This window comes from Amycolatopsis methanolica 239 (assembly GCF_000739085.1).
Taxonomy (GTDB): Bacteria; Actinomycetota; Actinomycetes; order Mycobacteriales; family Pseudonocardiaceae; genus Amycolatopsis_E; species Amycolatopsis_E methanolica.
The window spans coordinates 7,006,993-7,116,117 of sequence record NZ_CP009110.1 but is presented as its reverse complement, the minus strand read 5'-3'; the positions used below and the strand labels follow the sequence as shown (position 1 = coordinate 7,116,117).

Here is a 109,125-nt window from a genome sequence, read left to right as displayed (position 1 = left end):
TGCCGACGAGGCCTTCTTCGAGGACCCCGATGAGGCCGGTGTAGAGCCGGTTGAACGCGCGGACCTGGGTGATGCGGTCGAGCAGTGGCAGGCTGTTCATTGACCACCTCAAGAAACTCGTTGACTGAGTCAAACAGTACTCGGGTGGAGGTGGGCCGCAAGTGGTTTATCGAGGTGGGAACCCGGGAATTGGAAACCCCGTGATGCTGCCAGGTCGGGGGTCCGCCAGCATCACGGGGTCATCTGGGGTATCGCCACTTCCCCTGGTGGCGTTACAACCTGATCTATTTGTGGCCTAGCTCACGCTTCAGCGCAAGTTGGACTGACGCGCCTGGGCGATGGCGATCAGCTCCTGGCGGACCGTCACGGAGCCGGCGGTGTCGATCGCGCGGCTCAGCGCCCGGCGGGTGCGCGCCTCGGCGCGACGAGCTCGGAGCTTGGCGGCGATGTTGCTCATCGGTGTTCGCATCCCTCATGCATCTCGGTGGCTGTGCTTCCAGTATGCACCTTTTTTCACAAGGTCGCCAACGATTATCCGGTGAGCTAGCGCACTAGCCTACGAATCATCGGAAACGGTGCGATCTTGCGGAAGATCGCTAAATCTAGCTTGATCACTAGAAAGCGGTAGAGACTGCCAGATGCGGTTGCCCACCCGAGCGGCGAAAAAGATCGGCTTCAGTCGACGGCGCGGCTGAGCAGGTAGTGCCCGAAGTGTGGCACGGTGAAGGCAATGTGCCCGCGTTCGGCGGAGTACACCAGCCCCTTCTTCATCAGCGAGTCCCGCGCCGGGGACAGTGACGAGGGCTTGCGGCCCAGGTAGACGGCCACGTCGGAGGTGCCGGCGCTCTCGTCCCGGCCCTGGGTCAGCTCCGCCATCGCCCGCAGGTACTCGCGCTCCGCCGGCGTCGCGCGTTCGTAGCGGGAGCCGAAGAAGCCGACCGCCAGTTCCTGCTCGGCCTCCGGTGCGGCGACCTGGACGTCCTGCACGGTGATCGGGTCGTCCGGCGCCGCGTCCCAGGCCGCTTTCGCGTAGGCCTGGATGAAGTACGGGTAGCCGCCGGAGGCGTCGAACAACGCGTCGAGCGCCTCGGGCTCGATGCCGGCGTCCTCCCGCTCGATCGGCGCCAGCACGGCCCGGTCGGCCTCTTCCCGGTTCAGCCGGTCGATGCGCACGTACCGGAACAGCCGCTCCGAGTAGGACTTCGACGCCGACAAGACCGCGGGCACGTGCGGCAGCCCCGCCCCGACCACCACCAGCGGCGCGCCCGACTGGGACAGCTCGTGGCAGGCCGCGCACAGCGCCGACACGTCGTCCGCCTGCAGGTCCTGGATCTCGTCGATCAGCAGCGCCACGCCGGTGCCGACGTCGGCGGCCAGCTCGGCCACGTCGGTGAACAGCTCGACCAGGTCGATCTCGATGTCCCCGGAATCGGCACGGCCCTGCGCGGCCGGCACGTCGATGCCAGGCTGCCACCGGTCCCGCGGCTTCGCGTCCGCCTTGCTCGACCGCAGCGCGAACGCCTTCAGCACGCCGAGGACCTCTTCGACCCGGTCCGGCGCCCGGTGCCGCACCGCCAGGTCGCGGATCGCTCGGTGCAGCGCCGCCGACAGCGGCCGCCGCAGCTCCGCGTCCGGACGCGCCTCGATCTTGCCCGCGCCCCACTTGTGCTTCACGGCCATCGACCGCAGCTCGCCGAGCAGCACGGTCTTGCCGACGCCCCGCAGCCCGGTGAGCACGAGACTGCGTTCCGGGCGGCCACGGGCGACCCGCTGCAGCACCACCTCGAACGCGGTCAGCTCGCGTTCACGGCCCGCCAGCTCCGGCGGCCGCTGTCCCGCGCCTGGCGCGAACGGGTTGCGGATCGGGTCCACTCTGCCAACGTATCGGCGCGTCTAGCGCGATCCCGATATTTGGGGAGATTCCGCTACCGGCGTGTCGCTACCCGGTTATAGGGCTATCTAGCTGGCGAACTAGAAAACGTTAGGGATGAACAGACGCGGGAATGGGTAGATCCTCGACGTGACATGTCGCATCCGAGGAAGGCGAGGATCGTGATCTTGCGTCGACTGGCCCGCCCCATGCTGGCGAGCATCTTCATCTACGGCGGCATCAACGCCCTGAGGCAGGCCGAGGGGCACGCCGAGGCGGCCAAGCCCGTGCTCGACAAGGTCGGCGAGCAGCAGGACAAGCTGCCCGACGCGCTCCCGACCGACCCGGTGAGCCTGGTCAAGATCGACGCGGGGGTGAAGATCGCGGCCGGCACCCTGTTCGCGTTCGGCAAGTTCCCGCGGCTGTCCGCGCTGGCGCTGGTCGGCAGCCTGGTGCCGACGACCGTCGCCGGTCACCCGTTCTGGGAGGCCAAGGACCCGCAGCAGAAGCAGGAACAGCTGATCCACCTGCTCAAGAACGCCGGCCTGGCCGGTGGCCTGCTGATCGCGGCCGCCGACACCGAGGGCAAGCCGTCGCTGGGCTGGCGCGCCCGCCGCGCCGCCGAAAAGGCGAGCAAGCAGGCCCAAAAGGCGACCGAGAAGGCGAGCAAGCAGGCGCACAAGGCGTCGAAGCAGATCCAGTCGACCGCCGCGTCCGCCCGCGACGTCCTGCCGGTGTGACGACGAAGGGCCACCCACGCCGTGGGTGGCCCTTCGCGGTCACTTCTCCAGGATCGCCGTGATGCCCTGGCCGCCCGCGGCGCAGATCGAGATCAGGCCCCGCCCGGAGCCCTTCTCGTGCAGCAGCTTCGCCAGCGTCGCCACGATGCGGCCGCCCGTGGCCGCGAAGGGGTGGCCCGCCGCCAGCGACGAGCCGTTCACGTTCAGCTTCGACCGGTCGATCGGCCCGAGCGGCGCGTCCAGCCCGAGCTTCTCCTTGGCGAACGCCGGGCTCTCCCACGCCTTCAACGTCGCGAGCACCTGGGAGGCGAACGCCTCGTGGATCTCGTAGAAGTCGAAGTCCTGCAGCGTCAGGCCGGCCTTCGCCAGCATCCGCGGCACCGCGTACGCCGGGGCCATCAGCAGGCCCTCGCCGCCGTGCACGTAGTCCACCGCCGCGGTTTCCGAGAACGTCAGGTACGCCAGGACCGGCAGCTTCCGCGCGGCGGCCCACTCCTCGGTGGCCAGCAGGACGGTCGACGCGCCGTCGGTCAGTGGGGTCGAGTTGCCCGCGGTCATCGTCCCGTCGGGGCCGCCGAACACCGGCTTGAGCTTGGCCAGCTTCTCCGCGGTCGAGTCCGGCCGCAGGTTCTGGTCGCGGGACAGCCCGAGGTAGGGCGTCACCAGGTCGTCGAAGAACCCGCGCTCGTAGGCCGCGGCGAGGCGCTGGTGGCTGGTCGCGGCGAGGACGTCCTGCTCCTCGCGCGAGATCTCCCACTCCTTGGCCGTCAGCGACGCGTGCTCGCCCATCGACAGCCCGGTACGCGGCTCGGCGTTGCGCGGGATCTCCGGCACGATCTGGCCGGGCCGCAGCTTGGTCAGCAGCCTGAGCCGCTGGCCCACCGTCTTCGCGGAGTTGAGCTGCACCAGGATGCGGCGCAGGTCGTCGTTCACCGCGAGCGGGGCGTCCGAGGTGGTGTCCACGCCGCCGGCGATCGCCGAGTCGATCTGGCCGAGCGCGATCTTGTTCGCGACGTTGACGATCGCCTGCAGCCCGGTGCCGCACGCCATCTGGACGTCCGCGGCCGGGGTCTCCGGCGAGAGCTTGCTGCCCAGCACGCTCTCCCGGGCCAGGTTGAAGTCACGCGCGTGCTTGAGCACGGCGCCCGCGGCGACCTCACCGATGCGCTCGCCCTGCAGCGCGAAGCGGCTCACCAGGCCGTCCAGTGCGGCGGTGAGCATGTCCTGGTTGGACGCGTTGGCGTAGCGGCCGTTCGACCGCGCGAACGGGATGCGGTTGCCGCCGACGATGGCGACGCGACGAACGTCCATCAATTCCTCCCACTGCGGTGGTGAGCCTCGAATGACAGTGTAACCTACTCACGAGTAGGTAAGCTCGGTAAGGAGGCACGTCATGGCCGACCGGTATCAGCAGTTCACCAAGACGCCGATCGGGAAGTTCCTGGTGCCCAAGCTCGGGCTGCCCAACCCGCCGGTGCTGCGCCGCTACCGCCCCGGCCAGCCCGCCCTCGATGGCCCCGCACTTTTCGGCGCCGCGCCCGGTGGACGGCTCGAAAAGCCCGTGCAGAACCAGCTCGCGGCGGCCGGCATCACGGTGCTGACCGAGCCCGCGGGCGGTGACCAGCGCTACGGCGGCCTGGTGTTCGACGCCACCGGCATCACCGACCCGGCGCAGCTGCGTGAGGTGTACCTGTTCTTCCACCCGGTGATCCGCAAGATCGGCTACTGCGGCCGGGTCGTCGTGCTCGGTACCCCGCCCGAGCTGGCCGACGGCCGGGAGCGGATCGCCCAGCGCGCGCTCGAAGGGTTCGTCCGCTCGGTCGGCAAGGAGCTCAAGCGCGGCGCGACCGCCCAGCTCGTCTACGTCGCGCCCGGCGCCGAGGAGGCCGCCGAGTCGACCCTGCGGTTCGTGTTGTCGGCCAAGTCAGCGTTCGTGGACGCCCAGGTGATCCGCGTCGGCGCCACCGGCACGCCGTCGGTGCCCGCGATCGAGAACTGGGAGAAGCCGCTCGACGGCAAGGTCGCCCTGGTCACCGGCGCGTCCCGGGGCATCGGCGCGGCGATCGCCGAGGTGCTCGCCCGCGACGGCGCGCACGTGGTCGGCCTGGACATCCCGGCGCAGGGCGGCGAGCTGTCCGAGGTCGCCAACAAGGTCGGCGGTTCCGCACTGCAGATGGACATCACCGCCGCGGACGCGCCGGACAAGCTGGCCGCCTACCTGAAGGAGCGGCACGGCGGGGTCGACATCGTCGTGCACAACGCGGGCATCACGCGCGACAAGACGCTCGGCAACCTCACCGAGGGGGCCTGGGACGCGGTGATCACCGTGAACCTGGCCGCGCAGCTGGCGGTCAACGACAAGCTGCTGAGCGAGAAGGTGCTCCGCGAGAACGGCCGCATCATCGGCGTTTCGTCGATCGCGGGCATCGCGGGCAACGTGGGCCAGACCAACTACGGCACCAGCAAGGCCGGCGTGATCGGCATGGTGCAGGACGGCGCGCCGAAGCTCGCCGAGTTCGGCGCCACGATCAACGCCGTCGCGCCCGGGTTCATCGAGACGAAGATGACCGCGGCGGTCCCGCTGTTCATCCGCGAGGCCGGGCGGCGGCTGTCCAGCCTCGGCCAGGGCGGGCTGCCGGTCGACGTCGCCGAGACGATCGCCTGGTACGCCAACCCGGCGTCGGCCGCGGTGAACGGCAACGTGGTCCGCGTGTGCGGCCAGGCTCTGCTGGGGGCGTGATGACGGTCAAGGAACTCCGCGAGGCGCCGAAGCTGGCGCCGTTGTACGCCAAGGCGTTGCTGCCGCACAGCGGTGGCGGCGGCCTGCCGGACACCGAGTACGTGCGCACGGGCGTCGAGTTCGACCCGGCGCACGTAGCGGCCTACAACCAGGTCTGCGGGTTCCGGTTGAGCGACGAGCTGCCGGTGACCTACCCGCACATGCTCGCGTTCCCGCTGCAGATGGCGCTGATGACCCAGCCGGACTTCCCGTTCCCGCTGCTGGGCATGGTGCACGTCGCCAACCGCATCACGCAGCGCCGCCCGGTGCGGCTGACCGACACCGGCACGGTGCGGGTGCGCGCGGAGAACCTGCGGCCGCACGAAAAGGGCCGCCAGTTCGACGTGATCAGCGAGTACACCACCGCCGACGGTCCGATTTGGACAGAGGTGAGCACGTACCTGCGGCGCGGCGGCGGCGAGGGCGGCGGGAAGCGCGAGCAGCTCGCGCCGCCCGCGCCAAAAGCCATCTGGCGCGTGCCCGCCGACATCGGGCGCCGCTACGCGCAGGTCTCCGGTGACCGCAACCCGATCCACCTGCACCCGCTGACCGCGAAGCTGTTCGGGTTCCCGTCGGCGATCGCGCACGGCATGTGGACGAAGGCGCGTGTCCTCGCCGCGTTCGAGGGCAGGCTGCCGGACGCCTACACGGTCGACGTGAGGTTCAAGCTGCCCGTGCTGCTGCCGGCGAAAGTCGCGTTCACGTCGTGGCAGACGGGCGACGGGTGTTACAGCGGCACGAAGCGCCTCGATGAGGGGCGGAGGTCGGGTGGCGGGTGGGCATTCGAGCTGTGGGCGGCGAAGAAGCCGAAGCCGCACCTGGAGGGGACGATCACTCCTCCGGACGCCACACCGAACCCTCGATGAGGTCGTTGAAACCCAGCCACACCAGGTTCATCAGCCACGACGCGAGCACGCCGTCCGACACCTCGGAGTGATCGAGCCACCAGTCGGCCAGCGATTCGGCGGCTCCGACGAGCGCCACGGCGAGGGCCGGGCCGGAGAACTCGGCCCGGTCCCCCAGGCCCTTCTTCATGCCCGCGGTGACCACGAGCGCGGTGACCACCTCGATGGCGCGCGAGCGCAGCATGGTGATCTCGTCGGCGAACCGGCCGCCGACGGTCAGCGCCTGGCGGTGCAGCACCGTCCAGGAGTCCCGGTACTCGGCGACGAAGCGGTAGAACGACCGCAGCCCGTGCCACAGCTGCATGTCCGGCGGCAGTTCCGAGCGCAGTCCGTCGCGGACCGCCTCCAGCAGGCGGCCTGCCTCCCGGCGGATGCACTTGGCGAACAGGTCCTCCTTGGCGCCCAGGTAGGAGTAGATCATCGGCTTGGAGACGCCGGCGACCTCGGAGATCTCGTCCATCGACGCGGAGTGGTAGCCGTGCCGGGAGAACACCTCCACGGCGGCGTCCAGGATCTGCCGTTCTCGCACGGCTCTGGGCAACCGCCGCGAGCGCGGGGTCTTCACGTCTTCCGTCACGCCGACCTCCTTCACGCCGAAACGCTACCTCCTCACCCCTTCGCCGGTAGAATCTCCGCCTGTGTCCGGCACAGTGGTCGACGCGTTCGCCCGCCAGATCGATCTGAGCAGGCTGTCCGCGGAGCAGTTCATCCAGCTGCTCGAAACTCTGCACATGCTGGGGTCGGCCGGGACCGGCGTGCACCTGAGCGGGCTGTCCACGGAAACGCTCGCCGACGTCGTGCGGCGCGCGTCGAAGGAGCAGCTACGGGCGATCAGCGAGCACCCCGAGCTGCGGATGGTGTTCCTGGAGGAGATCTTCCGCCGGATGTCGGACCACTTCCTGGCGGAGAAGGCGCGGTATTCGAGCGTCGTGGTGTGCTGGCGGTTCCCGGGCGGTTCGGGGATCGGCGGGTACGACCGGTTCCAGACGGTCATCGAGGACGGCCGGTGCCACTCGGGGAAGGACCTGGGTCGCGAGCCGGACACGACGATCACGATCGCGCCGGACGACTTCTTCCGCGTGGCGACGGGCAACGCCGCGGTGGCGGCGATGTTCGTGACCGGGAAGGTCAAGGTGAAAGGCGAGTACGCGCCAGCGGTGCGGCTGTCGGGCTACTTCGACATTCCCCGAGTCGGGTAGAGCGGCGCGAAGCGCCTCCGTTGAGGGTCGTGGTGGGCCGGCGGGCGGGCCTGATCAACCCTCGATGATCGGGCGGTTGGTGGTCTCCTTGTCGACCACCTCGCTGTCGACGACTATGAGCCGGTTCGGCATGCGGCGTTCGGCGCGCTTGAGCCAGGCCCGGCGGACGATGCCGCGGGTGGGCGGCAGCAGCAGTGCCAGCCCGGCGAGGTCGGAGAGGAAGCCCGGGATCATGATGAGCAACCCGCCGAACGCGACGAGCATGCCGTCGGTGATCTCCGCGTGCGGCGAGCGGCCGGCACGAGCGGTGGCCAGGAACGCCTGAGCGGCGCGCGCCCCTTCCCGCCGGGCGAGCCAGGAGCCGAGGAACGCCCCGACGACGAGCAGCCCGAGCGTGCCGAGGAAGCCGATGAGCGAGCTCACCGCCCAAACGGCAGCCACCTCGGCGACGATGTAAAGCAGCAACACGACAGCCATACCCGTCCAACGCGCGGCGCGGACGGATTTCTCCCGGGCCAGGCCAGGGAGGAACCGTCCGGCTGCGGAGTGCGGGTTCAGCGAGGCCTTCCGGGCAGCGCTCGGCCCTCTAGCCGACCTGTCGCAGCACGGCCGCCAGTTCCGCCGGCCGCGTAAGGAACGGGTGGTGGCCGCACGCCATCTCGACCACCGTGCCCGCCCGTTTCGCCTGCTCGCGCCGCACGTCCGGCCGCGTCGCCGGGTCGTCGGCGCACACCACGTACGTCGAGGGCAGCGAGCGCCACGCGGCGGCCCGCGCCGGCTGGGTGAACGCCGCCGCGGTCTGCGGGACCAGTCGCGTCGTGGCGCCGGCCGCAAGCTCCGGGGCGCAGTCGTGCACGTAGCGCGGCGCGAGCGAGGGGCGCAGCGACACCAGTCCCTTCCCCGGCGGGCTCCACGGGCGCCACGCCGCCGGTCACGTCGGCCAGGGACTCGCCCACGTCGGGCAGGTACGAGCCGACGTAGACCAGGTGCCGCGCCGCCCGGTGATCCGCCGCGGCCTCGGTCATCACCACTCCGCCGTAGGAGTGCCCGCACAGCACCGCGGGGCCGTCGTCCAGCGCCGCCCGCACCGCCGCGACGTCCGCGTACAGGTCACCCCCGCCACCGCGGCTGGGCAGCTCCACCGCCACGCTCTCCGGCAGCAGCGGCGTCATCCGGCTCCACCACCACGCGGCGTCACCGACCAGGGCCCCGTGCACGAACACCACCCGCATGCCCCAACCTGGCACCGCCCGACGGCCGCCGGAAGCGTGTTCGCTCAGGGCTTGCGGGCCACGCCGCCGAGGACGCGCGACTCCGAGAGTGCGTTCCTGAACAGGGTGGCCGGGTCCGGGCGCCACGCCGGCGCGTACACCAGCCCCGGCTCGAGCAGCTCCCAGTCGCCGAAGAAGCGGGCGAACTCGGCGCTCGTGCGCAGCTGCCCGGGGTTCGTGGTGCCCTCGTAGTACTGCACCAGGTCGGCCAGCGCCTGTCGTTCCTCGTCGCTGCGCGGGTTCTCGTTCGTCATCTGCGACAGGACCAGCAGCGAGCCCGGCGCGAGCCGGTTCCGGAAGTAGGCGACGCGGCTGTCCGGGTCGTCGGCGTCCTTGATGAAGTGCAGCACCGCGTTGATCACGAGCGCGACCGGCTGCCGCGCGTCGACCATGCCGGTGTCCAGCACGCGTTCCCACAGGTCCTCGGCGTGCATGAAATCGGCGGCGATCGCCACGTGCCGCGCCGGGTCCGCGGTGTCGGCCAGCAGCAGCTGCGAGTGCGCGAGCGCGACCGGCTCGTTGTCCGCGTACACCACCCGGGTGTCCCGCTGGGGCCGTGCATCGTCGGCGACGTCGTGCACGTTGCCCGCCGTCGGCAGCCCCGACCCGATGTCCACGAACTGCCGCACCCCCAGCCGCGCGCACTCGCGCACCGCGCGGCCGAGGAACTGCCTGCTGGTCTTCATGTACTCGCCGATCAACGGCAGCCTGCGCCGGATCTTCTGCGCGAACTCCCGGTCGATCGCGTAGTTCGTCGTGCCGCCGATGAAGTAGTCGTAGACCCGCGCCGCGGACGGGCGGTCCAGACTGTTCTCCACAGCGCGCAACGCCTCGTCCATGCGCCCCATGGTAGTGATCAACGAAGTCCGGATGTGCTCCGAAATGAATTGTCCGATTGGAGATGCGATGGGCGAATTCGGCCTGGTGCACAGCCCGCTCGTGGGTCCGCAGACCTGGCAGCGGGTCGCCGCCGAACTCCGTTCGCGCGGCCACCGCGTGGCCACCCCGTCCCTGGTCGCCGCGCTCGACGGGCCGGGCCCCTACTACCCGCGGCTCTTCGACGCGGTCACCGAACCCGGCACCCTCGTGGTGCACAGCGGCGCCGGCGCGCTCGTCGCCGGGATCGCCGCCCGCACCGGCGCAGCGCGGGCCGTTTTCGTCGACGCCCTCCTGCCGCACCCGGGCCGGAGCTGGTTCGACACCGCGCCGCCCGAGCTGGCCCAGCGCCTGCGCGACCTGGCCACCGACGGCAGGCTCCCGCCGTGGCACGAGTGGTTCCCGCCCGGCACGGTCGAGGACCTGCTGCCCGGCCAGCGGATCCGCGACGAGTTCCTGGCCGGGCTGCCCCGCGTCCCGCTCGCCTACTTCAGCGAATCCGCGCCCGCGGAAGCCGAACCGCCCAGCGCATACCTCCAGCTCAGCGCCGCCTACGACGAGGAGGCCCGCGAAGCCGCCGCGCGCGGCTGGCCCATGCAGCGCCTGGACACCCACCACCTCGCGCCGCTCACCGACCCCGCCACCATCGCGGCCACGCTGGAGCTGCTGTGAGATTCCACATCGTGAGCTGCGGGAACAAGCGGATTCCCGCGTCTCGTTGAACCGTTCCGTGGCATCAGAGCAACGCCAGGCGCGCGTGCGCGCGCCCGAACTCGCCGGCGACGTGTGGCTGAACACCGGCGGCGAGACCGTCACGCTGGCCCAGCTGCGCGGCAAGATCGTGCTGCTCGACTTCTGGACCTCGGGCTGCATCAACTGCCTGCACGTCCTCGACGAGCTGCGCCCGCTGGAGGAGGAGTTCGCCGACGTGCTCGTCACGATCGGCGTGCACTCGCCGAAGTTCCTGCACGAGGGCGAGGCGGCGGCCATCGAGGCGGCCGTGCGCCGCTACGAGGTGCACCACCCCGTCCTCAACGACCCGGACATGACGACCTGGTCGCAGTACGCCGTGAAGGCCTGGCCGACCCTGGTGGTCGTCGACCCGCAGGGCTACGTCGTGCACACCGCCGCCGGCGAGGGACACGCCGAGGCGTTGCGCCGGGTCATCGCGGAGCTCGTCGAGACCCACGACGCGAAGGGCACGCTGCGTCGCGGCGGCAATCCGTACGTGCCGGTCGAGGAGCAGCCCGCCGACCTGCGCTTCCCGAGCAAGGCCGTGGTCACCGCCGAGGGCCGCATCCTGGTCGCCGACACCGGCAACCACTCGATCGCCGAGTTCGCCTCCGACGGCGAGACCCTGATCCGCCGCTTCGGTAGCGGCGCCCGCGGCCGCGCCGACGGCGCCTTCGACGTCGCGAGCTTCGCCGAGCCGTCCGGTCTCACGCTGCTGCCCGCCGAGGTCGCCGACCAGGCCGGGTACCACCTGCTCGTCGCGGACACGGCCAACCACCTGTTGCGTGGCGTCGACCTGGTCACCGGCGAGGTCACCACGGTCGCCGGCACCGGCAGCCAGTGGCGTGACGGCGACACCGACGGCGACGCGCGGTCGATCGACCTCACCAGCCCGTGGGACGTGATCTGGTGGGAGCCCGCGGGTGGCGCGGTCGTCGCGATGGCGGGCAACCACACGCTGGGCCTGTTCGACCCGCGCACCGGACGGATCTCCCGGTTCGCCGGCACGACCGTCGAGGGCCTGCGCGACGGCGCGGCCGCCGAGGCGTTCTTCGCGCAGACCTCCGGCCTCGCCGTCCAGGGCGACCGGTTGTGGCTCGCCGACGCGGAGACCTCCGCGCTGCGCTACCTGGAGGACGGCGCCGTGCACACCGCGATCGGCACCGACCTGTTCTCCTTCGGCCACCGGGACGGCGACGCCGCCGACGCGCTGCTGCAGCACCCGCTGGGCGTCGCGGTGCTGGCCGACGGCACGATCGCGATCGCGGACACCTATAACGGCGCCGTCCGCCACTACGAGCCGGCGAGCGGCACGGTCTCCACGCTCGCCACGGACCTCGCCGAGCCGTCCGGCCTGCTGGTCACCGGGGACGCGCTGCTGGTCGTCGAGTCGGCCGCGCACCGCCTCACCGCGCTGCCGCTGACCGCGGACGGGCAGCAGGTCGCCGGGGACGCGCTCGCCGTGCGCCGTCCGCCGACCGAGCTGGCGGCCGGCACGGTCGAGTTCTCCGTCGTCTTCACCCCGCCGCCGGGCGAGAAGCTCGACGACCGGTTCGGCCCGTCGACCCGCCTGCAGGTGACGGCCGCACCGCCGGAGCTGCTGGCCGAGGGCGAGGGCACCGGCACCGAGCTGACCCGGACGCTCAAGATCGCCGAGGGGCACTCCGAGGGCGTGCTGCAGGTCGTGGCGCAGGCCGCGAGCTGCGACTCCGACGCCGAGCACCCGGTCTGCCGGGTCACCCGCCAGGACTGGGGCGTGCCGATCCGGATCACGCCGGACGGGCCGGACCGCCTCCAGCTGATCCTCGCGGGGGCGTGAAGGCGCTCTCCAGCACGTCCATGGCCTGGTGGAACAACGTGACCAGGTCCGGATCCGAACCGGGCTGCCAGCGTCCGATGGCGGCCCGGTTCGCGCCGATCGCGGCCGCGGCCGTGGTCCGCACGTAGAGGTCGTCCGCCGGCAGCCCGGTGCGCGCGGCCAGGGCTCCGGCCACCGCCTCTTCTAGCGCGCGGTTGGCCTGCGCCACCCGCGGCATCAGCTCCGGGTGCGCGCGCAGCAGCAGCGTCCGCTCGGTCCACACGTCGGTGGCGGCCAGTTCGGCGAAGCGCCCGGCGAACACCGCCCGCAACGCCGTCAGCGGCGGCTCGTCCGCGGGTCGGTCCGCGATGCGCTGCCCGAGCGTGGCGGCCGCGATGTCCAGCGACAACACGGCCTCGTCCTTGGTCGCGAAGTAGTTGAAGAACGTCCGCGGCGACACCCCGGCGGCCGCGCAGATGTCCTCGACGGTCACTGCGTCCGGCCCGTGCCGCCGGTACAGCGTGACGGCCGCGTGGCGCAGGGCTTCGCGGGTGGCTTCCTTCTTGCGCTCGCGCAGACCGGTGGGCGGGCTCACGATTCTTACAGTACTGCATTTTTGCAGCGCGTGCAAAAAGTGATAACCTGACAGCATGGCGGACCATGTCGAAACCCAGGAACAAGAACCCGGAAAGCTCCGCACCCTCGCCGAAAGCCTGTGGTTCCCGGTCTTCTTCGCCCTTGGCTTCGTCTTCTGCTACCTGCTCGCGTTCCACGCGCCGTCGCCGCACCACATCGAGGTCGCGGTCGCCGACGAGACCGCGGCAGCGCGCATCGAGGCGGCCCTGGGCCAGGCCAGCCCGGGCGCGTTCGACGTCCAGCCGGTCGCCACCGCCGACCAGGCCCGCCAGGCGGTGCTCGACCGCGACGCCACCGCCGCCTACTCCGCCGATCCGGCGCACCCGACGCTGTTCGTCGCCAAGGCCGACGGCTACCTGCTCGAATCGGTCCTCAACCAGGCCTTCGCCCCGGTCGCCGCCCAGACCGGGCACGCGCTCACCGTCGTCGACCTCGCGCCCACCGAACCCGGCGACGCGATGGGCACCGGCCTGTTCTACCTGGTGCTGATCTGGAACATCCCCAGCTACATCGTCGTGATGATGTTGCTGCGGGCGGTCACGCTCAGCCGCCGCGCCAAGGTCGCCACGCTGGTCGGCTTCGGCGCCCTGCTCACCCTCATCGGCTACGCGGGCGGCGTCGCGATGGACGTCATCCCGAACGACCCGGTCGCGATCCCCGTCGCGTTCCTGCTCACGCAGGCGGTCTCGCTCACCTCGTTCGGCCTGGTGCCGCTGGTCAAGCAGTGGTTCCCGGGGGTGGCGATGGGCCTGTTCGTGCTGCTGTCGATGCCCTCCAGCGGGGGCGCGGTGCCGGTCCAGATGGTGCCCGGGTTCTTCCGCGCGCTGCACCCGGTCTTCCCGATGGGCAACCTGATCGAGGCCTTGCGCGGCATCTTCTACTTCGACGGGCGGGGCGTGCTGCGGCCGGTGCTGGTGCTGTGCGGATGGGTCCTGCTCGGCGTCGTGCTGATCGCCGGTCACGCACTCGTCCAGCGCCGCACGGCGGGCGCCGTCGACGAGCCGCCGGTCGAGGACCCGGTCTTCGAGATGCCGCAGCCGACCGCGGTCCCGGCGCACCACCGCCACTTCGGCGCGCCGGTGCCGACGCTGACCGGCGCGATCCACGCGGCCGACGGCTCGCCGGTGCCAGGCGCCGCGGTGACGGTGATGGACGGCCGCGGGCACCAGCTCGTCCGCACGACGGCCGACGACGAGGGCCGCTACGCGATCGCCGGGCTGCCGGAGCAGTTCGTCGACCTGGTCGTCTCCGCGCCCGGGTTCGAGGCGACCGCGAGCCGCGCGCTCGTGCGCGAGGGCGGGACCACGCACCGGGACTTCACCTTGCGCGGACGGCAACCGCTGGTCTCCGCGGCACGCTGAGGCCACGTAGCATTACCGGCGTGTCGGAAGCCAAGAACCTGCCGGACGCCGCGGCGAAGCTGGAAATCCAGATGCTGCACGACCGCGTCCTCGTCCGGGTCTCCGCGGAGGAGGGAGAGCGCCGCAGCAGCGGCGGCATCGTGATTCCGGCGACCGCTCAGGTGGCGCGCCGTCTCGCGTGGGGCGACGTACTGGGGGTAGGCAGTAATGTACGCAACGTGAAGGTCGGCGACCGCGTGCTGTTCAACCCCGAGGACCAGCTCGAGGTCGAGGTCCAGGGCGAGGCGTACCTGGTGATGCGGGAGCGCGACATCCACGCGGTGGCCACCGAGCGCACGGAGCACGGGACGGGCCTGTACTTGTAACGCGTCCGGGAGGAAGCGTGGGGCGGGACGACCAGTACTGGCCGGAGCGGGACCTCGATTCCCTCCGGGACGCCGAGACCGCGGTCGGACCGCGTCCGCCCGCCGAGTTCCTGCTGGACGACCCGCTCGACGCGACCGAGGACGCACTGGCCGGGGAACTCCTCGAGGTCGGCGACGCGCCCGCGGCGCCACCGTCCCCCACCAAGCGCTTCCTGGCCCGCGCGCTCATGGTCGCCGGCGGCCTGCTGGGCGTCGGGGTCATCCTCTACGGCGCGGACCTGATCGTCAGCGCCGGTGACGTGCCGCGCGGGGTCACCGTCGCCGGTGTCGAGGTCGGCGGGCTCAGCCGGGACGATGCCGAGGCGAAGCTGCGCCGCGAACTGGGCCCGCGCCTCAACGCGCCGGTCCCGATCGAGGCCGGCGACGTGCGCACCACGCTCGACCCCGCGCAGTCGGGCCTGTCCGTCGACTGGTCGTCGACCGTCGCGCAGGCCGGGCGCCAGCCGCTCGACCCGCTCGACCGGATCGCGTCGTTCTTCCGCACCCGCGAGGTCGGGGTAGTCACATCGACCGACCCGGACGCGCTGCACCAGTCGATCGCGCGGCTGGCCGCCGAGCGCATCAACCACCCGCCGACCGAGGGCAGCATCGGGTTCGTGACGGTGCCGGGCACCGACGGCGGGGTGAACCCGTACCCGATCGAGCCGCGCGACGGGCAGGACCTGGTCGACGTCAAGGGCGCCGGGGACATCCTGCGCGCGACCTGGCTGGACAAGAGCGGTGTGCGGCTGCCGGTCGTGCTGACGCCGGTCAAGGTCACCTCGGCCGGGGTGCACTCGGCGCTGGAGCGGCTGGTCGCGCCCGCAGTCGCCAAGCCGGTCACGCTGCACGGCGACGGCGCCGACGCGGTGCTCAAGCCCAGCGCGATCGCCGCCGCCCTGAAGTTCAGCCCTGCCGACGGCGGCGCGCTGCGGGTCGAGGCCGATCCGGTGAAGCTGCAGCAGGCGGTGCGGGACCCGCTGGCGTCCACGGAGAAGCGCGGCAAGGACGCGCAGATCGTGTTCGCCGGCGGCGCGCCCGCCGTCCAGCCGTCCGAGGACGCGCGCAAGATCGACTGGAACCGGACGTTCCAGCCGCTGATGGACGTCCTCACCAAGCCGGACGGCCGCGACCTGGCGGTGCGCTACCAGACGACGCGCCCCGAGACCACCACCGAGGACGCGAACGCTCTGGGCATCAAGGAGGTCGTCGGCGAGTTCACCACCAGCGGGCTGTCCGGCCCTGCCGCGACGAACGCCCGGGTCATGGCGGACAAGGTGAACGGCACGATCCTGCGGCCGGGCGAGACGTTCAGCCTCAACGCGCGGGTGGGCGCCCGCAGCCAGTCGCAGGGGTACGTCCCGGCGCCGGTCAACGAGGACGGGTTCGGCCCGGAGGTCATCGGCGGCGGCTCGTCGCAGCTGGCGACAACCCTCTACAACGCGGCGTACTTCGCGGGCCTGACCGACGCGGGGCACACCGAGCACAGCTACCACCTGGACCGCTACCCGGCGGGCCGGGACGCGGTCGCGATCACCGCCGACGGGGCGGCGGCGGACCTGAAGTTCAACGACAGTCTCAAGAGCGGGGTGGCGATCCAGGCGTCGGTGTCCGGCGGCAGCGTCACCGTGAAGATCTGGGGCACCAAGCAGTACCGCGTGGAGTCCTCAACCGGTTCGTTCTCGGACTTCCGGCCGCCACCCCTGCAGCCCGGCGGCCCCGGCCCGGACTGCCGCCCGTCCGGCGGCCGCCCCGGCTTCACCACGACCGACACCCGGGTGCTCTACGACGTGACCACGGGAGCCGAGGTCCGCCGCGACACCAGGACGGTCACGTACGGCCCGAAGCCGGCAGTGCTGTGTGGTTTCGGGGTGAGCTCGGAGCCGGGCCACGGCTCGGAAACCCGGTAGCGGGGCCGCCGGGGCCGCTGTGAACATCCGGTGGTGGAGATCTTCGGAACGGTGCTGGACGTGCGGTCGCTGTTCGGCCAGGAGCGTCGCGAACTGCTGCAGTTGCTGGACTCGCTGAGCGCGGCGGAGTGGTCGGCGCCGACGGTGTTCCCGGGCTGGACGGTGCATGACCTCGCCGGGCACATCCTGAGCGACTACATGCGACGGTTGTCGAGGGCCGGGACGGCTTGGCCGGGGCGAAGTTCGCCACGACGAGACCCTGCCCGCCTACCTGGCCCGGGTCAACGACGAGTTCGTCCGTGCGATGCGGCAGGTCAGCCCCGAGCTGATCGTCCAGTTGCTCACCGTCCTCGGCCCCGAGCTCGACCGGCTGCGGGAGTCCTTCGATCTGACCGCGCCGGCGATGCTGGACGTGTCGTGGGCCGGTCCCGGCACCAGCCCGGCGTGGTTGGACATCGCGCGCGAGTGCACCGAGTTCTGGGTGCACCAGCAACAGATCCGGGACGCGGTGGGGCGGCCCGGCGCGGACGAGCCCGAGCGGGTGCGCCCGGCGCTCGACGCGTTCATGCGCGCGCTACCCCACACGCTGCGAGACGTGGTTCGCCCGGAGGGCACCGTGGTGCGGGCCGTCCTCCACGATGGCGGGACGTGGCACGCCCGGTCGGACGGGCAGCGCTGGCGGATGGCCACCGGGGGCGAACCCGCCGCCACCGTGACCATGCGGCCCGCCGACTTCTGGCGCCTGGCCACGCGGGGCATCTCGGTCGACGAGGCCCGCCGTCGCGCGGACCTCCACGGCGACCGCGAACTCGCCGAGGCGGTGACCACGCTGCTGGCCGTGGTCGCCTGATCTCAGCGCAGCACGAGGCGGTCGTCGAGCCACGGCGGGGTCTCCAGCCACCGGTTCCAGCGCAGGTCGAGCTTCACCAGCGGCAACGCGGCGAGCCCGTCCGGCAGGGTGCGCAGCTCGTTCTCCCGCGGGTCGCGCAGCTTGCCGATGGACATGGGCAGCTCGGCGAGGTGGTTGCCATGCAGGTGCAGCTCCCGCAGTTTGCTCAGCTCGCCGATGCTGTCCGGCAGCTCGTGCAGGTCGTTGCGGTACAGGCGCAGTTCGCGCAGCTCACGCAGGCCCGACAGGTCCGAGGGCAGCGACTTCAGCCCGTTGTCGGTCGCGCTCAGGTACCGCAGCCTGCCGAGCCGGTTCAGCGAGTCCGGCAGCGTCGTCAGGCGCGGTTGTCCGAGAGGTACAGGTACTCGGTCAGGTTCGGCAGGTCGCCCAGCTCGGCGGGCAGGTTCAGCACGGCCAGCCGGTCGAGGCCCCACAGCTCGTCCGGCAGCTCGGTCAGCTCGTTGTCGTAGGCGCTCAGGTACTCCAGACCGGCGGGCAGCTCGGGCAGCCGGGTGAGGCCCTGGTGGTCGACGTCCATCGGGGGAACATACCGGCGCGATCACTCCGCGCACGTTCCGATACCCTGCGTAACCGTTCTCGAGAGAGGGAGGATACCTGTGAAGAAGTCCCTGGCCATGCTGGCGGCGGCCGCGGCGGTGGTGGTGCTGCCCGGGACGGCCACGGCCGCGGAGGGCGAGCCGGCCCTGGTGCACGCCTCGCCGCAGAACGGCTGCAAGCTGAACATCCGGGCGGCCGCGGACGTCGGTTCTGCGCTGCTGCACACGCTGACCTGCGCGAACTACACGACCTGCGCGCACGCGCCGGAGCGGGACCTGCCGTGCGGGCAGGTCGTCACGGGCGGGCAGTACACCTGCGTCGGAGCCGATGGCAAGCAGCTGACCGACAACCGGTGGGCCGAGGTGCTGTGGCGCTCGCCCCAGCAGTCGTTCGTGGCCGTCGGCTGCGCCGCGTTCCGGTCCTGAAGGCGAACGTGCCCGGGAAGGCGAACCTTCCCGGGCACCACATCCGAATGCGTTACCTGGTCAGTTTCCGACGGCCGTACAGGCCGCTGACCAGCGAGACCCCGATCGCCGCGATGACCACCTGCGTGATCAGCTCCAGCCAGTCGAAGCCCTCGGTGTCCGCATAGCCGATGCCCCGCGCGATCGCGGTGCCGATGAACGCCGCGACGATACCGACAATGATCGTGAGCCAGATCGGAATCCCCTGCTTGCCGGGTGCGACCAGCCGACCGAGCGCGCCGATGATCAGACCAACAACGATCGCGCTGATGATTCCACCGATTGTCATCGCAACTCCTTCAGCTTCGGTGTGCTTCTGGAGTACCTTCTCGCGCCGCTTTCAAACCCGCACTTTTGCTCGCGCTTATATACGCCTTGTGTGATACTTCCCGGGTGGACGTCTTCGAAGCGGTGGCCGAGCCCAGCCGGCGTACCCTGCTGGACCTTCTGGCCCAGGGCGAGCTCCCCGCGGGCGATCTGGTCGCGGCGCTGCCCGGCCTCACCCAACCGGCCGTGTCCCGCCACCTGCGGATCCTGCGGGAGGTCGGGCTGGTCGAAGTTCGCCCGGACGGGCAACGCCGGATCTACGCGTTGCGCCCGGACGGCCTGGCCGAGATCGACAAGTGGCTCGGCCGGTACCGCCGCTGCTGGGCGCGCCACCTCGATTCCCTCGAGCGCCACCTGGCGCGCAACCAGGAAGGACCCCAGACGTGAGCTCCGAGAACGGCACAATAGAAACCGATGGTGAGGCGGCGGTCATCCGCTTCGAGCGCCACCTGCCCTTCCCGATCGAGACGGTGTGGGCCGCGATCACCGAGCCCGCGCAGCGGCGGGCGTGGTTCGGCGAAACGGTCCTGGACACCGAGGCGGGCATCATCGAGATGTTGCCCGGGGACCCGCCCGCGCCCGACGACGCCAAGCGAATGACCGGGCGCATCCTGGTGTGGCAGCCGCCGCGCGTGTTCGAGCACGAGTGGCGCCAGCGCATTGTCGAGGACGGTGTGGTCCGCTACGAGCTGAGCGAGACGCCCGACGGCACCCTGCTGAAGTTCACCCACCGGGGCCTGTCGGTGCGCAACGCCCAGGGCTTCATCCCGGGCACGCATGCCTTCTTCGACCGGCTGGCCGCCCACCTGGCCGGCGCAGAGCTGCCGGCCTGGGGGCAACGCTACGCCGCCGTCGCCCCGGCCTACCCGTCCTGGTCCTGACGCCCGTCAGCGATCATTCGTGGCAGTGGGCCACGTCGGGCGGCTCGGCGAGGAAGGGGCGCAGCTCGAGCCATTCGTGGATCGGCTTGCCGCCCGCCCCGGGTGCGGCCGACAGTTCGCCGGCCAGCTCCAACGCACGCTCGTGGCTGTCCACGTCGATCACCATCCAGCCCGCGATCAGGTCCTTGGTCTCCGGGAACGGGCCGTCGGTCACCGGCGGACGACCCTCCCCGTCGTAGCGCACCCACGTCCCCTCCGGAGCCAGCGCCTGACCGTCGACGAACTCACCGGTCTCCTCCAACCTGGCCGCGAAAACCCGCATGTACTGCACGTGCGCGGTGACCTCCTCCGGCGTCCACTGATCCATCGGCACGTCGTTGACCGCCGCCGGAGCGCCGCGGTAGTGCTTGAGCAGCAGGTACTTGGCCATGATCTTCTCCTCGGTGTGGTACGGCCCATTGTGGCCGCGTACCAACCGGGGACGGAGCCGTTTCCGGCATCTCGACACCGACGCCGATTTTTTCGGCGAACACGCGGAAGGCCCCCTCGCGCTGGGCGAGAGGGGGCCTTCCGTGGGAGATCTACGGGGAGATCAGAACGCCGACTCCGGGACCTCCATGAGGTCGTTGTCGGCGGCCTCGACGACCGCGCGGCGCGCGGTCAGCTCGGGCAGCACCTGCTTGGCGAAGAACGATGCCACCGCGATCTTGCCCTGGTAGAACGCCTGGTCCTTGGCCGAGGCGCCGTCCAGCTTGGTCAGCGCGATCTCGGCCTGGCGCAGCAGCTGCCAGCCCACCAGCAGGTCGCCTGCCGACATCAGGAACCGGACGGTGTGCTGGCCGACCTTGTACAGGTTCTTGACGTCCTCCTGCGACGAGGTCAGGTAGCCGATCATCGCGCCGAGCATGCCCTGCACGTCCTCCAGGGCGCGCTTGAGCAGCTCACGCTCGTTCTTCAGCCGGCCGTTGCCCGCCTCGGACTCGATGAACTTGGTGATCTCGTTGGCGATGTAGCCCAGCGCCTGCCCCTTGTCGCGGACGATCTTCCGGAAGAAGAAGTCCTGCGACTGGATGGCCGTGGTGCCCTCGTACAGCGAGTCGATCTTCGCGTCGCGGATGTACTGCTCGATCGGGTAGTCCTGCAGGAAGCCGGAGCCGCCCAGGGTCTGCAGCGACTGCACGAGCTGCTCGGTGGCGCGCTCGGAGCCGACGCCCTTGACGATCGGCAGCAGCAGGTCGTTGACCCGCTCGGCCAGCTTCAGCGACTCGGAATCGACACCGCCGGCCTCGCCAACCCATACCTGGTCCTGGAAGGACGCGGTGTAGAGGTACACGGCGCGCAGACCCTCGGCGTAGGCCTTCTGCAGCATCAGCGACCGGCGCACGTCCGGGTGGTGCGTGATGGTGACCCGCGGCGCGGTCTTGTCGGTCATCTGGGTCAGGTCGGCGCCCTGCACGCGCTCCTTGGCGTACTCCAGCGCGTTCAGGTAACCGGTGGACAGCGTGGCGATGGCCTTGGTGCCGACCATCATCCGGGCGTACTCGATGACCTGGAACATCTGCGCGATGCCGTCGTGCACCTCGCCGAGCAGCCAGCCCTTGGCCGGGATGCCGTGCTGGCCGAAGGTCAGCTCGCAGGTGGTCGAGACCTTCAGGCCCATCTTGTGCTCGACGTTGGTGACGAACGCGCCGTTCCGCTCGCCCAGCTCACCGGTGTTGGTGTCGAAGTGGAACTTCGGCACGAGGAACAGCGACAGGCCCTTGGTGCCCGGCTTGGCCTCGATGCCCGGGCCCTCGGGACGGGCCAGCACCAGGTGCATGATGTTCTCGGTCATGTCCTGGTCAGCGGAGGTGATGAACCGCTTCACGCCGTCCAGGTGCCAGCTGCCGTCCTCCTGCAGCACAGCCTTGGTGCGGCCGGCGCCGACGTCCGAGCCCGCGTCCGGCTCGGTGAGGACCATCGTGGCGCCCCACGCGCGGTCGATCATGATCCGCGCCCAGCGCTTCTGCTCCTCGGTGCCGTTGCGGTCGAGGATCATCGCGAAGTTCGGGCCCGCCATGTACATGAACAGGGCCGGGTTGGCGCCGAGGATCAGCTCGGCCGCCGCCCACTGCACGGTGGGGGGCAGGCCGAGGCCGCCGAGGTCGTTGGTGAGGCCCAGCCGCCACCACTCGCCGTCCCAGAGCTGCTGGTAGCTCTTCTTGAACGACTCGGGCAGGGTGGCCGAGAACGTCTTCGGGTCGTACACCGGCGGGTTGCGGTCGGCGTCGGCGAAGGACTCGGCCAGCGGGCCTACCGCGAGGTTGTTGAGCTCCTGCAGCGCGCCGCGCGCGGTCTCCTCGTCGGAGTCCGCGAGGACTCCCTTGCCGAGGCGCTCCTGGACGTTCAGGACCTCGAACAGGTTGAACTCGAGGTCTCGTACGTTGGACTTGTAGTGGCCCATGTCGTCGCTCCGTTGTCGATCGGGTTTCCGGCTGGGCGCATGCTGGTACCCCTACTGGCCGGTAACATCAGAATATTACCTGTGGGTAACCGCGGCAAGCGAAACCAGCCTGTTGTGACGCACGGATCGGCTAGCGGGAGCGGTATTCGACCACCCCGGGAGCCGTCGAACCGGGCGAAATCCGCTGTTCCGGGCCGTCGTCGGGCTGGGCCACCAGGATCCCGGCGCGGAAGGCGATCGTCACGGCGTGCGTGCGGTCACGGGCCGAGAGCTTGCGCAGGATGCTCTTCACGTGCGTGCGCACGGTCTCCACGGACAGGTAGAGGACCTTCGCGATGCCCGCGTTCTCCAGTCCCTCCGCGACGAGCTGCAGCACCTGGTACTCGCGGCGGGACAACGGCATCTGGGCACGGCGCACCGCGGCGGCGCTGGCGGACTGGCGCGCCGCGGACACGAGGGTGGCCAGGGACGGGTCGACGTAGCGGCGGTCGAGGTAGGCGCGGCGGATCCCCTCGACCAGCCGGCGCGACTCGGCCGAGCGAGGGATGGCGGCGTGCACGCCGGCCGCGATGGCGTCGTGCAGGAACGCCGGGGTGCGGTTGGCCTCCCGGACCAGCGCGACCACGATGAGCGCCGGGTCACCGGCGATCAACAGCTTGCTGAGGTGCCCGTGGGGGTCGAGGCCGGAGTCCACGAGGATGACGTCGGGATGGATCTGCTCGGCGAGCTGCAGTGCGCCGTGCGGGTTGATGGCCTGGCCCGCCCAGTGCATCCCCTGCGTGCGCTGCACGAGCCCGGACAGGCCCTCGCGGTAGATGGGCACCGGATCCACGGCGGCGACACCCACGCTGCGGCCAGCCGGCGGCCCCTGCGGCACCCTGCCGGGGTCGTTACTGCGCGTCATCACGAAAAGAACCTCGTCTCGGCAAGGCCGGCCGTGGGAGCAGCACCGCCCGGACGGCCCGCCCCCTCGACGTCCGCCCGGGCTTCCGCGGCGCCTTGACCCGATCCTCCCTGCTGGAACCGGCCACGACCGACACCCGTCAATTGTCTGACCCGTCAGGGCCGTCCACGTGACGCGGGTTCACCCGCTTGTGTCGCGCACTACTCTGAGTAAACCGAGTTCCGCAGGTCGGCGAATGCTTCCGCAAGTGTTGTCGGGGTCCAGTGTGCGTTGAGCCCGCTCGGATTGGGCAGTACCCACACGCGTGTTTCACCAAGCGGATCCGGCTGGCGCCCCACGGTCGCCTTCGGACGGTCGAACGCCGTCCGGAACGCGGTGATGCCGACGACCGCCAGCCAGCGCGGCCGGTACTCCGCGACTTTCGCGGCCAGCCGGACGCCGCCGGCGCGCAGTTCGTCGTCGGTCAGCTCGTCGGCGCGGGCGGTGGCGCGGTTGACGACGTTGGTGATGCCGAGGCCGAGGTCGAGCAGTTCGTCCTGCTCACTGGGGTCGAACCGGCGCGGGGTGAAGCCGGACGCGTGCAGCGCGGGCCAGAAGCGGTTACCGGGGCGGGCGAAGTGGTAACCGGTGGCGCCGGAGTAGAGGCCGGGATTGATCCCGCAGAACAGCACGTCCAGGCCGGGCCGGAGGACGTCCGGGATGGTCGTCCCCGCCGCTGCGGCGAGCTGTTCTCGGGTGGGTCGGGAGAAAGCCATGCGAAGCCGGATACTAGCCGTCGCTGTCGACTGCCACGACGCCGAAGCGCTCGCGCGGTTCTGGTCGCGCGCGCTCGGCTACCAGGAGGTCCGGCGCTGGCGGGACGACAAGGGCGTCGAGTACGTCGACATCGGCTCGGACGACCAGGAGATGGTGGTGTTCCAGCCGGTCGGCGAGGACAAGGTCGTCAAGAACCGCCTGCACCTGGACCTGGTGCCGGAGGGAGGCAGCCAGGCCGACGAGGTCGCACGGCTGGTCGAACTGGGTGCGCGGGTGCTGTCGGACGACGACGACCTGCCGTGGGTGGTGCTGGCAGACCCGGAGGGCAACGAATTCTGCGTGCTCCCGCCGCGCCAGGCGGGCTAGGCTGTCCGGGTGTTCTGCGTGTGCGTGGCCTTGGACTGGTGGGCGCCGTCCGTGTGACGGCCGTTGTGACACCCACTTCGAGCCGTCTTCGGACGGCCGTGCCCCCGAAGGCGGCTCCCTGCCCTGGAGCCTTCCGTGGAACCCCCGATCGCAGTCGGCGCTGACCTGCGCCCTGAAGTAGCCGTCCGGCTGGCGTCGCAAGGCGTCCGCCTGCTGTGGCGGGACGATTTCCCGGCCGCCCGCCGCCTGCTCGCCGCGATGGGCAAGCGCTTGCCCACGCGCTCGGCGGATTTCTATCGCTACCGCCAGTCCAGGCGGAACCGGGCCCGGGTGCTCGGCATGCTGGTGGTCGAGGTCGGCCCCGACCTGCGGATCGACCTGCCGCGCGCGCCGGACGTGCGCGACGCGGTCCGGGCGGCCGGTGGCGCGCCGGGACTGGTGCCGCTGACCGAGCTGCTGGGCATGCTGAGCGCGCACGAGTGGCGGGTGAAGGGCGTGCCCGTGGCGGCGCTGGGTGCGCGGATCCACCCGCACTTCGGCGTGTTCTCGCCGACCCGGCAGGACTACGTCTCGCTGGTTGCCCACGCGCCGCTGCCGGTGGTCCGGACCGCGTTCGACATCGGCACGGGCACCGGGGTGCTGGCGGCGGTCCTGGCGCGCCGCGGGGTGCCGGAGGTGGTGGCGACCGACATCTCCCCGGCGGCCGTGGCGTGCGCCAGGGAGAACGTCCGGCGGCTCGGCCTGGCCCAGGTGCGCGTGGTGGAGGCGGACCTGTTCCCGGCGGGCCGCGCGGACCTCGTGGTGTGCAACCCGCCCTGGCTGCCCGGCGCCGCGCACTCACCGCTGGACGCCGCCGTGTTCGACCCCGGATCGCGGATGCTGACAGGTTTCCTGCGCGGCGCGGCTGCCCACTTGGCCCCCGGTGGCGAGGCGTGGCTGGTCCTGTCCGACCTGGCGGAGCTGGTCCGGCCTGCGCACCCGCGCGGAGCTGCTCAGCGGGTTCGCCGCCGCGGGCCTCACGGTGGTGAACCGGCTGGACGCCCCGCGCCGGCGGTTCCCCGGCCGGGACCCGCTCGCGGAGGCCCGGTCGCGGGAGGTGGTGTCCCTCTGGCGCCTGCGGCCCTGACCAGCTGACACTGGCCGCATGGACCCGGCCCGCCCTGGGTCGTCCCCGAGGGGCCGCTGCTCAGTGCGACCGTCCGCATCCAGGGACGCGGTCCGGCCTTGGGAGCAGTCATTCACCACCCACCGGCGGAGCGAGTTCGATCCGCTGGTTCGTCGCGAAACGGACGGAGGTGGCGGATTCACCACGACGCGAGTACGGTATGTGATCTGCCGCACAAGCACGACGCCAAAGGAGGCGGCGTGGAATTCGCGATCGTCCTCGGGCTCGTAGTCCTGGTCTTCCTGGCGGCCGGCCTGGTCGTCACCTGGGAGGACCGGCGCGCGGCCAGGCGCAAGGCCCACCAGCGGGCCGCGGCCCTAGCGCGCCTCGGTGAGGTGGACCCGCTCGCGCCGCGCAGGCTCGCGGACCGGCTGGACCGCTGACCGCAGCACCAGGAACAGCGTGGCGGCGATCCAGCCGAGCGCGGCGCCCGTGGTGTTGGTGATCAGGTCGTCGACGTCGAAGATCCGGTACTGGAACGGCGCGGTCCCGAAGTTCGCGGTCAGCTGCGTGATCTCCACGGCCAGCGAGATCGCGAAGCCGAGTAGCACGCTCCCGGTGAACCCCCGCTTCCACAGCAGCCGCGCGAACAACCCCAGCGGCACGAACAGCAGCACGTTCAGGGTCATCTGCTCGAAGGCCGTCGTGGACAGCGCGTTGATCCCGTCCTCCACGGCCTCGCGCCGCGCGTCCGCGATCCACTGGAACGGCACCAGCTGGATGGTCTGGGCCAGCCGCCGCCCGCCTGCGGTCGGCAGCGGCAGGAACGTGACGGCGAGCGCGAACGACGCGTAGGCGATCAGCGTGGCGGTCGTCACGACGCGCCCCGGCACGACCCGCCCGAACCGGACGTGCTGCAGCACCAGCTGCGGGACCAGCACGGTCCCCCAGATGGCGAGGAACCCGATCAGTCCGAAGTGGAGTGCGTTGACCTGCGCTGTCGTCATGCCTCGACGTTATGGCGACCACGGGGCCCGCCGGATCGGCCGAGAAGCCCGGCGACGATCACCGGCATCGGCCGAATGGCCGACATTTAACCGGCCTTCCACCTTTCGGATCTGGTGATCGTTGCGCAGCGGAGGTTAGATCGCGCCGGTATGCCCCTGACCGGAGGAAAGATGTCCCCTTCACCTCGCGTGCTGCGACGTTGCGTAGCGGTCACCGCCGCGACGCTGGCCGCCGTCACGGTTTCGGCCGCGCCCGCCTCCGCGGCCCAGCCGGCCGGCACCACCGACGTCCGGCTGATCACCTTCAACGACTTCCACGGCAACCTCGAGCCGCCGTCCGGCTCCTCGGGTCGCGTCACCCTCCCCGACGGCTCGACGGTCAACGCGGGCGGCGCGGCCTACCTGGCCACACACGTCAAGCAGCTGGAGAGCGAGGTCAAGAACTCGATCCTGCTGTCCGCGGGCGACAACGTCGGCGCCTCGCCGGTGGCCTCCGCGCTTTTCCACGACGAGCCGACCATCGAGTTCCTCAACGAGATGGGCGTGCAGGCCTCCGTCGTCGGCAACCACGAGTTCGACGAGGGCTACCAGGAGCTGCAGCGCATGCAGTTCGGCGGCTGCCACCCGACCGACGGCTGCCAGTTCCGCGACACCTACCGCGGCGCGGACTTCCCGTTCCTCGGCTCCAACGTGTACTTCGACAACGGCGCGCCCGCGCTGCTGCCGTTCACCGTCGAGTTCTCCGGGGGCCAGCCGATCGGCGTCATCGGCGCCACGCTGAAGGACCTGCCGACGGTCGTTTCGGCCGAGGCGATCAAGGGCCTGGAGTTCGGCGACGAGGTCGAGGCGATCAACCGGACCTCCGGCTGGCTCGACCGGCTCGGCATCAAGGCCCAGGTCGTGCTGCTGCACCAGGGCGACAACACGCAGGGCGGTGGCCCGGACTCCTGCACCGTGAGCCCCGGCCCGGCCAGCCAGATCGCGAAGGGCGTCTCGGCGAGCGTCGACGCGATCTTCACCGGCCACAGCCACCAGCAGTACAACTGCTCGATCGCGGACCCGGCGGGCAACCCGCGCCCGGTGATCCAGGGCCTGTCGTTCGGCCGCCTGCTGTCGGTCGTCGATCTCAAGATCGACAAGCGGACCCGGGACGTGGTGCGCGGCGCGACCGTGGCGCACAACGAGATCGTCACCCGCGACGTCGAGCCTGACCCGGCCGTGGGCAAGCTGGTCGACGAGGCCCTGACCAAGGCGGCGCCGATCGCCAACGAGCAGATCGGCACTATCACCGGCGACCTGAAGGCGGCCGGCGCCGCCTCCGGCGAGTCGGCCCTCGGTGACGTGATCGCCGACGCGCAGCTCGCGGCCACCACGGCCAACGGCGCGCAGATCGCCATCACCAACCCGGGCGGCATCCGCGCCGACCTCAACTACGCGTCCTCGCCCGCAGGCGAGGGCGACGGCGTGGTGACCTACGGCGAGGCGTTCACCGTGCAGCCGTTCGGGAACATCATGCAGACCATCACGCTGACCGGCGCGAACCTGAAGAACGTGCTCGAGCAGCAGTGGACCGCCACCACCACGCGGATCCTGCAGGTCTCGTCGTCACTGCACTACACCTACTCGGCGTCCGCGCCGGTCGGGTCGAAGGTGCGGGACATCACGGTGAACGGCACGCCGGTCGACCCGGCGGCGACCTACCGGGTGTCGGTGAACAACTTTCTCGCCGGCGGTGGGGACGGCTTCACCGAGTTCACCAAGGGCAGCGACCTCGCCGGCGGCCCGGTGGACCTGGACGCGCTGATCGCGTACTTCGGTGCGCACTCGCCGGTCGCGCCGCCCCCGGCCGACCGGATCACCGTCGTCGCGTAGTCCCGTGCCCGGTGTGCGGCCCGGCTTGACCGGGCCGCACACCGGTTTTCGCCCGGTCGACGTCCGGGCTGCGGTACAGGACCTCCGGGATCTGGGCCAGTTCCGAGCGGCGCAGTTTGCCGCCCAGCCCGTAGAACTCCTGGAAGCTCATGATCAGCGGCCGCCGCCGTCCGCCGCGACCGGGTGGATCGCCTCCACGACAGTCTCCATGGCCACCGGGCACTCCGCGACGCGCGGCGGCGCCACCGTCGACGACGGCACCGCGGTCAGCCCGGCCACCCCGAACTTGTCCGCCTCGTAGCGGTATCCCCGGCGCAGCTTGGATTCCGGGACCGCGGCGGTGCCAGTGGTGCGGGCGAGCCGGTCGACAGCGTCGACCTCGCGGACGGACGGAAGGTTCAGCACGCATTCCCTGGTACGCCGCAGGTTCCGCGCTGTCTGCGAGCGGGCGCCGATGCCGATGATCGCGCGCCAGCCCAGCCAGAACGCCGACGAGATCGGGGCGAGATCGCGGGTGTCGCCGATCGTGCTGACGAGCACCACCGGCGTGCCGAAGTACAGGATGTTCGGCTCGATCTCCACGTGTGCCACGGTTTCAGCTTCACGATCCGCCGATGGCGCCGCTGGCGGGAAACGGACGCGTCGTTCGGGCCGCGGCCGCCACGGAGAGCGATCCCCGGTCGTCCCATTGAGCGATATTCGTGTTGGCCCGTATCGATTGCTCAAGACGCGCGTCTAACCAGACGACATGACTTGAATGACGGAGGTGGAAACGGTGACCTCGGAGCGGGCGCGGCCGGACGAGACCGACCTGCTGAGCCTGCACGAGGCTATCGCGGAACTGCACGCCTCACAGGGCGACTTCCGCACGGCCTACGAGCACCTGAGGACCGCGCTGGGCATCGCGCGCACCGCCCGTCCGCAGATCCCGGAGCAGTTGCGCCGCGAGTTCGACCGCCTCCGCCGCGAGCGCGCCCAGGCCCGTGAGGAGAGCCTCCGGGACGCGTTGACCGCCGTCTACAACCGCCGTTACCTGGACAACAGGCTCGCCGATCTGCGCGGGGACGCGCGGACCCCGTTGGCGGTGGCGCTGATCGACATCGATCTGTTCAAAAGCGTCAATGACACGTTTGGTCACTTGATCGGTGACCAGGTGTTGCGGCGGGTGGCCGAGTTGTTGCGCGCAGGTGTACCCGCGCCGGGTTTTTGCGCGCGTTACGGCGGCGAGGAGTTCATGCTAGTGCTGCCGGAGGTTCAGCCGGGGACGGCGCTGCGGATAGCCGAGCGCGCCCGGCGCCGGGTGGCGCAACACGCCTGGTCAGAGATTTGTCCCGGGCTTGGCGTGACGATCAGCGTCGGCGTTTCGCACGAGCCGGTGAGCGGCCCGGAGCAGCTGCGGATGGCCGACGACCTCCTTTACGCCGCGAAGCACGCCGGGCGCAACCGGGTCGCGTACCGCGAACGCGGCGGAGTCCGCGTGCTTGAGCACTGTCAGTAATTGGCACCGATCGTTTCCCCGTTTTGCCGGTGTGCGGCATCACCCCGTTTGTCGCACTCGGCCCGCTTTGGCGCACGCTATGTAAAAAAATCAGCAGGAGGGTGTCGTCAGGACCCGCGAGTATCTCTACGATAACGATGCTCGCCGTCCCGGCGATGATCACTGAGACGGTCCCCTCCCGGCGGGCCGGCGCGACCGAGGGAGAGGAGACCGGGTGCCAGACGACCACGCCGCAGGCCCCGGTCACAGAGCCGACGACGGCGCCTCCAACGGCCGGCGACGCAGGCGTTCCCTGGACACGCACGGCGGCATCAACGTTTCGGATCTGGTAGCCCAGCACACCGGATACCGCCCACGGTTCGACGGCGCCCGGTCGAACGCGCACACGGCCCCCGCGGATCAGGCGCCGGCGGTGGCGCGCCGAAGCGCACCCCCGGCCCGCCCCGAGCCGCGCGCGCCGGAGCCCCCACCGCAACGCCGCGCCCCGGCGACCGGGCGCTCGGCCGGCGCGCCCCTGCCGCCCACGCAGCAGCCCCGCCGGGCAGTCCCCCCACGCCGGGGCGCGGGCGCGCCGGCCGGCGAGGCGGCGCCGGAGACCCCGAACCACCCGAGCGGCTGCACGCCGAAGCCGCCACCCGGTGCCGCGGATGCGCTGGAGCCCTCGGGCAGGGCTGCAGCGCCGGGCCGCCACGCGGGTGGTTTCGCTGAGGGGCCGGAGCCGTCGAACGGTGCCGCGCACCCGAGCGGCTTCACGAAAACCCCGCCCCGCGCTGATGCGCGGCACGCGAGTGGTTTCGCGGAAGCGCCGGAGCCGTCGGGCCGGGCCGCTGCGCCGGGCCGCCACGCGAACGGTTTCGCCGAGGCGCAGCCCTCGAACCGCGCGGCCGCGCCGAGCCGTCCCGCGGAACCGGCCCACCGGAACGGCGCCGCAGGCGCCCCGCAGCCACCGGGCCGCGCCGAGGCCTGGCACCCGAGCAGCTTCCTGGAAGCACCCCAGCCCCCCGCGGAAGCGCCACGCCACTCGAGCGGCTTCGCGGAAGCCCCGAAGCCAAACGGCGCGGTGGCTCCTGTCCGCCGCGCGCCCGACCGCGCCGAGGTGCAGCACCCGAGCGGTTTCACCGCGGCGCAGCCCTCCGGTCGCGCCGCTGCCCCGCGCCACCCAAGCGGTTTTGCCGATGCGCAGCCCTCCGCCCCCGCCGACGCCCCGCGCCGACCGAGCGCGCCGAAGCCTTCCGGCGGTGCGGCTGCCCCGGTGCATCCGAGCGGTTTCGCTGAGGTGCCGCAGCCTTCCGGTCGTGCGGAGACCCCGCGCCGGCCGAACTCCGGCCGCGCCGACGCCCCGGTCCACCCGAGCGGTTTCGTCGAGACCGCGAACGGCGCGGCGGCCCCTGCTCGCCGTGGGCCCCAGCCCGAGCGCGCCGACGCCCGGCACCCCAGTGGCTTCGCCGAAGCGCCGCAGCCCTCCGGTCGCGCGGACGCCCCGCCCCGCCCGAGCGGGCCGCAGCCTTCCCGCCGCGCCGACGCCCCGGCCCGCCCCAGTGGCTTCGTGGAGGCCGCGAACGGCGCCGCAGCCCCCGCCCGCCGCGCGCCCCAGCCCGAGCGCGCCGACGCCCGGCACCCCAGTGGCTTCGCCGAAGCGCCGCAGTCCAGCAACGCCGAGGCGCCCCGCCCCAGCCCCACGCCTCCAACCGCCAACCGCCAACCGCCGGCGGACGACGCGGAACCCGACGCCACCCAGCTCCGCGAGCCGTTCGAGCGGCCCGGCGGTCCGCGTCGCCCTGGGCGGGGGCGCTCGGTGAGCCCCGCGGACCGGCTGACGATGACCGACGAGCTGGAGCCCGTCGGCGACCACACCAAGGTCCGTCGCAAGATCGACAACACCCTCGCCCGCTTCGCGGCCGCCCACGAGGAGCTCGCCGCCGAGGAGGCCAAGCGCCAGGAGCGCCGCGAGCGCTTCATCGCGCGCCCGGTCGCGCTCATCGAGCAGACCCGCACCCGGCTGCAGCGCGTCGTCGCGCCGGTGAAATCCGAGGGGAACGACGAGAAGGCGGGCCCGCAGACCCGGCTGCAGGAAAAGAAACAACGCCGCAGCGACCGCTCGATCCGCATCACCCGCATCGCGTGCGCGGTGCTCGCCGGGCTGATCTTCCTCGCCACAGGCGCGCTGTGGGGCACCAAGACCTGGTTCAACAGCAAGTTCACCGAGATCGCCGCACTGGACGAGAACTCGTCGGACATCCAGAACGCGGCCGGCCAGACCGGTGACGAGAACTTCCTCATCGTCGGCTCCGACACCCGCGCCGGCGCCACCGCCGAGGAGAACGTCGGTGACGCTGACACCATCGGCGGCGCCCGCTCGGACACCATCATGCTGGCGCACGTCCCGGCCGACCGGAAGCGCGCGGTGATCGTGTCCTTCCCCCGTGACCTGGAGATCTCCCGGCCCGCCTGCGAGCGCTACGACGCCGCCGCGGGCACCTACACCAGCGAGATCGTCTCCGCGGCCACCAAGGTCAAGCTGAACACCGCGTACGCGGTCGGCGGGCCCAAGTGCCTCACCAAATGGGTTCAGCAACAAACCGGGCTGCGCGTTAACCACTTCGTCGGCATCGACTTCGGCGGGTTCAAGGAGATGGTCGACGCGGTGCACGGCGTGACCGTGCACGTCGACAGCCCGATCCGGGACACCACCCTGGGGATGGTGATCGCCGAGACCGGCGACGTGACGATCTCCGGCGACCAGGCGCTCAGCTTCGTCCGCGCCCGCCACGTGGTCGGCGACCCGACCTCGGACTACGGCCGCATCAAGCGGCAGCAGCAGTTCCTCACCGCGCTGCTGCAGAAGGCGATGTCGCAGGGCGTCATCACCGACCCGACGCAGCTCACGAACTTCGTGACCGCGTTCGCCCGGGCCACCTTCGGCGACAACATCGGCGTCGACCAGATGCTGACGCTGGCCCAGTCGATGAAGGGCCTGGACACCAGCAAGCTGAAGTTCCTCACCGTCCCGACCGTCGGCGAGCCGAACACCCGCGGCAACGAGGTGCTCCTGGAGACCAGGTCCAAGGAGCTGTTCCAGGCCCTGATCGACAACACCCCCCTGCCCGGCACGCCCGAGTACGAGGCGGCGAAGGCGGCCGCGAGCGCGACCCAGACCCCGCCGTCGAGCTCGTCGAAGTCGTCCGGTTCGACCTCTTCGGACTCGTGACAACTCGTTAGCGCCGGTTCATTCCCGGTTCACTTCGCGATGCGGCGATTGCCCCGAACGGGTCGTAGAGTGTGGCCCATGCGCGAGGCTTACCACGTCGAACTCGAAGACCTGGCCGCGAACCTGGCGGACATGTCGCTCCAGGCCGCGGCGGCCATGAAGAAGGCGACCCAGGCACTGCTCGAAGCGGACCTGTCCCTGGCCGAGCAGGTGATCGGCGACGACCAGAAGATCGACGACGCTCGTGCCGAGAACGAGGAGAAGGCGTACGCCCTGCTGGCGCTGCAAGCCCCGGTCGCGACCGACCTGCGGACCGTGCTGGCCGTGATCCACGCCGCGGAGAGCCTGGAGCGGATGGGCGACCTCGCCCTGCACGTTGCCAAGGCTGCGCGCCGCCGCCACCCGCAGGCTACGCTGCCCGAGCCGGTCCGGAAGTACTTCGCCGAGATGGGCGAGCTGGACGTCCGGCTGGCGGAGAAGGTCGCCGACGTCATCAAGAGCCGGGACGTCGAGGCTGCCCGCGCCCTCGAGGAAGAGGACGACCGCGTCGACGAGATCCACCGCCACCTGTTCACGGTGATCATGGACAAGGACTGGGAGCACGGGGTCGCGGCCGCCGTCGACATCACGCTGCTCGGCCGGTTCTACGAGCGGTTCGCCGACCATGCGGTGTCCGTCGGCAAGCGGATGGTGTTCGTGGCGACCGGCAAGATGCCCGGCTACGCCCACGACGAGGACCTCTGACGAACTAGGACGGACCGCCCTGCAGCCGCCGGTGCAGGGCGGTCATCCGCGCGTCCAGGTCGGCCGCGGTTTCCGCGGCGGCGCGCAGCTCGTCGGCGAAGTCGGCAGGCGCGGTGCCGGCGTACTTGTAGAACAGCTTGTGCTCGACGGCGGCCCAGAAGTCCATGCCGACCGTGCGCATCTGGATCTCCACCTTGACCCGCTCGACCCGGTCGGACAGGAACACCGGGATCCGCACGATCAGGTGCAGGCTGCGGTACCCGTTCGGCTTCGGCTCGGCGATGTAGTCCTTGGTCCGCACGACCTCGACGTCGTCCTGGCGGCCCAGCATGTCGGCGACCAGGTAGACGTCCGGCACGAACGGGCACACCACGCGGATCCCGGCGACGTCCTCGATGTGCTCGCGGATCGCCTCGATGCTCGGCTCCAGGCCCTTGCGGGCGAGCTTGTCGAGGATCGCTTCGGGCGCCTTGACGCGGCTCGCCAGGTGCTCGATCGGGTCGTGCTGGTTGGCGAAGTCGAACTCCTCGGACAGGATCCGCAGTTTGGTCATCAGCTCGTCGATGCCGAACTTGTAGACCATGAGTTCACGCTGGAGCGCTCGAAGCAGCGCAGCTGAGTGGCCGACTTCGTCGAGCACGGTCATGCGACCAGCCTACCGAGGTCGATCAGGGCGCATCCCGCACCGAGCGGGTCGCCCCGATCGAGGCCGCGACGACGCAGCAGATGGCCAGCCACTGCAGTGGGTGCAGGGCCTCCCCGAGCACCAGGAGCCCGGACAGCGCCGCGACGGCCGGTTCGAGGCTCATCAGGATGCCGAACACGCGCGGCGGGATCTTGCGCAGCGCCTCCAGCTCGAGCGAGTACGGGACGACCGACGACAGCAGCGCCACCGCGAGCCCGATCAGCAGCACCCACGGCGACAGCAGGCTCGTGCCGCTCTCGACCACTCCCGCCGGCATCGCCGCGACCGCCGCGACGGCCATGCCCAGCGCGAGGCCCTTGCCCTCCTCTGTGCGCTTGCCGAGGGACGCGCTGAGCAGGATGTACAGCCCCCAGCAGGCGCCTGCGACGAGCGCGAACACGATGCCGAGCATCGACAGGTCGCCCCGCGTCTCGGCGAGCAACACGACGCCGCCTGCCGCCAGCAGCGCCCACAGCACGTCGAGCCAGCGCCGGGACCCAGCCAGCGCGACCGCGAGGGGCCCGAGGAACTCGATGGTGACCGCGATGCCCTGCGGGATGCGCGCCAGCGCCTGGTAGAAGGTCAGGTTCATGGTGCCGAGCACCAGGCCGTAGGCGAGGACCACCGGCAGCGCCCGGCGGCCCATGCGAAGCACCGGGCGCCATACGAGCAGCAGCACCACCGCGGCGAAGAACAACCGCAGCGCGACCGTCCCGGCCGGCCCGGCGACCGCGAAGAGCTGCTTGGCGAGCGACGCGCCCACCTGCACGCTGACGATCCCGATCAGCACCTGCAGCGGCGGCGGGATGGCGCCGAGCGCCCGCCCGGCCGCCGCGAGCGCCCGCGGTTTCGGCAACCGCCCGCCGACACCTTCCACGTGAACCTGAACCACGTCCCCGACGCTAGCGGCACCCACCGACAGTTCCCACCGGATTTGCCTCACTGCCTGCCTCCACCGACGTGGAGATCACCAGTCGGTGAGTGAGGGGACCACCGGCTCCGGGAACGGGACAGGTCGTGGTCGAGGTGGCGGGCCTGACCTTGCGCGGAGACCCGGATCCGCCGCGGCACCGACAGCTGGCACGACCAGTCGCGTACGTGCTTGGCAGCCCGGTCGCCGGGCGGTTGGACGCGGTCGGCGAGCAGGTCGACCAGGACTGGCTGGGCCGCCGCACCGTGGCTGGCACGGGCGAGGCCGGCGGCTTCGCCGAGTGGGCTGTGGCCGCGGTGGCCGACCTGTTCCCGGTGCCCGACGCCCAGGTACTGCCGGACGCCACGGCACTCCACAGCGACGGCAGACGGTGCTGGGCCTGGTCGAGAACGCCAGGACCGCCGCAGGCGAGTGGGTGCTGGGTCGAAGCGGCGGGCCGGTGGGGCGGGCAGCCTGCTGGTGCAACTCGCCCGAGCCGCGGGCGCCAGGGTCATCGGCGCGGCCGGTGGATCGCGGAAGCTCGACCTGGCCAGGAGCTGGGCGCCGAGGTCGTGGCCGGCTACATCCAACCGGGCTGGAACGAGGAGGTGCTCCACGCGACCGGCGGTTCCGATGCGGATGTTCGACCGGCTCGGCGGAGCGATCGAGCCCGCGTTCGAAGTGACGAACCGTGGCGGCCGGTCACCGGCAGACGTTCCCGCGGCCGAGAACCGCACCGCCGTGGGCAGGCCCCTGCTGCCCCGGAAAAAAAGAACGACCCCCTCAGCACCAACCGAGGGGGTCGTCGACGAACGATGATCAGCCGAACCGGCCCGAGATGTAGTCCTCGGTCGCCTTCTCGTTCGGGTTGGAGAAGATCTTCTCCGTGTCGTTGATCTCGACCAGCCGTCCCGGCTGGCCGACACCGGCGAGGTTGAAGAACGCCGTCTGGTCCGACACCCGCGCCGCCTGCTGCATGTTGTGCGTGACGATCACGATGGTGTAGTCCTTCTTCAGCTCGGCGATCAGGTCCTCGATCGCGAGCGTGGAGATCGGGTCCAGCGCCGAGCACGGCTCGTCCATCAGCAGGACGTCCGGGCGCACGGCGATGGCCCGCGCGATGCAGAGCCGCTGCTGCTGACCACCGGAGAGGCTGCCGCCCGGCTTGTTGAGCCGGTCCTTGACCTCGTTCCACAGGTTCGCGCCGCGCAGCGCCCGCTCGGCGATCTCGTCGAGCTTCTTCTTGTTCTTCGTGCCCGCCAGCTTCAGCCCGGCCACCACGTTGTCCCGGATGGACATCGTCGGGAACGGGTTGGGCCGCTGGAACACCATGCCGATCGTGCGGCGCACCTGTACCGGGTCGACCGAGGACGCATAGATGTCCTCGCCGTCGAGCAGGACCTGACCCTCGGCCCGCGCGCCCGGGATGACCTCGTGCATCCGGTTCAGCGTGCGCAGCACGGTCGACTTGCCGCAGCCCGACGGGCCGATGAAGGCCGTGACGTTCCGCGGCGGCACGGACAGCGTGACGCTGTCGACGGCGTGGAACTTGCCGTAGTAGATGTCGAGGTCCTTGACGTCGATTCGCTTGGCCATTGCGGAACGCTCACTTCTTCTTCGGGGCGACCAGGCGGGAGACCACCGTGGCGATCAGGTTGATGAGGGCGATGATGATGACGAGGGTCAGCGCGGCGCCCCAGATCCGGTCGAATCCGACGCTACCCGGTTCCATGGAGTTCGTGGCCCGCTCGGTGTTCATCAGCAGCGGCAACGACGCCTGGTTGTCACCGAACAGGTCCCAGTTGACGTACGCCGAGTAACCGACCAGCACCAGCAGCGGCGCGGTCTCGCCCATGACGCGGGCCAGGGCCATCATGACACCGCTGATGATGCCGGACATGGCCGTCGGCAGGACGATCTTCATGATCGTCTTCCACTTCGGCACCCCCAGCGCGTAGGACGCCTCGCGCAGGTCGTCCGGCACGATCCGCAGCATCTCCTCCGCGGAGCGCACGACGACCGGGATCATCAGCAGCACCAGGGCCAGCGACACGGCGAACCCGCTGCGCGGCAGGCCGAACGTGGTGATCCACAGCGCGTAGATGAACAGCGCGGCCACGATCGAGGGGACACCGGAGAGGATGTCCACCATGAACGTGGTGACCTTGGCCAGCCGGGTGTCCCGCCCGTACTCCACCAGGTAGATGGCGACCAGCAGGCCGAGCGGCACCGAGATGACCGCGCACATCAGGCCCTGTTCGAGCGTGCCGATGATGGCGTGCAGGACACCACCGCCGACCTCGTCGGACAGCACCGACCCGAAGTCCTGGCTCCACCAGTTGGTGTACGGGATGCGCTTGATGCCGTTCGCGATCACCGTGTAGAGCACCCACACCAGCGGGGCGACGGCGATCAGGAACGACAGCCACACCAGCACCGTGGCGAGCGCGTTCTTGGCCTTGCGGCCCGCGCTGACCTGCTGGAACGCCGGCGGCGACGCCAGCCGTTCGGTCTCGGACAGTGTCGAGGTCATCAGTCCGCCTTCCGCTCGCCGATGATCGTCCGGGCCGCGAAGTTCACCGCGAAGGTCAGGACGAACAGCACCAGACCGGCCGCGATGTAGGCGCCGGCCGACGTGGGGTTGTTGAACTCCGCGTAGTTCGCGGCGATCTGCGACGCGAACGTCGCGCCACCGTCGAACACGCTCCAGTCGAAGAAGTGCCCGCGGGGGATGTACAGGATGACCGCCAGCGCGATCGTCTCGCCGAGGGCGCGTCCCAGGCCGAGCATCGACGCGCCGACGTAACCGGCCTTCCCGAACGGCAGCACCGTCGTCCGGATGACCTCCCAGCGGGTGGCGCCGAGCGCGAGCGCGCCCTCGATGTGGGCGGTTGGCGTGCGCTCGAACACCTCGCGGGACAGCGAGGTGATGATCGGCAGCAGCATCACCGCGAGCACCACGCCCGCCGTGAAGATCGTGCCCGAGTAGTTCGGGAACACGTTGCCGGTGCCGAAGATCGGGATGAAGCCGAGGGTCTCGTTCAGCCACTGCGACACCGGCGCCATCTTCGGCGCCAGCACGAGGATGCCCCACAGACCGAAGATGATCGAGGGCACCGCGGCCAGCAGGTCGACCACGTAGGCGAACGGCCGCGCCAGCCGGCGCGGGGCGTACTGGGTCAGGAACAACGCGATGCCCAGCGAGATCGGCATCGCGATGATCAGGGCCACCAGCGAGGTGTAGATCGTGACCAGCAGCAGGTCCAGGATGCCGAACCGCAGGTGGGTGGGGTCGCCGGTCTCCCAGATGCGGGAGGTGAGGAAGTTGACCTCGTTCGCGCCCAGTGCCGGAATCGCCTGCACCAGCAGGAAGATCCCGATCAGCGCGATGAGTGCGACGACGAAGATGCCCGCGCCGGTGCTCAGGTTCTTGAAGATGCGGTCACCCGGCCGCACCTTCGCGGTCTTGTTCGGTGAGGCCAGTGAGGGGGTTCGCTCAGTGGCCGGTGGTTGCGCCGTAATCGGGGGCCTCCGGGAGTGGTCTAGACGCAAGCGGACGCCCACCGGTGTCCCCGGTGGGCGTCCGCCTCGCGAGTGACTCGCTCATCAGTTACTCAGTGCAACCCGTTCTGGGGTGGCGGTCGATCGTCAGGAGATCGCGTTGATCGAGGTCAGCACCTTGTCCTGCAGGGACTGCGGGAGCGGCACGAAACCCTTCTCGGCGATCGGCTGCTGAGCGGTGGTGGCAGCCACGGTCAGGAACGCCTTCATCGCCTTGGCGGTGTCGGCGTCGTAGCCCTTCGAGCAGACGATCTCGTAGGTGGTCAGCAGCAGCGGGTACGCGCCCGGGGTGTTGCTGGCGTAGATGGCCTTGAGGTCCATGGCCAGGTCGTTGCTGCCCGGGGTGCGGAAGGTCGCGGCGTCGAGCGCCTTGGCCACGTTCTCCGGGGTCAGCTCGACGGCGCCGGAGCCGCTGTCCAGCTTGGCGGCGCTCAGGCCGTCCTTGACGTAGGACGACTCGATGTAGCCGATGGCGCCGTCGGCGGCCCGGATGCCCGAGGCGACACCGTTGGAGCCCTGCGCGCCGTTGCCGACGCCGCCCTTGAAGGCCTTGCCGGTGCCCTGCGTCCAGGCGCCCTTCGAGGCGGCCTCGAGGTAGGTCTGGAAGTTGTCGGTGGTGCCCGACTCGTCGGACCGCGAGAAAACCTGGATCGGCTTGTCCGGCAGGTTGACGCCCGCGTTGAGGGCGGCGATCGCCGGGTCGTTCCACTTGGTGATCTGGCCGTTGAAGATCTTGGCCGTGACCTCGCCGTTCAGCGTGAGCGAGGAGACGCCGTCCAGCTTGTAGGCGATGGCCACCGGGCCGACGACCAGCGGCAGGTTCCACGCCTCGCCTCCGGCGCAGCGCTCGTTGGCCTTGGTCTGCTCGTCACCGGCCTTCAGCGGCGAGTCCGAGCCGCCGAAGTCGACCTGCTTGGCGGTGAACTGCTTGACGCCCGAGCCGGAGCCGGTCGCGTTGTAGTTCACGATCTGGCCGGAGCAGGCCTTGGTGTACTGCTGGGCGAAGATGTCCACCGCGGTCTTCTGGGCCGTCGAACCCTCACCGGTGAGCGGCGACTTGCCGCCGCACTCGACGTTCGCGGTCGCGGTCGGCGCGGTCGCCGCACCCGAGGTCTGGGTGTTGCCCGTCGACGCCGGGTCGGTGCCACAGGCCGCGAGCACGAGGGCAGCGCTCGCCGCGATGCCGAGAGCACCCATCGGCCGCATGATCTTCACTTCATGTCCTCCAGCTAGTGATAGCCATTCGTCGCAACCGGACATTAGGCAGCACGGGTGGACGCGCGCCTCTATACAGATGAACGCAAAGTGAACAAGGCCGCCAATGTGAGCGGGACAACGTCACCCGAACGGGCGTCGTGTCCGGCCCGTGACCTGCGGGTACATGTTCCGTGATGGAAGGTTGGCGGAGGGTTAACGTAACGGAACGCTGATCACCGTTCGTACTGGACGTCGACCTCGTGACGGGTGAAACCGAGTCGCGAATAAACGGCTATCGCGGGCGCGTTGTCGCCTTCCACGTACAAGATCACCTGGGGCAGGCCGCGGTCGCGGAGGTACCGCAGGCCGGCCAGCGTCAGGGCCTTGCCCAGCCCGCCGCCCTGCGCGCCGGGGTCGACGCCGACGACGTACACCTCGCCGGTCTCCCGGCCGCCGAACCGGCGCGGGTTGGCCGGGTGCACCTTCGTCCAGTGGAAGCCGAGCAGCTTGCCCGTGCTGTCCTCGGCGAGGAAGAACCCATCCGCGTCGAACCAGTCCGCCGCCTCCTCGGCGCGCAGGTCGTCGACGGTGAGCCTGCCCTGCTCGGGGTGCCAGTCGAAGGCGCGGGCGTTCACCTCGATGACGGCCTGCTCGTCTTGGCCGGGCACGAAGGTGCGCAGCGAGACGCCCTCGGGCAGCCGGGGCTCCGGCCAGTCTGGGTCGACCGGGGTGTGCATGACCAGCAGCTCGCGGGCACGCGAAAAGCCCGCTCGTTCGGCGAGGGCCGCGGCGCCGGGGTGGTCGCCGTGAGCCCAGACGCGCAGCTGCGCGCCGCCGGCGCGGTCGACGAGCGCGGACAGCACCTCGGTGCCCACGCCCCGGCGCCGGTGGTCCGGGCGCACGATCAGCTCGGCGACCTGGCGGCCGAACGCGTCCCCGGAGGTGTCCAGGTGGGCGTACCCGGCGAGCACGCCGTCGGAGCGGGCCAGCAGGTGCGGACCGGACGCGAACTCGCCCGGCAACGGCTCGCCGGGGGAGATGTCCGGTCGCCCGTCCACCTTGCGGGCGGCGAGCAGCAGCTCACGCACCTCGCGCGTAGTCGTTTCGTCCAGTTCGTCGACCCACACCACTGTCAGCACGGATTCACGCTATCCCTGATCAGGGGGTGGAGAACTCCGTGGACAGCTCGCTCGGGTCGAAGTTGAGCGAAGTCACGCCGGGCTTGGCGCCGGCCTTGGCCGGACGCTCGAACTTGTAGCCGACGTTGCGCACGGTGCCGATCATCTGCTCGTGCTCGGGGCCGAGCTTGGCGCGCAGGCGCCGGACGTGCACGTCGACGGTGCGGGTGCCACCGAAGAAGTCGTAGCCCCAGACCTCCTGCAGCAGCTGGGCGCGGGTGAACACCCGGCCCGCGTGCTGCGCGAGGTACTTGAGCAGCTCGAACTCCTTGTAGGTGAGCTCGAGGGTGCGGCGGCGCAACCGTGCGGTGTACGTCGCCTCGTCGATCACCAGGTCACCGACCCGCAGCTCGGTGTCCACCTGGGTGGCGCCGCCGTCGCGGGTGGTCGCCAGCCGCAGCCGGGCGTCGACCTCGGCCGGGCCCGCGGTGGGGAGCAGGATGTCGTCGGTGCGCCACTCGGCGCTGACCGCGACCAGGCCGCCCTCGCCGATGACCGCGATGATCGGCGTGCTGCCCTCGTCCTCGCCGGTGCCCTTCAGCAGCCGGCAGAGGCTCTTGGCCGACGCGAGATCGGTGCGCGCGTCCAGCAGGATGACGTCCCGGTGGCCCGCGTCGAGGAGCGCGGTGACCTCCGGCGCCCGGACGCGTACCGTGTGCGGCAGAAGGTCGAGAGCTGGGAGGACTGCGGTGGCTTCCGCCTCGGACGTGAGTACGAGCAGGTCCAGGCTCATCGCCACACCGCCTTCTTGCTAGTCCGTAGCCTTTGAGCGCCCCTGGTCTTAGCGGACAAGACTAGCGGGTGAACTGGTGGAAACCACCTGCTCTGCAGCCACCGTCACACTGACGTCACACTGTTGCCCCGTAGCCTCGGGCTGTCCAGGACCCGGACACGAGACAGATCGGACACGAAGAGTGAGCAGACCTGCGACCCAGGACCGAGCCGTGCCACCAGCGGGATCGCGCCGCCGTGGACGCCGCGCCCGCCGCATCGTCATCAGTCTCGTCGTGCTGCTCGCGCTCCTGGTCGGGGCCGATTTCGGGCTCGCCGCGTATGCCGAGCACGCGGTGTCGCAGAAGGCGCGCGAGCAGCTGAAGCTGAGCGACGACCCGTCCGTCACGATCCACGGTTTCCCGTTCACCACGCAGGCGATCGGCGGCGACTACGGGCACATCTCACTGTCCGCGTCCGGCGTGCCGATCAAGGACCTGCAGGACGTCGGTGTGACGGCCGACCTCTACGACGTCACAGCCCCGCTGTCCGACCTGGTCAACGGCAACACCGACGCGATCGACATCGGCCGCCTGGAGGCCCAGGTCACGATCAAGGCCAGCGACATCAACAAGGTGGACCCGCTGACCAAGGTCGACGACCTGCGGATCGAGCCGTCCAGCATCGAGTACGTCGAGACCGGCCAGGACGCCGACAGCGGCACCGACAGCGGCTCCGGTGGTGACCAGCAGGGCCAGGAGGGCACGACCGAGGACGAGCAGGACAAGTCCAGGGCGGGCGTCCGCATCTCCGGGTACGTGCAGATCGCGGGCCAGCAGCTGGAGATCTTCTGCTTCGCGATGATCGAACTACACGGCACGGCGATCGACATCGTGCCGAAGCGGCTGCAGTACGGGAATGACAAGGAGACGACCGTTGTTCCCGAAGCTGTGCAGCAAGCCCTGCTGCCGAACTTCAAGGCCACGATCGACACCGGCAACCTCCCGTTCGAGGTCACCCCGACGGCGGTACAGGTGAACAGCGGTTCGGTCACCATCAAGGGCGAGGCCAAGAACGTGAGGTTCAGCGGGGCGACCAGCTCTACCGGAGGGTGAGGCGCGGATGACGGGCGTGTGGGTCGTGCTCGGCACGCTGGTGGTCGCGGCCGTCGCAGGCGGGCTGCTCAAGGCGCGCAACGGGCGCGTCCGGGCGGCTCGCCGGGCGCCCGCGGCCGGGCTGCCCGAGCCGGTCGCCGCCGCGCTCGACACCGGCGCCAGCGTCACCCTGGTGCAGATCTCCACCACGTTCTGCACCCCGTGCCGGCACACCCGCGCCCTGCTCGGCCCGCTGGCCGAGCGCACCGACGGCCTGAACCACGTCGAGCTGGACGTGACGAACCAGCCGGAGGTCGCGCGGGCGCTGGGTGTGCTGCGCACGCCGACCACGATCGCCTACGGGTCCGACGGCACCGAGCTGCTGCGCGTCGGCGGCGTGCCGAAGGCTCCCGCGCTGCTGGAAGCCCTCGCGCCGCACCTCCCGGCGCGTGTGACGGATTGACACGCAGCCGGCTGCGCTGTTGGCGGCCGGCGCGCCTTCCCGCCCGTGACTGAGTGACGCGCCGCTGGCCGCACCGCCGGCAGCCCTCCCACCGCACCTCCTGCCGCGTGTGGCCGAGTGGCACACCGCTGACCTGGGCCGAATTTTTTTCTTGGATCGTGGGAATGCTCTCACTGGGTGGACGCCACTCCCACTTTCAGGGACGTCCGGGTAGCCTGACGCTCGTGTGCAGGCTGCCCCTCACTCTGCTGACGCAACGCCGCGCGGTCGACTTCTGCCGCGTGCGCAGCAGCCTGTGTCTGCCCTAGCGGGTCCGCCTCAGCCGTACCCGCTTCTCCCCCCGCCGGAAAAACCCATTCCGACGCGCGCTCACGCGCGCCCCGCCAGGGAGGTGACATGTCAGCAGGCCCAGCCGTAGACCCCCGTGGACCGCGCTTCGCGGCCGTCATCACGACCGTCGTGCTCGCGGTGGTCCTGATCACGGGTTGGTGGCCGCTGCTGGCCGTCCAGACGGTCGTGTTCGCGATCGGCGCGTTCATCGGCCTCAAGCCGGCCCCGTACTCGCTGCTCTACCGCTACCTCGTGGCGCCCCGGCTCGCGCCGACGTCCGAGCGGGAGGACGCGGCGCCGCTGCGGTTCGCCCAGGCGGTCGGGTTCGTGTTCGCGCTGGTCGGCACCGTCGGCTACGCCACCGGGGTCACGGCGCTCGGCATCGTCGCGACGGCGTTCGCGCTGTTCGCGGCGTTCCTCAACGCGGCCTTCAACTTCTGCCTCGGCTGCGAGATGTACCTCCTGATCCGGCGCGTCGCGCCGAGCCAGGCTTCCTGACAGTCCACCCACGAGAAGAAGAAAGCGAGAAGTGCTCTCATGAGCCGTGAAGACGTCCTGGTCACCACGCAGTGGGCCGAGGAGAACCTGAACACCCCCGGCGTGGTCTTCGCCGAGGTGGACGAGGACACCACCGCCTACGACGGTGGCCACATCCGCGGCGCGGTCAAGATCGACTGGAAGACCGAGCTGCAGGACCCGGTCCGCCGCGACTTCGTCGACAAGGCGGGCTTCGAGGCCCTCCTGTCGGAGAAGGGTATCTCCAACGACGACCTCGTCATCCTGTACGGCGGCAACAACAACTGGTTCGCCGCCTACGCGTACTGGTACTTCAAGCTGTACGGCCACGACAAGGTCAAGCTGCTCGACGGCGGCCGCAAGAAGTGGGAGCTGGACGGCCGCGAGCTGACCTCCGACGAGGTCAAGCGCGAGCGCACCAACTACGTCGCCAAGGAGCCGGACACCTCGATCCGCGCCTTCCGCGACGAGGTCGTCGACGCGATCGGCACCAAGAACCTGGTCGACGTCCGCTCGCCCGACGAGTTCTCCGGCAAGCTGGTGGCCCCGGCGCACCTGCCGCAGGAGTCGGCGCAGCGCGGCGGCCACATCCCGACGGCGCTGAACGTGCCGTGGGCTAAGACCGCGAACGAGGACGGCACCTTCAAGACCGCCGAGGAGCTCACCGAGCTCTACAACGAGGCGGGCCTGGACACGTCCAAGGCGACCATCGCCTACTGCCGCATCGGTGAGCGCTCCAGCCACACCTGGTTCGCGCTGCGCGAGCTGATCGGCCTCGAGGACGTGAAGAACTACGACGGTTCGTGGACCGAGTACGGCTCGCTGGTCGGCGTGCCGATCGAAACCGGAACGGGGAAGTGACGATGAGTGCTGACGGTTGCGGCGCGCCGGTCCAGACGGCGACGCCCGCGGACATCGACACGAACGGGCAGGTCGTGGTTGCCGGCAAGGTCGTCGGCGGCGACGGCCCGGTCGGCGGCGCCTACGTGCGCCTGCTGAACGGTGACGGCGACTTCGCGGGCGAAGTCCAGGCCTCCCCGGAGGGCGACTTCCGGTTCTACGCCGCGCCCGGCGCCTGGACGGTGCGTGCCCTGCACCGCTCCGGCAACGGCGAGGCCTCGGTGACCGCCGAGGGCCCCGGCCTGCACCAGGTCGCGATCTCGGTCGGCTGATTCCCGCCTCGACGGCCACCCCCGCGCACGCCGCGGGGGTGGCCGTCGTCGTACCCGGACGAACCCGGCGGCGGGCGTGGCGCTCACCACGCGGGTGCGGGGCGAGTGAACCCCCTGCCGGCGGCTATCCTGCTGGACGTGGAGATCCTGTTTACGACGCTGCTGGTGCTCGCCGGCATCGCGATCCTCTGGTTCACCGTGTACGTCGTCTACCGGCTGTACGCCGACCAGCGCTGACCGATGACATCCGGCGATGACGCCGTCGCAGCCGCCGCCGAACGGGCCGAGTCGACGCGCGGGCGCAACCTGCCGCAGTTCGACGACCTGCCGATCCCGGTGGACACCGCGAACCTGCGCGAGGGCGCGAACCTGAACGACGCCTGCCTGGCGCTGTTGCCGCTGGTCGGCGTGTGGCGCGGGGAGGGCGAGGTCAACTACCCGACCATCGAGGGGCCCCGGCGGATCGCGCAGCAGCTCACCATCGCGCACGACGGCCGCCCGTTCCTCTACCACGAGGCCCGCTCCTGGCTGCTCGACGACGACGGCAACGTGGTCCGCGCCGCCGCCCGCGAGGTCGGCTGGTGGCGCCCGCAGGCCGACGACACGCTCGAACTACTGCTGGCCCACAACACCGGCATCATCGAGGTCTTCTACGGCAAGCCGCGCACCCAGACGTCCTGGGAGCTGGGCACCGACGCGGTCGTGCGCACCTCCACGGCCAAGGAGGTCACCGGCGCGCAGCGGCTCTACGGTCTGGTCAACAACGGCGACCTCGGCTACGTCGAGGAGCGCGCGATGGTCGGCCAGCCCATGCAGCCGCACGTCTCGCTATACCTCAAGCGCGTAGTGGGCTAGCCCGCGTGCGCTGGCTGCGTTACGGCCCGGACGCCGCGCTCGTCGAGTGCGAGTCGCTGGCCGAGATGAGCGCCGTCCGTGCCGCTGTGGTCGCCGCGGGGCTGCCCGATCTCGTCGAGGTCGTGCCGGGTGCGCGCACCGTGCTGATCGCCGCGCGCCCGGGCTCCACGGGGCTCGCCGAAGCCCGCAGGTTCGTGGAATCGGCCGACCTGGACGGCGGGAACGGCGGCGAGCCGCGGGAGATCACCATCGACGTCCGCTACGACGGCGAGGACCTCGACCTGGTCGCGCGCACCGCGGGCATCACCGCCGCCGAGGTCGTCGAACTGCACACCGGCGCCACCTACACCGTCGCGTTCACCGGCTTCGCCCCCGGGTTCGGCTATCTCACCGGCCTGCCCGAACCGCTCCGCCAGTCGCGTTTGGACACTCCACGCACGCGCGTCCCGGCCGGGTCGGTCGCCATCGCGGGCGAGTTCACCGGCGTCTATCCGCGCTCGTCGCCCGGCGGGTGGCGCCTGCTCGGGCACACCGACGCCGTCCTGTTCGACAGCCGCGCCGAGCGGCCCGCCCTGCTCGCGCCCGGCGACCGCGTGCGGTTCCGGAGGATCGGGTGAGCCGCGCGCTGGAGGTCGTCGCGACCGGTCCGCTCGCGCTCGTGCAGGACCTCGGCCGCCCCGGGCACGCCCACCTCGGCGTGCCGCCGTCCGGCGCCCTCGACGTCCCGGCGCTGCGGCTGGCGAACCGGCTCGTCGGCAACCCGGAGGGCGCGGCCGGGATCGAGTCGCTGCTCGGCGGGCTCACCGTGACGGCCCGCGCGTCCTGCACGGTCGCGGTCACCGGCCCGCCGGTCGCGGTCGCCGTCGACGGCCGCCCGGCAGGCTCGCACGTGCCGGTCCACCTCGCCGCGGGGCAGGCCCTGAGCATCGGCCGTCCGGACACCGGCCTGCGCTGCTACCTCGCCGTCTCCGGCGGCATCGACGCCGAACCCGAGCTGGGCAGCCGGTCGCGCGACGTGCTGTCCGAGATCGGTCCGCCGCCACTGGAGCCGGGCGCCGTGCTGCCACTGGGCGCGCCGGCCGGGATCCCGGACGGCGCGGACACCGTCACCGCCCCGCCGAACCCGCCCGAGCTGGTCGTCCCGGTCGTCCTCGGCCCACGCGACGACTGGTTCGGCGACGCCGCCCACCAGCTGTCCGTGCCGTGGACGGTGACCAGCGAGTCCAACCGCGTCGGCCTGCGCGTGGACGGTCCGGCGCTGCGGCGCACCGACGCGCGCGAGGGCGAGGAGCTGCCCAGCGAGGGCGTGATCACCGGCGCGATCCAGGTGCCGCCGAACGGGCTGCCGGTGGTGTTCCTCGCCGACCACCCCACCACCGGTGGCTACCCGGTGATCGCCGTCGTCGTGCCGCGGGCGCTGCCCGCGCTCGCGCAGGCCCGGCCGGGCACGACGATCCGCTTCCGCCCCTACGCGTAGAGGGCTTCGTAGGCCTGCGCCAGCTCGGCGTGGATCGCCGAGGAGTCGCGCAGTGGCTGGTGGTCCAGGGTGTGCACGCGTGTCAGCTTCCGCACCGAGGACGCGAGGAACACCCCGTCGGCGCTGTGCAGGTCGGGGGTACGGACCATCTCGATCTTGGTCGACCAGCCCGCCCGCTCGGCGGCGCGGAACACCGCGGCCTGCGTGGTGCCGGGCAGGATGCCGATGCCGGCCGGCGGCGTGTAGAGCGTGCCGCCGCGCGCCACGATGACGTTCGAGGTCGGGCCCTCCAGCACGGAGTTCAAGTCGCTCGCGGTGAAAATCACGTCGTCCGCGCCGCGGCGGGCGGCCTCCCGCACGGCGGCCATGTTGACCGCGTAGGACAGCGACTTGGCGCCCAGCAGCAGCCACGGCGCGCGCTCGGCCAGCCCCGGGTCGATGCCGCGTTCCAGGGTCACCACGGCGACCCCCTCTTCGCGGGCGCGCAACACCTTCGGGTCGATTTCGATCCCGAGCGCGAAGGCCGTCGGCTCGCCCTCGGGGTCGGTTCCGCGGGTGTACACGAGCTTCAGCGCGAACTCGCGGCTGCCGGACCAGTTGTCGATCACGGCCTGCGTGGCCCGCTGCCACGCAGCGTCGTCCGGCTCCGGCAGGTCCAGCATGGACGCCGACCGCGCCATCCGGTCCAGGTGCGGGCGCAACTCGCGTGCCTTCCCGTCGGCTACCAGGACCGTTTCGAAGACGCCGTCGCCGCGCATCAGGCCGAGGTCTTCGACCCGGATGTGCGGTTCGTCCGGATCGGCCAGGTTCCCGTTCAGGAAAGCGAGTACGCGCATGCGGTCACCGTACTCACCTAACATCGGGGTATGCCGCTCGTTTCTCCGCTCCTCGCCGCGCCGGGCGCCATCGCGCCGCCGGACGACCACCCCGAGCAGGGCGTGCCCTGGCACTGGGGCGACCCGTTCGCCGAGCAGCGCACCGCCGCGCGCAGCGTCGCCGTCGTCGACCGCTCGCACCGCGAGGTGCTGGAGGTGACCGGCCCGGAGCGGTTGTCCTGGCTGCACCTGGTGATCTCGCAGCACGTCACCGAGCTGGCCGAGGGCACCGGCACCGAGGCGCTGGTGCTGGACAGCCAGGGGCACGTCGACACGCACATGGTCCTCGCGCACGTCGGGGACGCCGTGTACCTGGACACCGACCCGGGGCCGGAGGCAACCAGCGCGCTGCCCAAGGGCGGCAAGCAGACCCTGCGCGAGTACCTCGAAGCGATGAAGTTCTGGTCCCAGGTGGAGATCGAGGACGTCAGCGACGAGCTGGCGATCCTCACCGTGCTCGGCCCCGAAGCCGGCCGGGTGCTGTCCGCTTTGGACATCGAACTGGGCGTCGAGCCGTACTCCGTCGTGCCGGTAGGCCGTGGCTTCGCCCGGCGCATGCCCTGGCCCGGACGGTCCAGCGTGGACCTCGCCGTGCCGCGCGGCGAGCTGGCCGACTGGTGGCGCCGCATCACCGACGCGGGCGCCCGCCCGGCGGGCACGTGGGCGTTCGACGCGTTGCGGGTCGAGTCGCTGCGGCCGCGGCTGGGCGTGGACACCGATGCGAAGACGATCCCGCACGAGGTGAATTGGATCGGCAGCGCCGCGCACGTCGCCAAGGGCTGCTACCGCGGGCAGGAGACCGTGGCGAAGGTGTTCAACGTCGGCCGCCCGCCGCGCCGGATGGTGCTGCTGCACCTGGACGGCTCGCCGGAGATCTACCCGGAGACCGGGGACCCGGTGAAACTCGGTGAGCGCGTCGTCGGGCGGGTCGGCAGCGTCGCGCAGCACCACGAGCTGGGGCCGATCGCGCTGGCCCTGGTCAAGCGGTCCGCCCCGATCGACGCTGAGCTGCTCGCCGGGGACGAGGACCGGGTCGTGCAGGCCGCGGTCGACCCCGATTCGGTGCCCGCCGAGGGCGCCGCGCCGGGCCGGGAGGCCGCTGCTCGCCTGCGCGGGTGATAGCGCACCCGCTCTGGCGCCCGGGCCCGGCATGGAGCACTATGTCCCGGTGATCGAAGTCCGGCCGGGCGGACGCCGTCGCATCGACCGTGTCCTGGACCCCGCCTACGTGCGGGGCCTCGCCGACCTGTCGCTCGGGCAGCTGCGTGAGCGCCGGGACGAGGCTGCCCAGGAGGAGACCGATCTCTCCTACCTGCGGCGGCTGCTGCACGCGCGGATCGACATCGTGCGGGCCGAGCAGGAGCGGCGGCGCTCCGGCGGCGAGAGCATCGTGGACCAGCTCGCCACGATCCTGTCCGACAACGCGCTGCGCCCGGCACGCGGTTCGGGCCGGTACCAGCAGCTGGAGCCCTCCCGCGCAGGCGAGTACCGGCGCCAGGCCGAGGCGCTGGTGGGCAACGCCGACCTGACCGACGTGGGCGCGCTCTCCGACGAGAAGCTGGCCGCGACCCTCGACGACTACCGGGGCGAGGAGGCGTCGGTGTCGCAGCGCCGTCGCGAGGTGCAGGCCGTGGTGGACCAGCTGAACGCCGAGATCGCTGCCCGCTACGCGAAGGGCTCGGCCAACGTGGACGACCTGCTGGCCGCGGAGCGGGCGGACGACGTCTGAACCGGCGTCAGCGTTCGTTGACGAACGGGCTCTCCGGCTTCTCGCTGGTGTTGAGGGTCGTGCCCCAGTACTGGACCCAGATCTCCTTGCCCTCGGGCAGGTTGTGCTTGCCTCGCTGGCCCGGTGGGACACGCAGCTGCCGCTGCCCGTGGAGACCTTCATCGAGTACCGCGGGTCGGTGCCGACCCAGACGTCGGCATAGGCCGCCTTCCCGTTCGCGGACGTGTCGCAGACGGAGATGACGTCGCCGTATTCCTCGACGTAGACGACGACTCCGGTGCTCCGGAAGGTGTGATCCCAGCTGCGGCCAGGCGGATCGACGGTCGCGGAGGCGCTTCCGGTGGTGGCGAGGACTGCCGCCGTGGTGAACGCGACGGTGGCCGCGGTGAGCTGAGCGATTCGCATGGGCATCCCCTAGGTTTCGCAAGCGTTGCAAAACCTGGCGCCGGGAGCTGACGCCTTCCGATCATCGCAGTCCTGGCGGTAGCTGCTCGCCCGGGTGATCAGTACTGGTCAGGTACGGTGCGTCCTAGTTGAAGTGCTCGCGGGCGGCCAGCTCGCTCCAGTAGTCGCGCAGGTCGGTGAACAGCTCGGCGATCTGTTCGATATCGCCGGAACGCAGGGCGTCCATGATGCTGTGCACCTCCTCCGCGCTGGTGTCCGACTCCAGCACCGGGTCGGCGATCAGCTGCACCAGCCCGCCGTAGTCCAGCTCGACCGCCGACGCCGGGTCGAAGTTCGTCAGCCACCGGGCGGTCTCCGCGAGGATCCGCGCCGGGCCGGAGTCGCCGAGGGTCTCCTCCACCAGCTCCCGCGCCTCGGCCACCCGCTGGGTCGCGTCGCCCATCGCCACGCGCCAGGAGACCTCGCGTTCCGGGTCGTCCGGGCCCGAGCCCAGGTTCAGCCTGCGGTGCTTCGGGTCGACCAGCGCGAACCAGGGCAGCGGCACGGTCCAGGTGGTGGACAGGACGTGCACGGCGGCCTGCGGCAGGTCGCCGAGCGCCGAGCTGGCCCTGGCCTTCAGCTTCTCCTCGCTCACCCCGGCCGAGTCGATCACCGCGGCGTGCAGCGACGGGTGCGCGTCGCCGAGGAAGCTCACCAGCGCCGCGGCCGAGCGGGCCCGCACCTCAAGTGGGCACACGAGCGGGCCGGGCCCGACCTTCGCGCCGGTGTCGGTGGGGACCTCGGCCGGATCGAGCACCAGCACGTCGGAGTTCGGCAGCGCCCGCCCGCCGGGCAGCTCGCCGGGCAGCAGCCGGACGGGGCTGGTGGTCTGTGACTTCAGCCACATGAGCTGTTCCCGCTCGGCGGCGGCCGCGCGGCTCAGCTGGGCCTGTTCGACGGCTTTGCGCAGCCCCGCGGGGGGAGGGTCGCCGAACGCGGACAGGGGCTCGTACACCCGGAGGTAGGCCACGAACGGTCGGAGCACCGTTGAATCGTGGCACGTCGCCGCCCGGTAGCGACCACCGACCGGCGCAATCCCGGACACTGTCGTGACAAGCACACGAAGCCACGTCGCATTGGACCCCTCGGACAGGGTACGGTGTCACCAGGAACCAATTGTCGAGACGATGCGGGGCCGCCGATTCCCCCGGCCGCCCCGTTCCCTGTGCGAGGGGGTCGAGCCATGGGGCGCGGCCGGGCCAAGGCCAAGCAGACGAAGGTGGCGCGAGAGCTCAAGTACAGCACTCCCGACACAGATTTCGCTGCGCTTCAGCGCGAGCTGTCAGGACAGTCCTCCAATTCTCATCCTCGTGAAGAGGACGAGAAGTACGAGGACCCGTACGACCCGTACGCCGACGAGTACGACGACTACCGTCGTTGACGTCTGACCAGCACACGAGGGTGGGTCCGGCCGTGACCGGAACCCGCCCTCGTGTGCTGTGTCATGCGTCGTCGGGCGCCGGAACTGGAGAGGTGCGATGGCGGACATCCAGCGAGTAGGCGTGGTCGGAGCCGGTTTGATGGGCTCCGGGATCGCCGAGGTGCACGCGCGTGCGGGTGCGGACGTGACGATCACCGAGGTGAACCAGCCGGCGCTCGACGCCGGTCGCGCGCGCATCGAGAAGTCGCTGCAGCGGGCGGTCAAGGCGGGCAAGCTGAGCGCCGAGGACGCCGACGCGGCGCTCGGGCGGCTCACCTTCACCACCGACATCGCCTCCTTCGCCGACCGCGACCTCGTGATCGAGGCCGTGATCGAGCAGGAGCAGGCGAAGGTCGAGGTGTTCCGCTCGCTCGACAAGATCGTCGAGCGGCCGGACGCGGTGTTCGCGTCCAACACCTCATCCATCCCGATCATGAAGCTGGGCATGGCGACGAGCCGTCCGCAGCAGGTGATCGGCATCCACTTCTTCAACCCGGTCCCGGTGCTGCCGCTGGTCGAGCTGGTGCCGTCGCTGCTGACCGGCGAGGACACCGTGAAGCGCGCGGACGAGCACGTGACCGGCTCGCTCGGCAAGACGGTGATCCGGTCGCAGGACCGCGCCGGGTTCATCGTGAACGCGCTGCTCGTGCCGTACCTGCTGTCGGCGATCCGGATGATCGAGTCGGGCTTCGCCTCGGCCGAGGACATCGACCGCGGCATGGAGCTGGGCACCGCGCACCCGATGGGTCCGCTGCGCCTGTCCGACCTGATCGGGCTGGACACGATCAAGGCGATCGCGGAGTCGATGTACGAGGAGTTCAAGGAGCCCCTCTACTCGCCGCCGCCCCTGCTGCTGCGCATGGTCGACGCCGGGCTGCTCGGCAAGAAGAGCGGCCGCGGCTTCTACTCCTACTTCTGATCGTGGACGAACCGCTGCGCGTCGGGCTGGTCGGCGCGGGTCCGTGGGCCCGCACCGTGCACGCGCCCGGCCTGGCCGACCACCCGTCGACGCGGTTGAGCGCGGTGTTCACGCGCCGCGAGGAGGCCGCCCGGGAGCTGGCGCAGCCGTACGACGCGGAGGTGTGCACCAGCCTGGACGACCTGCTCGGCCAGGTCGACGCCGTCGCCTTCGCGGTGCCGCCGTCGACGCAGGCCGAGCTGGCGGTCGAGGCGGCCAAGGCGGGCAAGCACGTCATCTTGGAGAAGCCGATCGCCGCGGACGTCGCGGGCGCCGAGCGGCTGGCCGACGCCGTGGCAGGCGCGGGCGTGGCGAGCCTGGTGATGCTGACCCTGCGCTACGCTACCGCGACGCGGGACTGGCTGGCCGGTCTCGCCGCGGCGGGCGGCTGGACCGGCGGTGGCGTGCGGTGGCTGTCCGGCGGTCTGCTCGGCGGCGCGTACGCGGCTTCGCCGTGGCGGCAGGCGGACGGCGGCACGCTGGCCGACGTCGGGCCGCACGCCTTCGACCTGCTCGACGCCGCGCTCGGCACGATCGAGCGGGTGCGCTCGGCGCACCGCGGGCCCAACGACCTGTGGCACGTCGTCTTCGAGCACGCGGGTGGCGCGCTGAGCTCGGCCACGTTGTCGTTGCGGCTGCCGATGCGGCCGACGGTCGTCGAGTTCGCCGTGTACGGCGAGCACGGCTACCGCACGCTGGGCCGCAAGGAGGGTGGCGCCGCCCAGTCCTACACCGCGATGCTGGACGACTTCGCGGCGATGGTCGACACGGGCACCACGTCCCACCCGTGCGACGCGCACCGCGGCCTGCACATCCAGCGGCTGCTGGACAGCGCCCTGTCACTCGCGCGTTAACACACGATCCCGGCAAGGACCGGGAGGGTGACCGGCGCGTCGAGAAGATCACCGCAAAGTGCACCCCTTCGGACCTGCCGTTTTCCCGGCCCGCTGCGAAGATCGTTTGCAGGTGGGGAAGGGGATTCGTGTGGGGATTCTGGTCTCGAGCTTCGGGGTGCTGGCCCCGGTCACGATCATCGCCGGTCCGTTCGCCCTGTTCGCGTGGCGGTTCCTGGCCCGTCGGCGGAGCCGGACCAGGCCGATGTGGGTCGCCGCGTCGACCGCCGGGATCGACGTCGGCGTCGTCCTGCTCGCCGCGCTGGTGCTGGCGCTCACCATGATCCCGGTCGGTGCGAGCCGGACCAGCTCGCTGCACCTGGTGCCGGGCTCGGACATCCTGACCGAGTTCACCGACGACGGCGCGCTGTGGCAGATCGCCGGGAACCTGCTGCTGCTGGCCCCGCTCGGCGCGCTGCTGCCGCTGCGGCTGGCCCGCCTGCACTCCGTCGCGCGGGTGGCGTGGGCCGCGCTGGCCGCGTCCGCGGCGATCGAGCTGACCCAGTTCGTCCTGCACCTCGGCCGCGTGACCTCCACCGACGACGTCCTGCTGAACACCCTGGGCGCGGCGGCCGGAGCCACCCTGAGCTGCGGCTGGATGCGGGATCGCGAGGTGCTCGGGATCCCCGCGCCGCGTCAGTCCGCGCCCGGCAAGCGCGCGGTGGGGGTCTGAGGCTCCCCGGCCATCGCGGCGACACGTTCGGCGAGCCGGGCCGCCGCCTCGCGCAGCTCCGGCGGTTCCAGGATCTCCGCCTCGTAGCCCAGCCGGGCGACGTGCACGGCCAGCCATTCCAGCTGGTCACCGCCGGCGACGAGCAGACACCACCCGTCCCGGTCCTCCTCGACGCGCCCGACCTGCGGTGGCACCAGGTCCCGCACCTCCTCGGCGCTGGCCCGCAGGCGCACCTTGGCGAGGTAGCGGTACGGTGCGGCGCTGACCGACCGCTGCACGTACGCCACCGGGTCGGGGTGCTCCCGTGGCCGGAAGCGCCAGGTCGTGGCCGTCACCTCGCGCATCCGGTCCAGCCGGAAGGTGCGCCAGTCGTCGCGGTCGAGGTCCCAGGCCATCAGGTACCAGCGGCGGTTGGTGGCGACCATGCGCACGGGCTCGACCGTGCGCTCGCGGTCCTCACTGCCCCGGCTGGAGTACCGGAACCGCACCCGCACCGCGTCCCGGCACGCGCGGGCGAGCGTGACCAGCAGTTCCGCGTCGATCTCGATGCCGGCGACGAGCGTCTCGGTGGCACCGTGCACCGCCCGCACCTCGGCGCGCAGCCGCGGCGGCATGACCTGGTCGAGCTTTGCGAGTGCCCGCAGCGCCGCGTCGCCGGCCCCGGCGACCGTGCCGCCGGAGGCCAGCCGGAGCGACACCGCGGTCGCGATGGCCTCTTCGTCGTCGAGGAGCAGCGGCGGCAGCCGGGTGCCCGCGCCGAGCTGGTAGCCGCCGCCGACGCCCGCCGTGGCGTGCACCGGGTAGCCGACGGCGCGCAGCCGCTCCACGTCCCGGCGCACCGAGCGGTCGGTGACGCCCAGTTCGGCGGCGAGTTCGGTGGCGGTCCAGGACGGCCGCCGCTGCAGCAGCGCCAGCAGCCGCAAGACCCGCTCGACGGTGGCTTCCACGCTCATGCCGGAATGGTTCCACAGATCGCGGAACGATTCTGTCCGCTATTGGTTGCATGCTTGTCCCCATGAACCTGAACCGACTGCTCCGCGACCAGATCGACTGGCACTGGACCAACCAGCTGCGCGACCGCCTCGCCGGGCTCACCGACGACGAGTACTTCTGGGAACCCGCGCCGGGCAGCTGGAACGTGCGCCCGCGTGGCACCGGCACCGCGCCGGTGCAGGCCGGTTCCGGGGCGGTGACCATCGACTTCGCGTTCCCGGAGCCCGACCCCGCCCCGATCACGACGATCTCGTGGCGCCTCGGGCACGTGATCGTCGGCGTGCTCGCGATGCGCAACGCCGCCCACTTCGGCCGCACCCCCACCGACTACCAGTCGTTCGAGTACGCGCCGACCGCCGACGAGGCGCTGGCCCAGTTCGACGCCGAATACGCGATGTGGATGAAGGGTGTGGAGTCGCTCGGCGAAGACGCCCTCGCGCGCCCGTGCGGCGAGGTCGAGGGGCCGTACGCCGAGTGGCCGATGGCGGCGCTGGTCCTGCACATCAACCGCGAGCTGATCCACCACCTGTCCGAAGTGTCCCTGCTCCGCGACCTGTACCTGCACACCCGGATCCGCCAGGAGGCGAACTGACATGGCCCGCGAAATCCAGGTCACCTTCGACTGCGCCGACCCGGCCGCGGTCTCCGCGTTCTGGGCCGAGGCCCTCGGCTACGAGCTGCAGGCCCCGCCCGCCGGGTTCGACTCGTGGGACCAGGCGCTGGAGGCGATGGGCGTGCCGCCGGAGCGGCGCAACGACGCCTCCGCCGTGGTCGCCCCCGACGGCAAGGGCCCACGGCTGTTCTTCCAGAAGGTGCCGGAGGGCAAGACGGTGAAGAACCGGGTGCACCTCGACGTGCGCGCGGCCCCCGGCCTCCAGGGCGACGAGCGGATGGCGGCGCTGGAAGCGGAAGCCGAGCGGCTGAGAGCCCACGGCGCGAAGCGCATCCACCGCCACGAGCCGGCGCCGCCGATGGCGTTCGGGCACATCGTCATGGCCGACATCGAGGGCAACGAGTTCTGCCTGGACTAGCTGTGGACCACCACAGCAGGGTGGCCGGCTCACCGCAGTCACCGGGCCTACGACGTTCCTAGCGACAGACCTAGTCGTCGAACCTGCCGCGGCGGCCGCGCTTGACGTCGCCCCGCCGCTTCTTCGCCGCCAGCCGTCGCTCCTTGGCGCCGCGCGACGGTTTGGTGGGGCGGCGCGGCGGCGGGGGTGGCGCGGCCGCGGCGCGCAGGACCGCCACCAGCCGCTCGCGCGCGGCCTCGCGGTTGGCCAGCTGCGCGCGGTGCTCGCTGGCCGCGATCGTCAGCACCCCGTCGACCAGGCGCGACCGCAACCGCTCCAGCAGCCGCGGCCGCAGGTCGTCCGGGACTGACGGCGACCGGGCCACGTCGAACGACAGCTCGACCCGTGAGTCCGTGGTGTTCACGCCCTGACCACCAGGCCCGGATGACCGGGAGAACCGTTCGCGCAGCTCCGCGGCCGGGATCACCAGCCGCCGGGAAACCTGCAGGTCAGAACCGGGGGTGGTCACCGGTCAGCACCGCGCGCGGGGCCTCGGTGTCCTCGGTCGTGCGGATCTCGCCCAGTACCCACGCCGGCACGTGTCGTGCGGTCAGCACGGCCAGCGCCCGGTCGACGTCCTCGGAGCCGACCACCGCGACCATGCCGACGCCCATGTTGAACGTCTTCTCCATCTCGGCCCGCTCGACCTTGCCGCGCTGCTGGATCAACGCGAACACGGGCGCCGGCGTCCACGTGCTCCGCTCCAGCTCGGCGCGCAGCCCGGCCGGGATGACCCGCGCCAGGTTGGCCTCCAGCCCGCCGCCGGTGATGTGCGCGAACGTGCGCACGTCGGCCTCGGCGGCCAGCGCCAGGCAGTCCTTGGCGTAGATCCGGGTCGGCTCGAGCATCTCCTCACCGAGGGTGCGGCCGAACTCCTCGACGTGCCCCTCCAGCGGCATCCGCGCGATCTCCAGCAGCACGTGCCTGGCCAGCGAGTAACCGTTGGAGTGCAGCCCGGACGCGCCCATGCCGATGACCACGTCACCGGGGCGCACGCGCTCCGGCCCGAGCACCTCGGACGCCTCGACCACGCCGACCCCGGTGGCCGAGATGTCGTAGTCGTGCTCGCCCATCAGGCCGGGGTGCTCGGCGGTCTCGCCGCCCAGCAACGCGCAGCCCGCCTGGACGCAGCCCTCGGCGATGCCCGCGACCAGCGCGGCGATCTTCTCCGGCACGACCCGGCCGACGGCGATGTAGTCCTGCAGGAACAGCGGCTCGGCGCCGGTGACGACCAGGTCGTCCACGACCATCGCGACGAGGTCGATGCCGACCGTGTCGTGCTTGTCGAGCGCCTGCGCGACCGCGATCTTCGTGCCGACGCCGTCGGTGGACGACGCGAGCACCGGCTCCTTCCACCGGTCCAGCTTGAGGGAGAACAACCCGGCGAACCCGCCGACCCCGCCAAGCACCTCGGGCCTGCTCGCGCGCTCCGCGTGCGGTTTCAGCAGCTCGACCGCCTGGTCACCGGCTTCGATGTCGACGCCGGCTGCGGCATAGGTTGCGCTCGTGGACTCGCTCACGGCAAGCGGACTCCTGAACTCGACTGGGCTCACGGACGCCGGACGGCATCCTCAGCACCGTACCCGGCCTGGGTGACGGTCCTGGCATCCGCCGGGTCGAGCCCTTCCAGCACGTACTTGCCGATCAGCGCGTCGTCCGGCAGCGGAATCGGGTACTGGCCGTCGAAGCAGGCCGTGCACAGCCGGGTCTTCGGCTGCTCGGACGCGGCGACCAGGCTGTCCAGCGACACGTAGCCCAGCGAGTCGGCGCCGATGAGGCGCCGGATGCCCTCCAGGTCGGCGCCGTTGGCCACCAGCTCGGCCCGGGATGCGAAGTCGATGCCGTAGAAGCACGGCCAGCGCACCGGCGGCGACGCGATCCGGACGTGCACCTCGAGCGCGCCCGCCTCGCGCAGCATCCGCACCAGGGCGCGCTGGGTGTTGCCGCGGACGATCGAGTCGTCCACCACGACCAGCCGCTTGCCCCGGATCACGTCGCGCAGCGGGTTCAGCTTGAGGCGGATGCCCAGCTGGCGGATGGTCTGCGAGGGCTGGATGAACGTGCGGCCGACGTAGCCGTTCTTGACCAGGCCCTGGCCGTACGGGATGCCGCTGGCCTGCGCGTACCCGATCGCCGCGGGGGTGCCGGACTCAGGCACCGGGATGACCAGGTCGGCCTCGACCGGGTTCTCCGCGGCCAGCCGCTTGCCGATGTCCACGCGGGTGGCGTGCACGCTGCGGCCGGCGATGGAGGTGTCCGGCCGGGCCAGGTAGACGTACTCGAACACGCAGCCCTTGGGCTCCGGGCTGGCGAAGCGCGAGGACCGCAGGCCCTCGCCGTCGATCGCGATCAGCTCGCCCGGCTCGACCTCGCGGACGAACGACGCGCCGACGATGTCCAGCGCCGCGGTCTCGCTCGCGACGACCCAGCCGCGCTCCAGCCTGCCGAGCACCAGCGGGCGCACGCCGTGCGGGTCGCGGGCGGCGTAGAGCGTCGACTCGTCGGCGAAGACCAGGCAGAACGCGCCGCGCAGGGTGGGCAGCAGGTCCAGCGCGGCGGCCTCGGTGCCCTTGTCCGCGGCGGCGTCCGCGAGCAGGCCGACGACCAGGTCGGAGTCGCTGGAGGAGCCGGTCAGCTCGCGGTGCGGCTTGAGGCCCGCGGCGCGGGTGCGGTCCCGCAGCTCGGCGGTGTTGACCAGGTTGCCGTTGTGGGCGAAGGAGATGCCGCTGCCGGTCGCCGTGTGGCGGAACATCGGCTGGGCGTTCTCCCAGGTCGAGGACCCGGTGGTGGAGTACCGGCAGTGCCCGACCGCGATGTGCCCCTGCAGCGAGGAGAGCACCTGCTCGTCGAACACCTGGCTGACCAGTCCGAGGTCCTTGAAGACCACGATCTGCTTGCCGTCCGAGACCGAGATGCCGGCGGCTTCTTGCCCACGGTGCTGGAGCGCGTACAGGCCGTAATAGGCCATCTTCGCGACTTCTTCACCGGGGGCCCAGACACCGAAGACACCGCACTCTTCTCGCGGTTCGCGCTCGGGCTGGTCGTCGATGTGGTGGGAAACCACGAAAGTGCTCCCTGGAGACGAGGGCAGGCCTACTCAAGTGTAGGTCGTGGACGATCGAAGTGACGCCCAGTGGTCAGTGGCGCTGGCCACTGACCACCGGGCGCCGACTTCCCCTCACGGGAGCGGCCTGCGGGTCAGCTCGCGGCGAGCCAGGTGGAGCGGCCGGTGCCGGTGGGCACCCAGCAGCCGCCGCGACTGGACGACTCGTCGGAGGGCGCCGCGGCGTCGTCCGGCAGGGCGAGCAGCTCGTCCAGCACCGGGGCGGCCTCGCCCGCGGTGCGCCACAGCACCGTCCGCGGGGCGAGGACGTCGTCCTCGTCGCCGGGGATGCGGGTGGCGACCACGTCGTCCTCGGCGTTGAGGCGGACCACGTCGATCACCGCGTCGTGCGCGCGGACGCCGACGACCGCGATCACGGCGCCCTTCGCGTCGCGCGGGTGCACGAACTGGTAACCGCGGGCGATCAGGTCCTGCAGCAGGTCGTCGACCGACCTGGCCGTGTCAGTTGAGGACATCGTCGAACTCGCCGTCCTTCGCCCCCGCGACGAACGCGGCCAGTTCGTCGCGGGTGTAGATGAGCGCGGGGCCTTCGGGGTAGCGGGAGTTTCTGACGGCGAACCGGTCCGTGGACAGCTGGGCGAACTCGACGCAGTTGCCGTTGGCTCCGCTGCGTGCGCTCTTGCGCCAGGACGCGCCGGTGAGGGCGCCGGCGGGCATGCCGTTCACGAACTGCTCAGCCATACTTCCCCAACCTTCCGGGTCAGTGCATCTGCGCGGTGCAAATGCACGCGCACTGGCCTTGTGGCGATCACGCTACCACTGGTGACTGCACGGGTAAATGCACGTGCACGGCCGAGACTAATCTCAGATCAGAGGGTGAGGAATGCGGCGGGGCATGTAGTTCGATCGGGTGACAAGAACTGGCCTCGGTGGCCTCGTTCCGACTACTCGTCGTCACCTATTTCGTCTAAAGCTCTTCCCGCTTCTTCAACAACATCTGCCGCGTCCGATCGGGTGTTTCCGCGTCGACGGCGAGCCGGTCGAAAGCACGGCCGTAGACCTCCAGGTCCTCCGGCTTCTCCAGGTACTGCGCGCCATTGAGGTGCTCGACGTAGGCGATGTTCGGCAGGTCCGGCTCGGCGAACTGCAGCAGCGAGAAGGCGCTTTCCGCGGCGAACCCGCTCATGTCGAACGGGATGACCTGGATGGTGACGTTGGGCAGGTCGATGAGCTCCAGCAGGTGGCTGATCTGCTGCTTGAGGACGGCGGCGCCGCCGAACGGGCGCTCCAGCACGGCCTCGTCGAGGACCGCCCACAGCCGCGGCGGTTTCGGCCCGCTGAGCAGCTTCTGGCGGCGCATCCGCAGGCCCACCTTGCGCTCGACGCCCTCGTCCCGGCTGTCCGGGTCGCCGTGGCTGATCACCGCACGCGCGTAGCGCTCGGTCTGCAGCAGGCCGGGCACGAACATCAGCTCGTAGGTGCGGATCCGGGAGGCCGCCTCCTCCAGGCCGATGTAGTTGTCGAACCAGCTGGGGACGAGGTCGTTGTAGGGGTGCCACCAGCCGGGCTGGTTGGACTCCTTGACCATCTTGACGGCCCATTCCCGCTCGGCCGGGTCGTGGACGCCGTACATGGTCAGCAGGTCGGTGACGTCGCGTTCCTTGAAGCCGACGCGGCCCAGCTCCATCCGGCTGATCTTCGACTCGGACGCGCGGATCTCCCACGCCGCCTTGGCGCGTGTGATGCCCGCCTTCTCGTGCAGGCGGCGGAGCTGGGTACCGAGGATCATCCGGCGAGCCGTCGGGCCGGTGGCCTGTTCGGAGCCGGGGAGGTCGATGGGAGCCATCAAAGACCCTTCCTCGCAGAAATCACCAGTCATCCAACTTACAGCGCGGTGGGCCGCAGTCAAGCGCGGTGTGGATTTACCGGGCGCGGCACGCCCCTTACCCTACGTGGGTCCGACAATTCCATTCACATTCGATACGCCCGGGAGACCCGCGATGTCCGGTGCCACCGCTCCCTATCCGAGTGCAGTTCCCGTCGGTGTGGACCCGACGAGGGCGAGCATCGCGCGCGTGTACGACGCCGCGCTCAACGGCAAGGACAACTACGAGATCGACCGGCAGGTGCTGGCGCAGGTCCGCACCGTCGCCCCGCAGGTCAACGACCTGGCCTGGGCCAACCGGGACTTCCTGATCCGCTCCTGCCGGTTCCTGGCCATGCAGGCGGGCATCGACCAGTTCCTCGACCTCGGCTCCGGGCTGCCGACGGCCGAGAACACCCACCAGGTCGTGCAGCGGGTGCACCCCGAGGCGAAGGTCCTCTACGTCGACAACGACCCGGTGGTGCTCGCGCACGGCCGCGCGCTGCTCGAAGAGAACGACCGCACGCACTTCGTCGCCGCGGACATCTTCCAGCCGGAGCAGATCCTCGAACACCCGGAGATCCGCGAGTTCCTGGACTTCTCGCGGCCGATCGCGCTGCTGCAGATCGGCACCTGGCACCACTACCTCGGCGACGACGGCGGTGAGAAGATGGCCACCTACGTCGACGCGCTGGCCCCCGGTTCGTACGTCTCCATCGCCCACTTCTACAACCCGGGCACGCCGGAGCACGCCGAGCTGGCCGCGAAGATGGAGGAGAAGTTCGTCCACAGCCCGATGGGCAGCGGCCGGTTCCGGACCAGGGAGGAGATCCAGGCCCTGTTCCCCGGCCTGGAGATGGTCGAGCCGGGCCTCGTCCTGTGCGACGACTGGTGGCCGGACGGCCCGCGGCTGCACCCCCTGAATCTCGTCCGCCAGTGCATCGCGGGTGGAGTCGGCCGGAAACCCTAGAGACGCACTATCGGCAGCCAGTGCGAGAGGTCGGCCCGGGTCCCGGACGCGGCGACCCGGCCCTCCCGCACCGCGTCCGTCCACTCGAGACGGCCCGTGGCCAGTTCCAGCCACGTCCGCGGGTCCGTCTCGACCACGTTCGGCGGCGTGCCGCGGGTGTGCCGCAGCCCCTCGACGCACTGCACCGCCGCGAACGGCGGCACCCGCACCTCGACGCTCCTGCCAGGGGCGTCCTGGGCGAGCGTGCGCAGGCTCAGCCGGACGGCCGCGGCGAGCTCCGGGCGGGCAGGCCGGTCGGCTTCTCCGCTCAACCAAGCCGAAACGACCTGCAGCGCGGCTCTCAACTCAGCGGGGTCAACCGGACGCGGTGCGGGCATGGTCAAACAGTAGAGTGCACAGCAGCAGACGTGAGCAAGGTGACGCGGAAACACGGGGTTCGCACATGGCGCAGCGGGACGAGGCGGATCGGCTTCTACCCAATCCTCAGCCCGAGCACAAGACGGGCAAGCCCAAGATCACCGAGGAGATGCGCGCCAACGCCAGGGCGAACCCGAACAGCTGGCTCTACGTGATCGACGAGGCGTTCGATCCCAACGGGCCGGTGCCATCGTGGGCCGTCGTGGGCGCGTACCCGGTCAACGGCAGCGGCAACATCGTGGAGGACTTCCACCCCAACGACCGCTACCGGCCGTCGCCGAAGGCGCTCGGGTTCCCGGAGCCGCGCAACGACCTGGAGCGGCTGCTGCAGCTCGTCCGGACCAACCACCGGCCGGCGAGCGACCTGCCGCCGGTGATCCTCGACTCGACGCTGTTCGTCTACGCGCTCGCGCCCATGCAGCGCACCGTCATCGGGTTCCACAACACCGACGGCCGCGTCCTGGTGCCCGCGTACACGTCGAAGTCGCTGGTGCCGCCGGAGTGGCCGCACGCGAGGGCGGTACTCGGCCGCGACATGGTGCCGTTGCTCGCGGGTCACGCGGTGGCGATCAACCCGCACGACGTCGTGACCGCGGTGGTGCCTGCCGAGCACTTGGTGGCCGCGCTCGAGCAGGAGCAAAAACCCTAAACATTCTGCACGGTTAAGCCAGTCGAATCACGCTTTCGAGGTAAGCCGACTCGCAAAAAGCGCTCCATCGAGGCATCGTGACACCATCGGAGGATGGGAGTCGCCGTGCAATTCTGGAGTTCGAAACTGCGCTTGGGCACGCTGCTCGTGTCCGTGGCGCTGGGGACGACGGCCGTGTGCGGAGCGGGGTCGTCCGCCGCGTCCACACCGGACTACTCGAAGGCGGAAAGCACTTTCGCCGGTTCGCAGATCGCCGCCGTCGAGGGCAAGGGCGATCCGCCCCGGTACAACGCGGACGCTGGTGCGCTGGGGCACGACGTCAGCGGGCACCAGGGCGACGTGAACTGGCCGGGCGCCTGGGGTGCGGGCGGCCGGTTTGTCTACGTCAAGGCCACCGAGGGCACGGGGTTCATCAACAAGCGTTTCACCCAGCAGTACAACGGTTCCTACCACATCGGGATGATCCGCGGCGCCTACCACTTCGCGCGCCCGGACGTCTCCGGCGGCCGCGAGCAGGCCGAGTACTTCCTCGCGCACGGCGGCGGCTGGACGCCGGACGGGCGGACGCTGCCCGGGGCACTCGACGTGGAGTACAACCCGTACGGCGAGGCCTGCTACGGCCTCGACCCGAAGCGCATGGGCGAGTGGATCCGCGACTTCTCGGACACCTACCACTCCCGCACCGGCCGCTTCCCGGTCGTCTACACCTCGACCAACTGGTGGAACAAGTGCACCGGGAACAACGCCGGGTTCGGGCAGAACAATCCGCTGTGGATAGCCCGCTACCAGCCGACCGTCGGCCTGCTGCCCGCCGGGTGGTCGCGCCAGTTCATCTGGCAGTTCGCCGACTCGGGAGTGCTGCCGGGCGACCAGAACGTCTTCAACGGACCGCTGGACCAGGTCAAGGGTTTCGCCATCAACAACTGACGTCGTAATCCGGTCGAGTTACTACGAAAGTCGGGCCGTCGCCGGCGACATGCGGGAATCACCCACCCGTCATGGGAAATTCACGGGATTCGGTGACAAAGCGGCAAGTCGTCATCAAGAATCACGGCCTGGACGGTCTCCCTGCAACCAAGACCGTCCTCAGCGAGGGCAATGGAAAGGACTCGGATATGTCTGGTCCACGCAAGAGATGGCGGCGGTTCGCCACGTCCGCCGCCGCCGCGTCGGTCGCCGTGCTCGTGCTCGGCGCCCTGGCCCCGGCCGGCGCGGCTCCGGCCACCGTCAACGGGATGCCGGTCGACGACTACGTCGCTCGTTACGATCACCCGATGGGTTCGCAGATCGCGCGCGTCGAGGGCGAACACTCGACCGCGGAGACGCAGGCCGTCGCCGCCGGCGACACCGCGGCGGCCGCGACGGTGGAGGGCATCGACGTCAGCGGCCACCAGGGCAACGTCGACTGGGCGAACTACTGGGGCCAGGGCAAGCGGTTCGCCTACGTCAAGGCGACCGAGGGCACGTACTACACCAACCCGTACTTCGCGCAGCAGTACAACGGCTCCTACAACATCGGCATGATCCGCGGCGCCTACCACTTCGCCACCCCGGACACGGCGTCCGGCGCCGCGCAGGCCAACTACTTCGTCGACCACGGTGGGGGCTGGTCGGCGGACGGCAAGACGCTGCCGGGCGCGCTGGACATGGAGTACAACCCGTACGGCCCGACCTGTTACGGCTTGTCCAAGAGCGGGATGACTGCCTGGATCAAGGACTTCAGTGACACCTACCACGCCCGCACCGGGCGGTACCCGGTGATCTACACCAGCACGAGCTGGTGGAACCAGTGCGTCGACGGGGCGTTCGCGGCGACGAACCCGCTGTGGATCGCGCGCTACGCCTCGACGGTGGGCACCTTGCCCTACAACTGGGGTTTCCACACGTTCTGGCAGTACTCGTCGAGCCCGATCGACCAGAACACCTTCAACGGCGCGTACGACCGGCTGCAGGTGCTCGCCACCTCGAAGGGCTGACCGCGAGGAGGCTCCCGCCCGTCCGTGGTGGGAGTCTCCTTCGCTTTTGTCGGGGTCGCCAGGCACAATGCCCGTGATCAATGCGATTGTCCGGGCGTGGGGGAACCAGGTTCGGCGCCGATACGTCCGAGCAGGGCGTAGCGATCCAGGAAGGGCGACGTCGATGACCTACCCACCGCAGCCGGGACAGCCGGATTACGGTCAGCAACCAGATCCGTACGGCCAGCAGCAGGGCGGCTACCCCCAGTCCGGGGGCTTTCCGCAGCAGGGTGGGCAGTACGGCGGCCAGCAGTACCCGGGCCAGCAGCCCTACGGCCAGCCCGGATACGGGCAGCAGCCCGGCTATGGCCAGCAGCACCCGGGCTACGACCCGAACTACCCGCAGACCGCGCAGTTCGGCTACGGCGGCCCGCCGCCCGGTGGTGGCGGCAGCAAGAAGGGCCTGTGGATCGGCCTGTCGGTCGGTCTCGTCGTCGTGCTGGCGGCGCTGGGCATCACCGGGTTCTGGGTGCCGGGCTTCTTCCTCGGCGACTCCAAGGACGACGGGCCCCAGGCGGTCGCGCAGCAGGTGATCGACGGGATCAAGAAACACGACAAGAACGCGCTCAACGCGTTGAAGTGCGCGGACGCGGACCGGTCGGTCACCTCGGCGATCGAGAACGTCGACGACGTCGACAGCATCACGATCGGCAAGATCACGGAGAACGGCGACACCGCGACGGTCGAGTTCACCGCGACCGCGGGCGGCGAGGACGGCACCGGCACCGGCACCCTGGCGAAGGTCAACGGCAAGTGGTGCTGGAAGGACCTGGAGACCAGGGCGTCCGGCAGCGGCGGCTCGACCCGCACGTCCACCTCGCGCTCGTCGGGCAGCCGCACGCCGACGTCGTCCAGCAGCTCGTCGACCGGGGGCACCGGCGGCAGCGACGGCAAGGCGATGGTCGAGGACTTCCTGGCCAAGATGGCGGCCGGTGACGTCAACGGCGTGACCTCGCTGGTCTGCTCCGACGCGACGCAGGACAACAAGGACGACGCGCGGGAGGCCGCCGAGAAGCGCGCCAACGTGACGCCGACCTACGACAGCGCCACGGACACCATGGTGTCCGGCGACCTGACCGGCACGCAGCAGGGCGAGCAGGTCACCGGCCTGTTCTTCGCGGAGAACTTCGACGGCGAAGGCTTCTGCGTCTCGGTGTTCGGGGTGTTCTAGCCGGATCGGCGGCCGAGGCCGGGGCGCCTCGGCCGCATGATCAGCGCCGCGACGTAGTACGTGCAGGGCGTCGCGGCGCGGTTGGCGTAGGAGAGGGTGACGTCTGCCGGAAGGTAGAGGCTGTCACCCTCTTCCAGTTCCAGGGTGTCCTCGTCGATCGTCAGCGTGAGGACGCCGGACTGCACGTAGATGAACTCGTGCGAGCCCGCCGCGTAGGGCGGGTAGGTGCCGGCCTCGCAGCTCGCGGGCAGCGTCGAGCGGATCCACTCGAAGTTCACCCCCGGCACGACGGGGGTGAGGATCGTCCGCTGCCACCCGCCCGGCTCGTCGACCAGGTCCTGGTCCGCGGCCCGGCGAACGACCATCCGCGGCGGCTCGGTGAGCAGGTCCGCCAGCGGCAGCCCGAGCCCCTCCGCGATCCGGTCCAGCACCACGACGGTCGGCGCCTTCGAGCCCCGTTCGACGGCGGACAACATGCTGACGCTGACCCCCGACCGGTCGGCGAGCCCCTGCAGCGTCATGCCGCGCCCAGTGCGGGCGGTCTGGATGCGCCTGCCCAGCGCGCCGAGATCCATGTATCCTATAGTAGTGGTTGATTCTCCTATAGTGAAATCGGCTGGGGTGGCCGACCTGCCGGCCATCGCCGGGATCTACGAGGGTTACGTGCGGACCAGCACGGCGACGTTCGAGCTGGAGTCGCCGGACCTGGCCGAGTGGACCCGCCGCTTCACCGCGATCACCGATGCCGGCCTGCCGTTCCTGGTGGCCGAAGTGGACGGCCGCGTCGCCGGCTACGCGTACTGCTCGCCGTGGAAGACACGCCCGGCCTACCGCCGCACGGCGGAGAACTCGATCTACCTCGCACCGTGGTCGACGGGCCGCGGCGTGGGCGGCGTGCTGCTGGACGCGCTCCTGTCCCGCTGCCACGAGAACGGCATCCGCGAGGTGATCGCGGTGGTCGCCGACCCGGAACGCAACCCGGCCTCACCCGCGCTGCACCGCCGCCGCGGCTTCGACGACGTCGGAGTGCTCCGCAACGTCGGCTACAAGCACGACCGCTGGCTAGATACGCTGCTGCTGCAGAAGAGCCTGATCTAGGGTTCCGGCCTGCTGGGGGCCGCTGTGCTGGTCGTGGTTCTGCCGCCCACGGTTGAGCGCGACGCGGCTCAACGACAGCCGCGTAACGGAACGTCGTCAGCGGACCTAGGACGAGCGGAACCGGCTGGAGCTGCGTTGAAGGCTGTCACGGACGAACGCTTCGCCAAGTCGGTGGAACTTCTCGGCCACGACGCCGACCAGGTGCGCGTCCGAGCGCGGCACGCGCTGGCTGTGTCGGCGAAGGATGTGGTCCGGGTCGCCGCGCAGCGGCTCGTCCGCGACCTGCTCCCGAAGCGAGCCGACGCGGCGCCGACGTTCGACCTCGACCTGTCCGGCCGGGTCGTCGGCCGTCTGCTGATGCAGCGTGCGCAACTGCTGCACCGCACGAACTTCAGCGGTACCGAGTTCCGTGGCCGCGTCTACTTCACCGCCGCGGAACCGTGCGGCCCACTCACCTTCGCAGGTGCGGTCTTCCGCGAACGCGCCGGGTTCGGCGGCATGTGCTCGGCGAACGAGGTCAACTTCGCGCAGGCCGAGTTCCGGCGCGGCGCCACCTTCGACGGTGCCGAGTTCGCGGGCGCCACCGCGCTGCGGCAGTAGCGCCCGCTGACTCCTCAGTCGAACAGCTTCGGGAGCGTGCTCTCGAACGCGTCGCGCAGTTCTTCCATCCCGAAGGTCGCCACGCCCTGGATCTCCAGGCCGCCCGCCTCCGGGTCCACGACGCCGGCCTTGCGCCAGGGCAGGCCGCGGGCCGTGCACATCTCCGTGAACCGCAGCTCCTCGGTCCGCGGCACGGCCACCAGGACGCGCCCGGTGGACTCCGAGAACAACTGCACGAACGGGTCGGCGTCCTCGTCGAGCAGGGCCCGCGCGCCGCACTGGCCGATCAGCACCATCTCCACCAGGGCCTGTGCCAGGCCGCCGTCGGAGAGGTCGTGCGCGGCCGAGATCATCCCGTCACGCGAGCCGGCGACCAGGATTTCCGCCAGCAGCCGCTCGCGCTCCAGGTCCACCTTCGGCGGCAGGCCACCCAGGTGCCCGTGGATCACATGTGCCCACGCCGAACCGCCGAACTCGTCGTGCGTCTCGCCGAGCAGCAGCAGCGTCTCGCCCGCCTCGGCGCCGATCCCGGTCGGGATGCGCCGCCGCACGTCGTCGATCACGCCGAGCACGCCGACCACAGGCGTCGGCAGGATCGCCGTCTCGCCGGTCTGGTTGTAGAAGCTCACGTTGCCGCCGGTCACCGGGATCCCCAGCTGCGCGCACCCGTCGGCGATGCCGTGCACGGCCTGCTCGAACTGCCACATCACGCCCGGGTCCGTGGGCGCCCCGAAGTTCAGGCAGTCCGTCACGGCCAGCGGGGTGGCGCCCGTCGTCGCCACGTTGCGGTACGCCTCGGCCAGCGCGATCTGCGCCCCCGCGTACGGGTCGAGGTACACGAACCGGCTGTTGCAGTCCGTCGACACCGCGACGCCGCGCCCGGTCTCCTCGTCGATGCGGATCATGCCGCCGTCTGACGGCTGCGACAGCACCGTGTTGCCGCGCACGTACCGGTCGTACTGGTCGGTCACCCACTCCTTCGACGCCTGGTTCGGCGACGAGACCACCTTCAGCAGCGTCTCCCGCAGCTCGTCCGGAGTGGACGGACGGTGCAGCTTCTCCGGCGTGTCCGCCTGCAGCGCGTCCTGAGTGGACGGACGGGCGACCGGCCGGTCATACACCGGGCCCTGGTGCGCCACGGTGCGCGGCGGCACGTCCACCACGGTCTCGCCGTGCCAGGTCACCACCAGGTGGTCACCGTCGGTGACCTCGCCGATGACGGTGGCGATGACGTCCCACTTCGCGCACACCGTGAGGAAGGCGTCCACCTTGGACGGTTCGACGACCGCGCACATCCGCTCCTGCGACTCGCTGGAGAGGATCTCCGCCGGCGTCATGCCCTCGGCGCGCAGCGGCACCTTGTCCAGCTCGACGCGCATGCCGCCGTCGCCGGCCGCGGCCAGTTCCGACGTCGCGCAGGACAGGCCCGCGCCGCCGAGGTCCTGGATGCCGACGACGAGCTTCTGCTGGAACAGCTCCAGGCAGCACTCGATGAGCACCTTCTCGGTGAACGGGTCGCCGACCTGGACGCTCGGCAGCTTCTTGCGGCCGCCGGAGTTCTCGTCGCCGGAGAAGGTGTCGCTGGCCAGTACCGACACGCCGCCGATGCCGTCCAGACCGGTCCGCGCGCCGAACAGGATGATCTTGTTGCCGGTGCCGGACGCGAACGCCAGGTGCAGGTCCTCGGTGCGCATCGCGCCCACGCACAGCGCGTTCACCAGCGGGTTGCCCGCGTAGCTGGCGTCGAACGCGACCTCGCCGCCGATGTTGGGCAGGCCGAGGCAGTTGCCGTACCCGGCGACGCCGGCCACGACACCCGGCAGCACGCGGCGGGTGTCCGGCGCGTCGGCCGGGCCGAAGCGCAGCGAGTCGGCCACCGCGAGAGGCCGCGCGCCCATCGCGAGGATGTCGCGCACGATGCCGCCGACACCCGTCGCGGCGCCCTGGTACGGCTCCACATAGGACGGATGGTTGTGGCTCTCGACCTTGAATGTGACCGCCCAGCCGTCGCCGATGTCGACGACACCGGCGTTCTCGCCGATCCCGGCGAGCATCTTCGAGCGCATCTCCTCGGTGGTGGTCTCGCCGAAGTAGCGCAGGTGCTTCTTCGACGACTTGTACGAGCAGTGCTCGCTCCACATCACCGAGTACATGGCCAGTTCGGCGTCCGTCGGCCGCCTGCCCAGGATCTCGCGGATGCGCGCGTACTCGTCGTCGGCGAGCCCGAGCTCGCGGTAGGGCTGCGGGAGGTCCGGCGTTTCCGCGGCCCGCTCGGTCGTGTCGATGGCCAGGGTGTCGGTCACGGTTTCCAGGGTACTTGCAGCGCTCTGACCGGCAGAAAATCGGTCGCGTGAGGTGAGCTGCGGCACTTACCGTCTGTTGTCATGCGCCTCCCGCCCCGGCTCACGCCGCTGCGATTCCTCGGTGCGCTCCTGCGGGAGCGCCCGTGGCTCGCCGTGTCCGCGTGCGTCCTGGGCGCGCTGTGGTTGCTGCCGGGCGCGCTGCTGCCGCTCGTGATCGGCGGGGTGGTCGAGGACATCCGCGCGGGCGACGAGCTGCTGGGCGGGGTCGGCCTGGTCGTCCTGCTCGGCGTCGCGCAGGCGGTGTGCGGCGGCGCGCTGGTCTTCGCCGTGCACACCATGTGGATCCACGGCGCCGCGGCCACGCAGCGGGCGGTCGTCGAGCACACCGCGCGGCTCGGGGCCTCGCTGCGGCCGCAGGCCGGGACCGGTGACGTGATGGCGGTGTCCTCCTCGGACATCAACCACATCGGCAACGTGTTCGAGGTGGCCGGCCGGCTGTTCGGCTCGGTGGTGGCCTTCCTCACCGTCAGCCTGGCGTTGATCGGCATGTCACCGCTGCTGGGTGTGATCGCGCTGGTCGGGGTCCCGCTCGCGACGCTGAGCATGGGCAAGCTGGTCGCGCCGCTGCAGCGCCGCAAGGGCGTGCAGCGCGAGGAGCTGTCCAGCGTGAACGCGCTGGCCGCGGACATCGTGTCGGGTCTGCGGATCCTCCGCGGCGTCGGCGGCGAGCACCAGTTCCTCGGCCGGTTCCGCGGCGCCAGCCAGCGGGTCCGGCGGGCGGGCGTCGAGGTGGCGCGCAGCGAGTCGTGGCTGGTGGGCGCCGAGGTGCTGCTGCCCGGCCTGGTCACGGTGGCGATCACCTGGCTCGGCGCGCGGTTCGTCGCGGCGGGCACGCTCAGCGTCGGCGAGCTGGTGGCGTTCTACTCGTCGTCGGTCTTCCTGGTGGTGCCGGTGAGCACGGCGACCGAGTTCACCGCCGCGTTCTCCTCGGCGATGGTGTCGGCCAAGAAGGTCTGCGCAGTGCTGAGCCTGCGGCCGCTGCTGTCCGAGCCGGACGCGCCGGTCGCGCTGCCGGACGGGCCGCTGGAGCTGCACGACACGACCTCCGGTTTCACCGCGGTGGCCGGGAAGCTGACCGTCGTGGATGCCGGGCCGGATGCCGAGGCGCTGGCCGCGCGGCTGGCCCGGTTCGCCGACCCGGAGCCCGGCGAGCGGGTGCTCGTGTCCGGCGTGCCCGCCGACCACGTGGCGCTGGCCGAACTCCGGTCACGCGTGGTCTACGCGCACAACCAGGACCTCTGGTTCTCCGGCATCCTGCGGGACCAGCTGGTCCCGGCCGAGCGGGCGGAGGTCGCGCTGTGGGCCGCCGACGCCGAGGACATCGTCGAGGGCCTGCCGAACGGGCTCGACGAGCTGATCGGCGAGCGGGGCCGCGAGGTGTCCGGCGGCCAGCGGCAGCGGCTGAACCTGGCCCGCGCGCTGGCACTGGACGCCGACACCCTGCTGCTCGACGAACCGACCTCGGCCGTCGACGCGCACACCGAGGCCCGCATCACCGAGCGGGTCACCGAGCTGCGCCGCGGCCGCACGACCGTCGTTTTCACGGAAAGTCCACTGTGGAAAGCGGTGGCGGACGAGGTGATCACATGCGTTTCAAGCTAGTTCTCGCGACCGGCGCCGAGGCCCGGCGCTGGGCGCGGGACCTGCTGCGCGTGAACCGCCGCGAGTTCGGCGTCGTGATCGGACTGTTCGGCCTGGCCACGATCGCCGGGCTCGCCGGCCCGCAGATCCTCGGGCGCCTGGTGGACCTCGCGGTGGCCGGGGACAGCCGGATCGACCTGCTCGCGCTCGCGTTCGTGGTGATCCTGGTGGTGCAGGCGGTGCTGAAGCGGCTCGCGCGCTTCCGCGCCGGGATGCTCGGCGAGCGCGTGCTGGCCGAGACCCGCGAGGGGTTCGTCGAGCGCGCGCTGCGGCTGCCGCTGGGCACCGTCGAGGCAGCAGGCACCGGTGACCTGATCAGCCGCGCGACCACCGACGCCGACCGAATCGACTTTTCGGTTCGCAACGCGATCCCGGAGATCTCGATCGCGCTGATCACGATCGTGCTGACCGTCGCGGGGATGATCGTCACCTCACCGCTGCTGTCGCTCGGGCTGCTGGTCGCGGTGCCGATCGTGGTGTTCACCATGCGCTGGTACGTCCGGCGCGCGCCGCGGATCGTCGAGGAGATGCTCGATCAGTGGTCTGAGGTGCAGTCGAGCCTGCACGAGACCACCGAGGGCGCGCGCACGGCGGAGGCGCTCGGGCTGACCGGGCGGCGGATCGCGCTCGGGAACCGCACGCTGGCCGGGGCGGTCCGCGGCGAGCAGCGGCTGCGCGGGGTGACCGTCGGGTGGCTCCCGTGGATGCAGATCGCGCAGGTCACGCCGGTGGCGGCGGTGCTGCTGCTCGGTGGCTGGGCGTACGGCGAGGGCCTGGTCGGGCTGGGCACGATCACCACCATGGTGGTGTACGTGCAGGCGCTGGCCGGGCCGCTCGAAGAGGCGATGTGGTGGGTCGAGGACCTGCAGGTCTCGGGCACCGCGCTGCGCCGCGTCCTGGGAGTGCGGGGCGAGGCGGAACGCGCGGGTGGACCGCCGCCGCGTGGCCAGGAGATCGTGGTGCGCGACGTGCACTACGGCTACTCGGCAGGCCGCGAGGTGCTGCACGGCATCGACCTGCGGGTCCCGCCGGGGCAGCGGCTGGCGATCGTCGGCCCGTCCGGCGCGGGCAAGTCGACGCTCGGCAGGCTGCTGGCGGGGGTCGCCGCGCCCGGTTCGGGTTCGGTGACGATCGGCGGCGCGGAGGTGTCCGAGCTGGCCGAGGACGTGCTGCGCGGCGACGTGCTGCTGCTGACCCAGGAGCACCACGTGTTCTCCGGGACGCTGCGGGAGAACCTGACGCTGCCGGCGGGTTCGTGGCCGGACGAGGAGCTGGTGCGCGCGCTGGGGGCGGTCGGGCTGCGCGACTGGTTCGACGGGCTGCCGGACGGCCTGGAGACGAAGCTCGGCTCGGGCGCGCTGGCCGTGCCCGCCGCGACCGCGCAGCAGCTGGCGCTGGCGCGGGTCGTGCTGGCCGACCCGCACACGGTGGTGCTCGACGAGGCGACCTCGCTGCTGGACACCTCGTCGGCGCGCCACCTGGAGCGGTCGCTGAGCGGGGTGCTGGACGGCCGGACCGTGATCGCGATCGCGCACCGGCTGCACACCGCTGCGGCGGCCGACCGGGTCGCGGTGCTGGAGGCCGGGCGGATCACGGAGCTGGGCACGCACGCCGAACTGCTCGCCGCGAACGGCCCGTACTCCCGCCTGGTGACGGCCGCCAACGTCGGCTGAGGTTCCTCCGGAGGCCGGCGCCCCCGGAGAAACCCCGCCGGATCAGGCGTTGACGAGGCTGTCGACCAGGCTGAGGAACATCCCCAGCCCGTCGTCGCTGGGGCCGGTGAGCGCGTCGATCGCGTGCTCGGGGTGCGGCATCAGGCCGACGACGCGGCCGTTGGCGCTGCAGATGCCCGCGATGTCGTCACGCGACCCGTTCGGGTTCTCGCCGACGTAGCGGAACACCACGCGGCCCTCGCCCTCCAGCTCGTCCAGCGTGGACTGGTCGGCGACGTAGCCGCCCTCGCCGGACTTGAGCGGCACCAGGATCTCGGCGCCCGCCTCGTACCGGGTCGTCCACGCCGTGGTGTTGTTCTCCACGCGCAGCCACTGGTCGCGGCACACGAAGTGCAGCTTCTTGTTCCGCACCAGCGCGCCCGGCAGCAGCCCGGCCTCGCACAGGATCTGGAAGCCGTTGCAGATGCCGAGCACCGGCATGCCGCCCTTGGCCGCGTCGACGACGGACGACATCACAGGGGCGAAGCGGGCGATCGCGCCGCAGCGCAGGTAGTCGCCGTAGGAGAAGCCGCCGGGCACGATCACCGCGTCGACGCCGTGCAGGTCCTCGTCCGCGTGCCACAGGTTGACCGCCTCCGCGTCGGCGTAGCGGGCGGCGCGGACCGCGTCCACGTCGTCCAGCGTGCCGGGGAAGGTGATGACACCGACCTTCACGGGAGCCTCCGCACGGTCCACTCCTCGATCACCGGGTTGGCGAGGAAGCCCTCGGCGATCTTGGCGAGCGTCTCGTCGTCGACCGAGTCGTCGACCTCGAGCTCGAAGTGCTTGCCCTGGCGCACCGAGGTGACCCCGGTGAAGCCCAGCCGCGGCAGCGCCCCGGCGACGGCTTGACCTTGCGGGTCGAGGATCTCGGGCTTGGGCATGACGTCAACCACCACACGGGCCACGGCGGGTCGCTCCAGTAATCGCAGGTAGGCGGTACCAGCCGAGTCTAGCTGTGCTGCGGGCACAGCCTGCCCAGGGTGGTGACGGGTGTGACCTGGATACCTTCTGCCGACTGGGACACCCACTGCTTCTCCTGCTAGCCGGTCAGCACCTTCGCGGTGTCCGTGCGACGGCGCAGCACCCGGCGCAGTCCGTACGTGCCGAACAAGCCGAGCACGGACACCGCGATCAGGAAGTACAGGCCGGTCGCGGCCGAACCGGTGGCGTCCACGATCGCCGCGATGCCCATCGGGCCGAACCCGCCGCCGAGGTTGCCGATGCCGTTGATCGCGGCGATGCCGGCGGCCGCGGTCGCCCCGGCGAGGAACTTCGGCACCAGGCCCCACATCACCGGCTGGGCCGCGTAGCCGCCGATCGACGCGACGCACAGTCCGATCATCTGCAGCCACGGGGCGCTCGCGGTCGCGGCGACGAGGAACCCGGCGATCGAGAAGCCGAGCATCAACGCGAGCCAGCCGAAGGGCGCCTCGCGCCGGTTGGCCAGTCGCGGTATGAGGAGAAGACCAGCCATGACGCACACGTACGGGATGGCCGACACCGCGCCGACGCCGAACCCGGACAGGTCGCCGAAGCCCTTCACGATCGTCGGCAGCCAGAACGCGAGTCCGTAGGTGGCCAGCGGGAAGCACAGGAAGAACAGGGCCATCGCCAGCACCCGTGAGTCCTTGAGCACCGCCCAGGGGCTGTGCGGCTGGGCGCCGGCGGCCTCGGCCTCGCGGCGCAGCTCGCCGGTCAGCCAGGTGCGCTCGTCGTCGGTCAGCCACTTGGCGGTTTCGGGCGACTTCGGCAGGACCCAGAGCACGATCGGCGTCAGCAGCACGGCGGGGACGCCGGTCGCGACGAAGATCCACTGCCAGCCCTCCAGGCCGAGGACGCCGTGCAGGTCGTTCAGCGCCCCCATCGCCGGGTTGCCGATGATGAACGACACCGGGCCGGCCAGCATGAACAGCCCGATCGCCTTGCTGCGGTGGCTTTCCGGGAACCAGCGGGTCAGGTAGTAGATGACGCCGGGGAAGAACCCGGCCTCGGCCGCCCCGAGCGCGAACCGCGCCAGGTAGAACTGCCAGGTCGTGGACACCAGCGCGGTCGCGACGGTGACCAGACCCCAGGTGAGCATGATCCGCGCGATCCACCGGTTCGCGCCGTAGCGGTGCAGGGCGAGGTTGCTCGGCACCTCCAGCAGCGCGTAGGCGACGAAGAAGAACACCTGGCCGAGCGTGTAGACGGTCGCCGACAGGCCGAGCTCGGATTGCAGGGTCAGCTTCGCGAACCCGACGTTGGACCGGTCGATGTAGGCGATCACGTACAGCAGCCCGAGGAAGGGCAGCAGGCGCAGGCTGATCTTGCGCAGGATGGCTGGGGGCACGGGTGACTCCGTTGTCTGCTTGTCCGATATCTCGGATGACGTTCGGCTGTCCGAACCTAAAGTCGGGATTCGGGCGGTGTCAACCGTCTTGACCGCGGTTCGGCCAGCGCCTAACGTCGTCCGGGACTACGAACAGCATCCGAAATTTCGAACAACGGTGGTGAACCGTGGACAGAACCCGCGACTTCCTGCGCACCCTGGGCCTGCCGCCCGGCGACCCGGGTGAGCTGCCGACGAGCCCCAAGCGCTTCCCGGACGGCGCCCAGTACCGGGTGGAGATCCCGAGCGTCGAGGGCCCGCAGGCGCTGGAAGCTGTCTACGCCGAGGCCGACGCCCGCGGGGTCGTGGTGCACCGCGTCTCGCAGGGCAGCGGCGGCATGCTGCTGACGCGTGCGGAGCTGGCCGCGATGGCCGACCTCGCGCGGGCGCGCGAGGTCGAGGTGAGCCTGTTCGCCCGCCCGGTCGCAGGGTGGGACACCGGTGCCGCGTCCGTGGCGTCCGGCGGCGGGCCGTTCGCCGCGCAGGCGCGGGGCGCCGAGCAGCTGGTCCACGTGCTGGAGGACATCCGCCGCACCGCCGAGGCCGGGATCCGCAGCGTGCTGGTGACCGACCTGGGCGTGCTGAGCGTCGCCGACCGCATGCGCGCGGCCGGGGAGCTGCCCGTCGCCATGCGGTTCAAGGTCAGCGTGCAGATGGGCCTGGCCAACCCGGCGTCGATCAGGCTCGCCGAACAGGCCGGCGCCACCACCTACAACGTGCCGACTGACTTGAGCCTGGCCCAGCTCGCCGCGATCCGCGCGGCGGTGGACGTGCCGCTGGACGTCTACGTCGAGGCGCCGGACGACCTCGGCGGGTTCGTCCGGCACTTCGAGATCGCCGAGATCGTGCGGGTCGCCGCGCCGGTCTACCTCAAGTTCGGGCTGCGCAACGCGCCGAACATCTACCCCAGCGGCACCCACCTGACGTCGACCGCGGTCGCGCTAGTGCGCGAGCGGGTCCGTCGTGCGGAGATCGGTCTCGAACTGCTGCACCGGCACGCGCCGCAGGCCGTCGGCTCGGCCCTGCCCGCCGCCGACCTCGCCGTGCCCGCCACCGTCGCGGAGGTGACCCGATGAGCTTGGACGACATCCTCGAAGCGGCTGCCGGCGCGGCCCGGTCGTGGGCGCGCGCCGACCGCGCCGCGGCGCTGAAGAAGGTCGCGGACGGCATCGATGCCGCCGCGGACGAGCTCGTGCCGCTCGCGCACGAAGAGACGCACATCCCGGAGGCGCGGCTGCGTGGTGAGGTCGTGCGCACCACGTTCCAGCTCCGGTTGCTGGCCGAGGAGGTCCAGCCGCGCACGGTGGTCGACGAGGCGGACCCCTCGTGGCCGCCCGCGCCGCGGCCGAAGCTGGTGCTGACCCACCGTCCGATCGGGCCGGTGCTGGTGTTCGCGGCGTCGAACTTCCCGTTCGCGTTCTCGGTGGCGGGCGGGGACACCGCGTCGGCGCTGGCGGCGGGCTGCCCGGTGGTGCTCAAGGCGCACCCCGGCCACCCGCGGTTGTCCGGCGCGACGGGCGAGATCGTGCGGGCCGCGCTGCCGGAGGGCGTGTTCGCGCTGATCCACAGCGAGGAGGACGGCCGGGCCGCGCTGACCGATCCACGCGTCCGGGCCGCGGCCTTCACCGGTTCACCCACCGCTGGGCGGGCGCTGTACGACCTGGCGGTCTCGCGGCCGGATCCGATCCCGTTCTACGGCGAGCTGGGCAGTGTGAACCCGGTGTTCGTCACCGAGGCGGCGGCGCGGGCGCGTGGCGCGGAGATCGCGGCCGGTTACGTGGACTCGTTCACGATGGGCGCCGGTCAGCTGTGCACGAAGCCCGGGTTGTTTTTGGTCCCGGCCGGGGCCGGGCTGGGGGAGGTCGCGGCCGAGCGGGTGCGCCAGGTGGCCGCCGCGCCGCTGCTCAACGAGCGGCTCGCGAGCGGTTACGCGGCGGTGCTCGGCCGGCTGTCCGGGCACGCCGAGGTGCAGACGCTGGTCGACGGCGGCGCGGCGCCAACGCTGCTGGCCACGACCGCGAAGGCGCTGCTCGAGCACGGCGAGGCGCTGCGAACCGAGTGCTTCGGCCCGGCCTCGCTCGTGGTGGAGTACTCGACCGAGGCCGAAATGCTGGACGTCGTCCGGTCCCTCGACGGGCAGCTCACCGGGACCGTGCAGGCGGAGGACGACGACCCGGTGGCGGCCGAATTGGTCGACGAGCTGGCCGAACACGTGGGGCGCGTGGTGTGGAACGGCTGGCCGACCGGGGTTGCCGTGACGCGCGCGATGCACCACGGCGGCCCGTACCCGGCGACCACGGCGCCGCTGCACACCTCGGTCGGCACGGCGGCGGTGGACCGGTTCCGGCGCCCGGTCGCGTTCCAGAACGTGCCGGATCGGGTGCTGGTGCCTTGAGGCGTGGCGGCTCCCAGCCGGCACCGCCTCAGGTTCCGCTATCCGCACCGCCGTGTAAGCCGTGATCAGCAGGATCTCGCGGGCGGCCGCCGAGGCGCTGGGACAATTCGGCCGCGCCCTCCCGGACGAGCTTTTCCCAGCGGCGCCAGGACTCCTGGTCGTGGCGCGAGGTCGGGATGGAGATGCTCATCGCGGCGACCCATTCGCCGCGCGAGTCCACCACCGGTGCGGCCACGCAGCCGGCGTCCGGGTTGGACTCGCTGCGCTCGTGGGCGACGCCGGTCACGCGGACCGCGTCCAGCTGGGCGAGCAGCTCCGGGCGGGACGTGACGCTGTGCTCGGTGAGCGCGGTCAGCCGGTGTCCCTTGAGGCGGCGGCTGACCTCCTCCCTGGACAGCCCGGCGAGCAGGACCTTGCCCACGGCGGTGCAGTTGGCCGGCAGTCTGCGGCCGACCGCGGAGATCAGCCGCACCGAGTGGGTCGAGTCTATTTTGGACACGTAGACGACCTCGAGCCCGTCCAGCACGGCGACGTGCACGGTCTCGTCGCACTGCGCCGCGACCCGCCGCGCCACCGCGTCCGCCTCGACGCCGAACTCCAGCCGCTGCTGGTAGCGCGCCCCCAGTTCGAGCAGCTTCGGCCCGAGGCGGTACATGGTCTCCTCGCCTGCCTGGCGGTCCAGGTACTTCCGGGCGACGAGGGTGGTGAGCAGCTCGTGCGTGGTGGAGCGGGGCAGGCCCAGGCGCTCGACGATCTCGGTCGCGGACAGGCGGACGTGTTCGTCGAGGAACAGTTCCAGGATGTCCGCGGCCCGGAGCACGGCGGGTACGAGACGGGGCATGTCCGCACGATACCCCGCCTCGTCCGAAATACCGGACTCAGTTCACGACTTCGACCACGTCGCCCGTGCGGAGGGCCTGGTAGAAGGCCTTCGCGTCGGCGTGCGAGAGGTGCACGCACCCGTGCGACTGCTCACGCAGGCTGCCCTCGTGGAACGCTACCCCGGTGGTCGTGAAGAACACCGAGTACGGCACCGGGGCGTCGTAGGCCTTGCTGTAGTGGTCGATGTCGCGGTACTGGACCTTGAACGTGCCCACCGGCGTCTCGTAGCCGGGTTTGCCCACGGCGACCGGAACCGGCCCGCGGGTCACCTGACCGTTGTCCGTCAGCCAGGCCTGGTTGGTGTGTAACCGCAGGCACGCCTTCGCCTGCGGGCTGCACGGTGTTTCCGCTGCTCGCGCGGCGGGAGCGGCGATCCCGATCGAGCCGAGGAGCGCCGCTCCGGCCGCGGTACCGATGATCTTTCGCATACGGATTGTTACCCGATGGCGAGAAGTTCACGCGGTCCGGCGACAAGTCACCGGCGTCAGCGCTTCCGGCCGTACAACCCCGTGACGAGCTTGCTCACCAGTTTGTCCGTCTTCTCGGTGCGGGCGAAGGTGGTCAGCTTGATCGGCACCGCGAACCGCTGGCGGGCGACCGCCTTCGGGCGGGCGAACTCGCGCAGGCCCTCCGGGCCGTGGATCCGCCCGAACCCGGAGTCGCCGACCCCGCCGAACGGCAGCGACGCGGCCCCGGCGAACGAGAACGGCGCGTTGATCGAGATCATCCCGGCCTTGAGCCGCTGGGCCAGTCGGGTGGCGTTGGCGCGGGAGAACACCGTTGAGCCGAGCCCGTAGACCGTCGCGTTGGCCTTTTCGACCGCCTCGTCCATGTCGCGCACCTTGGCGATCGTCATGGTCGGGCCGAACGTCTCCTCCCGCACCGCGGCGGAGTCCTCCGGCACGTCGACCAGGACGGTCGGCTCCACGAACCGGTCCCCGACCGCGTCCGCGCCGCCGGTCAGCGCCCGGCCACCGCGGGCCAGCGCGTCGGCGATGTGCGTGCGCACCACGTCCAGCTGCGACGGCATGGTCATCGGGCCGTACTGCTCGCCCGGTTTCACCCCGCGGGTCAGCGCGACGACCTTGTCCACGAACTGGTCGTAGACCCGCTCGTGCACGTACACCCGCTCCACCCCGATGCAGGTCTGCCCGGAGTTGGAGAACGCGCCCCACACGGCGGCGTCGGCGGCCGCGTCCAGGTCGGCGTCCGAGTCGACGATCAGCGGGTCCTTGCCGCCCGCCTCGATGACCACCGGCGTGAGGGTCTCGGCGGCCGCGGCCATGATCTTCTTGCCGGTCGCGGTCGAGCCGGTGAACGCGATCTTGTCCACGCCCGCGCCGACGAGCGCCGCGCCGGTCGCGCCGAAGCCGGTGACCAGCTGCAGCACCGGGTACTCGGGCACCACCTCGGCGAACGTGTCGACCAGCCACTTCCCGACGCCGGGGGTGTACTCGCTGGGCTTGAACACCACGGCGTTGCCCGCCGCGAGTGCGTAGGTGATCGAGCCCAGCGGCGTGTAGACCGGGTAGTTCCACGGCCCGATCACGCCGACCACGCCCAGCGGCTGGTACTCGACGGTCGCGGTGTGGTTGGACAGCAGCAGTCCGGCCGAGCGGCGTTTCCGGCCCAGCACCTTGCGGGCGTTCCGGGCGGCCCAGTGGATGTGCTCGATCGCGAGCACGGCCTCCAGTTGCGCGTCGCCGGCGGGCTTGCCGGTCTCCTTGCTAACGACGTCGCACAGCTCGGCGAGGCGGTGGGTGATGATCCCGTTCCAGCGGCGCAGGCGGTCGGACCGGCCCTCGAACCCGAGGCCCGCCCACCAGCCCGCGGCGGTCCGCGCGGCGGCGACCGCGGCCTGGACGTCCTCCGCGGTGTGCACCGGGTGGGTCCCGACGACCTCGTCGGTGGCCGGGTTCAGCGAGTCGAACGTGCCCTTGACGGCCGGCTTCGGCTCCACGGTGGTCATCCTTGGCCTCCTAACTACTGTTCAGTAGCGCCAGCATGGCACATGCGCAGGCCGAGCTCACTACCCCGAGAGTGGGCGCCAGCGACAACGGCAGCACGCCCACGCTCAGCGACCCGAGCCCGAACCCCGTCGCCTGCACGACGAACGCGGCCGAAAACCCCTCCGCACGACGACCTTCCGGCAACAACCGCTGAAGCCGCACGGACGCGATGGTCAGCAGCGGCCCGGTGCCCGCGCCGATCAGCGCCGCGCCGATGAGCAGCCCGGCCCACCCGAGATCCGCGGCCAGCACCGAGCCGCCTGCGGCGAACCCGGCCAGCGCCATCGCTGCCTGCCGCCGTCCGGCCGGTGGCCGTCGCCACGCGAAGACCGCGCTGCCCGCGATGCTGGCCCCGCTCAGCACGACGATCACCACCACGGCCAGCGCCGGGTCCGCGCCGAGCCGCTGGACCAGCGGCAACGGCGCGACCTCGACGGTCGCGACCAGGTGGCCGAGCGCGAACAGGCACGCGAGCCACGGCAGCGCGTTTCGGACGGGCAGTTTCGCCGGCCTCGGCGGGGCGGGCGCGACGGCCCGCGGCACGGCGAGCGCGGCGGCGAAGTAGGCCGCGGCCATGGCGGCGAGCGGGACGAGCGCGCCGGCCGGGTTCAGCGCGGCGACCAGCAGCGGCCCGGTGATGAGGACGCCCTCGAAGAGCATCGAGTCGATCGCGACGGCGCGCGGCAGCCGCTCGTCCGGCACGACGGAGCCGAGCAGGGTCCGGAAGCCGCCGGACAGCCCGCCGACGGCCAGCCCGGGCACCACGACCAGCGCGACCAGCAGAGCGTGCGCGACGGCCCCCGCGGCGACGACGAGCGCCGTCATGGCCGTGCCGGCGGCGAGCAGGAGGAGCACCAGACCGCGGGTCACGCCGATCCGGTCGAGCAGCCGCCCGCATGGCACCGCGCCGACGATCTCGGCCCCCACGAGCACGGCGACCATCACCCCGCCGAGCCGGTAGGACCCGGTGACAACGGCGGCGGCGGAAGTGAAGGCGAGCGGCCCCATGGCGATCGGCAGGCGGTACAGCTGGGCGCCCGCGGACCAGCGCCAATACGCGCGATTCACCTGGACCTCCTCGGCGGTGTGTCGTTCCGGCCCCGGCTTCGGGCGGGCAACTTCTTCCGGACCAACCCCGTTAGCGGCGCTGGCCGTGCGCTTGATCCGGCTGGTCGGCCGCCGTGCCCCGCCGTGCGGGCCCGGCTCCCGGTGCTCCGCACCTCCAGCAGGAGCCCCTCGCACGGCGAGCCGCCGCGCGGCTCCGGGCGAATCCCCCACCCGGCTTCGGCTCGCCACCGCCCGGCACCCAGGCATCCCGCGCCCCGGCGGGCCACCCACCCGAGCGCTGCCCGCCCAGCGGTGCCATCCCATCTGCCGCGATCTGCACCGTTCCGACTGTTCCGCCAACCCTCCCGGCTCCATACTGATTCGGAAATCTCCGAAAGCCGGTCGCCATGATCGAGTTGGTCCTCACCGCCGCGAGCCCGGTCCGTTTCGGCATCTCCCCGCTGGAGGAGGCGCTCGGCGCGGTCCAGGTCGTGCTCGGCCTCCGCGCGCACCCCGTGCACCAGCCATGGCTGACCGGCGCCGACCTGCCGATCGCCGAGCTGCGCAGCGTCCTGTCCGGCCGCCGCTACATCACCGACTTCCTCAGCCCGCCGCCGGACGGCCCGCACACCACCGCCGAGGCGCAGCTCGACCGCATCCGCCGCACGCCGCCGCGGCAGGTCGCCGTCGAGCTGGCCATGGTCGACGCCGACCTCAGCGGCCTGCCCGCCGACCCGGCGAAGGCCCGCGACCTGCTCGCCGACCAGATGGCGCTCGTCTGGTCCGACCTGATCGCGCCGCATTGGCCGCGGATGCGGGACGTCCTCGCCGCCGACATCACCCACCGCTCCCGCAGGCTCGCCGACGGCGGCCTGCCACTCGTCTTCGCGGACCTGCACCGGCGCGTCCGGCTCGTCGACGGCACGGTCCTGGTCGAATCCCGGTCCCGGGAACGGGTCCGCCTCGGCCGTCGTGGCCTGCTCCTGCTGCCCGCCGTCTTCGCCTGGCCCGGCGTCGGCGTGGTCACCGTGCCGCCCTGGCAGCCCGCGCTGCTCTACCCCGCCCGCGGTGTCGCCGCGCTGTGGGGCGGCCGTCCCGACCACGACGCCCGCCTCGCCCCGGTGTTCGGCCGCACCAAAGCCACCGTCCTGCTCGCCCTCGGCGAGCCGCTGTCCACCTCCGTGCTCGCGGGCCGGCTGGGTCTCGCGCCGAGCACCGTGTCCGCGCACGTCACCGCGCTGCGGGACGTGGGGATCCTCACGTCGGCGCGATCCGGACACGAGGTCCGGTACCGCCGTAGCGATCTTGGCGACGCAATTCTGGCGGGCCTAGGCTGGTCCTGAACCCACGCGGAGGAGCACCTGATGCGAATCGTCCATTTCGGACACGCCTGTGTCCTGCTGGAAACGGAAAACGCGCGGATCCTGCTCGACCCCGGCGCGTTCTCGGAGGGTTTCGAGGGCGAGCGCGAGCTGGACGCGGTCCTGATCACCCACCAGCACTTCGACCACATCGACAGCGAACGCCTGCCGGTGCTGCTCGAAGCCAACCCGGACGCGAAGCTGGTCGTCGACCCCGGCTCGGAGGAGACCGTGCAGAAACTGGGCCTGGAGTTCCAGGTCGTCAACCCGGGCGACGCGTTCGAGGCGGGCGGCGCCGCCGTGAACGTCGTCGGCGGGCAGCACGCCGTGATCCACTCCGACATCCCGGTCATCCCGAACGTCGGCTACATCGTCGACCACGGCGCCTTCTACCACCCCGGCGACTCGTTCTTCGTGCCCGAGCAGCAGATCGACGTGCTCGGCCTGCCGACCGGCGCGCCGTGGCTCAAGGCCGGTGAGGCCGTCGACTACCTGCGGGCGGTCGCGCCGCGCGTCGCCGTGCCGATCCACGAGGCGGTGCTCGCGAACCCGGCGATGCACTACGGCCTGTTCACCAACCTCGCGCCGGAGGGCACCGAGGTGCGCGCGCCGACGCGCGGTGAGGACATCAAGCTCCCGTAGGTCGTGCCGAAGGCCCGGTTCTCCAGCGCGACGTCGACCGCGTCGAGGAAGGCGTGCCGGAGACCGGGCCGGGCGAGGTCGGCGGCGTCGATCCCAAGGCGCACGAGACCACCACGTCGTGCGGCCCGTGCCGAGGCGAGCACGAGCGCGAACGCGCGCACGGTCTCGGTCCGGTGGTTGTGCGCGGCGAACGACTGGACCCGCGAGCGGTGCACGGTGCGCGTGCGCAGGTCGTGCACCGCGGCGAGGTCGGCGCACAGCGCGAAGTGCTCGCCCGCCGCGGCGAGCGTGCCGGGCGAGGCCAGCCACCGCGGCGGCGCGAACCCGTCCGCGCTGAGGCCGAGCTTCTCCAGCGCTGCCTTCGCGGCGATCATCCGCAGCCGCGCCTCGTGCGCGGGCAGGCCGGCGAACTCGGCCTTGCGGTGCAGGCTGACCGCCCGGTGGCTGGGCGGGATGCGGTGGTCGTAGCCGTGCAGCAGGAGACCGTCGCCACGGCTGGTGCGCTCGCGGATCCAGGCGGTGACGGCCTGCGAACCTTCGGTGCGCGGCGCGAAGAGGAGGGACAGGGGGACGTTTCGGCGGTCCAGCTCGGCCGCGAGTTCGGCGCAGCGGTGCAGCGTCCGAGGACCGATGCCGGACAGCGAGACCAGCAGACGGGCGTCCATGTCACCCACCGCACCAGATCGTCATGACGAAGCCCTTACCCGCGGGTGACGGCAACCATGACGGGATCTGACAGGGTTCACCGACACGGTGGACGTATGAGCAACGAACTGAGTGGGAAGGTCGCCCTCGTCGCCGGTGGCACGCGCGGGGCGAGCCGGGCGATCGCGGTCGAGCTGGGGCGCCGGGGCGCGTTCGTGTACGTCACCGGGCGGACCTCCGGTGAGCACCGGTCCGAGGTGGGCAGGCCGGAGACCATCGAGGGCACGCTGGAGCGGATCACCGACGCGGGCGGCAAGGGCGCGGCGATCCGCGTCGACCACCTCGACCCGGAGCAGGTGCGGACGCTGGCCGAGCGGGTCGACCGCGAGCAGGGGCGGCTGGACATCCTGGTCGACGGCATCTGGGGCGGCGACGAGTACATCGGGTGGGGCAGGGCGGTGTGGGACCTGCCGCTGGAGCACGCGCTGCGGTCGATCCGGCTGGGTATCGACGCGCACATCATCACCAGTCACTTCCTGTTGCCGCTGGTGATCCGCAACCAAGGCGGGCTGGTGGTTGAGATGACCGACGGGACTGAGGAGTACAACTCGCGGTTCCGCGAGGGCACGTCGATCGGGTTCTACGTGGCGAAGGCGGCGTCGCACAGCATCGTCAAGGCCGAGGCGCACGACCTGGCCCCGCACGGCGCGACGGCGGTGGCGATGACGCCGGGCTGGCTGCGGTCGGAGGCGATGCTGGAGCACTACGGCGTGACCGAGGAGAACTGGCGGGACGCGCTCGCGAAGGAGCCGCACTTCTGCATCTCGGAATCGCCGGTGTTCGTGGGCAGGGCGGTCGCGTCGCTGGCGGCCGACCCCGAGCGGCACCGGTTCCACGGGCAGACGTTGAACAGCGGGCAGCTGGCGAAGATCTACGAGTTCGACGACGTGGACGGCAGCAGGCCGGACGGCTGGCGTTACGTCGTGGAGGTCCAGGAAGCGGGCAAGCCCGCGGACCCGACCGGCTACCGGTGACGGTCGGCCATCCGCCGTGCGGCGTCGGCGAACAAGGCGCGCACGGCGGGTGGCTCGACGACCTCGACGTCGGTGCCGAGGCCGAGCAGCATGCTCGCCGCGATGGCCGGTTCTTCGAGGTCGATGGTGACCTCGACCCAGCCCTCGGGGTCCGGCGGCCCGCCCGCGTCGAGGGCGGCGATCGCCAGGTCGGCGTCGAGGATCTGCGGGAGGCGTTTCACGCCCCAGCGGGACAGGCGCAGGCGGACCGGGTTGCGTTGCAGGGAGCGTTCGAACTGGGTGGAGGAGCGCTGCCACCAGCCGGCGAGGTCGAAGTCGGCGGGCCGCTCGAAGCGTTCGTCGTTGAGCTCGACGGCGGTGACCTTGCTGACGCGGTAGGTGCGGATGCTGTGCTCGATGCGGGCGACGAGGTACCAGACACCGGCCTTGAGGACGAGGCCGAGCGGTTCGAGGAGGCGTTCTACGGCGTGGTCGCCGCGCCGGTAGGTGATCGCGGCGCGGCGCTGCTCCCACACGGACTGGGCGATGGTCGCCAGGTGCTCGGCGTCCTCTTCGGACTTGAACCAGCCGGGCGCGTCGAGGTGGAAGCGCTGGGCGAGGTGCTGGGCCTGCTCCCGAAGCGGGGCGGGGAGGGTGGCGCTGACCTTGGCGTGGGCGGCGGAGACGGCGGTGCCGAGACCCAGCTCGGCGAGCGCGCGGGGCACCCCCATCGCGAAGATGGCGACGGCCTCGCGGGAGGTGAGCCCGTCCAGCCGGGTGCGCCACCCCTCTATGAGCCGCACGCCGCCGTACCGCCCGGTCTCCGTCCACAGTGGAACACCAGCGGCCTGCAGGGCGGCGATGTCGCGGTGCATGGTGCGCTCCGAAACGCCGAGCGCTTCGGCCAGCTCGGGGACGGTCGCGCTGCGCCTGCTCTGCAGGGTGAAGAGCAGGGCCACCAGACGTTCCGCGCGCATGCCCCCGATGATGCCGGAGATGTCGGAGTAGGGGTGGCCGTGGTGGCAGCACGGCCGGGCGGGTGGGCAGGTGGGTCCAGGCGGCCGCGCGGCGATGGGCCGTTCACCGCCGCGTGAGTGGGCACCTCGCGGGTGTGTGAGTCAGCGCCTCGCGGTATGTGAGTGGGCACGTCGCGGGTGCGTGAGTGGGCACCTCGCGAGTGCGCGAATGCACATCTCACGAGCGCACGAGGGGGCACCTCATGAGTGCGTGAGGGGACACCTCACAAGTGCGTGAGTGGACATTCCGCGGGTGCGTGAGTGGACATTCCGCGGGTGCGTGAGGGGACACCTCGCGAGTGCGCGAAGGGACGGCTGGTGGGTGTGCGAGGTGCGCTTCTGGTGTGCGAGGTGCGCTTCTGGTGGGTGAGTGAATGGACCGTTCATCGGCGCGCGAAGGGGCAGCTGGTGGGCGTGTGAGGGGCAGCTGATGGGTGCGCGAAATCGACGGCTGGTTGGTGCGCGAGGTGCCCACCGGTGGGGCGATGAATGGTCCGTTCATCGGCGCATGGGTGGGCTCTCGCGGGTGCGGGGCATGTCGTGGAGGCGCGAGTGTGCATCTCGCGATCGCGTGAGGTCCTCGTTCGCGCTGATGTGGGTGGGCCGTTCATCGAGGCCCGCGTCGTCGGCCCTCTCGCGCAGTGCGAGAGGCGCTACCGCGCTTCGAGAGGCGCTACCGCGCTTCGAGAGGCGCTACCCGCTTCGCGAAGCGCCGGCGCACCCGCGCACCACCACCAACCCGCGGTCAGAGGATCGGCTGTGGCACGTACTTCGAAGCCTCCGGGAACCGCGCCAGCACGTCCTCCACCCGCGTCACCACGGCAGCCACCTGAGCCGGCGCCACCCCGGTGAACGAGATCCGGTCGGCGAGCAACTGCTCCAGCCCGGCACGGTCCAGCGGCAACCGCGAATCGCCGGCGAGCCGGTCCAGCAGGTCGTTGTCGGCGCCCTTCTCGCGCATCGCCAGCGCCACCCCGACCGCGTGCTCCTTGATCGCCTCGTGCGCGGTCTCCCGGCCAACCCCGGCCCGCACCGACGCCATCAGCACCTTCGTCGTCGCGAGGAACGGCAGGTACCGCTCGAGCTCCCGCGCCACCACGGCCGGGAACGCGCCGAACTCGTCGAGCACCGTCAAGAACGTCTCCAGCAGCCCGTCCAGCGCGAAGAACGCGTCCGGCAGCGCGACCCGGCGCACCACCGAATCCGACACGTCCCCCTCGTTCCACTGGTCGCCCGCCAGCTCGCCGATCATCGACAGATAGCCGCGCAGCACGACCGCCAGCCCGTTGACCCGCTCGCACGACCGCGTGTTCATCTTGTGCGGCATGGCCGACGAGCCGACCTGCCCCGGCTTGAACCCCTCGGTCACCAGCTCGTGCCCGGCCATCAAGCGAATGGTCTTCGCGAGGCTCGACGGCGCCGCCGCCAGCTGCACCAGCGCGGACAGCACGTCGAAGTCCAGCGACCGCGGGTACACCTGCCCCACGCTGGTGAACGTCCGCGAAAAGCCCAGGTGCGCGGCGATCCGGTTCTCCAGCTCGGCCAGCGTCTCCGCAGAACCCAGCAGGTCCAGCATGTCCTGCGCCGTCCCGACCGGGCCCTTGATCCCGCGCAACGGGTACCGCCCGATCAGGTCGTCGAGCCGGTCGAACGCCACCAGCAGCTCGTCCGCGGCCGTCGCGAAGCGCTTGCCCAGCGTCGTCGCCTGGGCGGCCACGTTGTGCGACCGGCCTGCCATCACCAGCTCCGCATGCTCGGCGGCCAGCGCCGCCAGCCGCGCCAGCACCGCGGCCACCCGCGAGCGCATCAGCTCCAGCGACCGCCGGACCTGCAGCTGCTCGACGTTCTCCGTCAGGTCGCGCGAGGTCATGCCCTTGTGCACGTGCTCGTGCCCGGCCAGCGCGTTGAACTCCTCGATGCGCGCCTTCACGTCGTGCCGGGTGACGCGCTCCCGCTCCGCGATGCTGCCAAGGTCGACCTGGTCCAGCACCCGCTCGTAGTCCTCGACGACCCCGTCCGGCACCTCGACACCCAGGTCGCGCTGGGCGCGCAGCACCGCGATCCACAACTCGCGCTCGAGCTTCACCTTGTTCTCCGGCGACCACAGCGAGACCAGCTCGGGAGAGGCGTAGCGACCGGCGAGGACGTTCGGGATCTGCGGTTTCGTCACGACCCAAGCTTAGATAGCGCGCGAGCGAGCCTCGCCCGCGCCACCGCCCGCGGATCCGGATCCACCTCGATCAAGGCGTTGACCACGGCGCCGTCGACGAGCGCGATCAGCTCCTCCAGCCGGTCCCGCTCGATCACCAGCCCGGACCGGGCGAAGATCTCCGCCAGCAGCTCCCGCAGCTCCGCGCCGAGCGCCCGCATCAACGGCCGCAGGTACGGCCGCCGCCCGGTCGCCACCAGCCGCTCGTACCGCAGCAGCACCGCCTCGTAGCCGGGGTCCTCGCCGAGCAGCTGGTCCAGCACCAGTTCCACGACGCTGTCGATGCGGCGGTGCTCGGTCGGCAGGCCGTCCAGCTGCGCGTGCCCCTTCGCCAGCTCGGCGCGGCCGTGGTGCTCGGCGGCGGCGCTAATGAGGTCGTCGAGCGAGTCGAAGTAGTACGTCGTCGACGCCAGCGGCAGCCCGGCCCGCTCCGCGACCGCGCGGTGCCGGATCGCGTCGAAACCGCCTTCAACCAGCAGCTCGGCGGCGGCCTCGATGAGGGCGGCCCGCCTGCGCTCACCCTTCGGCGTGCTCGCTCCGGACGTCATGGCCGCCCATCTAACCAGCTAGAACCTCTGCGCCAGCGCGGTGGCGATCTTCGGGACGTCGTCCGCCAGCGGCGCCGCGCTGCCCGGGGCAGGCACGCTCAGCACGATCACCGTCCCGCCGTCGGCGGTCAGCCGCTGGTCCACGACGGCGCCGTCGGCGAGCTCCGCGAGCTGAACGCTGGCCCCGGGCGGCAGCACGGTCGCCGACACCGAACCGCTGCGGCCGTTCTCGGTGACGCCGTACCTCGCGGTGCGCGAGCCCGGCGTGCACACGTCACCCGCGTCCGGCCCGGTGATCCCGGTGGCCGGGAGCTCGCCAGCGAGGGCGGTGGCGAGCTCCCGGTCCACCTTGTCGCACCCGGAGGTGCTGTCGGCCCGCGGGCCGTTCTCCCCGGCGCCCTCTCCTCCCTGCATGGCGGAGGGGCCGGAAAGCTGGGGCACAGCGGACGGGAGACGCCCCGGCGCGCTCGCCGGTTGCTCCTGCCCCTGGACTTGATTCGATTGAGTGGTCCGGGACTGGACGAACCCGGCGATTCCGGCGCCGAACAGGGCGAAGACCACGCAGAGTGACGCCACCGCAAGCGTCGTGCGCCGCCGCGCGGTAACCCGCGCCGAGGCCGTCCGCACGTCCCGCACGTCGAACCCGGCCGGAGGCGGCTCACCGGGCACGGACCGGAACAACTCCGTCAGCTCGCGCTCATCCACCGGCTTCCACCTCCTCGCCCAGCGCGTCGCGCAGGTTCGCCAGCCCCCGCGCGGTCTGGCTCTTCACGTTCCCCTCGCTGCAGCCGAGGACCTTCGCGACACCGGCCACGTCCAGCCCCTCGAAGTACCGCAGGACCAGCACGGCGCGCTGCTTCGGCGGCACCGCGCGCAGCCCGGCCAGCAGGTCCGCGCGCGTGGCGACCTGGTCGTCCATCCGGGTGCCGGCGGGCTCGGGCTCGGGCAGCTGCTCCACGTGCCGCTCCCTCCGCCAGGGCCGTCTCGACTCGTCGATCGACGCCCGGACCAGCGTCCTCCGCACGTAGGCGTCGGTCGCGGCGCGGTCCCGGATGCGGTTCCACTTCCGGTGCAGCGCCACGAACGCCGTCTGCGCGAGGTCGTCCGCGCGGTGCCAGTCGCCGCAGAGCAGGTACGCGGTCCGGCGCACGGAGTCGCGTTTGGCCGCGAAGTACTCCGCGAAGTCCCGCTCGTCACCCTCGTCCACGCGCTAAGGCTCTCCGCTCCGACGTCTCGACGTAAAGACGGAAGTGCGGCGATGGTCGGTTGCACCTTCTTGAAGATCATCTGAACGGTGTGATGTGATCTGACTGTGACCTCAGCAGCCACCCAGTTGATCGACTTCCGCTCTGACACCGTCACTCGTCCGGATGAGCAGATGCGCAGAGCGATGGCGTCCGCTGAGGTCGGCGACAACGTGATCGACGTCGACCCGACAGTCCGCGAGCTCGAGGAGCGCGCGGCCGCGGTCCTCGGCATGCCGGCGGCGCTGTGGACGCCGAGCGGCACGATGGCCAACCTCATCGCCCTGTCCGTCCACCTCAAGCGCGGCGACCGCTTCCTCGCCCCGAACAACGCGCACGTCCTGAACAACGAGCTGGGCTCCGCGGCCTGGCTCGCCGGTGGCATGCCGGAAGCGCTGCCGCACGACGGCGGCCTCGGGCGGCCCAAGCCGGAGACGGTCGCGGCGGCCATCGGCACCCGCAGCGGGCCGTACTACGCGCTGCGCACGACCCTGCTGTGCCTGGAGAACACCCACAATGCGGCAGGCGGCGCGGTCATCCCGCCGCACGAGCACGCCCAGCTGCTGTCCACCGCACGGCAGGCCGGGCTGCAGGTCCACCTGGACGGCGCCCGCGTCTGGCACGCGGCTGTCGCGCTCGGCCTGCCGCCCGCCGCGCTGACCGTGGGCGTGGACAGCGTGTCGGCGTGCTTCAGCAAGGGGCTGGGCGCGCCGGCCGGGTCGGTCGTCGCGGGCAGCCGGGAGTTCGTGGAGCGGGCGCGCCGGATGCGGCAGATGCTCGGCGGCGGCATGCGGCAGATCGGGGTGCTCGCCGCGGCCTGCCTGGTCGCGCTGGACCGGGTTCCGGACCTCGCCGCGGAGCACGAGAAGGCCCGGCGGCTGGCCGACGGGCTGCGTGAGCTGGGCTGGCAGGCCGACACCCCGGAGACCAACATCGTCCTCGCGCCGGTCGCCGACATCGCGGTGACCCTGGAGTCGCTGCAGGCCCAGGGCGTGCTGGCGCTGCCGATGGCCGGCAAGGTGCGGTTCGTGCTGCACCGGGACGTCTCGCCGGCCGACGTGGACGAGGCGCTGCGCCGCATCAAGGCCGGCGGTCACCCGTGACCGGGTGGGTGGTGTTCGACTACGGCGAGGTGATCTGCGGCCGGACGACCGCGCTGCCGGATCTGGCCGCCACGCTGGGCGTTCCGCTGGCGGAGTTCGAGCCGCATTACTGGCGGCTGCGGGACGTCTACGACCGCGGCAGCTCCGACCTGGAGTACTGGGGCGGGGTCGGCGAGGCGCTCGGCGTGCCCGTCGACGAGTCCACATCGGACCGGCTGACCGAGATCGACATCCGCGGCTGGTCGGACGTGCGGGAGTCGTCGCTGGAGCTGCTGGCCGGGCTGAGCGAGGCCGGGGTGCCGCTGGCACTGCTGTCCAACGCGCCGTCCTCGTTCGCCCGGTTCGCCGAGCGGCAGGACTGGATGCGGCACTTCCGCGTCCGGGTGTTCTCCGGCGACGTTGGTGTGGCCAAGCCGGACGCGGAGATCTTCGAACTGCTCGTCGCCCGCCTGGGCGTGCCGGCGGGCGACTGCGTCTTCTTCGACGACCGCCAGTCCAATGTGGATGGCGCGCGGGCAGCCGGCCTGCGCGCGCACGTGTGGGACGGGGCCGACGCGGCGCGCGCTCTGCTCTAGGGGCGGATCTGCTTGCGCTCCTTGTTGTTCTTGATCGCGTTGTAGGCCGCGGCACCGAGGAAGCCGACGCCGCCGATCACGGCGATCCACAGGATCGCCTTGAAGACGAACCCGATCACCGAGCCGATCACCATGAACGCGAGCCAGGCGACGAGCAGCGCACCGACGATCTTCCAGAACATGGCATTCCCCTCTGGTTGTGCCACGCGGGCTCGTTCGGCCCGCTAGGAGCAGCCTGGCACGGTTTCGTGCCCGGACGCCCGCGTTCTGGTCAACGTTCAGGGAAAACTGGGGGTTCCCCCGGAGAGCCACCGGCCCAGGCGCGCGACCCCCTCGGTGACGTCGGACTCGGAGCCCGCGAACGAGAACCGGACGAACTTCCCGCCGTCCACGGGGTCGAAGTCGATGCCCGGGGTGATCGCGACGCCGGTGTCGGCGAGCAGCCGCTGGCACCAGCTCAGGCTGTCGGTGGTGTGCTCGGAGACGTCGACGTAGGCGTAGAACGCGCCGTCCACCGGGGCGACGCGGGTCAGCCCGATGCCCGCGAGGCCGTCCAGCAGCAGGTCGCGGTTGCGCCGGTAGTGCGCGACGTGCCCGTCCAGCTCGGCGTAGGACTCCGGCTCGAACGCGGCGACGGCCGCGTGCTGGGCGAGCGCCGGGGCGCAGATGTTGAGGTTGCCGGTGAGCACGTCGACCGCGCGGTGCAGGCGCTTCGGGGCGAGCATCCAGCCCAGCCGCCACCCGGTCATGGCGAAGTACTTGGAGAACGAGCCGAGCACGATCGATTCGGTGGTGGACTGCCAGGCGCAGCCGAGCTCGGTGCCGTAGGAGATGCCGTGGTAGATCTCGTCGCTGATCAGCTGAACCCCGCGGGACGAGCACCAGCCGGCGATTGCGGCGAGCTCGCCGGGCGGCAGCGCGGTGCCCGCCGGGTTGGTCGGGCTCGCCACGATCAGCCCGTCGAGCGGGCCGAGCTCGTCCAGCAGGTCGACGGTCGGCTGGAAGCGGGTGCTCTCGTCGGTGGCGAACTCGACGACCTCGCAGCCGAGGGCGGACAGCAGGTTGCGGTAGGCAGGGTAGCCGGGCCGGGCCATGGCGACGCGGGCGCCGGCGTCGAAGGCGGACAGGAACGACAGCATGAAGCCGCCCGAGGACCCGGTGGTGACGATGACGTCCTCCGGGCTGACGGTCATGCCGTAGCGGCGGTCGTAGTGCCCGGCGATGGCTTCGCGCAGCTCGGGGATGCCAAGCTGGACGGTGTAGCCGAGGTTCTGGTCGTGCAGAGCGCGCGCGGCCGCCTCCAGGACCGGCTTGGGCGCGCCCGCGCTGGGCTGCCCCGCGGCGAGGCTGACGACGTCCCCGTGGGTCCGCTGCCGGGCGGCGGCCGCGGAGAGCACCTCCATGACGTGGAAGGGCGCGACGTCCGCCCGCTTGGCCGGACCGGGAAACGAGGCTGAGGCGACCATGGGCTTCAGGGTAAGTCGACCTGTTTGGAAGCGGATCTCGTGGTGCCCCACCGCGCCCAACCGCCGGCCGGCAACGCAACAGCACCGACTACCCCAACCAGACCTCCCCCGCCCCGATCCACAGCCGATCTTTAGTCGCCGACTGAAACACAATCAGGCATCGGGGGCGGGGGTGGTCGGAAGGTGACCTTTCCAGCGCCGTGAGGCGCTTTTCCACGCGAAGGCGCGGGTTTGAAGATCAAAAGAGTCCTCGCCGGACGGGCAGGCTCCGGGATGACCACCCAGCACGGGTCTGGGTCTGTTCGCTAGTAGCCCTGGTATCCGCCGCCTGCGGCCATCGCCTTCAGGCCTGGGTGCCCATCAAAGCCGCCGTACCTGCTGAACGTGTACCGCACCCCGGCGATGATGTTGTCGACCGGGTTGTAGATGTCGTCGTGGCCGGGCAGTTTGTGCGCGTTGAACGTCGAGTCGATGCACTGCATCAACCCCTTCGACGGGTGCCCCTTCGCAGCATTGCTGTCCCAGAGGTTGATTGCGTTTGGATTGCCGCCCGACTCCTTTTCGATGATCGTCCAGATCTTGTCGATGTCGGCTTCCGTCACCGGCACGCCGGCGGCCTGCAGGATGCGGATCGCCTCTTCGATCCACTGCCGCACGTTTCCTGGGGGCTGGCTGCTCGGGGGTCCGCCGCTCGGGCCCAGACCACCGCCGCCACCACCCGAGCCGCCGCCGGAGCCGGAGCGCAGTCCGCCCGTGCTCTTCATCGTCTTCGGCTTGCCGCCCAGCGGGGGCACCGACGCGTACCCGCCCTGGACCTCCTTGCGCACCAGGCCCATCACCCGGTTGATCTGCTCGTTCGCGTTGCCCAGCAGGCCCTGGATCTGGTCCCGGGCGCCGGCCGCGATGCCGCTCGTCTTCCGCGCGTTCGCGGCCATGATTTCGGCCGACGTCGGTGAGGGCATGGTGGCGCCCGGTTTGCCCTCGCGCACCTCGCGTTCCATCGCCTCGGCCGCGTTCGCGTTGGTCACCGCGTCGCTGTTGGCCTTCTCGATGTCCGTCTGCGCCTGCTGCCGGATCGTGTCGATCCGGCCCTTGACGTCGGCCAGCGACGTCTGCAGGTTGGACAGCTCCCGCGCGACCTCGTCGAGGTGGTCGTTGACCTTCCTGCCCGCATCGCCGATCTGCTTGACGTAGGCGAAGAACGCGTCGGCGGCGGGACCGGTCCACGTGCCGCCGCCCAGCGCCGCCGTCGCGTTCCGCAGAGCGACCGAGTGGTCCGCCGAGTCCTTCGACGCCTGCGTGAACTGGTCCGCGACGGCCTGGATCCCCGCCGGGTTCAGCTTCTCGACCTGCTGCGCGCGGGCCACCACGTCGTTCCATTCGGGTGGCATCCCGGGTGCGGCGACCATGTCAGACCTGCAGGCTTCCGTCCTTGACGGTCACGCTGTCGCGCGCCGCGTCGTCGGTCTCGCGCAACGCCCGCGCCGCGTCGCGCAGGGCGCTGCCGGTCGAGGTCATCAGCTCGGCAGCCGCGTCGAACTGCTTGTGCACGCCGTCCCGCAACGACCCCAGCGCGTCCACCATGCCGTCCGACGGGTGCTCACCCGGCTCCAGCTCGTCCGGGCGCTTGATGGTCCCGAACGGGTTCTCCCCGGTCACGCCCGTGACCTTGTCCTTGGCTTTCTTGAACTGCTCGTGGATGGACTCGACCTGCCCGGCCACGTACTCCAGCGAATCCGGATCACTCTCAGGCACGTCGCTCACTGTAGGACGGTCGTCGCACCCTGTGCGCGGTTTCGGCGAAGTTCCACCATCCGGTGGTTCACACCTCGTCGAGCAGCTCCGCGACCCGGCTGACCAGCAGCTGGTTGTCGGCGGGCGCGACCGTCGCCCAGTCCTGCCCGCCCACCTGCAGCAGGTACCGGCCCGCGTCGGTGTCGTAGAACGCGACCACCCGGCCCGCGCGCCGCCCCTCCCGCTCGACGCCGAACTGCCCGCGCGTGGTCATCCCGACCAGCATCCCGGCCAGTTCCTGCGCCTCCCACAGCTCGACGCCCCGGTCCTCCAGCGCCGTGACCAGCGACTTCGGGTCGCCCTTCGCGTCCGCGTCCGCTGCCCGCAGCGTGCTGTGTGGCAGGCTCACCGAATGCCCGACGCCGGCCGGCTGCTCACCGGCCACCGACACCGCCGACTCGGCCAGCGCGTTCGGCCGCGCCGGGATCAGCCACACCTCGCCCGAGTCCACCACCGAGAGCAACGCCTGGCTGCCGTTGCTCACCGCGAGGCCGCGGATCTCCCGGTCCGTCCACACCCACACGTCGATCGCGACCTGCGGGTTCGCCAGCAGCGTCGCCATGTCGACGATCTCGCCCACGGCGCGCTGCCCGCGCGCGAGCCCCCGGTCGGCGAGCATCTCCCAGGCGCGGCCCGCGAGCTGCCGCCGCTCGGTGTGGGTGCGGCCCGCGCTCGGCACGCGCAGCGCCGGGTGGGCGCGGGGCAGACGCAGGCTCTCCCACAGGACGTCGAACTCGAGCGTCGTCAGGACGAGGCTCATCGGTCGCCGATCGTGTCCGGTGAGACGTCTCGCCGGTCGGTGAACAGGTCGTTGTCGTCGACGCCGAAGCGGCGGACGTGCCCGGCGTCCTCCTCGCCGTCCTGGGGCGCGGCGGGTTCCAGGATCGACCGGGTGGTCGCCGAGTCGGGGGTGTGGCCGCCGCGCCGGGCGAGGCGGGCTTCCTCCTCCTCGGGCAGGTCCTCGGACGGGATCTGATGGATGCGGTTGCCCGCGGTGTTCCGCCCGACGCTGCTCTGCCGTTCGCCCTCGCCCGCCAGCGCGCCGCTCGCCCCCGCCGCGCCGAGCGCGGGGGCGGCTTCGGCGAGCCCGCTGAGCCCGGAGGGCGCCCGCACGGCGGCGAACCCGGGGCCGACCGCATTGGGCGAAGTGGTGGAGGGCGGCATGGCGCCCGCGGAACGACCCCTGCCGAGCGCTTCTTCGGCGGGTGTTGCCGCGCTGAACCCGCTTCCCGGGTTCCCTCCGGGAACAGCAGCGGAGCGAGCCCCTGCACCGTGGACCTGCCCGGCGCCCGGTTGCCCGGCGGAGCCGGGGCGGGCGCCTACGGCGGAACCAGTGTTGGGAAGCGCCCGGCCGCCGGTCGCGGCGCCGGACTGGCCACCGGTGGTCTTCGATTCGGGCGAACCCGACGCCCGGCGTTCGCTGGCGAAGCCGGCTCCGCCGGGGGAACCAGAGCCGCCGGCAACTGATCCGGTGGGCGCAGTCGAAGCGGGGCGTCCAGCGGTCGTCCCGCCGCCGGCGCCCGCCGGGGCGGTGACCCCGGCGACCGTGGCGGCACCCGCCGCCGGTGTGGCCGGCACGCCCATCGGCGGCGTCGGGGTGTCCACCCGGGCCGGCGTGACGTCCTTCGTGCCCTGGGCCTGGGTCGGCGCGGTGTCCGGCACCGGCGCCGACGACCCGCCGATTCCCGCCACCACACCGGTTCCCGGCGCGGACAGCAGCGAGACCGGCGCCGGTGCGTCCACAGTGGACGTCGAGCCGAGGTAGTTGCCGCTGTCGTGGGCGTAGGCGTTGAGCGCGTCCACCGCCTGGGCCTTGGCCTCCTCGGCGGTGCGCACGTCCGCCGCATGATCGGTCTCGAACCCGAACAGGCTGAACACCGTGTCGCCGAAGGTGTAGCCACCCGCCTTACGCAGGTCTTCCGGCGCCGGCAGCTTGTTCCTGGTCCGGGTGAACGCCTCGGCCTGCTCGTACATCATTCGCGCGGCCTGCTCGACCTTCGCCGTTGCCTCACCGGAAAACCCGGCCTCCCGCGCGACCACCGACGACGCCTGCCCGGCCGCGCGGCTCTGCCACTCCACGCCGAGCGCCTTCAGCTGGGTCCGCAGCGTCTCCTCGGTGTCGGCGAGCGCGCCGGAGATCGACTTCAACGCCTCGACGGCCCCGGTGATCCCCGACGGGCCCGCGCCGTCCCGGAACTTCTCCACGACCTGCGCGAGCTGCTCCGGCTGGTAGCCGTCGAACCGCTGGTCACGCAGCTTCGCCACGAGCGTCGGGATGTCGTACTTGCTGCTGTCGAACGTGGCCACGCCACACCTCACTTCAGCGTTTCGAGCGTCTGGACGGCCAGCTTCGCGACGTTCGTCGCCATGTCGCACAGCTGCTGCTGGGTGAACGAGCGGTCGTCGGGCGCCATCTGGGCGCGCAGCGTCTGGCCCTGGGCGACGCCGACGAGCGTCTCGCAATCCTGGATTCCCTCGCTGGGCGCGTAGTTCACCAGCGCGGGGAACCCGGGCACCGCGACGGGCTGCTGCACCATGCTGGCCCGCCGGTGCGCGCCGGTGCGCCAGTCCTCGATGTCGGCGTTGCCGATGACCTCGAGGTAGTACGTGTACGTCGGCGGCCTGGCGTCGACGTCGAAGGCGCAGGTCGGGCCGTCGCGCTGGCTGTCTTCCGGCAGCCTGCGGGGCGCGCCGTTCTCGCCGAGCTGGTCCAGCTGGGCGGACGTGAGCAGGGCGCACGGGTCGGCGTCCCGCAGCGGCAGCTCGCGTTGCCGGGCGGGCAGTTCGGGCGGCTCGCTGCTCGGCCGCGTCGCGGGCCCGGCGACACCGGACACGGTCGACGTGCAGCCGGACACCACGAGCGCGGCCGCGACGACCGTCCTAGGCAGGGCCGGCACCGCGGTCCCCCAGCGCGATGACCTTCTCCTCCTCACCGGCCTGGTAGGCCTGCGCGGCCTGCCGGAGCTGCGCGGCCAGGTCACGCAGGTTGCGGACGTAGGCCTGCACGCGCGCCGCGTAGGAGTCCTCGCCGCGGGCCACCAGCCGGTTCCACGCGTCGGTGGCGGTGGTGCTGATGACGTCCTCGGCAGGCGCGGTGATGTTGAGGTCGATCAGCTTCTGCCGGATGCGGTCGTCGAGCGCGTCGGCCTGCTCGTTGACGACCTGCGCGACCAGCAACACCTTGTCCGGGTCGACCCGCAGGTCGTGGGGCACCGATGGCACGGTCGCGCCGAGGGCGCCGAGCGTGGGTGCGAGACCCTGGCCGGCGCCGCGCAGGTCGTCCTCTGCCACAACTCACTCCCCGGGTACGGACGGTAACCGACCAGTTCCGGTAGGAAGGCTACCAACCCAGGTGTCAGCTCGGGCCGGAATTCGCCGAAGCACCCGGCACGATGATCTCGCCGCGAGCGGCCTTCAGCCCGATGTCGGTGCGGTGGTGCGAACCGGACAGGTGCACCTTCCCGACCCGCTCGTAGGCCTGGGCGCGGGCCGCGTCGAGGTCCTCGCCGACGCCGACCACGGACAGCACCCGGCCACCGTGGGAGACCACGGCGCCGTCGTCGCGGCGGCGGGTGCCCGCGTGCAGCACGCCCTCGGCCTCGGCGCCGGTGATCACGTCGCCCGCGCGCGGCACGCCGGGGTAGCCGTCGGCGGCGATCACGACGGTGACCGCGGAGCCGGGGTGCCACTCCAGCGGCGGGTGCTCGGCGAGGGTGCCGGTCGCCGTCGCGTGCAGCAGCCCGGCCAGCGGGGTGGCCAGCAGCGCGAGCACGACCTGCGTCTCCGGGTCGCCGAAGCGGCAGTTGAACTCGATGACCTGCGGGCCGTCGGAGGTGATCGCGAGGCCCGCGTAGAGCAGGCCGGAGAACTCGGCGCCGCGGGCGGCCATCTCGTCGACCACCGGCTGGACGATGCCGCGCACGATGTCGTCGACGAGGCCCGCGGGCGCCCACGGCAGCGGCGCGTACGCGCCCATGCCGCCGGTGTTGGGGCCGGTGTCGCCGTCGCCGACGCGCTTGAAGTCCTGCGCGGGCAGCAGCGGCACCACGGTGCGGCCGTCGACCAGGCAGAACAGCGACACCTCCGGCCCGTCGAGGAACGACTCCAGCAGCACCGGGTGGCCGCCGTCGAGCAGCTTCATCGCGTGCGCGCGCGCCGCGTCGCGGTCCGGGGTGACGACCACGCCCTTGCCCGCGGCCAGCCCGTCGTCCTTGACCACCCAGGTCGGACCGAAGCGGGACAGCGCCTCGTCGAGTTTGGCCGGGTTGTCCACGATCTCGCTGCGCGCTGTCGGCACCTTCGCGGTGGCCATCACGTCCTTGGCGAACGCCTTCGAGCCCTCGATGCGGGCCGCGGCCGCGGACGGGCCGAAGACCGGGATGCCGGCCTTGCGGACGGCGTCGGCCGCGCCGGCGACCAGCGGCACCTCGGGCCCGATCACCACGAGGTCGGCTTGCCAGCGCTTCGCCAGCTCGGCGACCGCGGCCGGGGCGGCCACATCGACACCGAGCTGCTCGGCCAGCGCCGCGGTGCCGGCGTTGCCGGGCGCGCAGGCCAGCGCGGTGACAGCCGGGTCGTGGGACGCGGCGAGGAGCAGGGCATGTTCGCGGGCACCGGACCCGATCACAAGGACACGCACAGGTCAGAGCGTAGCTGCGACGCGCTGCGTCTCCGTTGAGGGTGGTGGCGGGCGACGGGCGGGGCTCGATGGTGGGCTGCGGCACGTGCCGTTTACCCGCCCGCCAGGCGAGCGACCCCCGGATGTGTCGCGGTCGTAGCACTCGCCGGTGAGAGTGGCGCGGAGATCCCTTTCGTCCCCCAGGAGGTTCCGTGCGGAGAAGACTCGCCGCCCTGGCGTTGTCCGGCCTGTTCCTGGTCGGCGCCGCCGGCGGCACCAGTGCGAGCCAAGCCGCCCCGGCTGACAAGGAGCGTGCCGAACCAGTGGTCGTCGGACACCGGGGCGCGCCCGGCTACCGGCCGGAGCACACGCTGGCCTCCTACGAGCTGGCCTACCGCCAGGGCGCCGACTGGGTCGACGTCGACCTCGTGCCCACCAAGGACGGTCAGCTCGTCGCCCGGCACGAGAACGAGATCGGCGGCACGACCGACGTCGCCGCCCACCCCGAGTTCGCGAACCGGAAGACCACCAAGGTCATCGACGGTGTCACGCTGACCGGCTGGTTCACCGAGGACTTCACGCTCGCCGAGCTGAAGACCCTGCGCGCCACCGAGCGCATCCCGGACATCCGCCCGGACAACAAGATCTACAACGGCCGCTGGCAGATCGCGACGTACCAGGAGGTGCTGGACCTCACCAAGCGCCTCGGCCGCGAGCTGCACCGCACGCTGGGCACCTACCCGGAGATCAAGCACTCCACCTACTTCGCCTCGATCGGCAACCCGACCGAGCCGAAGCTGGTCGACCTCCTCAACCGCAACGGCCTGAACAAGCGCAACGCGCCGGTGATCATCCAGTCGTTCGAGGTGGCCAACCTCAAGGCGCTGAGCAAGCAGGTGAAGGTGCCGCTGGTGCAGCTCACCTCGGCCAGCGGCGCGCCCGCGGACTTCGTCGCGAGCGGCGACAAGCGCACCTACGCCGACCTGGTCACGCCGGCCGGGCTCAAGGAGATCTCCACCTACGCCGACTACCTCGGCCCGGAGAAGGCGCAGATCATCCCGCGCACCGCGGCGGGCGCGCTCGGCACGCCGACCTCGCTGGTGAAGGACGCGCACGACGCGGGCCTGAAAGTCGTGCCCTACACCTTCCGCAACGAGAACAGCTTCCTGCCTGCCAACCTGCGCTCGTCGGCCGACCCGTCGGCGTGGGGCAACGTGTTCGCCGAGCTGGACGCGTTCCTCGCCACCGGCATCGACGGCCTGTTCGCCGACCAGCCGGACACCGCGCTGGTCGCCGTCCGGTCCTGAGTGGACGACGCGGGCACGGCCACGCGCCGTGCCCGCGTTTTCGCTTTCCGCTGAAGTGATCCCGACCACTCGAAAAGTCTTCGCGTCATAGCCTGTCGCCCGGCTAGTCTCAGGGTGGACTGAGGGGGACTTGCGCTTTTTCTTCGGGGTTTCCTCCTGCGGTCGGCCCTGCCCGCTCGTAGACCTTGGACGGTCCACTTCATGACCACTGCTTCGGAACCAAGACCCGCGGACGCCGGCAAACTCGACAGCGCGGTACTGAAGGTCGCCGCCGTCGTCGTGCTCGGCAGCGTGATGGCCATCCTCGACACCACCGTCGTCAACGTCGCGCTCCAGGCGCTGACGCTGGAGTTCGAGACCTCGTTCGACACGATCCAGTGGATCGCGACCGGGTACATGCTGGCGCTGGCCACGGTCATCCCGGTCACCGGCTGGGCGTGCGACCGGTTCGGCACCAAGCGCCTCTACATGCTGGCGATCACGTTCTTCCTGGTCGGCTCCGCGCTGGCCGGGGCTGCGTGGGACATCGAGTCGCTGATCGTGTTCCGGGTCCTGCAGGGCCTCGGCGGCGGCATGCTGATGCCCGCGGGCATGACGATCCTGACCAAGACCGCGGGCCCGCACCGCGTCGGCCGCGTGATGGCCGTGCTCGGCGTGCCGATGCTGCTCGGCCCGATCGGCGGCCCGATCCTGGGCGGCTGGCTGGTCGACTCGGTGAGCTGGCGCTGGATCTTCTACATCAACGTGCCGATCGGCGTCGTCGCGATCCTGCTGGCGTGGCGGCTGCTGCCGAAGGACGAGCCGCGCCCGGCCGAGAAGTTCGACTTCGCGGGCATGGTGATGCTGTCGCCGGGTCTCGCGGCGCTGATCTACGGCGTGTCGAACATCCCGTACCACGGCGGCGTCGGCGCGACCAACGTGTGGCTGCCGGGGATCATCGGGATCGTGCTGATCGCGGCCTTCATCGTGCGGGCGCTGAAGGTCGCCAACCCGCTGGTCGACCTGACCCTGTTCCGCAACCGGACGTTCAGCATCGCGATGGTGACCATGACCCTGTTCATGATCGCGTTCCTCGGGTCGATGCTGATCCTGCCGACCTACTTCGTCCTGGTGCGCGGCGAAAGCGCGCTGCAGGCCGGTTTGCTGCTGGCGCCGCAGGGCATCGGCGCGATGATCACTATGCCGATCGCGGGCAAGCTGGTCGACAAGATCGGGGCGGGCAAGGTCGTGCTGCCCGGGATCGTGCTGATCATCGCGAGCGTCGCGGTGTTCACGCAGGTCGGCGCCGACACGTCCTACCTGCTGCTGATGGGCGCGCTGTTCGTGATGGGGCTCGGCATGGGCATGAGCATGATGCCGATCAGCACCGCGGCGCTGCAGACGCTGACGCAGCGCACGGTGGCGCGCGCCTCGACGGCGATGAACATCGTGCAGCAGACGGCCGGTGCCGTGGGGTCGGCCATCGTGTCGATCATCCTGGCCAGCCTGCTCGCCGGGAAGTTCGGCGTGGCGACGAGCGAGGGCCAGCTCGCCGCCACGGCCGCGCTGATGAACCCGGCGACGCACGACGCCGCGGCGGTGGCCAGCGCGGACGCCTTCGCGTCGACGTTCACCTGGACGCTGGTGCTGGTGGCGCTGTGCCTGATCCCGGCGCTGTTCCTGCCGAAGAAGCCGGCGCTGCCGCCGGAGGAGGACGCCGCCGAGGGCGCCCCGCCCGCAGTGATGATGCACTGACGTTCCTTCGGAAGGGCCCGGGCTCGATTGCCCGGGCCCTTTTTCGGGTAGCCGCCGCGAGTTCCACGCTCACGCCCGCGAGTTCCGTGCCCGGCCCGGCGGGTTCCGCACTCACGCGCGCGAGTCCCGCGCTCGCGCCGCCGCGGCTCTTCACTCACCGGGCGGAGCGCGGCTCGCTGGGTAAGCATCTACCCCATGGAGCTCCTGACCTTGATGGGCGTGCTCGCCGGCGCGCTCGGTCTCACCGCGATCGCCCGGCGGTTCAACCTGTCGGCGCCCCTGCTGGTCGTCGTGGCGGCGCTGGCCGTGTCGTTCATCCCGGGCGTGCCGTGGGTGCAGATGGAGCCGGAACTCATCCTCACCCTGGTCCTGCCGCCGCTGCTCTACTCCACCGCGCGGGAGAGCTCGTTCGCCCAGTTCAAGGCCGCCGCCCGGCCGATCATCGGGCTCGGGGTGGTCCTCGTCGTCGTCACGGCGCTCGTCGTCGGGTTCGTCGTGCACCTGCTGCTGCCGGACCTGCCGCTCGCCTCGGCGTTCGTGCTGGGCGCGGTCGTCGCGCCGCCGGACGCCGTCACCGCCGCCGCGATCGGGCGCCGCCAGCGCCTCCCGCGACGGCTGATGACCGTCCTCACCGGGGAGAGCCTGGTCAACGACGCCGCCGCGCTGACGCTGTACAAGATCGGTCTCGCGGCGGTCCTCGGTGCGGCGGGGTCGCTCGGCCACGGGTTCCTGGTGTTCCTCGTCGCCGCCGTGCTCGGGATCGGCGTCGGCCTCGCGGCGGCGGTGCTCGTCTCCTACATCCGGCGCAAGCTCGATGATCCGCTGATGGAGTCGGTCTTCGGCATCATCGTGCCGTTCGCCGTGTACGTCGTCGCCGAGCACCTGCACCCGTTCTCCAAGGACTTCAGCGGCTCGGGCGTGCTCGCGGTGGTCGCGGCCGGGTTGTACCTCGGCGACCGGTCGCTGTACGCGGGCTCGGCGACGCGGGTGCAGGACTCGTCGATCTGGGCGACGCTGGACGTGCTGCTCGAAGCGCTCGTGTTCGCGTTGATGGGCCTGCAACTGCCGTTCGTGCTGGAGAGCGCCAACGAGAACGCGCGCGGCAACTGGCAGCTCTTCGCCTCGGCGATCGCCATCCTCGCGGTCACGATCGCCATCCGGATCCCGTACGTGTTCCTCAACGCCTACCTGCCGCACGCCCTCCGGCTGTTCGGCCGGGAACGAGAACGGCCGCCGACGCGGAACCTGCTCGTGTTGTCCTGGGCGGGCATGCGCGGCGTGGTGACGCTCGCCGCGGCGGCCGGTGTGCCGCTGTCGACCCACGCCGGCCAGCCGTTCCCGGGCCGGGACGAGATCCAGCTGTTCGCGTTCGTCGTCGCGATCGGGACCGTGCTGATCCAGGGGCTCACGCTGCCCGCGGTGATCCGCAAGCTCGGCGTGCACGACAAGGACGACGCCGAGCAGGACGCGGAGGAGGAGATGGCGGCCCGCGAGGCGGCGATGCACGCGGCCGTGGCCCGGCTCGACGAGCTGGCCCCCGAACTGTGCCAGCGGCTCGACATCCCGCCGGAGAAAGCCGACCGCCTGGTCAACCGGTTGCGGGCGCTGGTCGAGACCCGCTACCGGGGCGCCGTCGCGGCGATCTCGCTCAGCGCCGAGGAACGCGAGTCCAGCCCGCACGCCGCGTTCGTGCAGGCGCGCCGCGAACTGCTGCTTGTCCAGCGCGAGACGATGCTGGGGCAGCGGGCCGAGGGCAAGCTCGACGACGAGGTGCTGCGCAAGGTCCTGCGCGAACTCGACCTCGAAGAGCTCGCCCTGTCGGACACCCTCACGGCACGGCTGTCGTGATCTCGTCGACCAGCCACCGCGCGGCGCCCGGCGGGTACGGCGCCCGCAGGCTCAGCACGATGTGCTCCATCCCCGTAACGGCCAGCCGCCGCACGAGATCCCGTGAGCTCGCCGGGGCGTCGTAGGACACGATCAGCTGCACGGACCGCTGGATCTCGCGTGGATCGCGGCCGATCTCCGCGCAGTGCCGGTCGAGGACCCGGTTTCGCTCGGCGACGAACTCGACGGTGTTGTGCGGCGGCCCCGGGATGTTCCATGCGTCCGCGTGTTCGGCGACCAGCCGCGGCATCCGGGTGCCCCAGCCGCCGATCAGCAGCGGCGGTCCCGGGCGCTGCACCGGCTTCGGTTCGTTCCGAGTGCCGGTCAGCGTGTAGTACCGCCCGTCGAAGTCGAAGCGGTCCCGCGTCCACATCAGCTTGGGGATCTCGATGCTCTCCGCGAGCCGGCCGAGGCCCTCGGCGGGCGGCACGAGGGTGAGGCCGTATGCGGCGTACTCCGCGATGGCCGGGCTTTCGCGGGGAATCCCGCCCGCCCCGGCCGGCTGGTGCGTGCCGCCCGCGCCCAGGCCGACGACCAGCCGGCCGCGGGAAACGACGTCCAGCGTGCTGGTGATCTTGCCGAGCATCGCATGGTGGCGGTGCCGGTTGCTGGACACCAGCAGGCCCAGCCGCAGCCGCTCGGTCTGCGCGGCCAGGGCGGTGAGCAGGGTCCAGCCCTCGTGGACCGGACCGTCCGCGGGCCCGGCGAGTGGCAGGAGGTGGTCCCAGAGCCAGGCGTCCTCGATCTGCGGCAGGCGGTCGGCTTCCTGCCAGACCCGCAGGATCTCGTCGTAGGTGACGTGCATAGGGGTGGTTTTCAATCCGAAGCGCGCATCGTCAAGCTAGCAGATGATCAGGAGAGCTGACGATCAGTTTTCAGATAGGCTGCGCGCATGGCGGGTGAACCTCCCGACGTGCTGACCGGGCGGCTCGGCTATCTCCTCAAGCACACGCAGCTGGCGTTGACCGCGGCGGTCGCGCGTGCGCTCGAACCGTTCGGGCTCGACGGCCGTGAGCTGGCGGTGCTGGCCGTGCTGGCGGCCGAGTACCCGCTGTCCCAGCTCGCCGCCGCCGAGCGGCTCGGCGTCGACCGCACCACGATGGTCGCGCTGGTGGATGTGCTGGAGGACAAGGGTTTCGTCGAGCGGCGCCGCAGTCAGGAGGACCGGCGGAAGAACATCGTCGAGCTGACCGGCCTCGGCCGGGAGACCCTCGACAAGGCCGAGCGCGCGCGGGGCGACGCCGAACGGGAGTTCCTCGCCCCGCTCGGCAAGGCTGGCGCCGATCGCCTGGTCGGCGACCTGCGCGCCCTCCTCACTGCGGATCGGCGATCCTGATCGGCAGGTCGCGTCACTTCCCGGACAGTTCCCCCAGCAACCGCCAGGTGCGCCGCTGGTCCTCGGCGCTGCCCAGGTCGGTCTGGGTGAACACCACCTCGGTGGCCCCGGCGTCGAAGTAGCGCCGGACCTCGGCCGCGACGGTCTCCTCGTCGCCGACGACCGCCAGCTCACCGGCCCGCGACGCGCCCTCCAGGCCGATGACCCGCTGGTAGGACGGGATCCGCTCGTAGAACGCGAGCTGCTCGACGGCGTTGGCCCGCACCTGCTCGACGTCGGAGGTGACCACGCCGGCCACGAAGGCGATGACGCGTGGCTGCCCGCTCGCGGCGGCGGTGATGGCCGGGACGATCTCACCGGCCAGCACCTTCGGCCCGGCCAGGTAGGGCAGGGTGCCGTCGGCGAGTTCCCCGGTGGCGCGCAGCGCCTGCGGCCCCATCGCGGCGACCAGCAGCGGCACCGGGTCCGCGCCGGGAACCGTGGCCGGCAGCGGCGGCACGGCGGTGAGCACTTCGCCGCGGAAGTCGGCGGTGCCGGTGGTGAACAGCTCGCGCAGCACGGTCAGGAACTCGCGCAGCCGGGCCACCGGACGCTCGTAGGTGAGGCCGAAACTGCCTTCCAGCAGGTTTTTCGCGCCCAGCGCCAGCCCGAGCCGGAACCGCCCGTGCGTGGCGGCCTGCGCGGTCTGGGCCGGCTGGAGACCAGCAGCGGGTGCCGTCCGAAGATCGGGATGGCCGACGTGCCGACCGACAACTCCGGCACCTCGCGCCCGACCACGGTCGCCAGCGCGGCCGCGTCGTAGTCGAACCGCTGCCCGAACCACACCGACTTCAGCCCGTCGGCCGCCACCTGCTTCGCCTGGGCCACGACCGCGTCGACGTAGTTGGTCGTGTCCGCGGTGGCCAGCGCCACTCCGATGCTCATGATCACCGGCAACGGCGGCCGGGTGGCGCGGATTCCGCATCCCAGCTCGTGGGAGCCCTCGCGGCGGGCGGGGCGCTCCCGTCACTGTGAGGACCATGTCGCTCACCGATGTCATCGAGGGAACCCGCCAGGCCGTCTCGGCCGATCCCGCCAACGCCGCTGTCTCGTTCACCGTCGACCACCAGCTGGTCACCGGAACCCAGGTCGACGTGAAGGTGCGGGACCACGCCTTCCGCGTCGACGAACCGGCGCCGCTGGGCGGCACGGACACCGCCGCCAACCCGGTCGAGTACGCGCTGGCCGCGCTCGGCTCGTGCCAGGTGATCACGTACCAGTTCTGGGCCGCGAAGCTGGGCGTGCCGCTGACCTCGGTGAAGGTCACCGTCGAGGGCGATCTCGACCTACACGGCTTCTTCGGGTTCAACGAGACGCGCCCCGGCTTCACCGACGTGCGGGTGACGGTCGACCTGGACGGCCCGGCGAGCCGCGAGGCCTACGAGGACCTCAAGCGCCAGGTCGACGAGCATTGCCCTGTTCTGGACCTCTTCCGCAACCCGACGCCGACGAAGACCGCCCTGGCCTAGACGAATTCGTGGCGGACGATGGTCTGTTCGCGGCCCGGGCCGACGCCGATGGCCGAGACCCGGGCCTGCGACAGCTCCTCGATCCGCTCCACGTAGGCGCGCGCGTTCGCCGGCAGCTCCTCGAACGTCCGGCAGTGCGAGATG

The 109,125-nt window shown here is 71.3% G+C and carries 121 protein-coding genes and 1 pseudogene (2 of these 122 cut by a window edge); 58 read left to right on the top strand and 64 right to left on the bottom strand.

What is annotated here, in order from left to right:
* The 3 genes from AMETH_RS34840 to AMETH_RS34835 form a co-directional block, all read right to left on the bottom strand.
* A protein-coding gene (locus AMETH_RS34840; RefSeq protein WP_017985833.1) for a bifunctional helix-turn-helix transcriptional regulator/GNAT family N-acetyltransferase crosses the window boundary here: on the bottom strand, positions 1-100 show its start. Its footprint begins 830 nt before the window's first position; only the first 100 of its 930 coding nucleotides appear in the window; its start codon is at positions 98-100; its stop codon lies beyond the left edge, outside the window.
* Between the two features lie 207 nt (positions 101-307).
* Positions 308-457, bottom strand: coding sequence for a hypothetical protein (locus AMETH_RS38905; protein WP_017985832.1), 150 nt, complete (start codon positions 455-457; stop codon positions 308-310).
* 218 nt (positions 458-675) lie between these two features.
* Positions 676-1,872 (bottom strand): ATP-binding protein, encoded by a 1,197-nt coding sequence (locus tag AMETH_RS34835; protein ID WP_017985831.1) that lies wholly within the window; start codon positions 1,870-1,872, stop codon positions 676-678.
* 207 nt (positions 1,873-2,079) lie between these two features.
* Between AMETH_RS34835 and AMETH_RS34830 the strand changes: the two genes are divergently transcribed.
* Entirely contained in the window at positions 2,080-2,610 is a 531-nt protein-coding gene (locus AMETH_RS34830) for a DoxX family protein (protein WP_017985830.1), read from the top strand.
* 39 nt (positions 2,611-2,649) lie between these two features.
* Here the strand turns inward: AMETH_RS34830 and AMETH_RS34825 are convergent, their stop codons facing one another.
* Positions 2,650-3,921, bottom strand: a complete 1,272-nt coding sequence (locus AMETH_RS34825; RefSeq protein ID WP_017985829.1) for an acetyl-CoA C-acetyltransferase — start codon at positions 3,919-3,921, stop codon at positions 2,650-2,652.
* An 82-nt stretch (positions 3,922-4,003) separates the two neighbouring features.
* Here AMETH_RS34825 and AMETH_RS34820 point away from each other — a divergent pair, with 82 nt between their 5' ends.
* Both AMETH_RS34820 and AMETH_RS34815 read left to right on the top strand, forming a co-directional pair.
* Complete coding sequence (locus tag AMETH_RS34820; RefSeq protein ID WP_017985828.1) at positions 4,004-5,350, top strand: 3-oxoacyl-ACP reductase; 1,347 nt, start codon at positions 4,004-4,006, stop codon at positions 5,348-5,350.
* Positions 5,350-6,255 (top strand): MaoC family dehydratase, encoded by a 906-nt coding sequence (locus AMETH_RS34815; protein ID WP_017985827.1) that lies wholly within the window; start codon positions 5,350-5,352, stop codon positions 6,253-6,255. Before AMETH_RS34820 ends, AMETH_RS34815 begins: the two co-directional genes overlap by 1 nt.
* Here the strand turns inward: AMETH_RS34815 and AMETH_RS34810 are convergent.
* Positions 6,221-6,886 carry a TetR/AcrR family transcriptional regulator gene (locus tag AMETH_RS34810; protein WP_017985826.1) on the bottom strand — a complete coding sequence of 222 codons (666 nt, stop codon included), beginning with the start codon at positions 6,884-6,886 and terminating at the stop codon, positions 6,221-6,223. The two genes, AMETH_RS34815 and AMETH_RS34810, sit on opposite strands and share 35 nt — an antisense overlap.
* A 46-nt stretch (positions 6,887-6,932) precedes the next feature.
* Here AMETH_RS34810 and AMETH_RS34805 point away from each other — a divergent pair, with 46 nt between their 5' ends.
* On the top strand, positions 6,933-7,493 hold the full coding sequence (locus AMETH_RS34805; protein WP_017985825.1) for an SCP2 sterol-binding domain-containing protein: 561 nt from the start codon (positions 6,933-6,935) through the stop codon (positions 7,491-7,493).
* Positions 7,494-7,547: 54 nt separating this feature from the next.
* On the opposite strand, the gene AMETH_RS34800 is transcribed toward AMETH_RS34805, so the two are convergent.
* The 3 genes from AMETH_RS34800 to AMETH_RS34790 form a co-directional block, all read right to left on the bottom strand.
* A complete protein-coding gene (locus AMETH_RS34800; RefSeq protein WP_017985824.1) occupies positions 7,548-7,970 on the bottom strand; it encodes an FxsA family protein in 423 nt (140 codons plus the stop codon).
* 109 nt (positions 7,971-8,079) lie between these two features.
* The gene (locus AMETH_RS42290) at positions 8,080-8,382 is read right to left on the bottom strand and encodes an alpha/beta fold hydrolase (RefSeq protein ID WP_017985823.1); all 303 of its coding nucleotides are present in this window, start codon (positions 8,380-8,382) and stop codon (positions 8,080-8,082) included.
* Positions 8,383-8,769: 387 nt separating this feature from the next.
* Positions 8,770-9,612 carry an SAM-dependent methyltransferase gene (locus tag AMETH_RS34790; protein ID WP_017985822.1) on the bottom strand — a complete coding sequence of 281 codons (843 nt, stop codon included), beginning with the start codon at positions 9,610-9,612 and terminating at the stop codon, positions 8,770-8,772.
* Between the two features lie 58 nt (positions 9,613-9,670).
* Between AMETH_RS34790 and AMETH_RS34785 the strand changes: the two genes are divergently transcribed.
* The gene (locus tag AMETH_RS34785; protein ID WP_017985821.1) at positions 9,671-10,312 is read left to right on the top strand and encodes a hypothetical protein; all 642 of its coding nucleotides are present in this window, start codon (positions 9,671-9,673) and stop codon (positions 10,310-10,312) included.
* Positions 10,313-10,397: 85 nt separating this feature from the next.
* The gene (locus AMETH_RS34780; RefSeq protein ID WP_017985820.1) at positions 10,398-12,191 is read left to right on the top strand and encodes an NHL domain-containing thioredoxin family protein; all 1,794 of its coding nucleotides are present in this window, start codon (positions 10,398-10,400) and stop codon (positions 12,189-12,191) included.
* Here AMETH_RS34780 and AMETH_RS34775 read toward each other — a convergent pair.
* Positions 12,142-12,765, bottom strand: a complete 624-nt coding sequence (locus AMETH_RS34775; protein ID WP_017985819.1) for a TetR/AcrR family transcriptional regulator — start codon at positions 12,763-12,765, stop codon at positions 12,142-12,144. The genes AMETH_RS34780 and AMETH_RS34775 overlap by 50 nt on opposite strands.
* A 55-nt stretch (positions 12,766-12,820) precedes the next feature.
* Between AMETH_RS34775 and AMETH_RS41885 the strand changes: the two genes are divergently transcribed.
* The 5 genes and pseudogenes from AMETH_RS41885 to AMETH_RS34755 all read left to right on the top strand — a co-directional run bounded on the left by AMETH_RS41885 (position 12,821) and on the right by AMETH_RS34755 (position 17,331).
* Positions 12,821-14,167: a carboxypeptidase regulatory-like domain-containing protein gene (locus tag AMETH_RS41885; RefSeq protein WP_017985818.1), complete on the top strand. Its 1,347-nt coding sequence runs from the start codon at positions 12,821-12,823 to the stop codon at positions 14,165-14,167.
* A gap of 71 nt (positions 14,168-14,238) precedes the next feature.
* On the top strand, positions 14,239-14,532 hold the full coding sequence (locus AMETH_RS34765) for a GroES family chaperonin (RefSeq protein WP_051079572.1): 294 nt from the start codon (positions 14,239-14,241) through the stop codon (positions 14,530-14,532).
* A gap of 17 nt (positions 14,533-14,549) precedes the next feature.
* A complete protein-coding gene (locus AMETH_RS34760) occupies positions 14,550-16,481 on the top strand; it encodes a VanW family protein (protein ID WP_017985816.1) in 1,932 nt (643 codons plus the stop codon).
* Between the two features lie 30 nt (positions 16,482-16,511).
* A pseudogene (locus AMETH_RS42855) lies at positions 16,512-16,877 on the top strand (maleylpyruvate isomerase N-terminal domain-containing protein); the annotation flags it as partial.
* Entirely contained in the window at positions 16,786-17,331 is a 546-nt protein-coding gene (locus tag AMETH_RS34755; RefSeq protein WP_017985815.1) for a maleylpyruvate isomerase mycothiol-dependent enzyme family protein, read from the top strand. The pseudogene AMETH_RS42855 and the gene AMETH_RS34755, both read left to right, overlap by 92 nt.
* A 2-nt stretch (positions 17,332-17,333) precedes the next feature.
* Here the strand turns inward: AMETH_RS34755 and AMETH_RS41175 are convergent, their stop codons facing one another.
* Positions 17,334-17,630, bottom strand: a complete 297-nt coding sequence (locus tag AMETH_RS41175) for a leucine-rich repeat domain-containing protein (protein ID WP_420806429.1) — start codon at positions 17,628-17,630, stop codon at positions 17,334-17,336.
* 74 nt (positions 17,631-17,704) lie between these two features.
* A complete protein-coding gene (locus AMETH_RS41170; RefSeq protein WP_017985813.1) occupies positions 17,705-17,908 on the bottom strand; it encodes a hypothetical protein in 204 nt (67 codons plus the stop codon).
* A 79-nt stretch (positions 17,909-17,987) separates the two neighbouring features.
* Between AMETH_RS41170 and AMETH_RS34745 the strand changes: the two genes are divergently transcribed.
* Complete coding sequence (locus AMETH_RS34745) at positions 17,988-18,353, top strand: hypothetical protein (RefSeq protein WP_017985812.1); 366 nt, start codon at positions 17,988-17,990, stop codon at positions 18,351-18,353.
* Positions 18,354-18,405: 52 nt separating this feature from the next.
* Here the strand turns inward: AMETH_RS34745 and AMETH_RS34740 are convergent, their stop codons facing one another.
* Positions 18,406-18,681, bottom strand: coding sequence for a GlsB/YeaQ/YmgE family stress response membrane protein (locus AMETH_RS34740; RefSeq protein ID WP_017985811.1), 276 nt, complete (start codon positions 18,679-18,681; stop codon positions 18,406-18,408).
* Positions 18,682-18,785: 104 nt separating this feature from the next.
* On the opposite strand from AMETH_RS34740, the gene AMETH_RS34735 reads away from it, so the two are divergent.
* Together AMETH_RS34735 and AMETH_RS34730 are read left to right on the top strand one after the other, a co-directional pair.
* On the top strand, positions 18,786-19,106 hold the full coding sequence (locus AMETH_RS34735) for an ArsR/SmtB family transcription factor (protein WP_017985810.1): 321 nt from the start codon (positions 18,786-18,788) through the stop codon (positions 19,104-19,106).
* On the top strand, positions 19,103-19,600 hold the full coding sequence (locus tag AMETH_RS34730) for an SRPBCC family protein (protein ID WP_017985809.1): 498 nt from the start codon (positions 19,103-19,105) through the stop codon (positions 19,598-19,600). Before AMETH_RS34735 ends, AMETH_RS34730 begins: the two co-directional genes overlap by 4 nt.
* A gap of 13 nt (positions 19,601-19,613) precedes the next feature.
* Here the strand turns inward: AMETH_RS34730 and AMETH_RS34725 are convergent, their stop codons facing one another.
* From AMETH_RS34725 to mug, 4 genes are all read right to left on the bottom strand, one after another.
* Entirely contained in the window at positions 19,614-20,030 is a 417-nt protein-coding gene (locus AMETH_RS34725; protein WP_017985808.1) for a YciI family protein, read from the bottom strand.
* A gap of 162 nt (positions 20,031-20,192) precedes the next feature.
* Entirely contained in the window at positions 20,193-22,043 is a 1,851-nt protein-coding gene (locus tag AMETH_RS34720) for an acyl-CoA dehydrogenase (protein ID WP_017985807.1), read from the bottom strand.
* Positions 22,044-22,173: 130 nt separating this feature from the next.
* Complete coding sequence (locus tag AMETH_RS34715; protein WP_017985806.1) at positions 22,174-22,947, bottom strand: response regulator transcription factor; 774 nt, start codon at positions 22,945-22,947, stop codon at positions 22,174-22,176.
* Positions 22,948-23,147: 200 nt separating this feature from the next.
* Positions 23,148-23,702 carry a G/U mismatch-specific DNA glycosylase gene (gene mug, locus AMETH_RS34710; protein WP_038532601.1) on the bottom strand — a complete coding sequence of 185 codons (555 nt, stop codon included), beginning with the start codon at positions 23,700-23,702 and terminating at the stop codon, positions 23,148-23,150.
* Between mug and AMETH_RS34705 the strand changes: the two genes are divergently transcribed.
* The 3 genes from AMETH_RS34705 (at position 23,701) to AMETH_RS34695 (ending at position 25,617) form a co-directional block, all read left to right on the top strand.
* The gene (locus tag AMETH_RS34705) at positions 23,701-24,069 is read left to right on the top strand and encodes a VOC family protein (protein WP_017985804.1); all 369 of its coding nucleotides are present in this window, start codon (positions 23,701-23,703) and stop codon (positions 24,067-24,069) included. The two genes, mug and AMETH_RS34705, sit on opposite strands and share 2 nt — an antisense overlap.
* A 135-nt stretch (positions 24,070-24,204) precedes the next feature.
* Positions 24,205-25,203 carry a class I SAM-dependent methyltransferase gene (locus AMETH_RS34700; RefSeq protein ID WP_223843011.1) on the top strand — a complete coding sequence of 333 codons (999 nt, stop codon included), beginning with the start codon at positions 24,205-24,207 and terminating at the stop codon, positions 25,201-25,203.
* 231 nt (positions 25,204-25,434) lie between these two features.
* On the top strand, positions 25,435-25,617 hold the full coding sequence (locus tag AMETH_RS34695; protein WP_017985803.1) for a hypothetical protein: 183 nt from the start codon (positions 25,435-25,437) through the stop codon (positions 25,615-25,617).
* On the opposite strand, the gene AMETH_RS34690 is transcribed toward AMETH_RS34695, so the two are convergent.
* Positions 25,552-26,181 carry a VanZ family protein gene (locus tag AMETH_RS34690; RefSeq protein WP_017985802.1) on the bottom strand — a complete coding sequence of 210 codons (630 nt, stop codon included), beginning with the start codon at positions 26,179-26,181 and terminating at the stop codon, positions 25,552-25,554. The two genes, AMETH_RS34695 and AMETH_RS34690, sit on opposite strands and share 66 nt — an antisense overlap.
* 171 nt (positions 26,182-26,352) lie before the next feature.
* On the opposite strand from AMETH_RS34690, the gene AMETH_RS34685 reads away from it, so the two are divergent.
* The gene (locus AMETH_RS34685; protein ID WP_051079474.1) at positions 26,353-28,053 is read left to right on the top strand and encodes a bifunctional metallophosphatase/5'-nucleotidase; all 1,701 of its coding nucleotides are present in this window, start codon (positions 26,353-26,355) and stop codon (positions 28,051-28,053) included.
* Here the strand turns inward: AMETH_RS34685 and AMETH_RS41165 are convergent.
* Together AMETH_RS41165 and AMETH_RS34680 are read right to left on the bottom strand one after the other, a co-directional pair.
* Complete coding sequence (locus tag AMETH_RS41165; RefSeq protein WP_017985800.1) at positions 28,037-28,204, bottom strand: hypothetical protein; 168 nt, start codon at positions 28,202-28,204, stop codon at positions 28,037-28,039. The two genes, AMETH_RS34685 and AMETH_RS41165, sit on opposite strands and share 17 nt — an antisense overlap.
* 2 nt (positions 28,205-28,206) lie before the next feature.
* On the bottom strand, positions 28,207-28,644 hold the full coding sequence (locus tag AMETH_RS34680) for a flavin reductase family protein (protein WP_223843010.1): 438 nt from the start codon (positions 28,642-28,644) through the stop codon (positions 28,207-28,209).
* Positions 28,645-28,810: 166 nt separating this feature from the next.
* Here AMETH_RS34680 and AMETH_RS34675 point away from each other — a divergent pair, with 166 nt between their 5' ends.
* The 3 genes from AMETH_RS34675 (at position 28,811) to phoU (ending at position 33,503) form a co-directional block, all read left to right on the top strand.
* A complete protein-coding gene (locus AMETH_RS34675; RefSeq protein WP_017985798.1) occupies positions 28,811-29,551 on the top strand; it encodes a GGDEF domain-containing protein in 741 nt (246 codons plus the stop codon).
* Between the two features lie 1,819 nt (positions 29,552-31,370).
* On the top strand, positions 31,371-32,759 hold the full coding sequence (locus AMETH_RS34670; RefSeq protein WP_038533728.1) for an LCP family protein: 1,389 nt from the start codon (positions 31,371-31,373) through the stop codon (positions 32,757-32,759).
* Between the two features lie 78 nt (positions 32,760-32,837).
* Positions 32,838-33,503, top strand: a complete 666-nt coding sequence (phoU, locus tag AMETH_RS34665) for a phosphate signaling complex protein PhoU (protein ID WP_017985796.1) — start codon at positions 32,838-32,840, stop codon at positions 33,501-33,503.
* 4 nt (positions 33,504-33,507) lie between these two features.
* Here the strand turns inward: phoU and AMETH_RS34660 are convergent, their stop codons facing one another.
* The 8 genes from AMETH_RS34660 to AMETH_RS34625 all read right to left on the bottom strand — a co-directional run bounded on the left by AMETH_RS34660 (position 33,508) and on the right by AMETH_RS34625 (position 41,767).
* The gene (locus AMETH_RS34660; RefSeq protein ID WP_017985795.1) at positions 33,508-34,149 is read right to left on the bottom strand and encodes a GTP pyrophosphokinase; all 642 of its coding nucleotides are present in this window, start codon (positions 34,147-34,149) and stop codon (positions 33,508-33,510) included.
* 22 nt (positions 34,150-34,171) lie between these two features.
* Positions 34,172-35,065, bottom strand: a complete 894-nt coding sequence (locus AMETH_RS34655) for an EamA family transporter (protein WP_017985794.1) — start codon at positions 35,063-35,065, stop codon at positions 34,172-34,174.
* 852 nt (positions 35,066-35,917) lie between these two features.
* Positions 35,918-36,694 (bottom strand): phosphate ABC transporter ATP-binding protein PstB, encoded by a 777-nt coding sequence (gene pstB / locus AMETH_RS34650; protein ID WP_017985793.1) that lies wholly within the window; start codon positions 36,692-36,694, stop codon positions 35,918-35,920.
* Between the two features lie 10 nt (positions 36,695-36,704).
* The gene (gene pstA / locus AMETH_RS34645; RefSeq protein WP_017985792.1) at positions 36,705-37,631 is read right to left on the bottom strand and encodes a phosphate ABC transporter permease PstA; all 927 of its coding nucleotides are present in this window, start codon (positions 37,629-37,631) and stop codon (positions 36,705-36,707) included.
* The gene (gene pstC, locus AMETH_RS34640) at positions 37,631-38,554 is read right to left on the bottom strand and encodes a phosphate ABC transporter permease subunit PstC (protein ID WP_017985791.1); all 924 of its coding nucleotides are present in this window, start codon (positions 38,552-38,554) and stop codon (positions 37,631-37,633) included. The genes pstA and pstC overlap by 1 nt, the downstream gene beginning before the upstream one ends.
* Before the next feature lie 192 nt (positions 38,555-38,746).
* Complete coding sequence (gene pstS, locus AMETH_RS34635; RefSeq protein WP_017985790.1) at positions 38,747-39,874, bottom strand: phosphate ABC transporter substrate-binding protein PstS; 1,128 nt, start codon at positions 39,872-39,874, stop codon at positions 38,747-38,749.
* 215 nt (positions 39,875-40,089) lie between these two features.
* A complete protein-coding gene (gene mshD / locus AMETH_RS34630; protein ID WP_017985789.1) occupies positions 40,090-40,995 on the bottom strand; it encodes a mycothiol synthase in 906 nt (301 codons plus the stop codon).
* Positions 40,996-41,014: 19 nt separating this feature from the next.
* The gene (locus tag AMETH_RS34625) at positions 41,015-41,767 is read right to left on the bottom strand and encodes a winged helix-turn-helix transcriptional regulator (protein ID WP_017985788.1); all 753 of its coding nucleotides are present in this window, start codon (positions 41,765-41,767) and stop codon (positions 41,015-41,017) included.
* A gap of 211 nt (positions 41,768-41,978) precedes the next feature.
* Between AMETH_RS34625 and AMETH_RS34620 the strand changes: the two genes are divergently transcribed.
* The 8 genes from AMETH_RS34620 to AMETH_RS34585 all read left to right on the top strand — a co-directional run bounded on the left by AMETH_RS34620 (position 41,979) and on the right by AMETH_RS34585 (position 47,652).
* Positions 41,979-42,860 (top strand): LmeA family phospholipid-binding protein, encoded by an 882-nt coding sequence (locus tag AMETH_RS34620; protein ID WP_167345532.1) that lies wholly within the window; start codon positions 41,979-41,981, stop codon positions 42,858-42,860.
* A 7-nt stretch (positions 42,861-42,867) separates the two neighbouring features.
* The gene (locus AMETH_RS34615) at positions 42,868-43,302 is read left to right on the top strand and encodes a TlpA family protein disulfide reductase (RefSeq protein ID WP_017985786.1); all 435 of its coding nucleotides are present in this window, start codon (positions 42,868-42,870) and stop codon (positions 43,300-43,302) included.
* Positions 43,303-43,698: 396 nt separating this feature from the next.
* On the top strand, positions 43,699-44,130 hold the full coding sequence (locus AMETH_RS34610; RefSeq protein WP_026153632.1) for a DUF4395 domain-containing protein: 432 nt from the start codon (positions 43,699-43,701) through the stop codon (positions 44,128-44,130).
* 39 nt (positions 44,131-44,169) lie between these two features.
* Entirely contained in the window at positions 44,170-45,009 is an 840-nt protein-coding gene (locus tag AMETH_RS34605; RefSeq protein WP_017985784.1) for a sulfurtransferase, read from the top strand.
* Between the two features lie 2 nt (positions 45,010-45,011).
* Positions 45,012-45,320, top strand: coding sequence for a DUF1416 domain-containing protein (locus AMETH_RS34600; RefSeq protein ID WP_026153631.1), 309 nt, complete (start codon positions 45,012-45,014; stop codon positions 45,318-45,320).
* 240 nt (positions 45,321-45,560) lie between these two features.
* Positions 45,561-46,175 (top strand): heme-binding beta-barrel domain-containing protein, encoded by a 615-nt coding sequence (locus AMETH_RS34595; protein WP_017985781.1) that lies wholly within the window; start codon positions 45,561-45,563, stop codon positions 46,173-46,175.
* A gap of 5 nt (positions 46,176-46,180) precedes the next feature.
* Positions 46,181-46,792 (top strand): 5-oxoprolinase subunit B family protein, encoded by a 612-nt coding sequence (locus tag AMETH_RS34590; protein WP_017985780.1) that lies wholly within the window; start codon positions 46,181-46,183, stop codon positions 46,790-46,792.
* Complete coding sequence (locus AMETH_RS34585) at positions 46,789-47,652, top strand: 5-oxoprolinase subunit C family protein (RefSeq protein WP_017985779.1); 864 nt, start codon at positions 46,789-46,791, stop codon at positions 47,650-47,652. Before AMETH_RS34590 ends, AMETH_RS34585 begins: the two co-directional genes overlap by 4 nt.
* Here the strand turns inward: AMETH_RS34585 and AMETH_RS34580 are convergent.
* Entirely contained in the window at positions 47,643-48,488 is an 846-nt protein-coding gene (locus AMETH_RS34580) for an aminodeoxychorismate lyase (protein WP_017985778.1), read from the bottom strand. The genes AMETH_RS34585 and AMETH_RS34580 overlap by 10 nt on opposite strands.
* A gap of 30 nt (positions 48,489-48,518) precedes the next feature.
* Between AMETH_RS34580 and ygfZ the strand changes: the two genes are divergently transcribed.
* Together ygfZ and AMETH_RS34570 are read left to right on the top strand one after the other, a co-directional pair.
* Positions 48,519-49,646: a CAF17-like 4Fe-4S cluster assembly/insertion protein YgfZ gene (ygfZ, locus tag AMETH_RS34575; protein WP_017985777.1), complete on the top strand. Its 1,128-nt coding sequence runs from the start codon at positions 48,519-48,521 to the stop codon at positions 49,644-49,646.
* Positions 49,647-49,695: 49 nt separating this feature from the next.
* Positions 49,696-50,256, top strand: a complete 561-nt coding sequence (locus tag AMETH_RS34570) for an RsiG family protein (RefSeq protein ID WP_026153630.1) — start codon at positions 49,696-49,698, stop codon at positions 50,254-50,256.
* Between the two features lie 529 nt (positions 50,257-50,785).
* Here AMETH_RS34570 and AMETH_RS34565 read toward each other — a convergent pair.
* Entirely contained in the window at positions 50,786-51,685 is a 900-nt protein-coding gene (locus tag AMETH_RS34565; protein WP_017985774.1) for a DUF8083 family protein, read from the bottom strand.
* Positions 51,686-51,883: 198 nt separating this feature from the next.
* Between AMETH_RS34565 and AMETH_RS34560 the strand changes: the two genes are divergently transcribed.
* The 4 genes from AMETH_RS34560 (at position 51,884) to AMETH_RS34545 (ending at position 54,644) form a co-directional block, all read left to right on the top strand.
* Positions 51,884-52,081, top strand: a complete 198-nt coding sequence (locus AMETH_RS34560) for a DUF3073 domain-containing protein (protein WP_017985773.1) — start codon at positions 51,884-51,886, stop codon at positions 52,079-52,081.
* A gap of 97 nt (positions 52,082-52,178) precedes the next feature.
* A complete protein-coding gene (locus AMETH_RS34555; protein WP_081617637.1) occupies positions 52,179-53,039 on the top strand; it encodes a 3-hydroxybutyryl-CoA dehydrogenase in 861 nt (286 codons plus the stop codon).
* A gap of 2 nt (positions 53,040-53,041) precedes the next feature.
* Entirely contained in the window at positions 53,042-53,932 is an 891-nt protein-coding gene (locus AMETH_RS34550; RefSeq protein WP_017985771.1) for a Gfo/Idh/MocA family protein, read from the top strand.
* A gap of 130 nt (positions 53,933-54,062) precedes the next feature.
* A complete protein-coding gene (locus AMETH_RS34545) occupies positions 54,063-54,644 on the top strand; it encodes a VanZ family protein (RefSeq protein WP_017985770.1) in 582 nt (193 codons plus the stop codon).
* On the opposite strand, the gene AMETH_RS34540 is transcribed toward AMETH_RS34545, so the two are convergent.
* Positions 54,608-55,597 (bottom strand): helix-turn-helix transcriptional regulator, encoded by a 990-nt coding sequence (locus tag AMETH_RS34540; RefSeq protein WP_017985769.1) that lies wholly within the window; start codon positions 55,595-55,597, stop codon positions 54,608-54,610. The genes AMETH_RS34545 and AMETH_RS34540 overlap by 37 nt on opposite strands.
* Positions 55,598-55,659: 62 nt before the next feature.
* Between AMETH_RS34540 and AMETH_RS34535 the strand changes: the two genes are divergently transcribed.
* Positions 55,660-56,229 (top strand): DinB family protein, encoded by a 570-nt coding sequence (locus AMETH_RS34535; protein ID WP_017985768.1) that lies wholly within the window; start codon positions 55,660-55,662, stop codon positions 56,227-56,229.
* Between the two features lies 1 nt (position 56,230).
* Positions 56,231-56,668, top strand: a complete 438-nt coding sequence (locus AMETH_RS34530) for a VOC family protein (RefSeq protein WP_017985767.1) — start codon at positions 56,231-56,233, stop codon at positions 56,666-56,668.
* A 70-nt stretch (positions 56,669-56,738) separates the two neighbouring features.
* On the opposite strand, the gene arfB is transcribed toward AMETH_RS34530, so the two are convergent.
* The 6 genes from arfB to AMETH_RS34500 all read right to left on the bottom strand — a co-directional run bounded on the left by arfB (position 56,739) and on the right by AMETH_RS34500 (position 61,617).
* Positions 56,739-57,176: an alternative ribosome rescue aminoacyl-tRNA hydrolase ArfB gene (arfB, locus tag AMETH_RS34525; RefSeq protein ID WP_017985766.1), complete on the bottom strand. Its 438-nt coding sequence runs from the start codon at positions 57,174-57,176 to the stop codon at positions 56,739-56,741.
* Complete coding sequence (purM, locus tag AMETH_RS34520) at positions 57,157-58,227, bottom strand: phosphoribosylformylglycinamidine cyclo-ligase (RefSeq protein ID WP_017985765.1); 1,071 nt, start codon at positions 58,225-58,227, stop codon at positions 57,157-57,159. Before purM ends, arfB begins: the two co-directional genes overlap by 20 nt.
* 29 nt (positions 58,228-58,256) lie before the next feature.
* Positions 58,257-59,771, bottom strand: coding sequence for an amidophosphoribosyltransferase (gene purF / locus AMETH_RS34515; RefSeq protein ID WP_017985764.1), 1,515 nt, complete (start codon positions 59,769-59,771; stop codon positions 58,257-58,259).
* Positions 59,772-59,905: 134 nt separating this feature from the next.
* Positions 59,906-60,286 carry a hypothetical protein gene (locus AMETH_RS34510; RefSeq protein WP_017985763.1) on the bottom strand — a complete coding sequence of 127 codons (381 nt, stop codon included), beginning with the start codon at positions 60,284-60,286 and terminating at the stop codon, positions 59,906-59,908.
* Positions 60,273-60,512 carry a DUF397 domain-containing protein gene (locus AMETH_RS34505; RefSeq protein WP_017985762.1) on the bottom strand — a complete coding sequence of 80 codons (240 nt, stop codon included), beginning with the start codon at positions 60,510-60,512 and terminating at the stop codon, positions 60,273-60,275. Before AMETH_RS34505 ends, AMETH_RS34510 begins: the two co-directional genes overlap by 14 nt.
* Before the next feature lie 226 nt (positions 60,513-60,738).
* Complete coding sequence (locus AMETH_RS34500; RefSeq protein WP_017985761.1) at positions 60,739-61,617, bottom strand: helix-turn-helix domain-containing protein; 879 nt, start codon at positions 61,615-61,617, stop codon at positions 60,739-60,741.
* A gap of 154 nt (positions 61,618-61,771) precedes the next feature.
* Here AMETH_RS34500 and AMETH_RS34495 point away from each other — a divergent pair, with 154 nt between their 5' ends.
* The gene (locus AMETH_RS34495) at positions 61,772-62,605 is read left to right on the top strand and encodes an SAM-dependent methyltransferase (RefSeq protein ID WP_026153629.1); all 834 of its coding nucleotides are present in this window, start codon (positions 61,772-61,774) and stop codon (positions 62,603-62,605) included.
* On the opposite strand, the gene AMETH_RS34490 is transcribed toward AMETH_RS34495, so the two are convergent.
* A complete protein-coding gene (locus tag AMETH_RS34490) occupies positions 62,602-62,982 on the bottom strand; it encodes a sterol carrier family protein (protein WP_038532597.1) in 381 nt (126 codons plus the stop codon). The genes AMETH_RS34495 and AMETH_RS34490 overlap by 4 nt on opposite strands.
* Positions 62,983-63,047: 65 nt before the next feature.
* On the opposite strand from AMETH_RS34490, the gene AMETH_RS34485 reads away from it, so the two are divergent.
* The 4 genes from AMETH_RS34485 (at position 63,048) to AMETH_RS34470 (ending at position 66,857) form a co-directional block, all read left to right on the top strand.
* Positions 63,048-63,671: a type VII secretion system-associated protein gene (locus AMETH_RS34485; protein ID WP_017985758.1), complete on the top strand. Its 624-nt coding sequence runs from the start codon at positions 63,048-63,050 to the stop codon at positions 63,669-63,671.
* Positions 63,672-63,764: 93 nt separating this feature from the next.
* The gene (locus tag AMETH_RS34480; RefSeq protein WP_081617635.1) at positions 63,765-64,598 is read left to right on the top strand and encodes a lysozyme; all 834 of its coding nucleotides are present in this window, start codon (positions 63,765-63,767) and stop codon (positions 64,596-64,598) included.
* A 188-nt stretch (positions 64,599-64,786) separates the two neighbouring features.
* Positions 64,787-65,647: a lysozyme gene (locus tag AMETH_RS34475; protein WP_017985756.1), complete on the top strand. Its 861-nt coding sequence runs from the start codon at positions 64,787-64,789 to the stop codon at positions 65,645-65,647.
* Positions 65,648-65,810: 163 nt separating this feature from the next.
* A complete protein-coding gene (locus AMETH_RS34470) occupies positions 65,811-66,857 on the top strand; it encodes a hypothetical protein (protein ID WP_017985755.1) in 1,047 nt (348 codons plus the stop codon).
* Here AMETH_RS34470 and AMETH_RS34465 read toward each other — a convergent pair.
* A complete protein-coding gene (locus tag AMETH_RS34465; RefSeq protein WP_017985754.1) occupies positions 66,854-67,432 on the bottom strand; it encodes a helix-turn-helix domain-containing protein in 579 nt (192 codons plus the stop codon). The two genes, AMETH_RS34470 and AMETH_RS34465, sit on opposite strands and share 4 nt — an antisense overlap.
* 46 nt (positions 67,433-67,478) lie before the next feature.
* On the opposite strand from AMETH_RS34465, the gene AMETH_RS34460 reads away from it, so the two are divergent.
* Together AMETH_RS34460 and AMETH_RS34455 are read left to right on the top strand one after the other, a co-directional pair.
* Positions 67,479-67,955: a GNAT family N-acetyltransferase gene (locus tag AMETH_RS34460; protein WP_017985753.1), complete on the top strand. Its 477-nt coding sequence runs from the start codon at positions 67,479-67,481 to the stop codon at positions 67,953-67,955.
* Between the two features lie 135 nt (positions 67,956-68,090).
* Entirely contained in the window at positions 68,091-68,555 is a 465-nt protein-coding gene (locus AMETH_RS34455) for a hypothetical protein (RefSeq protein WP_017985752.1), read from the top strand.
* Between the two features lie 14 nt (positions 68,556-68,569).
* Here the strand turns inward: AMETH_RS34455 and purL are convergent, their stop codons facing one another.
* Positions 68,570-70,858, bottom strand: a complete 2,289-nt coding sequence (gene purL / locus AMETH_RS34450; RefSeq protein WP_017985751.1) for a phosphoribosylformylglycinamidine synthase subunit PurL — start codon at positions 70,856-70,858, stop codon at positions 68,570-68,572.
* An 81-nt stretch (positions 70,859-70,939) separates the two neighbouring features.
* Between purL and AMETH_RS34445 the strand changes: the two genes are divergently transcribed.
* Positions 70,940-72,520: an ABC transporter transmembrane domain-containing protein gene (locus tag AMETH_RS34445; RefSeq protein ID WP_017985750.1), complete on the top strand. Its 1,581-nt coding sequence runs from the start codon at positions 70,940-70,942 to the stop codon at positions 72,518-72,520.
* Entirely contained in the window at positions 72,505-74,232 is a 1,728-nt protein-coding gene (locus AMETH_RS34440; RefSeq protein WP_017985749.1) for an ABC transporter ATP-binding protein, read from the top strand. The genes AMETH_RS34445 and AMETH_RS34440 overlap by 16 nt, the downstream gene beginning before the upstream one ends.
* A gap of 42 nt (positions 74,233-74,274) precedes the next feature.
* Here AMETH_RS34440 and purQ read toward each other — a convergent pair whose 3' ends face one another.
* From purQ to AMETH_RS34425, 3 genes are all read right to left on the bottom strand, one after another.
* Positions 74,275-74,946 (bottom strand): phosphoribosylformylglycinamidine synthase subunit PurQ, encoded by a 672-nt coding sequence (gene purQ / locus AMETH_RS34435; protein WP_017985748.1) that lies wholly within the window; start codon positions 74,944-74,946, stop codon positions 74,275-74,277.
* Positions 74,943-75,179: a phosphoribosylformylglycinamidine synthase subunit PurS gene (gene purS, locus AMETH_RS34430; protein WP_017985747.1), complete on the bottom strand. Its 237-nt coding sequence runs from the start codon at positions 75,177-75,179 to the stop codon at positions 74,943-74,945. Before purS ends, purQ begins: the two co-directional genes overlap by 4 nt.
* Before the next feature lie 134 nt (positions 75,180-75,313).
* The gene (locus AMETH_RS34425; RefSeq protein WP_017985746.1) at positions 75,314-76,603 is read right to left on the bottom strand and encodes an MFS transporter; all 1,290 of its coding nucleotides are present in this window, start codon (positions 76,601-76,603) and stop codon (positions 75,314-75,316) included.
* Positions 76,604-76,770: 167 nt separating this feature from the next.
* On the opposite strand from AMETH_RS34425, the gene AMETH_RS34420 reads away from it, so the two are divergent.
* Both AMETH_RS34420 and AMETH_RS34415 read left to right on the top strand, forming a co-directional pair.
* Complete coding sequence (locus tag AMETH_RS34420; protein ID WP_017985745.1) at positions 76,771-77,718, top strand: U32 family peptidase; 948 nt, start codon at positions 76,771-76,773, stop codon at positions 77,716-77,718.
* Positions 77,715-79,037, top strand: a complete 1,323-nt coding sequence (locus tag AMETH_RS34415; RefSeq protein ID WP_017985744.1) for an aldehyde dehydrogenase (NADP(+)) — start codon at positions 77,715-77,717, stop codon at positions 79,035-79,037. Before AMETH_RS34420 ends, AMETH_RS34415 begins: the two co-directional genes overlap by 4 nt.
* A gap of 28 nt (positions 79,038-79,065) precedes the next feature.
* Here AMETH_RS34415 and AMETH_RS34410 read toward each other — a convergent pair whose 3' ends face one another.
* The 4 genes from AMETH_RS34410 to AMETH_RS34395 are packed head-to-tail and all read right to left on the bottom strand — an operon-like array spanning position 79,066 to position 82,996.
* Entirely contained in the window at positions 79,066-79,878 is an 813-nt protein-coding gene (locus AMETH_RS34410) for an IclR family transcriptional regulator (protein ID WP_051079473.1), read from the bottom strand.
* Between the two features lie 37 nt (positions 79,879-79,915).
* Complete coding sequence (locus tag AMETH_RS34405) at positions 79,916-80,347, bottom strand: L,D-transpeptidase (RefSeq protein ID WP_017985742.1); 432 nt, start codon at positions 80,345-80,347, stop codon at positions 79,916-79,918.
* Between the two features lie 56 nt (positions 80,348-80,403).
* A complete protein-coding gene (locus AMETH_RS34400) occupies positions 80,404-81,888 on the bottom strand; it encodes an aldehyde dehydrogenase family protein (protein WP_017985741.1) in 1,485 nt (494 codons plus the stop codon).
* A 10-nt stretch (positions 81,889-81,898) separates the two neighbouring features.
* Positions 81,899-82,996 (bottom strand): MFS transporter, encoded by a 1,098-nt coding sequence (locus tag AMETH_RS34395; protein ID WP_017985740.1) that lies wholly within the window; start codon positions 82,994-82,996, stop codon positions 81,899-81,901.
* 386 nt (positions 82,997-83,382) lie between these two features.
* Between AMETH_RS34395 and AMETH_RS34390 the strand changes: the two genes are divergently transcribed.
* Together AMETH_RS34390 and AMETH_RS34385 are read left to right on the top strand one after the other, a co-directional pair.
* Positions 83,383-84,318: an ArsR/SmtB family transcription factor gene (locus AMETH_RS34390; protein ID WP_017985739.1), complete on the top strand. Its 936-nt coding sequence runs from the start codon at positions 83,383-83,385 to the stop codon at positions 84,316-84,318.
* A 21-nt stretch (positions 84,319-84,339) separates the two neighbouring features.
* Positions 84,340-84,978: an MBL fold metallo-hydrolase gene (locus tag AMETH_RS34385; protein ID WP_017985738.1), complete on the top strand. Its 639-nt coding sequence runs from the start codon at positions 84,340-84,342 to the stop codon at positions 84,976-84,978.
* Here AMETH_RS34385 and AMETH_RS34380 read toward each other — a convergent pair.
* Positions 84,897-85,643: a DUF2334 domain-containing protein gene (locus tag AMETH_RS34380; RefSeq protein WP_017985737.1), complete on the bottom strand. Its 747-nt coding sequence runs from the start codon at positions 85,641-85,643 to the stop codon at positions 84,897-84,899. The two genes, AMETH_RS34385 and AMETH_RS34380, sit on opposite strands and share 82 nt — an antisense overlap.
* Positions 85,644-85,739: 96 nt before the next feature.
* On the opposite strand from AMETH_RS34380, the gene AMETH_RS34375 reads away from it, so the two are divergent.
* Positions 85,740-86,657 carry an SDR family oxidoreductase gene (locus AMETH_RS34375; RefSeq protein ID WP_017985736.1) on the top strand — a complete coding sequence of 306 codons (918 nt, stop codon included), beginning with the start codon at positions 85,740-85,742 and terminating at the stop codon, positions 86,655-86,657.
* On the opposite strand, the gene AMETH_RS34370 is transcribed toward AMETH_RS34375, so the two are convergent.
* From AMETH_RS34370 to AMETH_RS34350, 5 genes are all read right to left on the bottom strand, one after another.
* Positions 86,648-87,613, bottom strand: coding sequence for a helix-turn-helix transcriptional regulator (locus tag AMETH_RS34370; protein ID WP_017985735.1), 966 nt, complete (start codon positions 87,611-87,613; stop codon positions 86,648-86,650). The genes AMETH_RS34375 and AMETH_RS34370 overlap by 10 nt on opposite strands.
* A gap of 784 nt (positions 87,614-88,397) precedes the next feature.
* The gene (gene purB / locus AMETH_RS34365) at positions 88,398-89,822 is read right to left on the bottom strand and encodes an adenylosuccinate lyase (protein WP_017985734.1); all 1,425 of its coding nucleotides are present in this window, start codon (positions 89,820-89,822) and stop codon (positions 88,398-88,400) included.
* Positions 89,819-90,409, bottom strand: a complete 591-nt coding sequence (locus tag AMETH_RS34360; protein ID WP_017985733.1) for a TetR/AcrR family transcriptional regulator — start codon at positions 90,407-90,409, stop codon at positions 89,819-89,821. Before AMETH_RS34360 ends, purB begins: the two co-directional genes overlap by 4 nt.
* 18 nt (positions 90,410-90,427) lie before the next feature.
* Positions 90,428-91,114 (bottom strand): hypothetical protein, encoded by a 687-nt coding sequence (locus AMETH_RS34355; RefSeq protein WP_017985732.1) that lies wholly within the window; start codon positions 91,112-91,114, stop codon positions 90,428-90,430.
* Positions 91,107-91,616: a SigE family RNA polymerase sigma factor gene (locus AMETH_RS34350; protein ID WP_017985731.1), complete on the bottom strand. Its 510-nt coding sequence runs from the start codon at positions 91,614-91,616 to the stop codon at positions 91,107-91,109. Before AMETH_RS34350 ends, AMETH_RS34355 begins: the two co-directional genes overlap by 8 nt.
* Before the next feature lie 126 nt (positions 91,617-91,742).
* On the opposite strand from AMETH_RS34350, the gene AMETH_RS34345 reads away from it, so the two are divergent.
* Together AMETH_RS34345 and AMETH_RS34340 are read left to right on the top strand one after the other, a co-directional pair.
* A complete protein-coding gene (locus AMETH_RS34345; RefSeq protein ID WP_085929384.1) occupies positions 91,743-92,756 on the top strand; it encodes a threonine aldolase family protein in 1,014 nt (337 codons plus the stop codon).
* Entirely contained in the window at positions 92,753-93,331 is a 579-nt protein-coding gene (locus tag AMETH_RS34340; RefSeq protein WP_017985729.1) for an HAD family hydrolase, read from the top strand. Before AMETH_RS34345 ends, AMETH_RS34340 begins: the two co-directional genes overlap by 4 nt.
* Here AMETH_RS34340 and AMETH_RS34335 read toward each other — a convergent pair.
* The 9 genes from AMETH_RS34335 to purD form a co-directional block, all read right to left on the bottom strand.
* Positions 93,328-93,513, bottom strand: a complete 186-nt coding sequence (locus AMETH_RS34335) for a hypothetical protein (RefSeq protein WP_017985728.1) — start codon at positions 93,511-93,513, stop codon at positions 93,328-93,330. The genes AMETH_RS34340 and AMETH_RS34335 overlap by 4 nt on opposite strands.
* A gap of 96 nt (positions 93,514-93,609) precedes the next feature.
* Positions 93,610-94,797: a pyridoxal phosphate-dependent aminotransferase gene (locus tag AMETH_RS34330; protein ID WP_017985727.1), complete on the bottom strand. Its 1,188-nt coding sequence runs from the start codon at positions 94,795-94,797 to the stop codon at positions 93,610-93,612.
* Between the two features lie 305 nt (positions 94,798-95,102).
* Positions 95,103-96,206, bottom strand: a complete 1,104-nt coding sequence (locus AMETH_RS34325; RefSeq protein ID WP_020486753.1) for a transglycosylase SLT domain-containing protein — start codon at positions 96,204-96,206, stop codon at positions 95,103-95,105.
* A gap of 1 nt (position 96,207) precedes the next feature.
* On the bottom strand, positions 96,208-96,552 hold the full coding sequence (locus tag AMETH_RS34320; RefSeq protein ID WP_223843008.1) for a hypothetical protein: 345 nt from the start codon (positions 96,550-96,552) through the stop codon (positions 96,208-96,210).
* A 67-nt stretch (positions 96,553-96,619) separates the two neighbouring features.
* Entirely contained in the window at positions 96,620-97,351 is a 732-nt protein-coding gene (locus tag AMETH_RS34315) for an ESX secretion-associated protein EspG (protein WP_017985724.1), read from the bottom strand.
* Entirely contained in the window at positions 97,348-98,898 is a 1,551-nt protein-coding gene (locus tag AMETH_RS34310; RefSeq protein WP_017985723.1) for a PPE domain-containing protein, read from the bottom strand. The genes AMETH_RS34315 and AMETH_RS34310 overlap by 4 nt, the downstream gene beginning before the upstream one ends.
* A gap of 8 nt (positions 98,899-98,906) precedes the next feature.
* Positions 98,907-99,488 carry a DUF3558 domain-containing protein gene (locus tag AMETH_RS34305; protein WP_017985722.1) on the bottom strand — a complete coding sequence of 194 codons (582 nt, stop codon included), beginning with the start codon at positions 99,486-99,488 and terminating at the stop codon, positions 98,907-98,909.
* On the bottom strand, positions 99,472-99,882 hold the full coding sequence (locus tag AMETH_RS34300; RefSeq protein ID WP_017985721.1) for a type VII secretion target: 411 nt from the start codon (positions 99,880-99,882) through the stop codon (positions 99,472-99,474). Before AMETH_RS34300 ends, AMETH_RS34305 begins: the two co-directional genes overlap by 17 nt.
* A 64-nt stretch (positions 99,883-99,946) precedes the next feature.
* The gene (gene purD, locus AMETH_RS34295; protein WP_017985720.1) at positions 99,947-101,230 is read right to left on the bottom strand and encodes a phosphoribosylamine--glycine ligase; all 1,284 of its coding nucleotides are present in this window, start codon (positions 101,228-101,230) and stop codon (positions 99,947-99,949) included.
* Between the two features lie 218 nt (positions 101,231-101,448).
* Here purD and AMETH_RS34290 point away from each other — a divergent pair, with 218 nt between their 5' ends.
* From AMETH_RS34290 to AMETH_RS34280, 3 genes are all read left to right on the top strand, one after another.
* Positions 101,449-102,516, top strand: coding sequence for a glycerophosphodiester phosphodiesterase (locus AMETH_RS34290; RefSeq protein ID WP_017985719.1), 1,068 nt, complete (start codon positions 101,449-101,451; stop codon positions 102,514-102,516).
* A 201-nt stretch (positions 102,517-102,717) separates the two neighbouring features.
* Positions 102,718-104,250: a DHA2 family efflux MFS transporter permease subunit gene (locus AMETH_RS34285; RefSeq protein ID WP_017985718.1), complete on the top strand. Its 1,533-nt coding sequence runs from the start codon at positions 102,718-102,720 to the stop codon at positions 104,248-104,250.
* 195 nt (positions 104,251-104,445) lie between these two features.
* Complete coding sequence (locus tag AMETH_RS34280; protein WP_017985717.1) at positions 104,446-106,098, top strand: Na+/H+ antiporter; 1,653 nt, start codon at positions 104,446-104,448, stop codon at positions 106,096-106,098.
* On the opposite strand, the gene AMETH_RS34275 is transcribed toward AMETH_RS34280, so the two are convergent.
* Positions 106,079-106,942 (bottom strand): LLM class flavin-dependent oxidoreductase, encoded by an 864-nt coding sequence (locus AMETH_RS34275; protein ID WP_017985716.1) that lies wholly within the window; start codon positions 106,940-106,942, stop codon positions 106,079-106,081. The two genes, AMETH_RS34280 and AMETH_RS34275, sit on opposite strands and share 20 nt — an antisense overlap.
* 87 nt (positions 106,943-107,029) lie before the next feature.
* On the opposite strand from AMETH_RS34275, the gene AMETH_RS34270 reads away from it, so the two are divergent.
* Positions 107,030-107,473, top strand: a complete 444-nt coding sequence (locus tag AMETH_RS34270) for a MarR family winged helix-turn-helix transcriptional regulator (protein ID WP_017985715.1) — start codon at positions 107,030-107,032, stop codon at positions 107,471-107,473.
* Positions 107,474-107,486: 13 nt separating this feature from the next.
* Here the strand turns inward: AMETH_RS34270 and AMETH_RS34265 are convergent, their stop codons facing one another.
* Positions 107,487-108,437, bottom strand: coding sequence for a TIGR03564 family F420-dependent LLM class oxidoreductase (locus tag AMETH_RS34265; protein ID WP_323806975.1), 951 nt, complete (start codon positions 108,435-108,437; stop codon positions 107,487-107,489).
* Positions 108,438-108,492: 55 nt separating this feature from the next.
* Here AMETH_RS34265 and AMETH_RS34260 point away from each other — a divergent pair, with 55 nt between their 5' ends.
* Positions 108,493-108,981, top strand: coding sequence for an OsmC family protein (locus AMETH_RS34260; RefSeq protein WP_017985714.1), 489 nt, complete (start codon positions 108,493-108,495; stop codon positions 108,979-108,981).
* Here AMETH_RS34260 and AMETH_RS34255 read toward each other — a convergent pair.
* Positions 108,978-109,125 carry the 3' end of an adenylosuccinate synthase gene (locus tag AMETH_RS34255; protein ID WP_017985713.1) on the bottom strand. Its footprint extends 1,139 nt past the window's final position, so 148 of the gene's 1,287 nt are visible here — the last part of the coding sequence; its start codon lies beyond the right edge, outside the window — the gene reads right to left on this strand; the stop codon is at positions 108,978-108,980. The two genes, AMETH_RS34260 and AMETH_RS34255, sit on opposite strands and share 4 nt — an antisense overlap.

What these genes read in the sequence shown, in the direction of transcription:
- AMETH_RS34610 (WP_026153632.1), top strand. Translation starts at nt 43,699, where the DNA reads ATGTCAGCAGGCCCAGCCGTAGACCCCCGTGGACCGCGCTTCGCGGCC.
- AMETH_RS34580 (WP_017985778.1), bottom strand. Translation starts at nt 48,488, where the DNA reads ATGCGCGTACTCGCTTTCCTGAACGGGAACCTGGCCGATCCGGACGAA.
- AMETH_RS34540 (WP_017985769.1), bottom strand. Translation starts at nt 55,597, where the DNA reads ATGAGCGTGGAAGCCACCGTCGAGCGGGTCTTGCGGCTGCTGGCGCTG.
- AMETH_RS34615 (WP_017985786.1), top strand. Translation starts at nt 42,868, where the DNA reads ATGACGGGCGTGTGGGTCGTGCTCGGCACGCTGGTGGTCGCGGCCGTC.
- AMETH_RS34380 (WP_017985737.1), bottom strand. Translation starts at nt 85,643, where the DNA reads ATGGACGCCCGTCTGCTGGTCTCGCTGTCCGGCATCGGTCCTCGGACG.
- AMETH_RS34505 (WP_017985762.1), bottom strand. Translation starts at nt 60,512, where the DNA reads ATGGCTGAGCAGTTCGTGAACGGCATGCCCGCCGGCGCCCTCACCGGC.
- AMETH_RS34470 (WP_017985755.1), top strand. Translation starts at nt 65,811, where the DNA reads ATGACCTACCCACCGCAGCCGGGACAGCCGGATTACGGTCAGCAACCA.
- AMETH_RS34405 (WP_017985742.1), bottom strand. Translation starts at nt 80,347, where the DNA reads ATGCGAAAGATCATCGGTACCGCGGCCGGAGCGGCGCTCCTCGGCTCG.
- AMETH_RS34475 (WP_017985756.1), top strand. Translation starts at nt 64,787, where the DNA reads ATGTCTGGTCCACGCAAGAGATGGCGGCGGTTCGCCACGTCCGCCGCC.
- AMETH_RS34275 (WP_017985716.1), bottom strand. Translation starts at nt 106,942, where the DNA reads ATGCACGTCACCTACGACGAGATCCTGCGGGTCTGGCAGGAAGCCGAC.
- AMETH_RS34725 (WP_017985808.1), bottom strand. Translation starts at nt 20,030, where the DNA reads ATGGCCAAGTACCTGCTGCTCAAGCACTACCGCGGCGCTCCGGCGGCG.
- AMETH_RS34660 (WP_017985795.1), bottom strand. Translation starts at nt 34,149, where the DNA reads ATGACCGTGCTCGACGAAGTCGGCCACTCAGCTGCGCTGCTTCGAGCG.
- AMETH_RS34400 (WP_017985741.1), bottom strand. Translation starts at nt 81,888, where the DNA reads ATGACCACCGTGGAGCCGAAGCCGGCCGTCAAGGGCACGTTCGACTCG.
- AMETH_RS34625 (WP_017985788.1), bottom strand. Translation starts at nt 41,767, where the DNA reads ATGAGCCTGGACCTGCTCGTACTCACGTCCGAGGCGGAAGCCACCGCA.
- pstA (WP_017985792.1), bottom strand. Translation starts at nt 37,631, where the DNA reads ATGACCTCGACACTGTCCGAGACCGAACGGCTGGCGTCGCCGCCGGCG.
- AMETH_RS41885 (WP_017985818.1), top strand. Translation starts at nt 12,821, where the DNA reads ATGGCGGACCATGTCGAAACCCAGGAACAAGAACCCGGAAAGCTCCGC.
- AMETH_RS34490 (WP_038532597.1), bottom strand. Translation starts at nt 62,982, where the DNA reads ATGCCCGCACCGCGTCCGGTTGACCCCGCTGAGTTGAGAGCCGCGCTG.
- AMETH_RS34265 (WP_323806975.1), bottom strand. Translation starts at nt 108,437, where the DNA reads ATGCGGAATCCGCGCCACCCGGCCGCCGTTGCCGGTGATCATGAGCAT.
- AMETH_RS34830 (WP_017985830.1), top strand. Translation starts at nt 2,080, where the DNA reads ATGCTGGCGAGCATCTTCATCTACGGCGGCATCAACGCCCTGAGGCAG.
- mug (WP_038532601.1), bottom strand. Translation starts at nt 23,702, where the DNA reads ATGGCTTTCTCCCGACCCACCCGAGAACAGCTCGCCGCAGCGGCGGGG.
- AMETH_RS34825 (WP_017985829.1), bottom strand. Translation starts at nt 3,921, where the DNA reads ATGGACGTTCGTCGCGTCGCCATCGTCGGCGGCAACCGCATCCCGTTC.
- AMETH_RS34600 (WP_026153631.1), top strand. Translation starts at nt 45,012, where the DNA reads ATGAGTGCTGACGGTTGCGGCGCGCCGGTCCAGACGGCGACGCCCGCG.
- AMETH_RS34285 (WP_017985718.1), top strand. Translation starts at nt 102,718, where the DNA reads ATGACCACTGCTTCGGAACCAAGACCCGCGGACGCCGGCAAACTCGAC.
- AMETH_RS34765 (WP_051079572.1), top strand. Translation starts at nt 14,239, where the DNA reads ATGCTGCACGACCGCGTCCTCGTCCGGGTCTCCGCGGAGGAGGGAGAG.
- AMETH_RS34800 (WP_017985824.1), bottom strand. Translation starts at nt 7,970, where the DNA reads ATGGCTGTCGTGTTGCTGCTTTACATCGTCGCCGAGGTGGCTGCCGTT.
- AMETH_RS34820 (WP_017985828.1), top strand. Translation starts at nt 4,004, where the DNA reads ATGGCCGACCGGTATCAGCAGTTCACCAAGACGCCGATCGGGAAGTTC.
- AMETH_RS34485 (WP_017985758.1), top strand. Translation starts at nt 63,048, where the DNA reads ATGGCGCAGCGGGACGAGGCGGATCGGCTTCTACCCAATCCTCAGCCC.
- AMETH_RS34465 (WP_017985754.1), bottom strand. Translation starts at nt 67,432, where the DNA reads ATGGATCTCGGCGCGCTGGGCAGGCGCATCCAGACCGCCCGCACTGGG.
- AMETH_RS34535 (WP_017985768.1), top strand. Translation starts at nt 55,660, where the DNA reads ATGAACCTGAACCGACTGCTCCGCGACCAGATCGACTGGCACTGGACC.
- AMETH_RS34315 (WP_017985724.1), bottom strand. Translation starts at nt 97,351, where the DNA reads ATGAGCCTCGTCCTGACGACGCTCGAGTTCGACGTCCTGTGGGAGAGC.
- AMETH_RS34335 (WP_017985728.1), bottom strand. Translation starts at nt 93,513, where the DNA reads ATGTTCTGGAAGATCGTCGGTGCGCTGCTCGTCGCCTGGCTCGCGTTC.
- AMETH_RS34480 (WP_081617635.1), top strand. Translation starts at nt 63,765, where the DNA reads ATGGGAGTCGCCGTGCAATTCTGGAGTTCGAAACTGCGCTTGGGCACG.
- AMETH_RS34720 (WP_017985807.1), bottom strand. Translation starts at nt 22,043, where the DNA reads ATGGGCCACTACAAGTCCAACGTACGAGACCTCGAGTTCAACCTGTTC.
- AMETH_RS34740 (WP_017985811.1), bottom strand. Translation starts at nt 18,681, where the DNA reads ATGACAATCGGTGGAATCATCAGCGCGATCGTTGTTGGTCTGATCATC.
- AMETH_RS34325 (WP_020486753.1), bottom strand. Translation starts at nt 96,206, where the DNA reads ATGGTCGCCGCACCCGGGATGCCACCCGAATGGAACGACGTGGTGGCC.
- AMETH_RS34595 (WP_017985781.1), top strand. Translation starts at nt 45,561, where the DNA reads ATGACATCCGGCGATGACGCCGTCGCAGCCGCCGCCGAACGGGCCGAG.
- AMETH_RS34785 (WP_017985821.1), top strand. Translation starts at nt 9,671, where the DNA reads ATGGGCGAATTCGGCCTGGTGCACAGCCCGCTCGTGGGTCCGCAGACC.
- AMETH_RS34690 (WP_017985802.1), bottom strand. Translation starts at nt 26,181, where the DNA reads ATGACGACAGCGCAGGTCAACGCACTCCACTTCGGACTGATCGGGTTC.
- AMETH_RS38905 (WP_017985832.1), bottom strand. Translation starts at nt 457, where the DNA reads ATGAGCAACATCGCCGCCAAGCTCCGAGCTCGTCGCGCCGAGGCGCGC.
- AMETH_RS34755 (WP_017985815.1), top strand. Translation starts at nt 16,786, where the DNA reads ATGCGGCAGGTCAGCCCCGAGCTGATCGTCCAGTTGCTCACCGTCCTC.
- AMETH_RS34675 (WP_017985798.1), top strand. Translation starts at nt 28,811, where the DNA reads ATGACGGAGGTGGAAACGGTGACCTCGGAGCGGGCGCGGCCGGACGAG.
- AMETH_RS34415 (WP_017985744.1), top strand. Translation starts at nt 77,715, where the DNA reads ATGAGCTTGGACGACATCCTCGAAGCGGCTGCCGGCGCGGCCCGGTCG.
- ygfZ (WP_017985777.1), top strand. Translation starts at nt 48,519, where the DNA reads ATGCCGCTCGTTTCTCCGCTCCTCGCCGCGCCGGGCGCCATCGCGCCG.
- AMETH_RS34440 (WP_017985749.1), top strand. Translation starts at nt 72,505, where the DNA reads ATGCGTTTCAAGCTAGTTCTCGCGACCGGCGCCGAGGCCCGGCGCTGG.
- AMETH_RS34360 (WP_017985733.1), bottom strand. Translation starts at nt 90,409, where the DNA reads ATGACGTCCGGAGCGAGCACGCCGAAGGGTGAGCGCAGGCGGGCCGCC.
- AMETH_RS34555 (WP_081617637.1), top strand. Translation starts at nt 52,179, where the DNA reads ATGGCGGACATCCAGCGAGTAGGCGTGGTCGGAGCCGGTTTGATGGGC.
- AMETH_RS34530 (WP_017985767.1), top strand. Translation starts at nt 56,231, where the DNA reads ATGGCCCGCGAAATCCAGGTCACCTTCGACTGCGCCGACCCGGCCGCG.
- AMETH_RS34705 (WP_017985804.1), top strand. Translation starts at nt 23,701, where the DNA reads ATGCGAAGCCGGATACTAGCCGTCGCTGTCGACTGCCACGACGCCGAA.
- AMETH_RS34815 (WP_017985827.1), top strand. Translation starts at nt 5,350, where the DNA reads ATGACGGTCAAGGAACTCCGCGAGGCGCCGAAGCTGGCGCCGTTGTAC.
- AMETH_RS34385 (WP_017985738.1), top strand. Translation starts at nt 84,340, where the DNA reads ATGCGAATCGTCCATTTCGGACACGCCTGTGTCCTGCTGGAAACGGAA.
- AMETH_RS34410 (WP_051079473.1), bottom strand. Translation starts at nt 79,878, where the DNA reads ATGCCCCGTCTCGTACCCGCCGTGCTCCGGGCCGCGGACATCCTGGAA.
- AMETH_RS34670 (WP_038533728.1), top strand. Translation starts at nt 31,371, where the DNA reads ATGACCGACGAGCTGGAGCCCGTCGGCGACCACACCAAGGTCCGTCGC.
- pstB (WP_017985793.1), bottom strand. Translation starts at nt 36,694, where the DNA reads ATGGCCAAGCGAATCGACGTCAAGGACCTCGACATCTACTACGGCAAG.
- AMETH_RS34370 (WP_017985735.1), bottom strand. Translation starts at nt 87,613, where the DNA reads ATGCGCGCGGAACGTCTGGTGGCCCTGCTCTTCACCCTGCAGAGCAGG.
- AMETH_RS34330 (WP_017985727.1), bottom strand. Translation starts at nt 94,797, where the DNA reads ATGGTCGCCTCAGCCTCGTTTCCCGGTCCGGCCAAGCGGGCGGACGTC.
- AMETH_RS41165 (WP_017985800.1), bottom strand. Translation starts at nt 28,204, where the DNA reads ATGAGCTTCCAGGAGTTCTACGGGCTGGGCGGCAAACTGCGCCGCTCG.
- AMETH_RS34560 (WP_017985773.1), top strand. Translation starts at nt 51,884, where the DNA reads ATGGGGCGCGGCCGGGCCAAGGCCAAGCAGACGAAGGTGGCGCGAGAG.
- AMETH_RS34605 (WP_017985784.1), top strand. Translation starts at nt 44,170, where the DNA reads ATGAGCCGTGAAGACGTCCTGGTCACCACGCAGTGGGCCGAGGAGAAC.
- AMETH_RS41170 (WP_017985813.1), bottom strand. Translation starts at nt 17,908, where the DNA reads ATGGACGTCGACCACCAGGGCCTCACCCGGCTGCCCGAGCTGCCCGCC.
- AMETH_RS34260 (WP_017985714.1), top strand. Translation starts at nt 108,493, where the DNA reads ATGTCGCTCACCGATGTCATCGAGGGAACCCGCCAGGCCGTCTCGGCC.
- AMETH_RS34445 (WP_017985750.1), top strand. Translation starts at nt 70,940, where the DNA reads ATGCGCCTCCCGCCCCGGCTCACGCCGCTGCGATTCCTCGGTGCGCTC.
- phoU (WP_017985796.1), top strand. Translation starts at nt 32,838, where the DNA reads ATGCGCGAGGCTTACCACGTCGAACTCGAAGACCTGGCCGCGAACCTG.
- AMETH_RS34270 (WP_017985715.1), top strand. Translation starts at nt 107,030, where the DNA reads ATGGCGGGTGAACCTCCCGACGTGCTGACCGGGCGGCTCGGCTATCTC.
- AMETH_RS34390 (WP_017985739.1), top strand. Translation starts at nt 83,383, where the DNA reads ATGATCGAGTTGGTCCTCACCGCCGCGAGCCCGGTCCGTTTCGGCATC.
- AMETH_RS34495 (WP_026153629.1), top strand. Translation starts at nt 61,772, where the DNA reads ATGTCCGGTGCCACCGCTCCCTATCCGAGTGCAGTTCCCGTCGGTGTG.
- AMETH_RS34685 (WP_051079474.1), top strand. Translation starts at nt 26,353, where the DNA reads ATGTCCCCTTCACCTCGCGTGCTGCGACGTTGCGTAGCGGTCACCGCC.
- AMETH_RS34715 (WP_017985806.1), bottom strand. Translation starts at nt 22,947, where the DNA reads ATGACGCGCAGTAACGACCCCGGCAGGGTGCCGCAGGGGCCGCCGGCT.
- AMETH_RS34500 (WP_017985761.1), bottom strand. Translation starts at nt 61,617, where the DNA reads ATGGCTCCCATCGACCTCCCCGGCTCCGAACAGGCCACCGGCCCGACG.
- AMETH_RS34280 (WP_017985717.1), top strand. Translation starts at nt 104,446, where the DNA reads ATGGAGCTCCTGACCTTGATGGGCGTGCTCGCCGGCGCGCTCGGTCTC.
- AMETH_RS34790 (WP_017985822.1), bottom strand. Translation starts at nt 9,612, where the DNA reads ATGGGGCGCATGGACGAGGCGTTGCGCGCTGTGGAGAACAGTCTGGAC.
- AMETH_RS34510 (WP_017985763.1), bottom strand. Translation starts at nt 60,286, where the DNA reads ATGTCCTCAACTGACACGGCCAGGTCGGTCGACGACCTGCTGCAGGAC.
- AMETH_RS34375 (WP_017985736.1), top strand. Translation starts at nt 85,740, where the DNA reads ATGAGCAACGAACTGAGTGGGAAGGTCGCCCTCGTCGCCGGTGGCACG.